This is a genomic window from Corynebacterium incognita, from assembly GCF_014217255.1.
In the GTDB taxonomy this organism is placed as follows: Bacteria; Actinomycetota; Actinomycetes; order Mycobacteriales; family Mycobacteriaceae; genus Corynebacterium; species Corynebacterium incognitum.
This window is the reverse complement of the sequence record NZ_CP059404.1, coordinates 2,237,820-2,348,605: the sequence shown is the minus strand read 5'-3', so window position 1 is coordinate 2,348,605 and position 110,786 is coordinate 2,237,820. Positions and strand designations below refer to the sequence as shown.

General features: G+C 61.5%; 97 protein-coding genes, 4 tRNA genes and 1 pseudogene (1 of these 102 only partly in view). 32 read left to right on the top strand and 70 right to left on the bottom strand.

The genetic code is table 11. The features are described from left to right. On the top strand, nt 1–251 hold a 251-nt coding region (locus H0194_RS10910), incomplete at its 5' end, for a hypothetical protein (RefSeq protein WP_211996069.1). A gap of 228 nt (nt 252–479) precedes the next feature. Here H0194_RS10910 and tyrS read toward each other — a convergent pair. The 19 genes from tyrS to uvrA all read right to left on the bottom strand — a co-directional run bounded on the left by tyrS (nt 480) and on the right by uvrA (nt 22,241). Further along, entirely contained in the window at nt 480–1,748 is a 1,269-nt protein-coding gene (tyrS, locus tag H0194_RS10890; RefSeq protein ID WP_185175879.1) for a tyrosine--tRNA ligase, read from the bottom strand. Nucleotides 1,749–1,782: 34 nt separating this feature from the next. Continuing rightward, nucleotides 1,783–1,965: a Trm112 family protein gene (locus tag H0194_RS10885; protein WP_185175878.1), complete on the bottom strand. Its 183-nt coding sequence runs from the start codon at nt 1,963–1,965 to the stop codon at nt 1,783–1,785. A gap of 85 nt (nt 1,966–2,050) precedes the next feature. Next, entirely contained in the window at nt 2,051–3,508 is a 1,458-nt protein-coding gene (gene argH, locus H0194_RS10880; RefSeq protein WP_185175877.1) for an argininosuccinate lyase, read from the bottom strand. Next, nucleotides 3,508–4,734 carry an argininosuccinate synthase gene (locus tag H0194_RS10875; RefSeq protein WP_185175876.1) on the bottom strand — a complete coding sequence of 409 codons (1,227 nt, stop codon included), beginning with the start codon at nt 4,732–4,734 and terminating at the stop codon, nt 3,508–3,510. The genes argH and H0194_RS10875 overlap by 1 nt, the downstream gene beginning before the upstream one ends. Nucleotides 4,735–4,796: 62 nt before the next feature. After that, nucleotides 4,797–5,282: an arginine repressor gene (locus H0194_RS10870; RefSeq protein ID WP_185175875.1), complete on the bottom strand. Its 486-nt coding sequence runs from the start codon at nt 5,280–5,282 to the stop codon at nt 4,797–4,799. A 27-nt stretch (nt 5,283–5,309) separates the two neighbouring features. Next, nucleotides 5,310–6,269, bottom strand: coding sequence for an ornithine carbamoyltransferase (argF, locus tag H0194_RS10865; RefSeq protein ID WP_185175874.1), 960 nt, complete (start codon nt 6,267–6,269; stop codon nt 5,310–5,312). 59 nt (nt 6,270–6,328) lie between these two features. Next, nucleotides 6,329–7,585, bottom strand: a complete 1,257-nt coding sequence (locus H0194_RS10860) for an acetylornithine transaminase (RefSeq protein ID WP_185177015.1) — start codon at nt 7,583–7,585, stop codon at nt 6,329–6,331. 19 nt (nt 7,586–7,604) lie between these two features. Further along, complete coding sequence (gene argB, locus H0194_RS10855) at nt 7,605–8,615, bottom strand: acetylglutamate kinase (RefSeq protein ID WP_185175873.1); 1,011 nt, start codon at nt 8,613–8,615, stop codon at nt 7,605–7,607. Between the two features lie 16 nt (nt 8,616–8,631). Beyond that, complete coding sequence (gene argJ, locus H0194_RS10850) at nt 8,632–9,810, bottom strand: bifunctional glutamate N-acetyltransferase/amino-acid acetyltransferase ArgJ (RefSeq protein ID WP_185177014.1); 1,179 nt, start codon at nt 9,808–9,810, stop codon at nt 8,632–8,634. 211 nt (nt 9,811–10,021) lie between these two features. Further along, nucleotides 10,022–11,128, bottom strand: coding sequence for an N-acetyl-gamma-glutamyl-phosphate reductase (gene argC, locus H0194_RS10845; RefSeq protein ID WP_185175872.1), 1,107 nt, complete (start codon nt 11,126–11,128; stop codon nt 10,022–10,024). A 305-nt stretch (nt 11,129–11,433) separates the two neighbouring features. Beyond that, nucleotides 11,434–13,947 carry a phenylalanine--tRNA ligase subunit beta gene (gene pheT / locus H0194_RS10840; protein WP_185175871.1) on the bottom strand — a complete coding sequence of 838 codons (2,514 nt, stop codon included), beginning with the start codon at nt 13,945–13,947 and terminating at the stop codon, nt 11,434–11,436. 65 nt (nt 13,948–14,012) lie between these two features. Then, nucleotides 14,013–15,104, bottom strand: coding sequence for a phenylalanine--tRNA ligase subunit alpha (pheS, locus tag H0194_RS10835; RefSeq protein WP_425486433.1), 1,092 nt, complete (start codon nt 15,102–15,104; stop codon nt 14,013–14,015). Between the two features lie 56 nt (nt 15,105–15,160). Beyond that, on the bottom strand, nt 15,161–15,373 hold the full coding sequence (locus H0194_RS10830; RefSeq protein ID WP_185175870.1) for a hypothetical protein: 213 nt from the start codon (nt 15,371–15,373) through the stop codon (nt 15,161–15,163). Between the two features lie 418 nt (nt 15,374–15,791). Beyond that, the gene (locus H0194_RS10825; RefSeq protein WP_185177012.1) at nt 15,792–16,604 is read right to left on the bottom strand and encodes a TrmH family RNA methyltransferase; all 813 of its coding nucleotides are present in this window, start codon (nt 16,602–16,604) and stop codon (nt 15,792–15,794) included. A gap of 185 nt (nt 16,605–16,789) precedes the next feature. Then, entirely contained in the window at nt 16,790–17,173 is a 384-nt protein-coding gene (gene rplT / locus H0194_RS10820) for a 50S ribosomal protein L20 (RefSeq protein ID WP_185175869.1), read from the bottom strand. Nucleotides 17,174–17,263: 90 nt separating this feature from the next. Further along, a complete protein-coding gene (gene rpmI / locus H0194_RS10815; RefSeq protein WP_185175868.1) occupies nt 17,264–17,458 on the bottom strand; it encodes a 50S ribosomal protein L35 in 195 nt (64 codons plus the stop codon). A gap of 42 nt (nt 17,459–17,500) precedes the next feature. Continuing rightward, a complete protein-coding gene (gene infC, locus H0194_RS10810) occupies nt 17,501–18,022 on the bottom strand; it encodes a translation initiation factor IF-3 (RefSeq protein ID WP_185177011.1) in 522 nt (173 codons plus the stop codon). A gap of 272 nt (nt 18,023–18,294) precedes the next feature. Beyond that, on the bottom strand, nt 18,295–19,314 hold the full coding sequence (locus tag H0194_RS10805; protein ID WP_185175867.1) for a serine hydrolase: 1,020 nt from the start codon (nt 19,312–19,314) through the stop codon (nt 18,295–18,297). Nucleotides 19,315–19,400: 86 nt separating this feature from the next. Continuing rightward, the gene (gene uvrA / locus H0194_RS10800) at nt 19,401–22,241 is read right to left on the bottom strand and encodes an excinuclease ABC subunit UvrA (protein WP_185175866.1); all 2,841 of its coding nucleotides are present in this window, start codon (nt 22,239–22,241) and stop codon (nt 19,401–19,403) included. Nucleotides 22,242–22,392: 151 nt separating this feature from the next. Between uvrA and H0194_RS10795 the strand changes: the two genes are divergently transcribed. The 3 genes from H0194_RS10795 to H0194_RS10785 all read left to right on the top strand — a co-directional run bounded on the left by H0194_RS10795 (nt 22,393) and on the right by H0194_RS10785 (nt 26,613). Continuing rightward, nucleotides 22,393–23,007, top strand: a complete 615-nt coding sequence (locus H0194_RS10795) for an MBL fold metallo-hydrolase (RefSeq protein ID WP_185175865.1) — start codon at nt 22,393–22,395, stop codon at nt 23,005–23,007. 88 nt (nt 23,008–23,095) lie between these two features. After that, nucleotides 23,096–24,058: a DoxX family protein gene (locus tag H0194_RS10790; protein WP_185175864.1), complete on the top strand. Its 963-nt coding sequence runs from the start codon at nt 23,096–23,098 to the stop codon at nt 24,056–24,058. A gap of 239 nt (nt 24,059–24,297) precedes the next feature. Beyond that, the gene (locus tag H0194_RS10785) at nt 24,298–26,613 is read left to right on the top strand and encodes a HelD family protein (protein ID WP_185175863.1); all 2,316 of its coding nucleotides are present in this window, start codon (nt 24,298–24,300) and stop codon (nt 26,611–26,613) included. Nucleotides 26,614–26,703: 90 nt separating this feature from the next. Here H0194_RS10785 and H0194_RS10780 read toward each other — a convergent pair whose 3' ends face one another. From H0194_RS10780 to coaE, 5 genes are all read right to left on the bottom strand, one after another. Then, complete coding sequence (locus tag H0194_RS10780; protein WP_185175862.1) at nt 26,704–27,147, bottom strand: universal stress protein; 444 nt, start codon at nt 27,145–27,147, stop codon at nt 26,704–26,706. Nucleotides 27,148–27,196: 49 nt separating this feature from the next. Continuing rightward, the gene (locus H0194_RS10775) at nt 27,197–27,649 is read right to left on the bottom strand and encodes a universal stress protein (RefSeq protein WP_185175861.1); all 453 of its coding nucleotides are present in this window, start codon (nt 27,647–27,649) and stop codon (nt 27,197–27,199) included. Nucleotides 27,650–27,700: 51 nt separating this feature from the next. Next, complete coding sequence (gene uvrB / locus H0194_RS10770; RefSeq protein ID WP_185175860.1) at nt 27,701–29,824, bottom strand: excinuclease ABC subunit UvrB; 2,124 nt, start codon at nt 29,822–29,824, stop codon at nt 27,701–27,703. A 26-nt stretch (nt 29,825–29,850) separates the two neighbouring features. Next, on the bottom strand, nt 29,851–30,324 hold the full coding sequence (locus tag H0194_RS10765) for a DUF4259 domain-containing protein (RefSeq protein WP_185175859.1): 474 nt from the start codon (nt 30,322–30,324) through the stop codon (nt 29,851–29,853). A 97-nt stretch (nt 30,325–30,421) separates the two neighbouring features. After that, on the bottom strand, nt 30,422–31,015 hold the full coding sequence (gene coaE / locus H0194_RS10760; RefSeq protein WP_185175858.1) for a dephospho-CoA kinase: 594 nt from the start codon (nt 31,013–31,015) through the stop codon (nt 30,422–30,424). Nucleotides 31,016–31,091: 76 nt separating this feature from the next. Here coaE and H0194_RS10755 point away from each other — a divergent pair, with 76 nt between their 5' ends. After that, on the top strand, nt 31,092–31,238 hold the full coding sequence (locus H0194_RS10755; protein WP_185175857.1) for a hypothetical protein: 147 nt from the start codon (nt 31,092–31,094) through the stop codon (nt 31,236–31,238). Nucleotides 31,239–31,245: 7 nt separating this feature from the next. On the opposite strand, the gene H0194_RS10750 is transcribed toward H0194_RS10755, so the two are convergent. Next, nucleotides 31,246–33,336, bottom strand: coding sequence for a glucose PTS transporter subunit IIA (locus H0194_RS10750; RefSeq protein ID WP_185175856.1), 2,091 nt, complete (start codon nt 33,334–33,336; stop codon nt 31,246–31,248). Between the two features lie 253 nt (nt 33,337–33,589). On the opposite strand from H0194_RS10750, the gene H0194_RS10745 reads away from it, so the two are divergent. Continuing rightward, nucleotides 33,590–35,170: an alanine/glycine:cation symporter family protein gene (locus H0194_RS10745; protein WP_185175855.1), complete on the top strand. Its 1,581-nt coding sequence runs from the start codon at nt 33,590–33,592 to the stop codon at nt 35,168–35,170. 152 nt (nt 35,171–35,322) lie between these two features. Further along, nucleotides 35,323–36,876, top strand: a complete 1,554-nt coding sequence (locus H0194_RS10740; protein ID WP_185175854.1) for an alanine/glycine:cation symporter family protein — start codon at nt 35,323–35,325, stop codon at nt 36,874–36,876. Between the two features lie 97 nt (nt 36,877–36,973). Here the strand turns inward: H0194_RS10740 and rpsA are convergent, their stop codons facing one another. After that, nucleotides 36,974–38,437, bottom strand: a complete 1,464-nt coding sequence (rpsA, locus tag H0194_RS10735) for a 30S ribosomal protein S1 (protein ID WP_185175853.1) — start codon at nt 38,435–38,437, stop codon at nt 36,974–36,976. A gap of 283 nt (nt 38,438–38,720) precedes the next feature. On the opposite strand from rpsA, the gene H0194_RS10730 reads away from it, so the two are divergent. Then, nucleotides 38,721–39,158, top strand: coding sequence for an RDD family protein (locus H0194_RS10730; RefSeq protein ID WP_185175852.1), 438 nt, complete (start codon nt 38,721–38,723; stop codon nt 39,156–39,158). On the opposite strand, the gene H0194_RS10725 is transcribed toward H0194_RS10730, so the two are convergent. Then, the gene (locus H0194_RS10725) at nt 39,155–40,216 is read right to left on the bottom strand and encodes a winged helix DNA-binding domain-containing protein (RefSeq protein WP_185175851.1); all 1,062 of its coding nucleotides are present in this window, start codon (nt 40,214–40,216) and stop codon (nt 39,155–39,157) included. The two genes, H0194_RS10730 and H0194_RS10725, sit on opposite strands and share 4 nt — an antisense overlap. Then, nucleotides 40,200–42,845 carry a DNA polymerase I gene (gene polA / locus H0194_RS10720; protein WP_246389187.1) on the bottom strand — a complete coding sequence of 882 codons (2,646 nt, stop codon included), beginning with the start codon at nt 42,843–42,845 and terminating at the stop codon, nt 40,200–40,202. The genes H0194_RS10725 and polA overlap by 17 nt, the downstream gene beginning before the upstream one ends. 163 nt (nt 42,846–43,008) lie before the next feature. On the opposite strand from polA, the gene H0194_RS10715 reads away from it, so the two are divergent. The 5 genes from H0194_RS10715 (at nt 43,009) to H0194_RS10695 (ending at nt 46,421) form a co-directional block, all read left to right on the top strand. Continuing rightward, nucleotides 43,009–43,082 (top strand) — tRNA-Leu (locus H0194_RS10715). Nucleotides 43,083–43,447: 365 nt separating this feature from the next. Then, nucleotides 43,448–43,753, top strand: coding sequence for a hypothetical protein (locus H0194_RS10710; RefSeq protein ID WP_185175850.1), 306 nt, complete (start codon nt 43,448–43,450; stop codon nt 43,751–43,753). Then, nucleotides 43,754–44,638: an ABC transporter substrate-binding protein gene (locus H0194_RS10705; RefSeq protein ID WP_185175849.1), complete on the top strand. Its 885-nt coding sequence runs from the start codon at nt 43,754–43,756 to the stop codon at nt 44,636–44,638. Continuing rightward, the gene (locus H0194_RS10700) at nt 44,635–45,597 is read left to right on the top strand and encodes an amino acid ABC transporter permease (protein ID WP_185175848.1); all 963 of its coding nucleotides are present in this window, start codon (nt 44,635–44,637) and stop codon (nt 45,595–45,597) included. Before H0194_RS10705 ends, H0194_RS10700 begins: the two co-directional genes overlap by 4 nt. Before the next feature lie 59 nt (nt 45,598–45,656). After that, nucleotides 45,657–46,421, top strand: coding sequence for an amino acid ABC transporter ATP-binding protein (locus tag H0194_RS10695; protein WP_281382550.1), 765 nt, complete (start codon nt 45,657–45,659; stop codon nt 46,419–46,421). A 22-nt stretch (nt 46,422–46,443) separates the two neighbouring features. On the opposite strand, the pseudogene H0194_RS10690 reads toward H0194_RS10695, so the two are convergent. The 8 genes and pseudogenes from H0194_RS10690 to H0194_RS10655 form a co-directional block, all read right to left on the bottom strand. Further along, a pseudogene (locus H0194_RS10690) lies at nt 46,444–47,183 on the bottom strand (sulfite exporter TauE/SafE family protein). Continuing rightward, nucleotides 47,184–47,654, bottom strand: coding sequence for a pantetheine-phosphate adenylyltransferase (gene coaD / locus H0194_RS10685; RefSeq protein WP_185175847.1), 471 nt, complete (start codon nt 47,652–47,654; stop codon nt 47,184–47,186). Beyond that, complete coding sequence (gene rsmD / locus H0194_RS10680; protein ID WP_185175846.1) at nt 47,651–48,211, bottom strand: 16S rRNA (guanine(966)-N(2))-methyltransferase RsmD; 561 nt, start codon at nt 48,209–48,211, stop codon at nt 47,651–47,653. Before rsmD ends, coaD begins: the two co-directional genes overlap by 4 nt. Further along, nucleotides 48,208–48,438, bottom strand: a complete 231-nt coding sequence (locus tag H0194_RS10675) for an acyl-CoA carboxylase biotin carboxyl carrier protein subunit (protein WP_185175845.1) — start codon at nt 48,436–48,438, stop codon at nt 48,208–48,210. Before H0194_RS10675 ends, rsmD begins: the two co-directional genes overlap by 4 nt. Before the next feature lie 45 nt (nt 48,439–48,483). Continuing rightward, nucleotides 48,484–50,649: an ATP-dependent DNA helicase RecG gene (locus tag H0194_RS10670; protein ID WP_185175844.1), complete on the bottom strand. Its 2,166-nt coding sequence runs from the start codon at nt 50,647–50,649 to the stop codon at nt 48,484–48,486. 40 nt (nt 50,650–50,689) lie between these two features. Further along, nucleotides 50,690–52,282: a DAK2 domain-containing protein gene (locus H0194_RS10665; protein ID WP_185175843.1), complete on the bottom strand. Its 1,593-nt coding sequence runs from the start codon at nt 52,280–52,282 to the stop codon at nt 50,690–50,692. A gap of 10 nt (nt 52,283–52,292) precedes the next feature. After that, a complete protein-coding gene (locus H0194_RS10660) occupies nt 52,293–53,030 on the bottom strand; it encodes a uracil-DNA glycosylase (protein WP_185175842.1) in 738 nt (245 codons plus the stop codon). Then, entirely contained in the window at nt 53,030–53,995 is a 966-nt protein-coding gene (locus H0194_RS10655; protein ID WP_246388936.1) for a thiamine-phosphate kinase, read from the bottom strand. The genes H0194_RS10660 and H0194_RS10655 overlap by 1 nt, the downstream gene beginning before the upstream one ends. Nucleotides 53,996–54,050: 55 nt before the next feature. Here H0194_RS10655 and H0194_RS10650 point away from each other — a divergent pair, with 55 nt between their 5' ends. Next, nucleotides 54,051–54,986 carry a DUF3515 domain-containing protein gene (locus H0194_RS10650; protein WP_185175841.1) on the top strand — a complete coding sequence of 312 codons (936 nt, stop codon included), beginning with the start codon at nt 54,051–54,053 and terminating at the stop codon, nt 54,984–54,986. Here the strand turns inward: H0194_RS10650 and H0194_RS10645 are convergent. After that, nucleotides 54,955–56,019 (bottom strand): D-alanine--D-alanine ligase family protein, encoded by a 1,065-nt coding sequence (locus H0194_RS10645; protein ID WP_185175840.1) that lies wholly within the window; start codon nt 56,017–56,019, stop codon nt 54,955–54,957. The genes H0194_RS10650 and H0194_RS10645 overlap by 32 nt on opposite strands. Before the next feature lie 102 nt (nt 56,020–56,121). Beyond that, a complete protein-coding gene (locus H0194_RS10640) occupies nt 56,122–57,126 on the bottom strand; it encodes an NAD(P)H-dependent glycerol-3-phosphate dehydrogenase (protein ID WP_185175839.1) in 1,005 nt (334 codons plus the stop codon). A 338-nt stretch (nt 57,127–57,464) separates the two neighbouring features. Between H0194_RS10640 and H0194_RS10635 the strand changes: the two genes are divergently transcribed. Further along, entirely contained in the window at nt 57,465–58,457 is a 993-nt protein-coding gene (locus tag H0194_RS10635) for an NUDIX hydrolase (protein WP_185175838.1), read from the top strand. Nucleotides 58,458–58,518: 61 nt separating this feature from the next. Here the strand turns inward: H0194_RS10635 and leuD are convergent, their stop codons facing one another. The 6 genes from leuD to H0194_RS10605 form a co-directional block, all read right to left on the bottom strand. After that, the gene (gene leuD / locus H0194_RS10630; protein WP_185175837.1) at nt 58,519–59,118 is read right to left on the bottom strand and encodes a 3-isopropylmalate dehydratase small subunit; all 600 of its coding nucleotides are present in this window, start codon (nt 59,116–59,118) and stop codon (nt 58,519–58,521) included. Next, entirely contained in the window at nt 59,111–60,595 is a 1,485-nt protein-coding gene (gene leuC, locus H0194_RS10625; RefSeq protein WP_185175836.1) for a 3-isopropylmalate dehydratase large subunit, read from the bottom strand. Before leuC ends, leuD begins: the two co-directional genes overlap by 8 nt. 4 nt (nt 60,596–60,599) lie before the next feature. Continuing rightward, nucleotides 60,600–61,661 (bottom strand): 3-isopropylmalate dehydrogenase, encoded by a 1,062-nt coding sequence (locus H0194_RS10620; protein ID WP_185175835.1) that lies wholly within the window; start codon nt 61,659–61,661, stop codon nt 60,600–60,602. Nucleotides 61,662–61,742: 81 nt separating this feature from the next. Then, nucleotides 61,743–62,735, bottom strand: coding sequence for a ketol-acid reductoisomerase (gene ilvC / locus H0194_RS10615; protein WP_185175834.1), 993 nt, complete (start codon nt 62,733–62,735; stop codon nt 61,743–61,745). 113 nt (nt 62,736–62,848) lie between these two features. Further along, on the bottom strand, nt 62,849–63,394 hold the full coding sequence (gene ilvN / locus H0194_RS10610; RefSeq protein ID WP_185175833.1) for an acetolactate synthase small subunit: 546 nt from the start codon (nt 63,392–63,394) through the stop codon (nt 62,849–62,851). Then, nucleotides 63,387–65,240, bottom strand: a complete 1,854-nt coding sequence (locus H0194_RS10605) for an acetolactate synthase large subunit (RefSeq protein ID WP_185175832.1) — start codon at nt 65,238–65,240, stop codon at nt 63,387–63,389. Before H0194_RS10605 ends, ilvN begins: the two co-directional genes overlap by 8 nt. 433 nt (nt 65,241–65,673) lie before the next feature. Between H0194_RS10605 and ilvD the strand changes: the two genes are divergently transcribed. Together ilvD and H0194_RS10595 are read left to right on the top strand one after the other, a co-directional pair. Then, nucleotides 65,674–67,557 carry a dihydroxy-acid dehydratase gene (ilvD, locus tag H0194_RS10600; RefSeq protein WP_185175831.1) on the top strand — a complete coding sequence of 628 codons (1,884 nt, stop codon included), beginning with the start codon at nt 65,674–65,676 and terminating at the stop codon, nt 67,555–67,557. 61 nt (nt 67,558–67,618) lie between these two features. Beyond that, entirely contained in the window at nt 67,619–68,293 is a 675-nt protein-coding gene (locus H0194_RS10595) for an IclR family transcriptional regulator (RefSeq protein WP_185175830.1), read from the top strand. Between the two features lie 49 nt (nt 68,294–68,342). Here the strand turns inward: H0194_RS10595 and H0194_RS10590 are convergent, their stop codons facing one another. The 5 genes from H0194_RS10590 to H0194_RS10570 form a co-directional block, all read right to left on the bottom strand. Next, a complete protein-coding gene (locus H0194_RS10590; RefSeq protein WP_185175829.1) occupies nt 68,343–69,101 on the bottom strand; it encodes a hypothetical protein in 759 nt (252 codons plus the stop codon). A gap of 261 nt (nt 69,102–69,362) precedes the next feature. After that, the gene (aqpZ, locus tag H0194_RS10585; RefSeq protein WP_185175828.1) at nt 69,363–70,097 is read right to left on the bottom strand and encodes an aquaporin Z; all 735 of its coding nucleotides are present in this window, start codon (nt 70,095–70,097) and stop codon (nt 69,363–69,365) included. A 221-nt stretch (nt 70,098–70,318) separates the two neighbouring features. Further along, nucleotides 70,319–70,391: transfer RNA gene (locus H0194_RS10580), tRNA-Glu, on the bottom strand. Between the two features lie 70 nt (nt 70,392–70,461). After that, entirely contained in the window at nt 70,462–70,905 is a 444-nt protein-coding gene (locus H0194_RS10575) for a hypothetical protein (RefSeq protein WP_185175827.1), read from the bottom strand. 812 nt (nt 70,906–71,717) lie between these two features. Then, nucleotides 71,718–72,437 (bottom strand): hypothetical protein, encoded by a 720-nt coding sequence (locus H0194_RS10570; protein WP_185175826.1) that lies wholly within the window; start codon nt 72,435–72,437, stop codon nt 71,718–71,720. Between the two features lie 246 nt (nt 72,438–72,683). On the opposite strand from H0194_RS10570, the gene H0194_RS10565 reads away from it, so the two are divergent. Further along, nucleotides 72,684–73,871, top strand: coding sequence for an IS1249 family transposase (locus H0194_RS10565; RefSeq protein ID WP_185175825.1), 1,188 nt, complete (start codon nt 72,684–72,686; stop codon nt 73,869–73,871). Nucleotides 73,872–74,125: 254 nt separating this feature from the next. On the opposite strand, the gene H0194_RS10560 is transcribed toward H0194_RS10565, so the two are convergent. The 4 genes from H0194_RS10560 to gltX form a co-directional block, all read right to left on the bottom strand. Next, nucleotides 74,126–74,198: transfer RNA gene (locus H0194_RS10560), tRNA-Glu, on the bottom strand. A 27-nt stretch (nt 74,199–74,225) separates the two neighbouring features. Continuing rightward, nucleotides 74,226–74,297 (bottom strand) — tRNA-Gln (locus tag H0194_RS10555). Nucleotides 74,298–74,672: 375 nt separating this feature from the next. Beyond that, nucleotides 74,673–75,239, bottom strand: coding sequence for an SDR family NAD(P)-dependent oxidoreductase (locus H0194_RS10550; protein WP_185175824.1), 567 nt, complete (start codon nt 75,237–75,239; stop codon nt 74,673–74,675). A gap of 169 nt (nt 75,240–75,408) precedes the next feature. Beyond that, nucleotides 75,409–76,911, bottom strand: coding sequence for a glutamate--tRNA ligase (gene gltX / locus H0194_RS10545; protein WP_185175823.1), 1,503 nt, complete (start codon nt 76,909–76,911; stop codon nt 75,409–75,411). 93 nt (nt 76,912–77,004) lie between these two features. Between gltX and H0194_RS10540 the strand changes: the two genes are divergently transcribed. Then, a complete protein-coding gene (locus H0194_RS10540; protein ID WP_185175822.1) occupies nt 77,005–78,492 on the top strand; it encodes a succinic semialdehyde dehydrogenase in 1,488 nt (495 codons plus the stop codon). 17 nt (nt 78,493–78,509) lie between these two features. Here H0194_RS10540 and H0194_RS10535 read toward each other — a convergent pair whose 3' ends face one another. After that, a complete protein-coding gene (locus H0194_RS10535; RefSeq protein ID WP_246388933.1) occupies nt 78,510–79,712 on the bottom strand; it encodes a CE1 family esterase in 1,203 nt (400 codons plus the stop codon). A 113-nt stretch (nt 79,713–79,825) separates the two neighbouring features. Between H0194_RS10535 and H0194_RS10530 the strand changes: the two genes are divergently transcribed. Beyond that, on the top strand, nt 79,826–80,938 hold the full coding sequence (locus tag H0194_RS10530; RefSeq protein ID WP_185175821.1) for an isochorismate synthase: 1,113 nt from the start codon (nt 79,826–79,828) through the stop codon (nt 80,936–80,938). Nucleotides 80,939–80,970: 32 nt separating this feature from the next. Here the strand turns inward: H0194_RS10530 and H0194_RS10525 are convergent, their stop codons facing one another. The 5 genes from H0194_RS10525 to H0194_RS10505 all read right to left on the bottom strand — a co-directional run bounded on the left by H0194_RS10525 (nt 80,971) and on the right by H0194_RS10505 (nt 86,956). After that, nucleotides 80,971–81,771, bottom strand: coding sequence for a fumarylacetoacetate hydrolase family protein (locus tag H0194_RS10525; RefSeq protein WP_185175820.1), 801 nt, complete (start codon nt 81,769–81,771; stop codon nt 80,971–80,973). Between the two features lie 58 nt (nt 81,772–81,829). After that, complete coding sequence (locus H0194_RS10520) at nt 81,830–82,435, bottom strand: exonuclease domain-containing protein (RefSeq protein WP_185175819.1); 606 nt, start codon at nt 82,433–82,435, stop codon at nt 81,830–81,832. Nucleotides 82,436–82,519: 84 nt separating this feature from the next. Beyond that, nucleotides 82,520–84,391, bottom strand: coding sequence for a putative nucleotidyltransferase substrate binding domain-containing protein (locus tag H0194_RS10515; protein WP_185175818.1), 1,872 nt, complete (start codon nt 84,389–84,391; stop codon nt 82,520–82,522). A gap of 10 nt (nt 84,392–84,401) precedes the next feature. After that, nucleotides 84,402–86,063 carry a cell wall-binding repeat-containing protein gene (locus H0194_RS10510; RefSeq protein ID WP_246388930.1) on the bottom strand — a complete coding sequence of 554 codons (1,662 nt, stop codon included), beginning with the start codon at nt 86,061–86,063 and terminating at the stop codon, nt 84,402–84,404. A gap of 38 nt (nt 86,064–86,101) precedes the next feature. Beyond that, on the bottom strand, nt 86,102–86,956 hold the full coding sequence (locus H0194_RS10505) for a hypothetical protein (protein ID WP_185175817.1): 855 nt from the start codon (nt 86,954–86,956) through the stop codon (nt 86,102–86,104). A gap of 82 nt (nt 86,957–87,038) precedes the next feature. Between H0194_RS10505 and H0194_RS10500 the strand changes: the two genes are divergently transcribed. The 3 genes from H0194_RS10500 (at nt 87,039) to H0194_RS10490 (ending at nt 90,148) form a co-directional block, all read left to right on the top strand. Then, a complete protein-coding gene (locus H0194_RS10500; RefSeq protein ID WP_246388929.1) occupies nt 87,039–88,235 on the top strand; it encodes a mechanosensitive ion channel family protein in 1,197 nt (398 codons plus the stop codon). 69 nt (nt 88,236–88,304) lie between these two features. Continuing rightward, nucleotides 88,305–88,784, top strand: a complete 480-nt coding sequence (locus H0194_RS10495) for a PH domain-containing protein (protein WP_246388927.1) — start codon at nt 88,305–88,307, stop codon at nt 88,782–88,784. Next, a complete protein-coding gene (locus H0194_RS10490) occupies nt 88,784–90,148 on the top strand; it encodes a glycosyltransferase family 87 protein (protein WP_185175815.1) in 1,365 nt (454 codons plus the stop codon). The genes H0194_RS10495 and H0194_RS10490 overlap by 1 nt, the downstream gene beginning before the upstream one ends. 54 nt (nt 90,149–90,202) lie before the next feature. Here the strand turns inward: H0194_RS10490 and H0194_RS10485 are convergent, their stop codons facing one another. The 3 genes from H0194_RS10485 to H0194_RS10475 form a co-directional block, all read right to left on the bottom strand. Continuing rightward, nucleotides 90,203–90,535 carry a transcriptional regulator gene (locus tag H0194_RS10485; protein WP_185175814.1) on the bottom strand — a complete coding sequence of 111 codons (333 nt, stop codon included), beginning with the start codon at nt 90,533–90,535 and terminating at the stop codon, nt 90,203–90,205. A 13-nt stretch (nt 90,536–90,548) separates the two neighbouring features. Continuing rightward, nucleotides 90,549–91,028 (bottom strand): hypothetical protein, encoded by a 480-nt coding sequence (locus tag H0194_RS10480; RefSeq protein WP_185175813.1) that lies wholly within the window; start codon nt 91,026–91,028, stop codon nt 90,549–90,551. 156 nt (nt 91,029–91,184) lie between these two features. After that, nucleotides 91,185–92,498 (bottom strand): DoxX family protein, encoded by a 1,314-nt coding sequence (locus H0194_RS10475; protein ID WP_246388925.1) that lies wholly within the window; start codon nt 92,496–92,498, stop codon nt 91,185–91,187. Between the two features lie 128 nt (nt 92,499–92,626). On the opposite strand from H0194_RS10475, the gene H0194_RS10470 reads away from it, so the two are divergent. Continuing rightward, complete coding sequence (locus H0194_RS10470) at nt 92,627–93,691, top strand: glutathione S-transferase family protein (RefSeq protein WP_185175812.1); 1,065 nt, start codon at nt 92,627–92,629, stop codon at nt 93,689–93,691. On the opposite strand, the gene H0194_RS10465 is transcribed toward H0194_RS10470, so the two are convergent. Continuing rightward, entirely contained in the window at nt 93,654–94,529 is an 876-nt protein-coding gene (locus H0194_RS10465) for an ArgP/LysG family DNA-binding transcriptional regulator (RefSeq protein ID WP_185175811.1), read from the bottom strand. The genes H0194_RS10470 and H0194_RS10465 overlap by 38 nt on opposite strands. Before the next feature lie 69 nt (nt 94,530–94,598). Between H0194_RS10465 and H0194_RS10460 the strand changes: the two genes are divergently transcribed. Next, nucleotides 94,599–95,252 carry a LysE/ArgO family amino acid transporter gene (locus H0194_RS10460; RefSeq protein ID WP_185175810.1) on the top strand — a complete coding sequence of 218 codons (654 nt, stop codon included), beginning with the start codon at nt 94,599–94,601 and terminating at the stop codon, nt 95,250–95,252. Here the strand turns inward: H0194_RS10460 and mgrA are convergent. Both mgrA and H0194_RS10450 read right to left on the bottom strand, forming a co-directional pair. Next, nucleotides 95,249–96,319, bottom strand: a complete 1,071-nt coding sequence (gene mgrA, locus H0194_RS10455) for an L-glyceraldehyde 3-phosphate reductase (protein WP_425486432.1) — start codon at nt 96,317–96,319, stop codon at nt 95,249–95,251. The two genes, H0194_RS10460 and mgrA, sit on opposite strands and share 4 nt — an antisense overlap. A gap of 11 nt (nt 96,320–96,330) precedes the next feature. Continuing rightward, entirely contained in the window at nt 96,331–97,650 is a 1,320-nt protein-coding gene (locus tag H0194_RS10450; protein WP_425486431.1) for a YkvI family membrane protein, read from the bottom strand. Between the two features lie 213 nt (nt 97,651–97,863). Here H0194_RS10450 and H0194_RS10445 point away from each other — a divergent pair, with 213 nt between their 5' ends. Together H0194_RS10445 and H0194_RS10440 are read left to right on the top strand one after the other, a co-directional pair. After that, complete coding sequence (locus H0194_RS10445) at nt 97,864–99,099, top strand: Nramp family divalent metal transporter (RefSeq protein WP_185175808.1); 1,236 nt, start codon at nt 97,864–97,866, stop codon at nt 99,097–99,099. A 100-nt stretch (nt 99,100–99,199) separates the two neighbouring features. After that, on the top strand, nt 99,200–100,660 hold the full coding sequence (locus H0194_RS10440) for an HNH endonuclease signature motif containing protein (protein WP_185175807.1): 1,461 nt from the start codon (nt 99,200–99,202) through the stop codon (nt 100,658–100,660). On the opposite strand, the gene gatB is transcribed toward H0194_RS10440, so the two are convergent. Genes gatB through H0194_RS10425 form a run of 3 tightly spaced genes read right to left on the bottom strand, consistent with a single transcriptional unit; the run spans nt 100,657 to nt 104,496 of the window. Then, nucleotides 100,657–102,162, bottom strand: coding sequence for an Asp-tRNA(Asn)/Glu-tRNA(Gln) amidotransferase subunit GatB (gene gatB / locus H0194_RS10435; protein ID WP_185175806.1), 1,506 nt, complete (start codon nt 102,160–102,162; stop codon nt 100,657–100,659). The genes H0194_RS10440 and gatB overlap by 4 nt on opposite strands. Before the next feature lie 16 nt (nt 102,163–102,178). After that, nucleotides 102,179–103,207 carry an ATP-dependent 6-phosphofructokinase gene (locus H0194_RS10430; protein WP_185175805.1) on the bottom strand — a complete coding sequence of 343 codons (1,029 nt, stop codon included), beginning with the start codon at nt 103,205–103,207 and terminating at the stop codon, nt 102,179–102,181. Nucleotides 103,208–103,212: 5 nt separating this feature from the next. After that, nucleotides 103,213–104,496 carry an MFS transporter gene (locus H0194_RS10425; protein ID WP_185175804.1) on the bottom strand — a complete coding sequence of 428 codons (1,284 nt, stop codon included), beginning with the start codon at nt 104,494–104,496 and terminating at the stop codon, nt 103,213–103,215. 65 nt (nt 104,497–104,561) lie between these two features. Here H0194_RS10425 and H0194_RS10420 point away from each other — a divergent pair, with 65 nt between their 5' ends. The 4 genes from H0194_RS10420 (at nt 104,562) to H0194_RS10405 (ending at nt 108,630) form a co-directional block, all read left to right on the top strand. Further along, on the top strand, nt 104,562–104,885 hold the full coding sequence (locus tag H0194_RS10420) for a hypothetical protein (RefSeq protein WP_185175803.1): 324 nt from the start codon (nt 104,562–104,564) through the stop codon (nt 104,883–104,885). An 88-nt stretch (nt 104,886–104,973) separates the two neighbouring features. After that, entirely contained in the window at nt 104,974–105,966 is a 993-nt protein-coding gene (locus tag H0194_RS10415; protein ID WP_185175802.1) for an ABC transporter substrate-binding protein, read from the top strand. Between the two features lies 1 nt (nt 105,967). Further along, entirely contained in the window at nt 105,968–107,575 is a 1,608-nt protein-coding gene (locus H0194_RS10410; protein ID WP_185175801.1) for an ABC transporter permease, read from the top strand. Then, nucleotides 107,572–108,630, top strand: a complete 1,059-nt coding sequence (locus H0194_RS10405; RefSeq protein ID WP_185175800.1) for an ABC transporter ATP-binding protein — start codon at nt 107,572–107,574, stop codon at nt 108,628–108,630. The genes H0194_RS10410 and H0194_RS10405 overlap by 4 nt, the downstream gene beginning before the upstream one ends. On the opposite strand, the gene gatA is transcribed toward H0194_RS10405, so the two are convergent. After that, entirely contained in the window at nt 108,609–110,093 is a 1,485-nt protein-coding gene (gatA, locus tag H0194_RS10400; protein ID WP_185175799.1) for an Asp-tRNA(Asn)/Glu-tRNA(Gln) amidotransferase subunit GatA, read from the bottom strand. The two genes, H0194_RS10405 and gatA, sit on opposite strands and share 22 nt — an antisense overlap. Before the next feature lies 1 nt (nt 110,094). Beyond that, a complete protein-coding gene (gene gatC / locus H0194_RS10395) occupies nt 110,095–110,394 on the bottom strand; it encodes an Asp-tRNA(Asn)/Glu-tRNA(Gln) amidotransferase subunit GatC (protein ID WP_185175798.1) in 300 nt (99 codons plus the stop codon). 236 nt (nt 110,395–110,630) lie between these two features. Here gatC and H0194_RS10390 point away from each other — a divergent pair, with 236 nt between their 5' ends. Further along, a protein-coding gene (locus H0194_RS10390) for an ACT domain-containing protein (protein ID WP_185175797.1) crosses the window boundary here: on the top strand, nt 110,631–110,786 show its start. It continues 504 nt past the right edge of the window; the window shows 156 of its 660 coding nt (coding positions 1–156); the start codon lies at nt 110,631–110,633; its stop codon lies off the right edge, out of view.

Sequence of the window (110,786 nt, the reverse complement as noted above, 5' to 3'; positions counted from 1 at the left end):
TTACTACAAAAACTGACCCCAACCCGACGGGGCAAAACGAGGCCAGAAACATCATCACACACAAATGCAAATCAGTAATCACAATGCAGCCAATGAAACACTTAAATGTTTACAGTAACGCCCTCATCAAAAAGCGCCACCCGGCACACACCACAACCACCAACACACCATGCGCAACAACACAAAAAATAAAAAAGTACATTGGCACACTATTGAGTTCTCAGACAACGTCCGCACACGATATCCGCTAAGAATTTCTTCTTGCTTGCCTCGCGGCTGGAAGCTTCACTCTAGTCGAAGACTTCAATCAAAGTCAACTTCGTGTTTACTTCCCTGTCACCTTCTTCGCTTTCCGGCGAACCGGGGCGCTCTCGGCGACTTGGACTAAGTTACACATCGCCTGAAACAAAAACAAACTCCCACGTCACTGGCCACTTTTGCGGCTGACGTGGGAGCATTGATGAAAGGTTGCGAGGACGTTAACCCAGAAGCTCAGCACCGGCGAAATTCTTCTTGCCGCGGCGCAGTACTAGGTACTTGCCGTGCAACACATCCTCCGGCGTCGGCGTCCAGTCTTCTGCCTCGATGCGTTGGTTGTTCACGTAGGCACCGCCCTCCTTAATGGTACGGCGGGCTGCGCCCTTGGAGTCCGCCAACCCGGAGGCGATAAGCAAGTCCACAATGGTGCGCGGGGCGTCGGCCGCAATCTGCGCAAGTGTGGTTTCACTCAAAGCGCCCTTGAGCGTCTGCTCGTCAAGATCCGTGAGCTCAGCCTTGCCAAACAATGCCTGGGCCGCGAGCTCGACGCCCTTCGTCGCCTCCGGGCCATGCACCAAGTCGGTCATTTCCTTGGCCAGGCGCTTTTGCGCCTCGCGACGGAAAGGCTCGTTAGCCACCTTCTCCTCGTACTCAGCGATTTCCTCCTGTGTAAGGAAAGTAAACCAGCGCATGTAGTCGATGACCACGGAGTCGCCGGCGTTCACGAAGTACTGGTACCACGAGTACGGCGAGGTCTTCTCCGGATCGAGCCACAGCTTGCCGCCACCGGTGGACTTGCCGAACTTCTGTCCGTCAGCATCAGTCACCAGCGGAACGGTCAATCCGTGTACCTTTGCGCCGTTGACGCGGCGGTTCAGATCCACGCCGGAGACGATGTTGCCCCACTGGTCGCCGCCGCCGATCTGGAGCACGCAGTCGTACTCGCGGTGCAGGGTCACGTAGTCGTTCGCCTGCAGCAGCATGTAGGAGAACTCGGTGTAGGAGATACCGTCTGATTCCAGGCGGCGCTTCACCGTGTCGCGGTCAAGCATGGTGTTCAGAGAGAAGTTCTTACCCACGTCGCGCAAGAAGGAAATGACGGACATGTTCATGGTCCAGTCCGCATTATTGACCAACAGCGCGCTATTCGCGCTGTCGCTATCAAAGTCAATGAACTTGCGTAGCTGGCCCTTGATGGAGTCGAGATTGTGAGCTATCACGTCGTCGGAAAGCATGGAACGCTCGCCGACGTCGCGGGGATCGCCGATGAAACCGGTTGCGCCGCCCGCCAGCGCCAGCGGACGATGGCCGAATTCCTGGAAGCGGCGCAGCATGATCATGGGCACCAAGTGACCTGCGTGCAGGGAGTCACCGGTCGGGTCGAAGCCGCAGTACAGAGTGATGGGTTCCGCGCAGGCTTCGCGGAGCGCATCGAGGTCAGTGGATTGGTTGATGAGTCCACGCCAGGACAGTTCGTCAATGATGTTCATGGGTTCTTCTCCGAAAATGTGGGGTCGGTGGGCCTTAGGCTGGCCAGTCGATTGCTTCGTCGGCAAGCATCACGGGAATGCCATCCTCGATGGGATAGGCGATGTGCAGGCGCTCGTTGATGAGGACGTTCTTGTCCTCGTTATAGACCAGCTCGCCCTTGTCTTGTGGGCAGACGAGGATTTCCAACAGTTTCGGGTCAACGCTCATGCAGCTCATGCTACACGGTGGCGTTGACCCGAGTGTGTTGAGTCGGGACGTTGACCAGCGTCGCGCAGACACTGGATGCCCTCGGTGAGGAGGTCTATCGGGTGGGGCGCTGAGCCCACTGGCGATAGTCCGCGGACTTGCGCTCAACTTCCGCGCGTTGCTCGGCCACCCGAACGCCGGCGGTGCCGCCCTTGGTGGAGCGCGAAGCTACCGCGCCGTCGATGGTGAGCACCGTGCGCACCTCTGGGGTGAGGCGCTTGTCGACGCCCGCGAACTCCTCGTCGGTGAGGTCCACCAGGTCCACTCCCCTGGCTTCCGCCAGGCGCACGCACTCGCCCGAGGCTTCGTGGGCCTCGCGAAACGGAACGCCCTGACGTACCATCCACTCGGCCAGGTCGGTGGCCAGAGTAAAGCCCTGCGGCGCAAGCTCCCGCATGCGGTCGGTGTGGAAGACCAGCGTGCTGACCAGTCCGGTCATCGCCGGCAATAAGAGGTTGAGCTGAGCAAAGGAGTCCACCAGGGGCTCTTTGTCCTCCTGCAGGTCTCGGTTGTACGCCAGTGGCTGGGCCTTGAGTGTGGCCATGAGGCCCGACAGATTGCCGATCAGGCGTCCTGTCTTGCCGCGGGTGAGCTCGGCGACGTCCGGGTTTTTCTTCTGCGGCATAATCGACGACCCGGTGGACCAAGCATCGTCGAGGGTGACGTAGCCGAACTCCGGGGTACACCAGTAGACGATTTCTTCGGCCAGACGGGACATGTCCACCGCCAGCTGTGCGAGGACGAAGGCGGCTTCCGCGGCGAAGTCGCGTGAGGAGGTGCCGTCCAGCGAGTTCTCCGCAGCGGCGTTAAACCCGAGCTCCTCGGCGATGGCCCCGGGATCGAGCGCGAGCGAGGAGCCTGCCAGCGCGCCGGAGCCGTACGGGGAAACGGCTAGGCGCTTGTCGAGGTCCTGCATCCTCCCAATGTCGCGCAGCAAGGGCTGAGCGTGGGCCAGCAGATGGTGTGCCAGCAGTATCGGCTGCGCTGCCTGCGAGTGCGTCTTACCCGGCATGATGGCGTCTGGATGTGCCGCAGCCTGGGCCGCCAGGGCGTCGATAAGCTCGGTGGTCTGCGTGGCGACGTCCCGGATGGCGTCCCGGACCCACATGCGGAACATAGTGGCCACCTGGTCATTGCGGGATCGCCCCGCGCGCAGACGTCCACCGACCTCGGGGCCGACGATGTCGATGAGCCCGCGCTCCATCGCGCCGTGGACATCCTCATCCGTAGGCTCGGGGCGGAACTCGCCGGAAGCCACCTTCTCACCCAGCTGGGAGAGTCCGTCCAGCATGGTCTCCAGATCGGCGTCGGACAACAGGCCGGCGCGGTGCAGCACCTTGGCATGGGCCTTCGAAGCCAGGACGTCGTACGGTGCGAGCACCCAGTCGAAATGGGTGGACACGCTCAGCGCAAACATCGCCTCCGAAGGGCCGCCGGAAAATCGGCCACCCCACAAAGAACCCTGGTTAGTGCCGTGCTTCGCCGCGGAATCCTGTGGTTGCGGGTTGCCCATTAGACCTGTGCCCCCGCGGTCGGACCATTGCCCTGTTCGCGGTCGCGCTTGTTGGCAATCTGGGCGGACAGGCCGTGCAGCTGAACGAAGCCCTTAGCGGCGGTCTGGTCGAAGGTGTCGCCGGTGTCGTAGGTGGCCAAGTTGAAGTCGTACAGGCCGGTCTCGGAGCGGCGGCCGTTGACGATGATCTGGCCGGACTGCAGAACCAGTCGGATGTCGCCGTTGACGTTGTCCTGCGTGGAGTCAATGAAGGCGTCCAGGGAACGTTTGAGCGGACCGAACCAGAGGCCGTCGTAAACCTCCTCGGACCAGCGGGCATCAACAAGGCGCTTGTAGCGCGCAAGCTCGCGCTCAAGGGTGACGTCCTCCATGGCCTCGTGGGCCTTGATGAGGATCATGGCGCCGGGGGCCTCGTAAATCTCGCGGGACTTGATGCCCACAAGGCGGTCCTCCACCATGTCCAGGCGGCCGATGCCCTGGGCGCCGCCCCGGCGGTTGAGTTCTTCAATGATCTCGAGCATGGACATCTGCTTGCCATCAATGGCAACGGGCTTACCCTTCTCAAACGAGATCACTACCTCGTCCGGGGCATTGCCCAGCGCTGGATCTTCGGTGTAAGCATAGATGTCCTTGGTCGGCGCGTTCCACAGATCCTCGAGGTAGCCGGTCTCAATCGCGCGGCCGAAAACGTTCTGGTCGATGGAGAAGGGTGACGCCGCGGACTGCTCGATAGGCAGGTCGATCTCTTCGGCGAAGGCGATGGCCTTGTCTCGGGTCCAGGCGTAGTCACGTGCCGGAGCGATGATGTCCAAGGTGGGGTCCAGGGCACGGAAAGAGACCTCGAAGCGGACCTGGTCGTTGCCCTTGCCGGTGCAGCCGTGCGAGACGTGACTGCCGCCGTGCTCCTGCGCGGCCTTCACCAAGTGCTTAACGATGAGCGGGCGGGAGATAGCAGAGACCAATGGGTATTGCTTCATGTACATCGCGTTGGCCTTGATGGTGGGCAGGCAGTATTCGTCGGCGAATTCATCGCGAGCGTCCACGACGATGGACTCCACGGCGCCGCAGTCAAGCGCGCGCTGACGTACGGACTCCATATCCTCGCCGCCCTGGCCCAAATCGAGGGACACGGCGATCACTTCGCCACCGGTCATTTTGGCCAGGTAGGGGATGGCCACGGACGTGTCCAGGCCGCCGGAATACGCGAGCACTACACGAGAGGTCATGAAAACTCCTTAGATAAATATTACAGTCTATGTAATATTATGCACTCTCGCGCGAAAGAATGCTAACCCCGCCCCCGATCGGTGAGGCGCTCTGCCATTTCGCGGCCGGTCACCGGTTCACGTACGAGGACGAAAACGGTGTCATCGCCAGCGATGCACCCCACGACGTCGGGAAGCCCCACGCGATCAATGAAGCTGGCGAGGTATTGCGCCGCACCGGCTGGGGTGCGCAGCATCGCGATATTGCCCGAATGGTCTGCTGACACGACGAGTTCATCGACCATGCGACGCAGCTTTTCACGCGGCCCGTTGATTTGGTCCTCGAATTGTTCTAGGTCTCCGCCGACCATGTAGAAAGACCGGCCGGCACCGCGACGCACTTTCTTGGCACCGAGCTCATCCAAGTCTCGCGAAAGCGTCGCCTGCGTGATGTCGATACCTTCCTTGAGAAGCAGCTCGGAGAGCTGTACCTGGCTGGTGATTTTGGTCTTGCCCAGGATCTCAAGAATTTTCGCCTGACGAGCGTTGCGAGTAGTCTGCGATGCCATCTGTCGTCCTTTAACTTTCGAGGAAAGCTAAGGCAGGACCCTAGCTTCACGTGCGTCACTATGTTCCAACAACCACACCAACAAAGCCTTTTGGGCGTGCATCCGGTTCTCTGCCTCATCAAAAACTCTCGAGGTCGGACCGTCAATCACGTCCGTAGTAACTTCGTAGCCGCGGTATGCCGGGAGGCAATGCAAAAAGATAGCACGCTTCCCTGCTTTATTCATTGTGTCACTATTCACTTGATATGGCAGCAACTGGGTGCGTTTTTGGTCGGCTTCAGCCTCCTGCCCCATCGACACCCAGGTATCAGTAATCACCACTTGTGCACCTGCTACGGCGTTAACATCGGAGGTAATTTCGACGCTCCCCCCGGTTATTTCGGCCCGTTCGCGAGCCCTCTTGACGAAACGCTCCTGGGGCCAATACGCCTCTGGGGCGACGATAGAAATATGCATTCCTGCCGTTGAAAATCCCAACATATATGAATGGGCCATGTTGTTGGCGCCATCGCCGATGTACACCGCTTTCTTTCCCGCAAGCTTGTCGACGCCGCCGAAATTCTCGGCGCAGGTCACCAGGTCAGCGAGGATCTGACACGGGTGGAGGTCATCGCTGAGGGCATTGATCACCGGAACCGAGGCGTGCGCTGCCATCTCTTCCAGCCCCGCGTGCGCATAGGTCCGCCAGACGATGGCGCTGGCAAACCGAGACAGCACCCGTGCGGTGTCCGAAATCGGTTCGCCCTTGCCCAAGTGCATGGTGGACGAATCCGCCACGATCGGATTGCCTCCCAACGCGGCGATTCCAGCGCTGAACGAAAAGCGGGTTCGCGTGGAGGACTTATCAAACAGGACCGCTACCGTTTGGGGACCCTCCAGGGGCTTCCTCGAATAGGGTTCCGCCTTGAGCTCTAACGCAAGATCAAGGATCTCGTGCTGCTCCTGTGGTGAAAGATCGTCATCTGCCAAAAAGTGCCGGGGTGTCATGGTGTCTCCTCAGTTCGGAATATAGATAACTGGATTGGTGATGTTCAATTGGTGATGTTCTAGCTGAGCTGCCACAACACGGTGGCCAACGTCGATACTGCTTCAGTGATCTCCTCGTCGCTGATGACCAGCGGCGGGGTCAGTCGAATAACGTCTGGTGCCGGCGCGTTAACGATGAGGCCGTGTTCGCGGGCAACCGACACCACCTCGGCCGCCACCGGGGTCCGCAGCACGACGCCGAGCATGAGCCCGCGTCCCCGGACGGCCCGGACCCCGCGAATAGTAGACAGCGCGCCGATCAGCTTGGCGCTCTTGTACTTGACGTCGACAAGCATGTGCGGGTCCAGCTCGTTGAGCACGGCATTGGCAGCGGCACAGGCAATCGGGTTGCCACCGAAGGTAGTGCCGTGGTCACCCGGCTCGAAGCGGTTGGCCTCGCCAATAGCCAGGCAAGCACCAATTGGCAGCCCGCCACCCAGCCCCTTAGCCAGGGTGACGATGTCGGGGACGATTCCCTCGTGCTCGAATGCGAAGAAGTCGCCGGTGCGTCCCACACCGGTCTGGACTTCGTCCACGATGAACAAAATGTCGTGCTTATCGCACAGCGCGCGTACCTGAGTAAAAAAGCCCGTGGGCGCCGGAATGACGCCGGACTCACCCTGAACGGGCTCCAGCATGATGGCCGCGGTGTCGTCGGGGGCCTGCTCCACCAGTTGCGTGAGGTACCCAATGTCGCCGTAGGGGAAGTACTCGACGTCGGAAAGCAACGGCCGGAACTTCTGCTGCTTCGTCGGTTGGCCGGTCAGCGTCAAGGTGCCCATCGTGCGTCCGTGGAAGCCACCCTCGGCTGTGAGGATCCGCCGCTTGCCACTTAAGCGCGCGAGCTTGAGCGCCGCCTCGTTCGCCTCGGCGCCCGAGTTAGCGAAGAACACCCGCGTCGCCTGGCCGGTGGCGGCATCAGTGGCGTCGGCGATGCGGCTCTGCAGGGACTCGGCCAACTCCACCGCAGGAGCGGAGCCCGCCAGGTTGGAGACGTGCCCCAACTGGGAGACCTGGTGTGTCACGGCGTCGACCACCGCGGGGTGGGCGTGCCCAAGCGCGTTAACCGCGATACCGGCGAGGCAGTCGAGGTAATCGTTGCCCTCCTCATCCCAGACCCGGCTCCCCTGGCCCCGGACCAGGCTCATCGACGGAGTGCCGTAGGTGTTCATGAGTGCAGCATTCCAGCGATCACCCAGATTTGGTGTCTCGTTTGTCGCGGTAGTCGTGTCCGCCTGCGGGGCCGCGTCGGTCGGCTGAGTAGCATCGAGGATCATCGGTGACGTGGGAAGTTGGCTAAGCATGGGAATCGTCCTTCCTATACAGCACTCCAGTGGAAGCATGAGCAGTGGTGTGTGCGGGGGCGTCAGCGGCGTCGGGAAGCACCATCGTTCCCACACCGCCAGGGGTGAGCAGTTCGAGGATGACCGCGTGCGGCGCACGGCCATCGATAACGTGGGCGGCGTGGACCCCGGACTGAACTGCCTTAAGGCAGGCATCCATCTTGGGGATCATTCCCGAGTCCAAACGTGGAACTAGGGCGGCAAGGTCGTTTTCTTTGATGATGGACACCAGCGAGTCTTGGTTTGGCCAGTCCGTGTAGAGCCCGGCGACGTTGGTGAGCATGAGGAGCCGGTCTGCACCCAAGGCCTGAGCGAGCGCAGAGGCGGCTGTATCGGCGTTGATGTTATAGATGGTCCCGGCGGCGTCGGGCGCGATGGTGGAGACGATCGGGATTCGTCCGGCATCCACGATGTCTTGGATGGCTTCGGCGTTGACGCTTATGATGTCTCCGACCCGGCCGACATCCGTGGGCACGCCTTCGACGTCCACGAGCCTCTTCTCCGCGCGGAAGAGGCCCGCGTCCTCGCCGGACATGCCCACCGCGTAGGGGCCATGTGCGTTGATAAGCCCGACGAGATCGCGGCCGACCTGGCCGCACAACACCATGCGGACAATCTCGATGTCCTGGGCATCGGTGACCCGGAAGCCACCTTTGAACTCAGTCTTGATGCCCAGCCTCTCCAGCATCGCGGAGATCTGCGGGCCACCGCCGTGGACCACGACGGGCTTGATGCCCACCGTTCGCAACAGGGCCATGTCAGCGGCGAAGGCTTTCTTGAGTTCGTCATCCACCATGGCGTTCCCGCCATACTTCACAACGACGGTCTTGCCCCGCAGCTCCTGCAGCCAGGGCAGGGCCTCCACGAGTACCCGGGCCCTGTCGGCGTCGCTGAGCCCCGCAGTAAAGCCCGATCCCCTGCCGGGAGCGGCCACGGAGCTGGCCGGTGTAGTAGTGAGCAACATTTCTTCACCCACCGCCTTAAGTCGCATACGCGGAGTTGATCTCCACGTAGTTGAAGGACAAGTCGGTGGTGTGGACGGTGGCGTGGCCGCTGCCACCCGCGCCGAGGTCAATGGTCACGGCGATGTGAGCGCCGCTGAGATCCGCCTCGCGCGCGCCCGGCACGCCGGTGGTGTGGGCGCACACCTGGTGTCCGTTGAACCACACCGCGATATTGCCGGGGTCCATGTCCACCGGGGCCATGCCCACTGCCGCCAACACCCGGCCCCAGTTGGGATCCGAGCCGAACATGGCGCACTTGAACAGGTTGTCGCGACCCACGGCCCTGGCAGCCTCGAGCGCCTGCTCGTCTGTGGCCGCTCCGGTCACCGTGATGTCTACGACCTTGGTGACGCCTTCGGCGTCCCCCTGCAACTGCTGCGCCAAATCCGCACACACCGCATGCAGGGCCGCGGTGAATTCCTCGGCCGACGGCTGAGTCCCGCTGGCACCATTAGCCATGGCGATGACCGAGTCGTTCGTCGAGGTGGTGCCGTCAATATCTACCGTGTTAAACGTCGTGTTCGAGACACCAGCGAGCGCGTCATGAAGCAGCGCCGCATCGACCTGGGCGTCGGTGGTGATCACCGCAAGCATGGTGGCCAGCGACGGCGCCATCATGCCCACGCCCTTGGCCATGGCGCCGATGGTCCAGCCCGCACCGTGATACACCGCCTGCTTCATACACGTATCAGTAGTCAATATCCCGGTGGCTGCGTCCTCACCAGACTTGGTCGTGGTATCCAGCTGCGGGACGATGCTCTCAATCCCGGCCACGACGGTGCCCATATCCAGCGGCTCGCCGATGAGTCCCGTGGAACACACCGCGACCGCCGCTGGCGGCAAATGCAGCGCATGCGCGGTCTGTGCTTGCATCGCCTGGGCGTCTGCAAACCCCTGCGCGCCGGTGCACGCGTTGGCGTTCCCGGAGTTGATGATGACCGCGCGCACACCGGTCTCCCGGTCGGCTACGGCCGCGCGCGAGACGGTTACCGCTGCAGAATGCACCTTATTGCGGGTAAAGACCCCCGCGGCGATAGCTTCCGGCCCGGTGTTTACCACGAGTGCCAGATCCTTCTTGCCACTCTTCTTCAGACCCGCCGCAATACCCGCGGCGCTAAAGCCCGCCGGCGCGGTGACTCCAGTGTTCCCCGCCATTGTCGAATCACGTGCCACACCTTCTCCGGCTGGCGCTACCACTGTCGCTTCCATGTCTATCCTCCCTTTTCCTCGTGTGCCCGTAGTGTGTGGGGCTCTACAGTGTTCACTGTTCGTACAGTCCGTTTCTTTGTCACTGCGCTGTTGGTAGCGCGTCGGCGGTGCGGGGGCGCTACGGCCCAGGGCCCACCGAGAAAGTTGTCCTGCAGCCCTACGGGCGGAGCCCGGTGAGGGGTAGACCGGCGGTCTCCGGGAAACCAACCATGAGGTTCATGCACTGGACTGCTGCCCCACCTGTTCCCTTGGTGAGGTTGTCTACCGCGGCGGTGGCGATGACCTTGCGGGCGCGCTTATCGACGTCCACTGCGATCTGCACGCGATTGCTTCCGGCCACGTTGGCGGTCTCCGGGAACTGCCCTGCCTGCGCATCAAGGAGCTCGATAAAGGGCTCAGTGGCATAGGCATCGTGGTAGGCACCGCGCAGCTGTTTGGCGGCGGCGTCCACGTCAATCTCTGCGGCGAGCGGCATGATGGCCACGGCCAGGATGCCGCGCGTTAGCGGCGCGAGTACGGGAGTAAAGCTCAGCGCGACGTCGCTTGCTTCTTTCCCCACCGCGGGAGCGAGGTTCTGCAGGATCTCGGGGATGTGCCGGTGCGCCCCGGCCGCAGAATAGGGCTTAAGGTTTCCCATCAACTCCGCGCCCAAGAGTGGCGCTGAAGGTTTCTTGCCCGCGCCGGAGGCGCCGGTCACTGCCGTCACTGACACATCCGGCAGAGCGAGCCCGGCGGCCAACGCCGGGTAAGCCGCCAGACTCACCGCCGTGGGGAAGCACCCCGGCACGGCCACCCGGTTCGCCGATTGGATGGACGCCCGCTTTCCGGGGAGTTCCGGCAAACCATAGGGCCACGTTCCCGCCCACGGGGTTGCAGCGTTAGTGCCTGCCGGGTTGTAGTAAGCGCCCCACTCCGTCCCGGATTCCAGCCGGAAGTCAGCGGCGCAGTCAATGAGTTTCACCGATTCAGGAAGCTGCTGCGCTAACGCCGCGGAGTGGCCGTGCGGTAGCGCTAGAAATACCACGTCGTGTTCCGCGAGGGCTTCCGGCGTCGTCTTCGCAAAACTCTCCGGCCCAGCCGCCTCGTGGAGCGCCGCTGCGAGGTGCGGTAGGTGGGCCGCAACGCTCTCCTCTGCCTTGTCACCGGCAAACAAGGTACGCAGGCGCAGCTGCCCAGACTGCATTGCTGGGTGGCCAAGGAGCAACCTGATGATCTCCCCGCCCGCATATCCGGTGGCGCCTGCGACGGCTAGCGAAATGGTCATGGCAACACCATAGCAAAAATTGCAGTCGGTTGCATTTTATAAGCTCTGGCCGTGCGAAATCACACCAGATCTTCCACCACCACCCGCCTTACTCAGGACTTTTGCCTCACAGCACTAATGAAAGAATTACAAGTTATCGATACCCCCGGCGGACTCCCCCTTCCCTACCCGCGGCGATCAGACGATTGCGATTGAGATCAGAGTTTCGGCGGCTAGCAGGGAAATGCTTATTGCCGCAGACAGCACGAAGCCCGGGCCACCAAGGGTGGCCCGGGCTGTCACTGCCGTCAGGGAGAGGTGAAATGCTAGGCGCGCATCTCGGCGCCGAAGCGCTCCTTGGCTACAGCGGCTGCAGCGAGGCGGTGCTCGTTGACCTCCTCGTCGGTCAGGGTGCGGTCTCCAGCGCGGAACAGCATGGAAAACGCCAGGGACTTCTTATTGTCCCCCAGCTGCTCGCCGCGGAAGATGTCGAACAGCTCGACGCTCTCCAGCAGTTCCCCGGCACCCTCGGCGACAGCGCGACGAACGGACTCGGCGGGAACGGATTCATCCACGACGAGCGCGATGTCCTGGTGCAGGCCCGGGAAGGCGGATAGCACCGGCGCCGGGAACTGCTCGTCCAACGGCAGGGCCGTGACATCTAGCTCCATCGCGCACACGCGCTCCGGAAGGCCCAGAGCCTTGAGTACCTGCGGGTGCAGCTCGCCGGCGTGTCCGACGACCTCGCCCTTGACCTTGAGCGCGGCGCAACGGCCTGGGTGCCACGGCAGCTGCTCAGCGGCCTCAAGCTCCAGCTCAACGCCTGCGGCACGTGCAACCAAGCGCGCAGACTCGATGGCGTCGGCGTAGGTGTACGCGCGACCTTCGCCCCACGGCCCGGCCAGCTCCCAATTACCCGCGCCCACCGTGGCTACGTGGAGCGGCTGGTATGGCAGGGACTCAATGAGTTCAGTGGCCTCGGCCTTGCTGGGGCGTGCAGAGACGTCCGGCATCGGTGTCTGTTGGCCGCGTTGGAAAGCGACCTGCTGCTGGCCGAACAGCGCCAGATCCTGGCGGCCACGGGCCACGTTCCGCGCCAGGGCCACCAGCATGTTGGGCAGTAGCGTGGTGCCGAGCACCGCATTGTCCGCCTCCAGCGGGTTCTGCACGGTCACCACGTTGCGGCGCGGATCATCAGCTTCGAGACCCCAGACGTCAAAGGTGTCGGTCGCGATGAATGGGCTCGGAAGGATTTCCACGTAGCCCGCGTACGCCAAACCGTGGCCAATGGCCCGGCGACGCACTTGCGCCGGAGTCAGGCCGCGGCCGCCCTTCGGGGTGGGCAGGACAAGCGGGATGTCCTCGAGCCCTTCCAGGCGCAGAACCTCTTCCACCAGATCCACGTCCATGGTGATGTCGCTGCGCCACGTCGGCGGCACGACAGTCAACGTGGCGGCGTCACCGCCGGACGCGGTGACCTCGCACCCGACCTCGCGCAGGCGCGCCTCCACGGTCTGCGCGGCGTAGTCCACGCCTGCGTAGGCTGCCGGCTTACCGGACGCCATGGTGATAGGTGCTGGCTTCTCGACGTCGCCTAGCAACGTGCGGGTGGCCTCGATGGAGCCGCCGGCAATCTCAACGAGCAGCTGGCAGGCCACATCCAGTGCTACCTCGACGATGGCGGGGTCGACGCCGCGCTCAAACCGGCGCGAGGCCTCCGAGCTGAGCTTGTGACGACGAGAGGTGCGTGCGATGCCAATGGGATCCCAGTTAGCAGCCTCGAACAAAACGTCGGTGGTCTCGTCGGCGATCTCCGAGGAGGTGCCGCCCATGACGCCGGCGAGGGACTGAATGCCGGTCTCGTCGCAGATCACAACATCCTCGGCGTGCAGCTCACGCTTCACGTGGTCGAGGGTCTCAAATTTCTCCCCCGGCTGGGCGCGGCGGATGCTCAAGCCCCCGGCGACCTTGCTGGCGTCGAAGGCGTGCATGGGCTGGCCCAGCAGAAGCATGACGTAGTTGGTGACGTCGGTGGCTGGGTTCACGGGACGCATGCCGGACAGCATGAGCTCGCGCTGCATCCAGAATGGAGTGCGGGCATCCGTGTTGATGCCGGTCACCTTGCGCAGTCCGAACCGGCGGGTCTTGGTGTCGTCCGCAATGGACACGGCCAGCGCTTCGCCAGCTGGTGCCGGAACGCCCGCGACGTCGATGCCCGCCACAGTCGGATCGGTAGCAGCATCGGCGAATTCTAGGGAGAACGCAGACGCCAGCTCGCGCGTCAGGCCGCGCGCGGACAGCGCGTAACCGCGGTCCGGGGTGATGTTGACGTCAAAGACGGTATCCCCGAGCTGGATGGCGTCGCGAGCATCCTGCCCTGGTTCACCGTAGCTCTCATCCACGACGATAATGCCCGGGGAGTCCTTGGTCATACCCAACTCCGCGGCGGAGCACAGCATGCCGTTAGAGATGTGGTCATAAGTCTCGCGCGCGGCAATCTTGAAGCCACCGGGCAGTTCCGCGCCAGGAAGTGCCACGACCACGTAGTCACCCTCGCGGAAGTTGCGCGCGCCGCAGATAATGCCTTGCAGCTCGCCGGTACCGTTGGCGTCACCGACGTTGACCTGGCAGTAGCGGATCGGCTTTTTGAATTGCGTCAGTTCTTCGATCTCGTCGACGCGGCCGATGACCAGCGGGCCGGAAACCTCCGGAAGGGCTTCGTAGCCCTCGGTTTCAAAGCCGACGCGAACGAAGCCGGAGTCGAGTTCCTCGCTGGAAACGCTCCAGCCCGGATTCTTCGCGCCCAGCAGGCCGGTTACCCAATTCTGGCTAATAAGCATGGTGTTGTCTTGCTCCTCTGAAAGTTATGCGCTGTGCTTGCGGTGAAGTGATGGGTAACTAGTTCTTAGGCATGAACGCCGAAGGGCTGGGTGAAGCGGACATCGCCTTCGACCATGTCACGCATGTCCGTCAACCCGTTGCGGAACTGCAGGGTGCGCTCCAGGCCCATGCCAAAGGCGAAGCCGGTGTACTCTTCTGGGTCAACGCCCACGGCACGCAGGACGTTGGGGTTAACCATGCCGCAGCCGCCCCACTCGATCCATCCGGCGCCGCCCTTTTTGTTCGGGAACCACACGTCAACCTCTGCGGAAGGTTCCGTGAACGGGAAGTAGTTGGTGCGCATGCGGGTCTTGGTCTCTGGCCCGAACAGCACCTTGGCCAGGTGGTCCAGCGTGCCGCGCAGGTGCGCCATGGTCAGGCCCTTGTCTACGGCCAGGCCTTCAATCTGGTGGAATACCGGGGTGTGGGTGGCGTCGAGCTCGTCAGTACGGAAAACACGGCCGGGGCAGGCGATATACAGCGGGGGCTCGTGGTCCAGCATGGTTCGTACTTGAACCGGCGAGGTGTGGGTGCGCAGCACCTGGCGGGAACCGGCAAAACCGGTGCCGTCGACCTTCTCTTCACGGGCGGCGCCCACGTGAAAGGTGTCCTGAAGGGTGCGCGCCGGGTGGTCCGGCAGGAAGTTGAGGGCGTCGAAGTTGAAGTATTCAGCCTCCACCTCCGGGCCTTCGGCCAGTTCCCAACCCATGCCAATGAAAATGTCGCCGATGCGCTCGCTCAGTGCCGTGATGGGATGCAGGGCGCCCGGCTGCTGGCGGGTGGTGGGCACGGTGACGTCCACCGTCTCCGCCGCGAGCTGCTCCTGGCGTGCCTTTTCTTCCAAGACTGCCTTGACCTCGTTGAAGCGCTTTTCAACGCGACCGCGAGCCATGTTCACGGCCTTGCCTGCCGCCTTGCGCTGGTCCTTCGGCAACGAACCCAGTGACTGGCGCGCCGAGGGAATATAGGCATCGTCGCCCAGGTGTTCCTTCCGCGCGATGGCAAGCTCCTCCAGGCTGGTCGCCGCATCGAACGCCGCGACGGCCTGGTCAGCGGCCGTGTTCAGAGTATTCTCGGACAGGTCCACCTGCGAGGATTCCTGGATATTATCAGACACTTACAACACACGTCCCTTGTTTGTTACGCCTTACATTTTCTATCTGCTTATAGTACTCATGCCTCAGTCACGAACTTCCAGTCGTGGGTATTAAATGCGGTGCGGTCGTCTTCCGCGAAGCTCGTCCACGCCGTGATAGCCGCTGCAATTCCTGTCACATGCAACCGGTAGGAACCTTGTTCTCCCAGGTTGTGCCCCCACTCCACCAGGAATCTATCGTCACCTACAGCGTCCACCTGGCAGCAGTCGCACTGAACGTGATGATCCATGATGCTCACCCAGCTTCCCAGCTGCATGAGCACAGTCTCTGCCGCACACTCCGCGGCCTCGGGAGTGAGAACACTGCCGTTTCGAGCAATTCCGGAGTGAATGCAAACGCTTCGGCAATGGCATCCACCTCCCTGATGGAAGCGTCGCGAACGGTATAACTCTTCGCATAGGTCGACGCACACCGTCGCATCAACCTCTATGCCTAGCGTCTCAGCGATGCGATGCGTTGCGCCGCCGGTTCCATATCCGGGTCGGGCTGTTAAGTTCCTCGGGTCCGAGGAATACAATAACTTGCTGAAGTCAAAGTCAGCGGTAAAGAACGTCAACCCGGGCTGCGCGAAATGGAACGTCACGGACAAAGCTCTTCTCTCCCTACGTCATCTTTACAGCCCTATGCGCCTGTATCTGGCTATGTGGCTACACGGTGCCAGTCGCCAGCGCCCGCGCCGATTGGTACAGACAAATACTGGCGGCACTAGCCAGGTTAAGCGATTCTGCGCGTCCGAGGATGGGGATGCGAACTTTTGTATCTGCCAGCGCCTCGACATCTGTGTCCAAACCGTGCGCCTCGTTGCCGAATAGCCAGGCGGTTGGCCGGGTCAGATCTACCTCGTCCAGAGTGGCCTCACCTTCCACCGACGTCGCCAGAATCTGCAGGCCCGCCGCCCGTGCTTGTCCGATGACGTCTTTAACGCCAGTGTGCCGGGCCACCGGGATGTGGAAGAGCGAGCCTGCCGACGACCGCGCCACCTTACACCCCAGTGGGTCCACGGTCTCGCCGGCGAAAATGACTCCATCGGCGCCCATCGCATCGGAGGTACGGATGAGAGTGCCCGCATTACCCGGCTCAGAGGTGAGCACCGGGATGGATACCAGGCGGGGTTTGCCGCCAAAAATCTTTCCCGCCGACCACAGGACGTCGGCACACAGCGCGAAAATGCCGCTCGTTGTCGCGGTGTCCGCCAAAGACTTGGCCGCCTTGTCAGTGATCGGGTGGACATAGACGTCCATATAGCCGGCAGTGGTGAGAATCTCCCCGAAACGCTCCGCGGCCGCCTCTGTCACGAACACGTCGCGCGCCGCGCCGGTGGCCACGGCGGCCTCCACCGAATTAGAGCCCTCCACGATAAACACCCCGGCCTTGCGGCGGTTGGCCGCGCGGTGCAGCTTGGCGGCGTTAACTATGCGCGGGGTGCGCTCAGTGAAGGCGTTCTCAAAGTCCAAAGTCATACCCCCAAACTTAGCAAGCGAGGCGACGGCGGCACCGCGCACGCTCTCCCACCCGGCACGCCCCACGACGTCGATACGCAAAAACCCGCCCACGACCCCGCTCGGAAGCGGGTTGGGGCGGGTCAAAAGCCACGGTCCTCAGGGCCTCGAGGCCGTAAGGCCGAAAGCCGGAAAGGCTAGTGAAACTAGGCGGCCTTCGGAGCGTTGACGTCCTCCGGGAGGGCAGCCTTAGCGGCCTCGCACAACGCGGAGAAGGTGTCGAAGTCGTTAACAGCCAGCTCAGCCAGGATCTTGCGGTCCACCTCGATCTCAGCCAGGCGCAGGCCGTGGATGAGACGGTTGTAGGTGATGTCGTTCATGCGGGCAGCAGCGTTGATACGCTGAATCCACAGCTTACGGAACTCAGACTTACGAGCGCGACGGTCGCGGTAAGCGTAAGTCATAGAGTGCAGCCACTGTTCCTTCGCCTTACGGTACAGGCGGGAGCGCTGGCCACGGTAGCCCTTAGCGGACTTCAAAATTGCGCGACGCTTCTTCTTAGCGTTAACTGACCGCTTTACTCGTGCCACGGTGATACTTCCTTACAACGTATTGAATTGATGTTTAATGCTTGATTCTTGAGGGCGAGCGGGCTGCGCGGGCGCGGCCCCAAAGGCTACTTAAGCCTTGCCCAGCAGGCGCTTGATGCGCTTGACGTCTGCGCGTGCGACAGCCTCATCGCCCTTCAGGCGACGGGTGCGGGTGGAAGGCTTGCCCTCCAGCAGGTGGCGGCGGTTAGCCTGCTCACGGCGCAGCTTGCCAGAACCGGTCTGCTTGATGCGCTTAGCGGTGCCCTTGTGGGTCTTCTGCTTCATGAGAGATAGTCCTTTTAGTGCGGTTGAACGAAATTGCCTGTGCTACTTCTTGCCCTTGCGATTAGGCCCCAAAACCATGGTCATGTTTCGGCCGTCCTGCTTCGGACGGGACTCCACTACGCCGGATTCTGCAACGTCTTCAGCGAGACGCTCCAGGAGGCGGAAGCCGAGTTCCGGACGCGACTGCTCGCGGCCGCGGAACATAATGGTGACCTTGACCTTGGAACCCTTCTCCAGGAAGCGAACCACGTTGTTCTTCTTCGTCTCGTAATCGTGATCATCGATCTTGGGACGGAACTTTTGCTCTTTGACGACGGTCTGCTGCTGATTCTTGCGGGCCTCGCGGGCCTTCTGAGTCTGCTCGTACTTGTACTTGCCATAATCCATGATCTTGGCAACCGGCGGCTTGGCGTTGGGGGCTACTTCCACCAAATCCAAGTCGGCGTCGTACGCAAGTTTGCGGGCATCGTCCGTGCGGACGATTCCAACCTGTTCGCCACCAGGGCCAACGAGGCGTACCTCGGGTACCCTGATGCGCTCATTGATACGGGCTTCAGCGCTGATGTTTGTCTCCTAAGTTCAAAAGTGTGATTCGCCTACCGTTTGCCACAAACGATAAAACCCGGTTGCCGTGGTTCGGCAGCCGGGAGTTTCTTAAAAGACACGCGCTGGCACCCCTCCGCGCTGAGCGCGATGGGTGGTCGTGCGTTACCTTTTACCTTGAGCCAGCCACAAAGGACGGCATCGGGTGGGAGAAACTCCGCTTGTGACCCGCGATACTGGGCATCATGCCATAAGACATGGTGCTAGCGCTACGGGCGGTAGTGGATACGAGGTTAGCAGACGTCAGTGACGGGAACAAAATCGCCGTGGCGCAGCAGTGGGCGCAGCTCCTTGGCGACGTCGTTGAGCGCAGCCTCGCCGCCCCTGTAGCGGTCGCCCTTGCCGTCATAGTAGGAATAGACGGCGATGCCGAGGTAGCCGTCACCGTACTTCATGACACCCATCTGACGCTGAGTATAGGTGCCATCCTCGTGCTGACCCCAGCCGCCCTTGAAGTGCATTCCGCGCACTGTGCCCAGTCCGTACTTTTGCCACGGCACGACGTCCCCCATCGCCTTGTACACGCGCTTGCCCTTGGGCTGGCACGGTACGGACGTCATGAATCGCGCCTGTTCTTCGACGCCCCACTTGGCGTAGCCATAGGGAGTGATACTACCGGGCGCGACCTGCGGCCAAATAGGGTTGCCCTGGGACTTTGCCGTCACTTTAGAGACCGCCTTGCGGGTGGCAGCTTCAGTGCCACCGACGGAATTTTTGACTGCCATCCACAGCGTCCACGACGTAGCGTTGTCCGATTCCTTGAGCGTCTTGTCCAGGATGTACTGGTCCTGCTTGCCGGTGCGTTCTGCGGCTAGGGCAATGGGCACCTTGATGGTAGACCAGGCCAACGGCTTGAATTCGGCGCCGGTGGAGACCATGCCGCTGCCGCCGTTCACGGCGATGCCAATCTTCCCCCCGTGCTTCTTTTCCACCTTCCGGGCGATTCGTTCAAGCGCCTGGCGACGATCGCGTTGCGTCATTATGTCACCGCGCTTGGCCACGGGGCTGGGCGTAGTGCTCGCAGTCTCAGTGGCTCGAGACTCGCCCAGCAAAGAGCTTTCCTCCGCGCTGACGTTCGCCTGCGCAACGCTCGATCCCGAGTTGGCGTCGGGCACCCCAGCCTCATCGGGGTTGGCGTTGCACGCCGCCAGGGTTGCAGCAGCCATGGTGACCACAAGAAGAGCCGCGCCCTTCTTGGGGGCAGCCACGTCCGTACGCTGGGATTTCCACGCTAAGGTCAATGAGTTTCTCACATGGCTTACAGTAGCCCAGACGCCGACCGTTGGCGCGTCGAATTCGCCGAGTGTCTCCTGATAGCTCGCGGCCAGTCAGCGAATAGTTAGGTGAGCATTTCCTTGAGGAACTGGCCCGTGTAGGACCCCTTCACCTGTGCGACGTCTTCCGGGGTGCCTTCTGCCACGACGGTGCCGCCGCCGGCGCCACCCTCGGGCCCCATGTCCACGATCCAGTCCGCGGCCTTGATGACGTCCAGGTTGTGCTCAATGATGATGACGGAGTTTCCTTTGTCTACCAGGGACTGGATAACCAGCATGAGCTTGCGCACGTCCTCAAAATGCAGGCCGGTGGTGGGCTCATCCAGGATGTACACAGTGCGGCCGTTGGAGCGCTTCTGCAGCTCCGCGGCCAGCTTCACGCGCTGCGCCTCACCGCCCGACAGGGTGGTCGCGGCCTGACCGAGTCGCACGTAGCCGAGTCCCACCTCCACGAGCGTATTGAGGTAGCGGTGGATAGAGGTGATCGGCTCGAAGAACTCCGCAGCTTCCACGATCGGCATGTCAAGAACTTCTGCGATGTTCTTTCCCTTGTAGGTCACCTCGAGAGTCTCTCGGTTATAGCGGGCGCCGTGGCAGACCTCGCACGGGACGTACACGTCCGGCAGGAAGTTCATCTCGATCTTCAAGGTGCCGTCGCCATGGCACGCCTCGCAGCGGCCTCCCTTGACGTTGAAGGAGAAACGTCCCGCCTTGTAACCACGGACCTTGGCTTCTTGGGTCTCGGCGAAAAGGTTACGGATTTTGTCAAAGACACCCGTATACGTCGCCGGGTTGGAACGCGGCGTGCGTCCAATCGGCGACTGGTCGACCTGCACCAGCTTGTCTAGGTGCTCGGTTCCTTCTACGCGGACGGCGCGGCCGGGCACCATGCGAGCGCGGTTGAGCTTATTGGCGAGGGTCTTGGCGAGAATCTGGTTCACCACCGTGGACTTGCCGGAGCCGGAGACGCCGGTCACGCACGCCAGTACTCCGAGCGGGATAGTGACGTCAACGTCTTTGAGGTTGTTTTCCCGGGCCCCAACAATTTTGAGCACGCGCTCCGGGTCAATCTCGCGGCGCTTGTCCGGCACGCCCAAAACCTTGCGTCCGGACAGGTAAGCACCGGTCAGCGATTCCTCAACTTTTTCGATGCCAGCAGGTGGGCCCTGGTACACCACTTCGCCGCCGTACTCGCCGGCACGAGGCCCGATGTCAATGAGCCAGTCGGCTTCCCGAATCGTGTCCTCATCGTGTTCTACAACGATGAGCGTATTGCCGATGTCGCGCAAGCGCTTCAGCGTGTCTATAAGGCGTCGGTTGTCCCGCTGGTGCAGTCCAATCGACGGCTCGTCCAAGACGTACAGCACGCCGGCCAGACCCGAACCGATCTGGGTGGCCAGCCGGATGCGCTGCGCTTCGCCGCCGGAGAGCGTGGACGCGCCACGGTCCAAGGTGAGGTAGTTCAGCCCGACGTCCAAAAGGAATCGCAGGCGTGCCTGAATCTCCTTGAGCACGGCGCCGGCGATGATTTCCTCACGGTGGCCAAGCACCATCGAGTCAAGGAAGCGGAACGCATCCTCGATGGACAGCGCCGAGAGACCCGCAATGGACTTCTCCCCCAGCGCCTCGGAATCCAGGCGCACGGCGAGAATCTCCGGCTTCAGGCGCGTCCCTTCACAGACGTTGCAGGGCACGCGGCGGGTGTACTGCAGCAGGCGGTCTTTCTGGGAATCCGAATCCGTGGTGTCTAGCTTGCGCTCGATAAAGCCCACCGCACCTTCGAAGGGTGCGGACCAATTGCGCTGGCGGCCAAAGCGGTTCTTGTAGCGGACCGCCACCTCCACCTCGGAGCCGAAAATCACTGCTTCCTGCTGCTCCTCATTGAGCTCGCTGAAAGGAGCGTTGGGGTCGAACCCCATCTCCTTGGCCAGGCCTTCGATGAGCTTGACAAAGTACTTTGAATTCGGCGAGGAGTGCCACGGCTGCACGGCGGACACGACGGGGGCGTCCTTGTCCGGAATGATGAGATCAATGTCTACCTCCATCCGGGTTCCGATGCCGTCGCAGGCCGGGCAGGCACCGAACGGGGCGTTAAAGGAAAACGCGCGCGGTTCGTATTCGGAGATAGCGAGCGTGTGGCCGTTGGGGCAGGCCGCCTTCTCGGAATAGGTGTGCGTGAGCTCCGGATTCTTCACAAAATCTATGGTCACTAGGCCATCCGCTAGGCGCAGCGCAGTTTCCACGGAATCGGTGAGGCGCTGCTTCTGGCTCTCCTTGACCTGCAGGCGGTCCACCACGACGTCGATGTTGTGCTTGATTTGCTTCTTCAACGCCGGCGGTTCGCTGAGCTGATACATTTCGCCATCCACCAGTACGCGGGCGTAGCCCTGCGCCGACAAGTCCGCAAACAGGTCCACAAACTCGCCCTTGCGCTTCCGCACCACGGGAGCCAGGACCTGAAACTTCAGTCCAGCGTCCTCCGCCAGGACCGTATCGACAATCTGTTGCGGGGTCTGGCGCTCAATGACCGCGTCGCAGGTCGGGCAATGCGGAGTACCCGCGCGGGAGAACAGCAGACGGAGATAGTCATAGATTTCCGTAATGGTGCCCACCGTCGAGCGCGGGTTGTGGTTGGTGGATTTCTGGTCAATCGACACCGCCGGGGACAGTCCATCAATAAATTCCACGTCTGGCTTGTCCATCTGCCCCAGGAACATGCGCGCATATGAAGACAGCGACTCGACGTATCGGCGTTGGCCCTCGGCAAAGATCGTGTCGAACGCCAGGGAGGACTTGCCGGAGCCAGACAGGCCGGTAAACACCACCATCTTGTCGCGCGGGAGCTCGATATCCACGCCCTTCAAGTTGTGTTCGCGTGCCCCTCGCACGACGAGTGAATCAGCCACGGCTGCCACCTTCCTCACGTTTCCTTGAGCGTGCCGACGATCGCGTCGGCGCTGAAGCTTCCATACTAAATCTAAATCGCTGCTGCCCACTTTAAACCCTGGGTGGGACATCACCCCACCTCAGCCCGCGCACCCCGTATCCTGGGCTGGTATGGACACCAACAGCAATAACCAACTAAAGCTCCATTCTATTTCAGTCTCGGAGATGGATAACAACTGTTACCTGCTGTGCGCAGGTAATGAGGGCTTGCTTATCGACGCCGCGGATGACGCCGCCGCGATCCTCGAGCTCGCCGAGGACGCCGGCGTGACTATCACCGCGGTGGTGACCACACACCGCCATTGGGACCACGTGCGCGCACTACAAGAGGTACTGGATAAGACGGGCGCAACTCACTACGCCGCCTACCTGGACTCCCCCGCCATGCCAGCGCCAGTTGACGTCGAGTTACACCAGGGCGACACCATTGAGTTTGCGGGCCACTCCTTCGACGTCGCGGTCTTGCGCGGCCATACCCCAGGTGGGGTAGCTTTGGCGGCCTATATCGACGGCACCGTCAACCTCTTTGTCGGTGACTCACTCTTCCCCGGCGGAGTGGGCAAAACAGCATCTGAGACGGACTTCGTGCGCCTGTTCAATGACGTCAAGGAGCGCCTCTTTGAGGCCTATCCCCGTGAGTCCATCGTGTGGCCGGGGCATGGCAAGCCCACAACCTTGAACGACGAATGGCCGAAACTGAATGAATGGTGGGAACGTCGCTGGTAATTGCGCAAATCCGTAGCCTCAGCCACAAACGCCGGTAAACTGGGAAAGCACAACCAACAAATAGTCGAAAGTTGTTTTAAGGAGAAACATGCTTCGCAAGATTGCTCGTCCGATGCTCGCCTCCATTTTCGTGGTAGAGGGTGCAGACATGCTGCGCAACGCTGACAAGCACAAGGCCGAGTCCGAGCAGGTGCTTGCCGGCCTGCGCAAGGTATTGCCAGCTGACGCCGCTGGCTACCTGCCGAAGGACGCGGAGCTGTTTACCCGCGCGGTAGGCGGCACCAAGGCCGGCGCGGGTTCCCTGTTAGCGTTGGGCAAGGCTCCGCGCACCTCTGCCGCGGTGCTGGCTGCCACCACGCTTCCGGCGATGTTCGCCCGCAATAGCTTCTGGAACGCCACCACCCCGGAGGAGAAGGAAAACCAGCGCTCCAAGTTCTTGGTCGATACCGCTCTGTTGGGCGCGCTGTTTATCACCACCCAGGACACCGAGGGCAAGCCGGGCATTTCCTGGCGTGCACAGCAGGCAAACAAGCAGCTGCAGAAGAAGCTGCCGTCCAAGAACGAGCAGAACCAGCTGGTTGCCAACATCTCCGACCGCACCAACGAGTTCTCTTCGTTGGCACAGGACAAGTTCGCCACCGCGTCCGAGCGCGCACAGAAGTCCTTCAACGAGGCGTCGGCACGCGCTCAGGATGCCTCCGCGAAGGCCCAGGCCTACGTCGATGACAACAAGGACGGTTGGGCAGAGACCGCTCAGGGCCTGCTGGCTACCGCGAAGTCCTACGTGGACGATGCCAAGTCCTACTACGCCGACAACAAGGAAGACTGGCTGAAGGCCGCGCAGGACAATGCCCAGCTGGCGCGTACCAAGGCGGTCAAGAACGCCACCAAGGCGCAGGCAAAGGCTGATCAGGCGCTGGCTCAGGTGGACAAGAAGAAGTCCGCTCGTGCGCTGAAGAACGCTAACAAGAACGCGTCCAAGCTGCAGAAGCGTGCAGACAAGGCCATCGCTGAAGCCATGAAGAAGTCCCGCAAGCGCATCGAGGCATAAGTTATGTCCTAGGGGTCGGCCGACTGCCCGACTCCTCCGGTCACCGCACGCCCGCCCGGGAGCCCACTACGGTTCCCCGGCGGGCGTTCGCCATGTTGTGGCCCAGGCGCGTAGAATTAAGCACCCGAAAATTTTTGCACTACTCACCCACGTGCAGCGTGCTCGGCGCCCTAAGGCCACACGCAGCCCGGCGCCGCCCGTGAAATGTAGCCCGCGATACAAAGAAAGCAAGCGCCCAGTTGAAGAACACTCCACCCGAGCCCCAGTCGACCAACTCGACTGCCGCGTCGAACCCAGATGCCGTGGCGGCGGAGCAACACTACGTCGACGCTTTGTTTGCCAAGCTCGACGCCGAGGTGGCCCGAGCCAACGAGCGGCTCAACGAAGTGGCTGCGGACGTGGATCCGCACACCCCGGATGCCGACGCGCTGGTGCGCCGTGAGACGGAGTATCACGCGCTGCAGGGAAAGCTCGACAGGCTCAACGTGGCACAGCTCGGCCTGGTGTTTGGGCGCATCGACATTGACGCGCCTGGTGACAACCCCACCGCCGAAGGATTAGACCGCCGCTATATCGGCCGCATGGGGATGGACGACCGGAACGACGACTACCGCACGCTCCTGCTGGATTGGCGGGCCCCGGCGGCCCGCCCGTACTACCTCGCCACCACGGCGCACCCGGAAGGAGTTCGCCTGCGGCGTAATATCCGCACGAACAACCGCACGGTCGACGCTGTCCATGACGAGTATCTCGGGCTGGACGCCGAGCACACCGGCGACCTCGATCACGGCGTAGCGGGCGAGGCCGCGCTCTTGCGCTCGCTGAACGAGGCACGTACCGGGCACATGTCTTCCATCGTGGAAACCATCCAGCGCGAACAAGATGCCATCATCCGCGATGAGACGCGCGGGGTCATGGTGGTTGAGGGCGGCCCGGGCACAGGTAAAACGGCGGTGGCGCTGCACCGCGTGGCATATTTGCTTTACACCCACCGCCAACGGCTTGGCGCAACCGGCGTACTCATTATTGGTCCCAACTCCACCTTTCTGGACTATATTTCCCGCGTGCTGCCCGCTCTAGGTGAGACCGGTGTGGTCCTTTCCACCATTGGCTCGCTGTACCCCGGAGTTGCCGGGACAGCCGCAGAAACACAGTTGGAGCGCGAGATCAAAGGTTCTGAGGCCATGGTGGACATCCTCAAAGAAGCCGTGCGGGCCTATCAAGTCATTCCGGACGACAACCGTGTGCTGACCGTCGAGCAACTTCAGGTGACATGTACGCCTGCGATGGTGAAAGCGTCCCGAACCCGGGCAAGGCGGTCACGGCGCCCCCATAACGAAGCACGCGAGGTATTTGAAGAGCACCTCCTAGAACAGTTGGCGCATCAGCTCGCGGGCACCATCGGCGCCGATCCGCTGGGTGGGGAAAACCTGCTCAGCCGCGCGGACATCGACCAGCTACATGACGACCTCGCGGAAGACCCTGGCGTCCTCGCGCTGGTCGACGAATTGTGGCCCGTGGTGTCGCCGGAACAGGTCCTTCGTGAGCTAACCACGAGCGTGGACTTTATCGCCGTGGCCGCCGCTAGATACGACGAGGACACCCAGCGCGCCATGCTGCGTACGGTGGATATGGACGCTGCCGAGTGGGAGTGGGCGCCGAGCGACGCCGCTCTGCTGGATGAGCTCGCCGTTCTCATCGGGATCCCCGATCCCGACAGCCAGCGCGAACAGGAGGAAGCCGAGTGGCAGGAAAGTGTGCGGGAGGCCCAGGACGCGCTCGATATTCTGTCCGGCTCTGACTCCACGGATAACGACGATGACCTCTTCGACGCCGAGATCCTCTCCGCCCACGACGTCATCGACGCTGAAACGTTGGCCCGACGCCAGGAAGTCCGCGACCGCCGCACTACCGCGCAACGGGCAGCTGCGGACCACACATGGGCCTATGGTCACGTCATTATCGACGAGGCCCAGGAACTCACCCCGATGGAGTGGCGCATGGTATTCCGGCGCAGCCCGTCGCGCTGGATGACCCTAGTGGGTGATACGGCGCAGACCGGTTCCCCAGCCGGCGTTGACTCGTGGGCAGAGAGCCTCTCCCCCTTCGTCGGAAAGCGTTTCAAGCAGCATGCCTTGACGGTCAATTACCGCACGCCGCGCCCCATTACCGAACTGGCCAACGACGTGCTGGAGTTCATTGATCCAGAAGCTCCTCCCAGCACAGCCATCCGTGACGGTGCCGAGGTAGCCTTCCTGGCCGAGTCCCCCGCCCTGGAGAAGTCCCCTGACGTTGCGGATATCGCAACGTACACGGACGACGACGGCCGTCTCCACGCCATAATCACTTGCGAGAACGTCTACGACATCAAGGGCCTCGAGTTCGACCACGTCACCATCGTAGACCCACTAGGAATCGTCGCCGGTGCCCCGCAAGGCTGGCAGAACCTCTACGTCGCCATGACCCGCGCGACGCAAACCCTCACCATCGTCGGCGCCGGGAATACCCGCGAGGAATTCCTGGCCGCACTCGAAGACTTCGCCACGGCGCAGTAGCAGCGCCGCTAACGTTCGAGACAACGCAAAACGCCCGCCCCAAGGTCACGGGGCGGGCGAGGCTGAGTGCAGCCGAGTTGGCCGGGAAGCCTAGCTGACGGTGTGAACGATCATCACATCGCAGTCGGACTGACGCGCGACGTCGGCAGGCACGGAGCCCAGCAGGCGGCCAGTCAGCGAGTTGATGCCGCGGTTACCCACGACCAGCAACTCAGCGTTGCTGTCGTTAACGATGGACATCAGTGCCTCAACCGGGGTGCCCGGGCGCACCTCCATCCCGACGTTCTTCGCACCGAAGGACTCGGCATGAGCCTTGCCGGACTCCAGGTTCTCGCGGGCCTTGTCATCGCCCAGGATGGTCACGGAATCCTGGCGCAGGGTCTTGGAGGCCTGCTCCTTAGACTCGTAGTAGGCGCAGCCGATGATCAGCTTTGCGTCAAACGCGGCGGCGATGCGTGCCGCGCGTTCCACGGCGAGCAGGGACGACTTGGAACCGTCGGTACCGACAACAATCGTTTGGTAGTTTGCGCTCATGAGTGACCTTTCAAAGGTGGATAGCTATTCTTCCCCACCAACTATAGTCCTAACGGTCACTCTCCGTATTCACCACCATCACGTCCACCGGGGACTTGCGCATGAGCTCGGTGGCTACGTTGCCGAACACGCGGCCGCGGATGGAGTGCACGCCCTTGTTGCCCACCACCAGCACGTCCGCGCCCTCTTCGTTGACCACGGAGGTCATGACGTTGACTGGGTCGCCGGAGCGGGCCAGGACGGTAATGTTATCGCAGCCCTCGGCCTTGGCAGCCTCGGTGGCCTGAGTCAGGAACGTGTCCGCCATGTCTTCGCTAATGACAGGTACCTGGTCTTCACCCGTCGTAGGAGAACCCCACATGGAGGACGGGACGTTGTAGAACGCCGTCACGATGACGAGCTTCGCGCCGTAGGCGTTGGCCATCGAGGCGGCGGTGGACACGGCACGCAGGGCGGTGGCGGAGCCGTCGGTTCCCACAGCAATCGTCTTAAAGCGAATCAAGATTTCTCCTTTGATCAAGTTGTTGAGATCGAGTGAATGGTTGTCACCATTCTAGATACCTGCTTCTTTTATACCCCGTAGCTCCTTGCGCAGGTCGGCGATTTCGTCGCGAAGTCGGCCCGCGAGCTCAAACTTGAGTTCCTTGGCGGCCGCGGACATCTGCGCGGTGAGGTCGTCGATGAGCTTGTGCACCTCGTCGGCTGCCATGGAACTGACGTCGTGCTTGCCGACGATCGCGGCAGGGTCACCGCCGACACCGTCACCGCTACTGCCGACACCTTCCGCGTCGAGGGCATCGGCGTTCTCGTAGACCTGGTCCAGGATGTCAGCAATCTTCTTGCGTAGCGGCTGCGGGTCGATCCCGTGCTCGGTGTTGTAGGCGATCTGCTTCTCCCGGCGACGTTCGGTCTCCTCGATGGCATTCTGCATGGACTCGGTGACCTTGTCCGCGTACATGATGACCTCGCCGGAGACGTTGCGGGCGGCGCGGCCGATGGTCTGGATCAGCGACGTCGTCGATCGCAGGAAGCCTTCCTTGTCCGCGTCGAGAATGGCCACCAGGGAGACCTCGGGAAGGTCGAGACCCTCGCGCAGGAGGTTGATGCCGACCAGGACGTCGTACTCGCCCAGGCGCAGCTGCCGCAGGAGCTCGATGCGCTGGAGGGTATCAATGTCCGAGTGCAGGTAACGCACGCGGATGCCATGTTCGAGGAGATAGTCGGTGAGGTCCTCGGCCATCTTCTTGGTCAGCGTGGTCACCAGGACGCGCTCGTCCTTGGCGGTACGGGTGCGGATCTCATCAATGAGATCGTCGATCTGCCCCTGCGTCGGCTTCACCGTGACCTTAGGGTCCACCAGGCCCGTCGGGCGAATGACCTGCTCGACGAACTCACCTTGAGCCGCCGCCATTTCGTAATTGCCCGGGGTTGCTGACAGGTACACCGTCTGACCCACGCGCTCCTCAAATTCCTCGAAGGTCAAGGGCCGGTTATCCACGGCCGAAGGCAGGCGGAAGCCGAACTCTACGAGGTTGCGCTTGCGCGACATATCGCCCTCAAACATGCCACCAATTTGCGGCACGGTGACGTGCGACTCGTCGATGATGGTGAGGAAGTCTTCCGGAAAATAGTCCAGCAGCGTCGCTGGCGCTGAGCCTGCCGGGCGGCCGTCGATGTGCCGCGAATAGTTCTCGATGCCGGAGCAGAAACCCACCTGCTCGATCATTTCGAGGTCATATTCCGTACGCATGCGCAAACGCTGAGCCTCCAACAGCTTGCCCCGGTTCTCCAAGTCAGCTAGGCGCTCGGCGAGTTCTTCCTTGATGTCCGCGATCGCCTTTTCCATGCGCTCTGGCCCTGCCACGTAGTGAGTGGCCGGGAAAATACGGACAGAATCCACTCGCTCCAGCACGTCGCCGGTGAGCGGGTGGATATAGTACAGCTCGTCCACGTCGTCGCCGAAGAACTCGATGCGGATGGCGCGTTCCTCGTAAGCCGGGATGATGTCCACCGTGTCGCCCTTGACGCGGAAGGTGCCACGAGTAAACCCCACGTCGTTGCGCTCGTACTGGATATCCACCAACAGGCGCAGGAAGCGATCGCGTTCCACTTCGTCGTCCACACTCAGCACGACGGATCGGTCTAGGTAGGACTGCGGAGTACCCAGGCCGTAAATGCACGAGACGGAGGACACCACGACGACATCGCGGCGCGAGAGCAGCGCCGAGGTCGCCGAGTGGCGCAGGCGCTCCACGTCCTCGTTGATGGAGGAGTCCTTTTCAATGTAGGTATCGGTCTGCGCGATATACGCTTCCGGCTGGTAGTAGTCGTAGTAGGAGACGAAGTATTCCACCGCGTTGTTGGGCAGCAACTCCCGCAGTTCGTTAGCCAACTGCGCCGCAAGCGTCTTGTTGGGAGCCATCACCAAGGTCGGACGCTGTTGCTTCTCAATAAGCCACGCGGCAGTCGCAGACTTTCCTGTACCCGTCGCGCCGAGGAGGACCACATCGCCTTCTCCCCTGTCCAGGCGCTCATCCAATTCCTTAATCGCAGCCGGTTGGTCACCCGCAGGTTGGTACTCGGAAACTACCTCGAATTTTCCCGACCTACGCTCCACTTCGCCCACTGGGCGGTGTTCGGAAACAGACAGGACGGGACGTTCAGCAGCAAAAGCCATGTTTCTAGCCTAGCGCTTTATCGCATCTACGCGCGTAGCTGCACGTGCGACGCCGCCTTCCAGGCGTGGAGGTAGTCCTTGCCCTTTTCCTCCCATTCGGCATATAGCCCCGAGACTGTAGAATCTGCGAGCACCGCTTCAAGTGCCTGCCGCAGCTGCTCGACTGTGCTGGGCGCAGCCAGCGACTCGAAACGGCGCGGGTTGACCTCCACCGGGAGTTTAAGTTCATCGGTGGAACGACCGTCGCTCACGCACTTGGCCAGGTGGGCCAAGGCGACGACCATGGCACCAGAATCAGCATCGAGGTACGCATCCCCGGTGGCGGTCAGCAACTCCCCGGCTAAGTCGTCGACGGTGATCTCCCCGGAGGCGATGTCCTGCAGCATGCCTACGGCCTCGGAGTTCTCGAAGGGCCCGACCTCAGTCAGCAGTTCAGAGGCACCGCGCTCCGTGGTGTCGGGTGCGGAGGAGTCCTGTGCATTGTGTTGGTCGTCACTCATGCATCCCCACCATACCGAAGTTTCGCTGGGCGCTGTCCTGGGTCCGGCGAGCGCTGTTTCCAATGCATGTGCAGCCGCCTCTGCCAAAACTAGGGTGCTACTGGCAAAGCTTGGCGACGATCTCATCCACTTGCGGCCCCAGGGCGGCAACGTCGCCGTTGTTGTCGATGACGTAATCGGCCACGGCGAGGCGTTCCTCGTCTGAGATTTGCGACGCAATGCGTCGTCGCGCATCGTCCTCACTCAGCCCCCGGAATTCCACGAGGCGCTGCACGCGAACCTCCGGGTCCACGTCAACGATGATAGTGGCGTCCATATCGCGGTGGATGCCATTGTCGACGAGCAACGGCACGTCGTAGACCGCGAACTCAGCACCCGAGGCCTCGGCCGCGGCGAATCGACGTGCGGTGTCCTCGGCGACGCGCGGGTGAGTAATCGCATTGAGGGCGGCGGTGCGATCCGGCGAGGCGAAGGCGCGCTCGGCCAGGGCTTGGCGGTTGAGGCTGCCATCGGCGGCGAGTACGTCCTCGCCGAACTCCGCGGCGATCTCCGCTAGCGCGGGCTGGCCGGGCTCGACGATGTCACGCGCAACCTTGTCCGCGTCGATGACAACGAAGCCCCGCTCCTCGAGTAGCTTCGCCACTGTGGATTTGCCGCTCCCGATACCGCCGCTAAGCCCAATCTTTTTCATGCCTTCCAAGCATATCTTTTTGTGCGCCCCCGGGGTATATTTAATCTGCTTATACCCCGCAGAAAGAATGTCCGCCATGACTCACTCACGACGTCGCCACGCAGCGGCGCTCATCGCCTCCAGCGCGCTCCTGCTGAGCAACTATGCGGCCCACACGGGAACGCCGCCCGCAGCAGAGGCAGCAGTGCCTCCGGCGGGCGGCGAGGATGTCGACCAGGCCTAGTAGCCGACTACGACGTTGCCGCGGTGGATCCTACGGCGGTGATCGCCTCTTCCTTGGCAGTGACGGTGATGACCGGCTCGCCAGCCAACACCTTGTCGTTGGGAGAACCCACAACATCGGCGAACTTCTTCGTGTTAGACACGAGAACCATGGTGGTGGCAGGGTAACCGGCCTTGGCAATGGCGTCGGTGTCGAAGGTAATGAGCTTGTCGCCCTTCTTCACCATCTGTTTCTTCTCCACGTGGGTTTCAAAGCCCTTGCCCTCCATCTTGACGGTGTCGATACCGACATGAATGAGCAGGTCAACCCCGTTGTCCAGGCGCAGCCCCACCGCGTGGCCGGTCTTCTGGATGGTGAGCACCTTGGCGTCGGCCGGGGCGTACACGGTGTCGCCAGTCGGTTCGATGGCGATGCCCTTACCCAGCGCACCGGAGGCGAAGGCATCATCGGCCACCTTGCTGAGGTCAATGGCCTTGCCGTCCATCGGCGAGGGAATATCGGTGACGGCACCTGACACTAGAGCGGCCTTGGTAGCAGCGCCAGCCGCGCCGACGGAACCAGCGGCGGTGGCGGCCGCGGCGTCGATACGCTCCTCCTCGGCCTCGTTGGCAGCAGCGCGCTCGGCGGCGATCTGGGCGCGCACCTCGTCGCGCTCTTCCTTGGAGCGGTAGTCCAGCACCACGGTGAGGATCAGCGAGGTGAAGAAGGCAACCGCAATGCCCAGCGAGTAGCCGGACGCCGGCTCCATCGCGGGGATGGTCAGCAAAGAGGTGAAGACGAAGGCGTAAGCCTTGACGTTGAAGATACCCATGACGATACCGCCGGCGAGACAGCCTGGGAGCAGACGGAAGTAGGTCTTACGGAAGCGCAGGAGCACGCCGTACAGGGACGGCTCGGAGATACCGCCCAACAGCCCGGCGAACATGCCGCCCGCGGAGACCTGACGCATAGCGCGGTTACCTTCCTTCATGGAGATAATCATGACGCCGGTGACCACGCCGAAGCAGGCGAAGTTCCACGCACCCATGGGGCCCTGGATGAAGTCGTAGCCCAAGGTATTGAGGTTCACAATCATGATCGCGTTGAGCGGCCAGTGCAAACCCATTGGCACCAAGAACGGGTAGAGCAGCGGAATGACGATCGCCAGCACAAATGGCGAGAAATCATTGACTGCATAGAGGAAGTTTGCGATGGCGTTGCCAATACCGATACCAAACGGACCCACCACGAAGGCGGTTAGCGGGATCATGATCAGCAAGGAGATGAACGGCACGAACACCATCTGCACGGCGCCCGGGATAATCTTCTTTAGGCCCTTCTCCAGGAAGAACAGCAGAATGGCTGCGAAGATAGGGGGGAAGACCTGTCCACCGTAGTCTTGGATGACCATCGGCAGGCCGAATACATCCGTAACGAAAGCAGTTTCGCCTTCGACAGCAGTAGCAACTTCGCGTGCGGTCTCCTTCATTCCCATGAATTCTGGTGTGAAAAGCGCGGCCGGGATGGCAGCACCTACCCATTCGTTGGCGCCCAGCTTCTTTGCTGCGGTGGCACCGACGAAGACCGGAAGGAAGTAGAACACAGAACGCCACATGGCGTGCATGAACTGGAAGGTTGGCGGCTGTTCCTCCATCGGGGCGCGGAACTCCTGAACGCCGGCGGTATCGAGGAGCACCAGGATGGTGATGATGAGCGACGCACCGAGCAGCGCCCACAGGACGGGCCGGAAGGTGTCCGACAGGAATTCGAAACAGTAGTCCACCCAGCTGTACTTGGAGCGGACGCCGCTGTACTCCTTCTTGCCTGGGGCCTTGTTCTCGTCGCCATCGCCGGCGACTGCTGACATACCGGGTTCAAGAGTCAGATCGTGGTAATACTCAGCCACGCCGCCGCCCATGATGACCTGCAGGCCGGTAGCGCCCTGCTTGACGACGCCCAGCACTGCGGGGTCTTTCTCGAGGGCGTCGACGTCGACCTTGCCCTGATCTGCCAGTTGAAAGCGCAGCCGGGTAGCGCAGTGCGTCAACGACGTGACGTTATCGGCGCCGCCGATTTCCTTGAGGATGTGCTGCGAGGTTTTGGCTGTTTTTGTAGCCATGGATGCACGCACCTTTCGTGTAGTTAAACCTAGGATTAACGATAAACCTCTCCCCTTGTTATAACCAACCACACCTGGTGATAACAAATATGTTTTATGCCACAGGCCAGCCACGTCGCGTCCCCATGTCGACCTGGAAAGTAATTTTTCGCGCTAATTTTGTGATTTATGCAATAATCCAGCACTTTGTGGGGTATAAATTACAACCAAGGCCCTGTAACCTTCAACACACTCCTGAAAACGAGGGATTTCCATGGACGGAATCATCACCACAATTAACAATCTTGTGTGGTCGCCAGCGCTAGTTTTCCTCTGCCTGGCGGCCGGAATCTATTTCACTCTCGCCACCCGCTTCCTCCAGGTGCGCTGCATCCCCGACATGGGGCGCCAGCTCTTTCGCGGTGAGAAGTCTGCCAACGGCGTTTCTTCCTTCCAGTCCCTCATGATGTCGCTGGCCGGCCGCGTCGGCGTGGGCAACATCGCCGGTGTTGCCACAGCCATCGCGTTCGGCGGCCCAGGCTCGGTGTTCTGGATGTGGACCGTGGCCTTGCTCGGCTCGGCCACCTCGTTCATTGAGTGCACCCTCGCCCAGATCTACAAGGAGCAGGACCCGGATACCGGCGAATACCGCGGCGGCCCCGCCTACTACATCGAGAAGGCCTACGCCCACACCAAGGCCCGCGGCTTCATGAAGTTCTATGCGGTCATTTTCGCCATCGACATGTTCGTGGCTACCTCCTACTTCCTGCCCGGCATCCAGGCTAACGGCGTCGCCGCCGCGGTAGAAAACGCCTGGGGCACGTCCACCCTGGTCACCGCAATTATCCTGGCCGCAGCCCTCGCAGTCATCATTATCGGCGGCGTCAAGCGCATCGCTACGTTCGCATCCCTTGTCGTCCCCGTCATGGCGGTTATTTACATTGTTATCGCCATCGTCATCCTGCTCACCAACTTGTCCGAGATCGATGACGTTTTCGCCCTCATCTTCCGCTCTGCCTTCAACATGGAGGCAGGTTTATCCGGCATGCTCGGCGTCGCCATCATGTGGGGCGTCAAGCGCGGCATCTACTCGAACGAGGCTGGCCAGGGTACCGGCCCACAACACGCCGCAGCTGCCGAGGTCTCCCACCCGGCCAAGCAGGGCTTCGTCCAGGCCTTCGCCGTCTACGTGGACACCCTGTTCGTATGTTCGGCTACCGCTTTCATCATCATCTCCACGGACATGTACAAGGTCTTCGAGGGCGAATCCGAGGACGGGGCGGTGCGCTATGCCGGTTCGCTTCCCGACGGCGTGGCAGTCGGCCCCGGCTTCGTTCAGTCTGCCCTTGACTCCTTTGTTTCTGGCCTAGGCCCATCCTTCGTCGCACTTGCTATCGCCTTCTTCGCCTTTACCACGGTACTGGCCTACTACTACTTGGCAGAAACAAACTTCGTCTTCCTAGCACGAAAAATCAAAAATAAGAACTACCGCCGAGCGTTCCTGTGGGTCTTGCGCGTTCTCATCGTGGTGTCCGTCTTCGTCGGCGCCACCACCAGCCCGGGCAACGCCTGGACGTTGGGCGATATCGGCGTGGGCACCACGGCATGGCTGAACATCATTGCCATCCTCATTCTCCAGGTGCCGGCGCTGAAGACTCTCAAGGACTACGAGCGCCAGCGCAAGGAGGGCCGCGAGCCAGACTTCGATCCGGCAGAAGTTGGCATTAAGAACGCCAACTTCTGGGCCGAGCGCAAGGCCGCACGGCTGGCGCTCGGCGAGGAGCCCGGCGCACACGTGGACCCCCTCGACGTAGCGGATAACGCAAACGCGACGAACCGAGCAGACAAGGCCTAAGCCACGTCCTCTTCCCTTCCCTCACCCGGCCGCAGCTTTATGCGGCCGGGTTTTACTTTATGCAGCTGTTTCTATAAAATGAATTCATCTTGCGGTTTTGACCGCAAGGTTTTTGCATTTATACATATTTTCCAGTCGAAAGAGACCCCGCTATGGAAGCAGCGATCAATACCATCAACGGTCTGGTGTGGTCACCAGCGTTGGTGCTCCTGTGCTTGGTCGGAGGACTGTACTTCACCTTCGCCACCAAGTTCTTGCAGATTCGCCATTTGGGCGACATGACCAAGCTACTCGTCGCCGGCGAGAAGTCCGAGAGCGGTGTCTCCTCCTTCCAGTCCCTCATGATGTCCCTGGCCGGCCGTGTGGGCACGGGCAACATCGCGGGCGTGGCTACGGCCATCGCCTTCGGCGGGCCGGGCGCCGTGTTCTGGATGTGGGTGATGGCCTTCTTCGGTTCGGCCACGTCATTCGTAGAGTGCACCCTGGCACAGATTTACAAGGAACAAGACCGGGATTCCGGCGAGTACCGCGGCGGCCCTGCCTACTACATCGAGAAGGCATACAAGCACACAAAGTTCGCGCCGCTCATGACGATTTTTGCCATCGTGTTTGCGCTCACCATCATCCCGTCGACTAGCTACTTCATGGCCGGTGTGCAAGCCAACGGCATCGCTTCCGCTATGAACAATGCTTGGGGAACCAATACTGCCATCGTGGGCATTGGCATCGCAGCGGTGCTTGCGGTCATCATCATCGGCGGCGTCAAGCGCATCGCCACGTTCGCCTCGTTGGTGGTGCCGGCCATGGCCACGGTTTACATCATCACCGCTTTGGTCATTCTGGCCATCAACTACCAGGACATCCCCCACGTCTTCGGGCTGATCTTTCGCTCAGCCTTCAATCTCGAGTCAGGCTTCGGAGGCATGATCGGCTCCGCCATCATGTGGGGCGTCAAGCGCGGCATCTTCTCCAACGAGGCGGGCCAGGGTTTTGGACCGCAGCACGCCGCGGCGGCAGAGGTCTCCCACCCGGCCAAACAGGGATTCGTCCAAGCCTTCGCGGTCTACATCGACACCCTGTTTGTGTGCTCCGCAACGGCCTTCATCATCATCTCCACCGACATGTACAAGGTCTTCGAGGGCGAATCCGAAGAGGGTGCGGTGCGCTACGCAGGTTCGCTTCCCGACGGCATCGAGGCCGGCCCGGGCTACGTCCAGGCAGGCCTGGACTCCGTGACGGCGGGCATTGGCCCCAGCTTCGTGGCCGTAGCGCTGGCGTTCTTCGCCTTCACGACGATCTTGTCGTACTACTACATGTCCGAAACCAACGTGACGTACCTGGGACGCTTCATCCACAACGCGACGGCACGCCGCGTCCTCACGTGGGCGTTGCGCATTATGATCCTCATCGCGGTCTACGTGGGCGCGGGCGCGACGGGCGCGGAGGCCTGGGCTCTCGGCGACATCGGCGCCGGCTCCGTCGCCTGGCTGAACATGGTAGCCATCCTCATCCTCCAGGTACCCGCCCTCAAGGCACTGAAGGACTACCGAGAACAAAAGGCTGCGGGCAAGGACCCGGACTTCAACCCCCCGCCCCTGGGAATCCGGAACGCAGACTTCTGGGAGGAACGCCACCAGGCGCGAATCGAACAAGGCATTGCCCCGGGCGAGGTAGTCAACCCGCTCAACACTGCATCCTCTCCATAACGACCAGAGATCACCAAAGGCCGATGGGACATCCCATCGGCCTTTAGTTCTGCGGCAAGTGTGCCCTCACCACTGGTGAGAACGCATTGCGTATGGCTTAGTTACCAGCCAGCTTGTCGCGCAGTGCAGCAAGCTGCTCGTCGGAAGCCAGGGAGCCGCCGGTCTCAGCCTCGTCTGCGGATGCCGGAGCTGCATCGTTGGACTCGGAGGAGTAGTTAGCGGAACCCTCGCCGGCCTCAGCAGCCTCAGCGGCAGCGGCACGGTTCTTCTCGATCTGAGCGGTGTGGAGCTGGAAGCGACGCTCAGACTCAGCGTAGCGGGACTCCCACTCCTGGCGCTGCTCGTCGTAGCCCTCGAGCCACTCGTTGGTCTCCGGGTCGAAGCCCTCAGGGAAGACGTAGTTGCCCTGCTCGTCGTAGGAGTCAGCCATGCCGTACTTGGACGGATCGAACTCTTCGGTGTAGTCCTCGTCTGCCTGCTTCACAGACAGGGAGATACGACGACGCTCGAGGTCGATGTCGATGACCTTGACCATGACTTCCTGGCCGACGCCAACAACCTGGTCCGGGACCTCCACGTGGCGCTGTGCCAGCTCGGAGATGTGGACGAGGCCCTCGATGCCCTCCTCGACGCGAACGAATGCGCCGAACGGTACGAGCTTGGTGACCTTGCCCGGGACGATCTGGCCCACAGCGTGGGTGCGGGCGAATACGCGCCACGGATCTTCCTGGGTTGCCTTGAGGGACAGGGACACGCGCTCGCGGTCCAGATCCACGTCCAGAACCTCAACGGTGACTTCGTCGCCAACGGTGACAACCTCAGACGGGTGGTCGATGTGCTTCCAGGACAGCTCGGACACGTGAACCAGGCCGTCTACGCCGCCCAGGTCGACGAATGCGCCGAAGTTGACGATGGAAGAGACGATGCCCTTGCGGACCTGGCCCTTCTGCAGCTGGTGCAGGAACTCGGAACGAACCTCGGACTGGGTCTGCTCCAGGAATGCACGGCGGGACAGCACAACGTTGTTGCGTGCCTTGTCCAGCTCGATGATCTTGGCCTCGAGCTCCTGGCCGATGTACGGATCCAGGTCGCGGACGCGACGCATCTCAACGAGGGATGCCGGCAGGAAGCCGCGGAGACCGATGTCCAGGATCAGGCCGCCCTTGACGACCTCGATGACGGTACCGGTAACAGGCTCTTCCTTGGCCTGCAGCTCCTCGATGGCGCCCCAAGCACGCTCGTACTGAGCACGCTTCTTGGACAGCATCAGACGGCCTTCCTTGTCCTCCTTAGTGAGAACAAGTGCGTCGATGACGTCGCCGACCTCGACGACCTCGTCGGGATCCACGTCGTGCTTGATGGACAGCTCGCGGGACAGGATGACGCCCTCGGTCTTGTAGCCGATGTCGAGCAGAACCTCGTCGTGGTCAACCTTGACTACGGTACCTTCAACGATGTCGCCATCGTTGAAGTACTTAATGGTCTGGTCGACTGCTGCGAGGAAGTCCTCAGCGGTTCCGATGTCGTTGATCGCAACCTGAGGGGTGTTAGAAGTGGGCATGTGTTAAATTGCTCCGAAATAGACATAGGAGATCGTAAATGGACATTGACGCATCTCTCAAAAATCCCGCGTTAAGCAGCACAAACGCCGCTAGACGGTGGTGATTATTTGATCCCACCGAAGCCACGGTCAGGCCCTCCTATTTCGACCCGAATCGCACTTCGGCATAGACACGCCCTCAACACCTTACATATGTGCAGCTAAAAGGGCAAATACCACGCCGAAGAACTTTCGCGCCGTGCCACCCACTGTCACCTGCCCGTGCCATGATGTAAGTATGAACGTGCGTTGGACCCCCCAGCTGAGCTCAAACCTTCGCCTCTTGGCGCGCCGCGCAGTCGGCATGTGGCTGGATATTTTCATCGCGAGCCTTATCCCCGTCCTTATTTATTGGCTGCTCATCGCCGTCGGCTCGCTCGCCGATCCCAATGCGGGTGTGTACGCGCTCACCTGGGCGACAGGCATCCTCGCCTTCGCTTACCGCGTCTGGTGCGAATCCCAGGGGCGGCCTTCCCTGGGCCACAATGCCACCAAGGTCGAGGTCATCGGCTCGAAGGATCTCGCCACGGCCGCGCAGCGCAACGCGTGGATCCTCCTGATGCCTATCCACGACGTCGTCGCCTTCATCGTCGCGCTCGGCATCTGCATCATGGTGCTCTTCAATCGCGCCCACGTTGGTGACATCTGGGCTCGTACGACGGTCATCGAGCGCGAGTACTAGCGGCTCCCCATCTTCGCCCCGCCCAGCGCGGCCGCGTGCGCGCGCCGCACCTTGGCGAGGGCGTACTTGGGCACGCCGAGGTCCTCTATCCCCTGCTTGGTCCACACTCCCCGAACTTGGCCGTCCACGACGATGGTCTTGCGGAACACTCCCATGTTCTTGGGCACCACCACCTCATGCATGTCCGGGGTCATCGCGAACAGACGGTCTTGATAGCCCAGAATGTATTCGTCGAAGGCGCCGAGCAGGTGGACGCTTTTCGACGTCCCTTCCAGCCCCACCGGTGCCATCTCCGGCTCCCCGTGGGTCCCGCTTGCCACAGTGCTCCACTCGATGTCCGCCGGGAGGTGCCGGGCGGCCGCACGGATGAGCTTCAGCGGCAGCTTGGTCCACCACGCAAAGTCCCGCACCGTCACCGGACCATGGGAGCGCACGTAACGGGTCAGCAGCTCTGTAGTGGCCGCCACCCGGTCGCCATTAAACGCAGCGTCCAGCCCCGGCGACGAGGCATCCTCCGGGAAGGCGGTGATCTGCTGATCTACGCCTTGGTAGACCACCACGTTGTCTTCAAGCAACTGGCGCAGCACCCGGTATGGGATAGCCTCCGGGAGCAGCTCCTCCACCAGTGCTTTAAATTCCTTACGGCTCATCGGCTGACCATGCGCGAGCACCGCGTCCCGAACCGGGCCGATCTCATCGTGCTGCGTTGGCTTCACGCACAACTCGCTAATCCAACGCAGATCGGCACGGTGGCTCAGAAAAACCGTGCTCCGCATCGGGTAGCCGCGCACGAGAGCGCCGGACGCCAACGCGGCGTCGACGAGCTCGCACCGCAGTCCTACGTTTGTGCCGGCGGTGCGCAACGCCACACTGCGATAGACGCTGGCAAAATCTTGTCCCTGCATGACGCCAAAGGCCCGCACAGCGTCCTCCGGTGAGTCCCACTTGGCGCCGTCCAGGCCCTGAGCGCTCAGCCGCAGACGCGCCTTCTCCCTGCGCGCTGCCGCACTACCGGAACCCGCCCGGCTGGCAGAGCCAGAACTAGTGGGCCGCGGCATCCCAGTTCTTTCCTTCGCCCGCGGACACCTCGAGTGGCACGGAGAGCGTGATCGCGGAGTCCATCTCCCGTTCGAGGATGTCGCGCACAGTCTCTAACTCGCCCGGAGCGACTTCGACGACGAGTTCGTCATGCACCTGCAGCAACACCCGCGACTGTATGCCGTCGGCCTCGCGCAGTACACGGTCCACACGGAGCATCGCCACCTTGATGATGTCAGCGGCCGTACCCTGAATCGGCGCATTGAGCGCAGCGCGCTCAGCGTTCTCGCGCGCCACGCGATTATCAGACATGAGCTCCGGCAGGTAGCGACGACGGCCGAACACCGTGGAGGTGTAGCCGTCCTTGCGGGCCTTATCCACGACCTCATCCAAGTAGCGCTTCACACCGCCGAAGCGCTCGAAGTAGTTGTCCATGATGCCCTTGGCCTCCCCGGCCGGGATACCCAGCTGCTGCGAGAGGCCAAACGCGGACAAGCCGTAGACCAGACCGTAAGACATGGCCTTCACCCGGCGGCGCAGCTCCGGGGTCACTTCGTCCACCGGCACCTCGAACACCTTCGAACCGACGAAGTTATGCAGGTCCTCGCCGTCTTTGTACGCCTGGATGAGGCCCGGATCTTCAGACAGGTGTGCCATCACACGCATTTCGATCTGCGAGTAGTCGGCGGTGAGCAATGTCTCGAAGCCCTCGCCCACCACAAAAGCCGAACGAATCTCCCGACCAGCCGCTGTACGTACCGGGATGTTCTGCAGGTTCGGATCGGTCGAGGACAGCCGGCCCGTCGACGCCACCGTCTGGTTGAAGGTGGTGTGAATCCGGCCGTCAGGCTGAATCGTCTTGATGAGACCTTCGATGGTCGTCTTCATCTTCTGGAACTCACGATGCGCCAACAGGTGATCCAAAAACGGGTGCGGATGCGTTACCGCGAGCTGCTCGATCTCTTTCGCCGCGGTGGAATAGCCAGTCTTGGTCTTCTTCGTCTTCGGCATGTCAAAGGTCTCAAACAGCACTACTTGCAGCTGCTTCGGCGAGTTGAGGTTGAGCGAATCATCGCCGGCCAGCTTCCGAGCCTCCTGCTCCTGCTCGGCCACCTTATCCACGAAGACCTCCAGCTGCCGCTCGAGAACCTCCTGGTCCACAGCGATACCGGTGTGTTCCATCTCCGCCAGAATGCGCACCAGGGGCAATTCCAGATCGGAGTACAGCTCGAAGGAATCGATTTTTTGCAGCTGCCGCGTTAGCTCAGCCGCCAACTCCTGGATGGCCGCGGCTGAATCCACCAGCGACCTATCGTCCAGCAAGGACATCTGTTCGCTGGCACCAGACAGTGTTTTCTTCAAGTGGCGCTGGTACACGTCCGGCAGCTCATAAGTGCGCTGCCCCGGCCGCAACAGGTACGCAGCAATCGCGGTGTCATGGGCGATACCGTCTAACTCCACACCCCGTCCCCGCAGCATGTGGTAGGCGGCCTTCGCCTCATGGAACAGCTTCGGGATCGGCGCGGCCAGCCATTGCGCCAGCGCGGCGTCGTCCTCCGCGGACAACTCCCCCAGTTCCAGCTGCACGCCGTGGTAATCTGCATCGACCAGCGCAATTGCCGCGGCGTCACCACGCGCCGGCTGGCCGTTGCCCTGGACGAACACCGCGACGCCGCGCTTGTCACCCAACCAGGCCGCCAACTCGCCGTCGCCAAGCTCATCAAGGACGACGCCATCCTCACCGGGACCGGTCTCCGAGCCGTGGCCATCAGCACCGCCGCCCTCGGGCAGAGCCCCACCATCGTTGGGGATGACGGCCAGAACCCGCTCGCGCAGGTTGCCGCCGAATTCCAAATCATCGAACTTCCCCGCGATATCAGACACAGTCGCGCCCTTAAACGCGAGATCGTCCGGGCCGACCTCAAGTTCCATGTCCGTCACCATCTGCGTCAGCTCGCGGTTGAGCTGCACCTGGTCGAGGCGCTCGCGCAGCTTCTCGCCCACCTTGCCCTTCACCGCGTCGGCGTTGGCCACCAAATCGGCCAAGGACCCGTACTGCACAATCCACTTCGTCGCGGTCTTCTCACCCACGCCCGGGATTCCGGGCAGGTTATCCGAAGGGTCTCCTCGCAACGCCGCGAAGTCCGGGTATTGGACCGGGGTCAGACCATATTTTTCCTCCACGGCCTCCGGGGTGAAGCGGTGCAGGGTGCTCACGCCGCGCATCGGGTACAACACCGTCGTGGTCTCATCCACCAGCTGCAGGTAGTCACGGTCACCGGTGACAATTAGGGTCTCGTAGTTACCGCTTGCCGACGCCTGCGTGGCCAACGTCGCCAAAATATCATCAGCCTCGAAATTCTCTCGTGACAACGTCGTAATCCCCAGGATCTCCAGGACCTCACGGATGATGGTGACCTGCCCCTTGAACTCCTCCGGCGCGGCCTCGCGCTGCGCCTTGTATTCAGGGAACTTCTCCGTGCGGAAGGTCTTGCGCCCAACGTCAAAAGCCACGGCGATAGAGTCCGGCTTCTCCTCGCCCACGATGTTGGCCAGCATGGACAAGAAACCGTAGATGGCGTTAGTGTGCTGGCCGCCCGACGTGGAGAAATTCTCCACCGGCAGGGCATAGAAAGCACGGAAGGCCATGGAGTGGCCATCGATGAGCAACAGACGTGGTTTCGAGCTATTTTCAGTCACGCTTCCCCATCCTAAGCGCACGCCGGACATCAAGCCCACAGGCCCCACCCACGGCCAAAGTCCAGCCGATTATTTATCCCACGCCACCATGCGCTAATATCTACCTCACAGCGCCCCTGTATCCCAATTGGCAGAGGAAACGGATTCAAAACCCGTGCAGTGTGAGTTCGAGTCTCACCAGGGGCACAACTGAACCCCCTTCACCATGATTTTTGCACCATGGCGAAGGGGGTTTTCGCTATTTCATAGCGAAGGTGAAACGCGCCAGCTCACTCAAGAGAAACCACCTAGATTCCACAATACTCTCGTAAGTCAGCCGCAATCTCGTCCAAGCGGGAGGCATGTGGGGACTCCAGGTAGCACTTGAGCCTGGGCTCAGTGGCAGATACAGCCAGATACACCACTTCCCAGGACGTGACCGAAAAATTCGCCTGCGCCATTCAAAAGTGAATAAAGCGCATGAATTATTCGCACCAAAATGAATAAACTTGGTTGCCGTGCAAACAATACGCTAATTTTGGTGGGTACCTTACGCAGACAAAGGAGCAACGATGAATCGACGACGTAGCGCCGCTGCCGTGGCAACGACCGCTTCCCTCGCCCTGGCGCTTGGCCTCGGCAGCACCGCGCAGGCCGCAACGGCCCAGGCTGATGTGCGTCGTGACGTCGCCACCGCCCTCACCGCAGTGCAAGGCTCCAGCAAGCAGCTGGGTACGGGTTCGTCGAAGGCCACAACCGTAGCCGCCAACGCCAAGCCCGAGCAGATCGCCGGAGCCGTGGCAGCAGACCTCGTTCTTGGAGTTGTCCTGGGCAGCCTCTTTTCCACCGTGTATTCCACTATCGCAAAGAAACTATAGATGAAGAAGCTATTTAACCGCACGGTCGCAGGGACGTCGGCAAGCATTATATGCGCCGGTCTCCTGCTCACCGGATGCGTCACCAACGTCGAAGAAGCCCGGCCGGAGGGCTGGCAGAAGGTCGAGGTGGAGAAGGTCCCCGAGATCGCGGCGATGTACAACGACGATGACGGCGTGCTGCGCGTAGCGGCGAACCCGCCGTTCGCACCCTTCGAGCTCAAGGACCACAACGGGCAACTCGTGGGGCTAGAGATCGAGCTCGCGAACGCCGTCGCTAATGTCCTCGGCCTCGAATTCGAAGCCCAGGAGCAGGAGTTCTCTCTCATCCTGCCCAACGTGTCCAACAAGACACTCGACATGGGCGCTTCCGGGTTTACTGACACCCCGGAACGCCGGGAGAACTACGACTTTGTCAACTTCCTCTATGCCGGCATCCAGTGGGCGCAGCAGACCGGCGAGCCTGTTGACTCGTCCAATCCTTGCGGCCTGACCGTCGCGGTGCAACGCACCACCGTCTCCGAGACAGACGACCTCATCCCCAAGAAGGAGGCCTGCGGCGGCGACCTTGAGATCCTGGCCTACGACACCGCAGACAACGCCGCCCTCGCTGTCCTCACCGGACGCGCGGACGCGATGTCGGCGGACTCCCCCGTCAGCGCTTGGGCGGTCCAGCGTTCCGAAGGGAAGATGGAGCTGACCGGCGAGAACTTTGACGCCGCGCCCTATGGTTTCGCGGTGCGTCAAGGCGATGACTTGGGACCCGCCGCCGCGGCAGCCATGCAGCACCTCATTGAAACCGGTAAGTACGAAGAAATCCTCGCCCAGTGGGGCGTGTCCGAGGGCCTGATTGACGAGGCCATGATTAACGAAAGGCCCATCAAATGAGCACCAACTCCACCGCAACCAGCGCAGCGGAATCGCACAGCACCAACGAACCCGCAATGATCCAGGCAAAGCCGGTACGGCACCCCTGGCGTTGGGTGTTCGCCGCAATTTTGCTGGGCCTTGGCCTCTGGTTCGTTATCTCCGCAGCCGGCAATGAAGCGTACGGCTGGGATACCTATTTCAAGTACCTGCTGGATACCCGCATCGCCACCGCGGCTCTGCACACTATCGCGATCACGCTGTTGGCGATGATTATCGGCGTGGTCGGTGGCGCTGCCCTCGCAGTGCTGCGCATGACACCGAACCCGGTGCTGCGCGCCATCTCCTGGCTATTCCTCTGGATCTTCCGTGGCACCCCGGTGTACGTCCAGCTGGTGTTCTGGGGGCTGGCCTCGGCTCTGTACCAGTCGATCAACCTCGGCTTTACGGAAATCTCTCTGGAGGGAGTCCTCACCAACGCCTTCCTCCTGTCGGTTATCGGCTTGGGTCTTAACGAGGCCGCTTACATGGCAGAAATCGTGCGCTCCGGTATTTCTTCGGTGCCTGAAGGTCAGAAGGAAGCTTCCAAGGCCCTTGGTATGGGCTGGTGGATGACCATGCGCCGCACCGTGATGCCACAAGCGATGCGCATCATCATTCCGCCGACCGGCAACGAGTTCATTTCCTTGCTCAAGACCTCGTCCTTGGTCGTGGCCATCCCTTACACCCACGAGATCTTCGGCCGCTCCACCGACATCGCCGCGGCTTTGTTTGAGCCCATTCCGCTCTTGCTGGTGGCCGCCACCTGGTACTTGGTCATCACCTCCCTGTTCATGGTGGGCCAGCACTTCCTGGAGAAGCGTTTCGAGCGTGGTGCGAACCGTGAGCTCACCGGCCGCCAGCTGGCGGCGCTGGCCGACGCCGAGGGCACCATCCCCCGGAACGTCACCGTCATCCCCGATGTACAGCAGCGCAAATAGGCTGCACCGCTGAGTGTCCCATCGCTACACGCCACGATTCTTCAAAGGAAAGCATCTCCATGACAACCCCTATGATTTCCGCACAAAACGTGCACAAGTCCTTCGGCCAGCTCCAGGTGCTCAAGGGCATTGACCTCGAGGTTATGCCCGGCGAAGTGGTCTGCCTTCTTGGCCCGTCTGGCTCCGGCAAGTCAACGTTCTTGCGCTGCGTCAACCACCTAGAAAAGGTCACCGCGGGCCGCCTTCACGTGGACGGCGAGCTCATCGGCTACAAGGAAAAGAACGGCACCTTGCACGAGATCTCCGAGAAGGAGGCCTCCAAGCAGCGCCTGAACATCGGTATGGTGTTCCAGTCCTTTAACCTCTTTAGCCACCGCACCGTCATCGAGAACCTCATCGAGGCCCCGGTTCAGGTCAAGGGCGAATCAGTCGATGCCGCCACCAAGCGCGGCATGGAGCTCCTCGAGCTCGTGGGCCTGGCACACAAGGCGGATGCCTACCCGGTGCAGCTGTCCGGAGGCCAGCAGCAGCGCGTGGCCATCGCGCGCGCGGTGGCTATGGATCCGAAGCTCATGCTTTTCGACGAGCCGACCTCCGCGTTGGACCCCGAACTCGTGGGCGAGGTGCTGCGCGTGATGAAGCAGCTCGCCGCGGACGGCATGACCATGCTCGTGGTCACCCACGAGATGGGCTTTGCCCGCGAGGTGGCGGACAAGATCGTGTTCATGGACGGCGGCAAGGTCATCGAATCCGGCACGCCCGAACAGGTTCTGGACAACCCGCAGCACGAGCGCACGAAGGCGTTTCTGTCCACGTTGCTGTAGGAGAGCTGAGCACACAGCGTCGCTAGAGCATGACGACGCCGCGGAATACCGCATAGGCCGCACCCGCGGCGGCAACGCTCAGCGAGAGCTTGCCCGCCACCTCCCGATCCACGCGGCGGGCAAGGCGTACGCCTGAGGTGATGCCGATGGCCATGCCGACGATGGCGGCGGGCCACATGAGCCAGTCCACCTGGCTCATGTCGCCCGCTCCCGTGGCGATCTTCATGGCAAAAGAGATAGCGCCGGCCACCATGAAGATGGGCTGCAGCGTCGCGGCGTACACGCGCTGCGGCCAGCCCGCGGCCTGCGCGTAGACGGTGATTACTGGCCCCGCGATGCCCGCGAGCGTGTTCGTGAAGCCGCCGAGGACGCCGGCGAGCAGGGCGGGCCAGGTGCCACGGGGCGTCGGCACGTATTTCTTGCCAAAAGTCACCACGCCGAGCGCGACCAACAGGGCCCACCGACGATGATGAGCAATGGCGCCGTGGGGGTGGTGGCCACGAGCCACGCCGCAGGGAGCGAGCCGAAGATGAGCACGGAGCAGATGAGTCGCCACTTCTGCCAATCCACGTCCGCACGCACGGTGAGAGTGGTGGCCGCCGCGTTGACCATGGCCAAGATATTGACCACCATGATGCCCTCTACCGGGCCCAGCATGACGGTCAGCACAGGGCCCGCGATGAGCCCGAGGCCCATGCCGGAGACGCGCTGCATGCACGAGCCCACCGCCACGATGGCGAGGACGGCCAGGACGATAAACACTTAGGCGAATTTCTCCTTGATCGCCGCCACGACAGGATCCGGAAGCAGGCCGGAAACGTCGCCGCCGTACTTGGCCACTTCCTTGCAGAGCGAGGAAGAAATATAACCGTACTTCTCGTTGGTCAGCAGGAACACGGTGTCAATGCCAGACAGGTGGCGGTTCATCTGCGCCATGGGAAGCTCGTACTCATAGTCCAACGAGGAGCGCAGCCCCTTGACCAAGGTAGAGACGTCGTGCGCCTTGGTGTAATCCACCAGCAGCCCGGACCACCAGTCCACCTTGATGCGGGTATCGGTGACCTCGCGGATGAGCTCCACGCGCTCCTCCACGGTAAACAGCCCGGAGTTTTTCTGCGGGTTGCCGGTGACGAGGATGGTCACGTCGTCGAAGAGCTCGGTCGCGCGATTAAAGATGTCCAAGTGACCCAGGGTGACGGGATCAAAGGAACCGGGGCACACTGCTTTAGTCATGGACGTGAGTATAACGCCATATCCATGCGGGCGATCCCGAACGTCCGCTTTTTTAGCTTCTGTCCAGTGGGCTCGAACCCGGCCGTCCACTCGGTGTGCGGGGAATCCACGTGGCGTTCGATGACCACGATGGCCTCGTCGGCAAGGACTGGCTCAATGGCGGCCACTAGCTCGTCCACCGCACCGAACTCGTACGGCGGATCCGCCAACACCATGTCGAAGTAGCCGCGCGGCGCGGACGCTAGGTAGGCCGACGCCTTCATCTGGTGAATCTTTACGTTGGGGTGGCGCACCACGCCAACATTGTGCTGCATGATCTTCACAGCTTCCGCGCTGTCATCGACCAAGACCACTTCGTCAGCGCCGCGGCTCGCGGCTTCCAGGCCCAACGCTCCGGAACCGGCGAAAAGGTCCAGAACCCGGATACCTTCGAAACCGAATCGCACCTGCAAGGAGGAGAAGAGCCCTTCGCGGGCGCGATCGGCGGTGGGCCGAGTGCCCTGCTGCGGCACCTTAATGGTCCGGCCGCGTGCTTCGCCGGAGATAATGCGGGTCATAGGGGTTGCTCCAGGCCTGTGTCAGCGAGGCGTAGGAGGACGTCACCGCCGGACACGCTCTCAAAGTCGGCGTGCGCCACCGACTCCACGACGCCGGGGCCAGGAGCTACGACGGGGGCTTCGAGCTTTGTAGCCTCCACGGTGGCCAGAGTCTGCCCCACTGCCACGTGCTCACCCGGGGCCACACTGAACCGGACTATTCCGGCAAACGGCGCACAAAATTCCATGCCTATTACTGTAGTGCACCCAATACAACACGCGAAGACGCCCTGTTAGCTCTTGTCTAGGTACTCCTGCTCGGTCGCCGTGAGGTCCGAAACCAGCTTCGTTGCGGCGTCGGGGTTAACCACCACGAGCTGCGCCGCCACGCCGTGGGCGGCCTCGATAATCGCGGCGTCGGAACGCAAGTTCAACAGGCGCAGCGTGCGGTGCGTGCCGGATTGGGCGGTGCCGAGCACGTCACCTTCCTGCCGGTCCTGCAGGTCCAGCTCCGCGAGCTCGAAGCCATCGCTGGTGGCGGCGATGTCTCGGATGCGGTTAAACGAAGTCGAGCCCACGGGAGCCAGGGTATGGAACAGGCACAGCGACGCGTTGCCACCTCGGCCCACGCGACCGCGCAGCTGGTGGAGCTGAGAGACACCGAAGCTCTCCGCCTCACGGATCAGCATGACCGTAGCATTGGGGACATCCACGCCCACCTCGATGACGGTGGTGGCAACGAGGACGTCGTAATCTCCTGCCGCGAAATCCGTCATGACGGCGTCTTTGTTCGGCATCCGTCCATGCAGCACGCCGATGCGCAAGCCCTTAAGCGGGCCCGTCGCCAGGTCCGCAGCGATCTCTTCCACGCCGCCGTCGCCCTCGATGCGCGGGCAGACCACGAACGCCTGGTGGCCCGCGGCGACCTCTTCGCGGATGCGCGCCCAGGCGCGCTGCACCCAATTCTCCCGCTCGTCCGGCACCACCGAGGATTGAATCGGTTTGCGCCCACCGGGCAGCTCGCGCAGCGTGGACACCGCGAGGTCTCCAAAGACGGTCATTGCAATGGTGCGCGGGATCGGGGTCGCCGTCATCACCAACAGGTGCGGGGTCAGCTGCCCCAAGGCCTTCTCCCGCAGGCGGTCGCGCTGCTCCACGCCGAAGCGGTGCTGTTCGTCCACCACCACGAGGCTCAAATTGAAGAACTCCACCGAGTCCTGAATCAGTGAGTGCGTGCCCACCACAATATTCGCCTCACCGGAGACAATATCCAGCAGGGCCTGACGTTTTTCTGCCGTCTTCATCGAGCCCGTCAGCAGCACCACGTTGACGCCCGCGGGCAGGGAGCTGCGTAGCGACGTCGCGTGCTGCGAGGCCAGCACCTCGGTCGGCGCCAGGAGGGCCGCCTGCGAACCCGCGTCGACCGCCTGGAGCATCGCCAGGGCGGCCACTATGGTCTTGCCGGAGCCAACCTCACCCTGCAGCAAGCGTGACATCGGTGAGGAGTCTTCCAGGTCTCCGCCGATCTCCTCGACCACCTGCTGTTGCCCAGCAGTGAGCTCGAAGGGCATGGTGGCGAGCATCGCCGCCCGGAACCCATCGCGGCGCGGCACCAACGGCGTAGCCACCCGCGCGGCCGCGTCCGCGCGTCGCAGCTCCATCACCGTGGCCACCGCCAGCGCCTCGTTAAACTTCAAACGTGTCAACGCCGCCTGCGGCCCCTCGGGGCCCGGCTCGTGGGCGCCGCGCACCGCGGCGTCGAGGCTCAGCAAGGGTCGGGGCAGGCCGTCACGCTCCACGGGGATACGGGGCAGCTCCACGTCACCCTCCGTGACAAGGGGATCCAGCGGGTCGGGTACCGGCGGCAGAGTCTCGAGTACTCGGTGCACCGCGCCCAACAGGCGCCACGACGTGACCTGTTTGGTGGCTGGGTAGATGGGGAGCCAGTCTCGGTCGTAGAGGATGTCCTCAAGCTCGCCAAAGGACGCCAGGGCGCGCAGGCTACCCGTGGCCTTGTCCGGCGTCGGCGTCGTCGCCCCACCCTGGGCACCCAGCACGAAGAAGTCCGGGTGTTGCAGCTGGACGTTGCCGCGGAAAAACTTGACCTTGCCCGAAAACATCGCGCGTACCCCGGCACACAACGAGCGCCGGGCCCACGGGGTGTTGAAAAAGCTGACGCTCACGCCGTTGTCCAAGTGGACGTTGAAAATCTCCAGATTTCGTCCGCCGCGGGCCGTGGTGTGCCGCGTATTCGTGCTGGTCACGGTGGACACGATGGTGACGATGTCACCTTCGTTGGCACCATCCAAGTCAAGGCCGAGCCCGTGACGGACATATTTGCGGGGGACGTGCTGCAACAGCTCATCGCACGTCGTGTAGCCGAAGGCCTTCTTAAGCGCCTTCGCTTCCTTATCCGGCAGAACGCTACTCAGCGTCCGTTCGTCATGCCACCCCAGCATCCCGGCTCCCTGTCCCCTTCCGCACTCCATGCTTCGCTTGCTACTCGACGCCGATCTCCGTCGCCACGCCGGTGACCGGCACGACGATGACGTCGATGGACTGTCCTCCGTACACGTTGGACTCTAATACCTCGGTGAGCGCTTCGGCGTCCACCGCGACAGAGGTCAACACGGTGATCTGTTCCCCGCCCTCGGCCAACTCGTCTCGGCACGCGCGAATGATGGCGTCCACCGATTCCTCGGCGGGGCGCACCACCCGCATGGTGCCCACGGCATCCACCATGTTGGCGATGGGATCATCCGACAGCGGTGAGTACACCGCGAGCGCCGCGACGCCGGCCACAAGTGATCCGGTGCGAATGACCGTCGCCGCCGTGTGCGCCTGGAACTCACCGGTGTCCGCGAGCTGCCCGTTGGGCAGGACGATGTCCTCGGCGTTCAGAACGCCCAGTTGCGCCAGCTCGTCCGCGTTAGACACCACGATGGCGCCAGTCTCCGCGAAGAGCTGCGCCACCTCTCCCGGCGGCGCCATGGCGATGACGCGCGGCTCACGCGACGTCGTAGCCTCGGCATCGGGTAGCTCGGCCCCGGGCAGAACTTCAAGGTGCAGGTCTGAGACTTGGCCTGCCGCATAGGCGGCCTCAATCACCTCTCCCGCCTTGCGGGTATGGATATGCACGTTGGCCCTGTCCTCGTTGGCTCGCGCCACCACAAGGCTGTTTCCCATCGGCTTCAGCGAGCGCTCCAGGGCCGCGATGTCCCCGGTAAAGAACAGGACCACCTCAATTTCTTGCTGTGTGCCGTTATGCATACCGGTGTGCACGTCAGCAGGCATGTCGCCACGATTGTCCCCCGCTTCGTCCACTCCGGCACCGGGTCGAGTCTTGGTTCCTTGTGCTTCGGGCTTGTCGACGTCCGCGTCGCGCGAGGTATCCGGGTCGAGGACGTCGCGCAGGGCGCGCAAGACCACCACATATCCGGTAGCCCCGGCATCCACTACGCCGGCTTCTCGGAGCGCCTCGAGCTGCGTCGTCGTTTCAATCAACGCCTCTTCCGCAGCATCCAGCGCCTGTTGGACGGCGGCAGCCACTGAGGCTTTCGGTTGGTGGCGAAGCATCTCATTGGCGGCGTCGGCGGAGGCACGCAGGACGGTCAAGACCGTTCCCTCAACGGGATCGGAAATCGCGCGGTTGACGAGGTTCACCGCGAGGTGAAGTGCCTCAGCGAAGCCGTGCGCGTCGAGGTGATCTTCCACCGCGGAGTCGGCGACTCCTCGCAGCACCTGGCTCAGCACCATGCCGGAGTTGCCACGCGCTCCCCGCACGCTGCCCAATGCGAGTGCCTCCGCAACGGGGCCACCATTGTCCATCTCGGCGACGGCGGCCTTCATCGTGTGGAGGAGGTTCGACCCGGTATCCGAATCCGGGACGGGAAACACGTTGAGAGCATTGATGTCCTCACGGCAACGCTCCAGCTCCTCCACCGCCAAGCGGGCCCACTGCTCCAATACCGAGGCGTCGATCACAGCATCATCGACCGGCGCAGTCGCGGGGGCGCGGCCAGCATCGGCGATGCCTGACGCGTCGGAAGTCTCGGACAACGTGGTCGCGTCGGCAGGGCTGGTGGGTGACATGCGTGCAATTCTACAACTGCCAGTCCACGGGGGCCGAACCACTGCGTTGCAGCAGCTCGTTTGCCTGCGAAAATGGCCTTGAGCCGAAGAAACCGCGGTAAGCAGATAACGGCGAGGGGTGCGGCGACGCGATGACGGGAACCCTCGGCATGAGTTTCGCGGCGGCCTGGGCGTCTTTGCCCCACAAAAACGCCACCGGTGGAGTCTCCCGTTCATTGAGCGCGCGCAGCACCGCGGCGGTGATCTCCTCCCACCCCAGTTTGCGGTGGGAACCGGCCCGTCCCGGGGCGACCGTGAGCACACGGTTGAGGAGTAATACTCCTTGCCGTTCCCAGGCGCGGAGATCGCCGTCAGTCTTCGCGGGCTCGCCCAGGTCGCCAGCTTGGCCCAGCACGTTCGGCAACCCCACGTCCTCTTTGAGCTCTGTGTATATGTTGCGCAGGCTCTTCGGAGCGGGGACCCCAGGCTGGGTGGAAAACGCCAGGCCCATGGCATGGCCTGGGGTGGGATAAGGGTCTTGGCCCAAGATGATGACGCGCACCTTGTCCAGCGACATCTCCAAGGCACGGAATATGTGGTCAGGCGCTGGAAGGAAATCTTGTCCTGCTAGCTCGTCCATAATGCGTGGGAGGACGCCCTCAAGTGCAGGCTCCAGTGCGGGGAGCCAACTCGGGTGAATATGCGCCACCACGTCGGCATAGTTGACGTCGCGGACACTGGCGTCGGAAAGGTCATCTCTGCGCTCCATCAGTAGCTCGTCCATCCGGTGTTGTAGCGAGGCTTCGCACCATCGACGGTCACGCCGGCCCCCTTGACTACCCGGCCGATCGGACGGAAGCCACTGGCGGCGTCCTTGTCGGTCGCGGCGATGAGCGTATGGTCTTCCCCTCCACTGAGTACCCATTCCCATGGGTCCTGATTCACTGCCTCACCCGCCGCGAGCAATAACTCATCAGGGGCGATGGCCTCGGCCTCTAGATCGATACCGACTCCAGAGCGCCGGGCGATAGCGCCCACATCCACGACGAGACCATCAGAGTTATCAGTCATGCTCGTGGCGCCCGTAGCACGGGCGACGATGCCGCGCCCCGGCTCGAGGTGCGGGGTGACGTGTGCTGAGACCAGCGGTTCAAACCGCTCGGGAACATGCGCACGACCGTAGTGCTGCAGCAGTGCCAAGCCCGCGGCCGAGTAGCCAATCTTGCCGTGCGCCACAATGCGCTGTCCGACGCGCGCTGCATCGAGGGTCAGAGGCTTACGCGATCCCCCCAGGCTTCCCAGGGCCGTGACCGTAAGAATCAGTTGGTCAGCGCGCGTGAGGTCGCCACCTACCAGCTGCGCGCTGTAGAGCTTGCAGCGCTCCGCGATACCGGACGCGATCTCCTTGACGTAGCCCACCGGGGTATCCCCGGGCGCCGCGAATGACAGCAACGCGGCGAGTGGGCGCGCGCCCATCGCCTCGACGTCGGCGAAGTTCTGGACGATGGCCTTGTGGCCGACTTCCCGCGGTGTGGACCACTCGCGGCGGAAGTGGCGCCCCTCCACAAGAGTGTCCGTCGTGGCCACCGTTCGCGTGTTGGGTTCGGCAGGGTACATCACCGCGGCGTCGTCGCCGTTGATCGCGCTAGGCGCCGCGGCAACAATTTCCTGAATGACCAGGTGCTCGCCAAGCTCCTCGAGCGTCGGCGCGGCGTCGATGGGGAAATCGTGCACGGTGTGTTCTCCTCAATGTCCGAAACGGCCGGGCTAATGGCTACCATGAACCATTATGAACGAGCAGAACCAATTCCACCGCCCGCTGGTTTACGTGTCTTTGGGGCTTGCGCTCTTTTTGGTGCTGGGCGTACTGTTCGGCGCCCGGTACTACTACAATAACGTGGCGCTCTCCCCTGTCGCGGTGGCCCCAGTGGACTCTCCGGAAGCTGACTCCGCGGAATGCACCGAGCTCATCGCCGCACTGCCAGAGTCCTTCCAGGGGGCCAAGCGCGCGAAGATTGCCGACCCCGCACCCGCCGGGGTGGCCGCGTGGCGCAATGCGCGCGGCGGGGACGACGTAAAGCTGCGGTGTGGAGTACGTCTTCCATTCCAGTATTCGGCTTACTCGGTGACCACGGAGGTTCCCGGCACGAATGCCCGCTGGCTCAAGGTAGCGGATCAAACCCCCGGTTCGGAGCTCGTGACCTGGTATTCCGTGTCAACGAAGCCGACGGTAGCCATCACGGCGTCGACAGGCCAGCAGCCCGAAGGCCTGGACCTCGGCGCGTTGGAAGCAACGCAAGCCCAGCCCTACCCGGCGCCCTTGAAGGATCTCAAGAACGCTAAGAACTCAGAGAAGGTGAGTGACACCTGCGACGAGCTCCTGTCCGCGCTCCCGGATTCGGTTGGGGACGGCTACACACGGGCGCCCTCGGACATCGCGGAGACCCCGCACACCGCAGTGTGGAATGGCGAGGGGCTGGAGCCGGTCGTACTGCGGTGCGGGGTGCAGCCGCCGAAGAACTACAAGGCGGGTGAGCGCCTGCAGCAGTTCAACGACGTCCCGTGGTTCCAAGACACCACCCTCGCCGAGGGCACCACGGCTGGAACGTGGTACGCCCTGGGTCGCAGCACGGACATCGCCGTATCCATCCCGCAGGACGCCGCGGCGGATGCCATCCAGAAGTTAAGCGGGTCTATCGCCGAGTCAACGCCTGCGCAATCATGACGTCGAGAAGCTCGCTGTAGGGCACCCCACTGGCCGCGAAAACCTGCGGGTACATGGAGATCGGGGTGAAGCCAGGCATGGTGTTGATCTCATTGAGCTTCGGCCCTTCCTCAGTCACAAAGAAGTCCACGCGGGCCAAGCCCTCGCAATCCAGGGCCCGGAAAGTCTCAATAGCCATGTCTTTAATCTGCTGGATCAAGGCCGGTTCGTACGGAGCCGGGATAGTTGGGGTGACCACGTCGTCGAGGTATTTGGTTTCGAACCCGTAGAAGCCCTCGTCCGATTCCTCGGTGTCGTTGAGTTTCGCCGGAACGGAGGCGTACAACGAACCGTCCGGGTACTGCAGGACGCCAACCTCGACCTCGTCGCCCACCAGCTCGGCTTCCACGATGACCTTGTCATCGGATTCGCGCGCCAGAGCCACGGCGGCGGGGAGCTCGTCCCACGCGGAGACCTTGGAGACTCCAATGGAGGAGCCGCCGCGGGCGGGCTTGACGAATACCGGCAAACCCAGCTCCGCCTGCTCCGCAGCGGTCAACTCGTCACGGTCGCGCAGGATCACCTCGGGAGTCACCGGCAAGCCCTCAGCGACCATGAGTTTCTTGGTAAATTCCTTGTCCATGCCCGCCGCGGAGGACAACACCCCGGTTCCCACATAAGGCACCTGGGACAGCTCGAAGAGTCCCTGCACGGTACCGTCCTCGCCGTAGCGTCCGTGCAGGACGGGGAAGATGACGTCCACCTCCGCGTGCAGCTCGCCGGTGGAGGTGTTGTAGAACTGCCCCTTGGTCGCCGGGTTGAGCGACAGCGTGAGCTCGTCGCCGAGGGTGACCTCGGGCAAGACGCGGTCAGTAATTTCCAGTCCCTCGGTCACGCCCGGGGTCCATGTTCCCTCGCGAGTAATGCCGATGGGAACAACCTCATACTTCTCCGGGTCCAGGTTCGCCATGACGGCACCGGCGGACACGCAGGAAACAGAGTGCTCAGTAGACAAGCCACCGTAGATGACGGCCACGCGGATTTTCTCGTTCATTCGCGCCATATTACCGGCTCCGCAGCGACTCTTCGGGCAGACAGGGCCTAATCCTGTCGCATCTGCACGCGCAACACAGCGTGGGACGCAGAGCGGGCAGCGTCAGTGCACTTCAGACTTCTTGGAACGCCCCATGAGCGCCACAATCATCTCATCTACGGCCACGTGCTTATGGCACACACCGTAGACCGCCTGGGTAATAGGCATATCCACCCCGTGGCGCTGCGCCAATTGATAGATGGAGTGCGAGGAAATGACGCCTTCGGCTACCTGGCCGTGCGCCGCCGCGCGGGCCTCTTCCATGCTTCCACCCTGGCCCAGCCGGTAGCCGAAGGTACGGTTGCGCGACAGGGTGGACGAACAGGTGGCCACCAGGTCACCCAGCCCGGCCAACCCCGGCAGTGTGCGCGGATCCGCACCCAGCGCCACGCCCAGGCGGGTAATTTCTGCCAAACCCCGGGTGATGATCGTGGCCATGGTGTTGTTGCCCATCCCCTTGCCCGAGGCCATGCCACACGCCAGCGCGATGACATTCTTGCAGGCGCCGCCGATTTCCGCGCCGATGACGTCTGTATTGGTATACGGACGGAGGTATCCGGTGGCCACCGCCATCTGTACCTGTTTCGCGCGCTCCTCGTTCGGGCAAGCAATCACCGTCGCGGAGGGTTGTTCCTCGGCGATTTCACGCGCGAGGTTCGGGCCGGACAAGACCGCCACACGCTCTGGTTCGGCGCCGCTAACCTCGATAACCACCTCGCTCATGCGCTTGAGAGTCTGTTGCTCCACGCCCTTGGAAATCGACACCAGCGTCGCTCCGGGTGGCACAACGTCGCGCCATGCGCTCAGGTTCTCCCGCAGGGTCTGCGACGGTACCGCGAGGACCACGATGTCGGCGTCACTCAGGGCGTCGGCAGGCACGGTGGTAGGAACAATCGACTCGGGAAGAGCGATATCAGGCAGGTAGTCGGTGTTACGGCGCTCGCGTGCAATGGTATCCGCCAGCTCCTCGCGGCGGACCCACAACCGCACGTCATTTCCAGCGTCAGCAAACACCTTGGCAAGGGTGGTGCCCCACGACCCCGCGCCCATGACCGTTACGTTTGCCACTCGCCTACTCCTTCACCCGCTAGGGCCGACGCCATCGCGGCCCCGCTCGCATCGACTCGCCAACCGTTCAATCGCTAACTTCTATCATTATCTCTGCATAAACAGATAGCGTTTCCTAGCTTAGGGTACAGGCGCACACTTCGCGGGGGTTTAACGCCTCCGCCCCCTAAGCCCCATCACCGAAGACTCTGGGCGCCACACCGCCCCGCGCGACGCCCCGCGTATGGCGCGGGAGCTCACTCGGACTAGCAACGTTATCCGTTAAAATGAGGTCAGCTTTAACCCGTCGATCCTCACCGCGGACGGAAAACACGTTTGACCACCGATCAAGGAGCGCTATGTCCAAGCACGCCACGTTGCATGAGACCGACAAAGATCAGAAGAACGAGGTCTTGGTCACCGGGCGCCACCAAGAGATTCCTGTAGACCCCACTGCTGAGTACTCCCGCGCAACGCTGGCGGCCGGAGCGGTGCTCTGGCGCGGGGATAAGAATAACCCCGAGGTGGCGGTCATTCACCGCCCTCACTATGACGACTGGTCCTTGGCCAAAGGCAAGGTGGACCCGGGCGAGTCCCTGCCCACCACTGCGGCGCGAGAAATCCTGGAGGAAACCGGTCTTGAAGTGCGCCTTGGCAAACTGATCGGCAAGGTCACCTACCCGGTCATGGACCGCACCAAGGTGGTCTACTACTGGACAGGCAAGGTCGAGGGCGGCGAGTTCACCCCCAACGATGAGGTCAATGAGATCCGGTGGATGTCTATCGATGAGGCCTGCGAGTTGGTCTCCTACGACTTGGACGCACAGGTGCTGCGTAAGGCCGAAAAACGCCTCAAGCTGGCTCCTTCTACCCGCGTTTTGTATGTCCGCCACGCTCGGGCTCACGACCGGAAGAAGTGGGAGGGCGACGACAACCTGCGCCCGCTGGATAAGAAGGGGCGCCGCCAGGCGGAAATGCTCGTGCCCATGCTGCTTCCGTTTAAGCCGACTGCCATCTATTCCGCGGAGCCGGACCGCTGCCAGCAGACTGCGGCTCCACTTGCCGACGAGCTCAACCTGCCCGTCGAGGTCGATGCTGCTTTCGGCGACGAAGCGTTCATGGCTGACCCGAAGAAGGCGCTGAAGCGTTTCAAGAAGATCGTCGAAGCGGGAGGCGTCCCGGTCATCGTCAGCCAAGGCACCGCCATCCCCGGCATCATCGAAGCGCTGGAACCGGTGTTCTTCGACGCCTCGGACATCAACTGCAAGAAGGGCTCCGTGTGGTCGCTGTCCTTCAACGACGGCGAGCTCACCGGCGCCGACTACCTCGCCAGCGCCCTGCCGGTCCGGTAGCCCTCGCTGCAAGCCACCGCGGCGCCAACCGCCTCTTCAACCGCTGCGTTTCGACGCCCGCTTATCCCACCGTTGGCAAGAACCCTGGGCGTTGTTGTTCGAAGGCCCCTATGGCGTCGTCGTGCCGCAGGGTCAGCCCGATGTCGTCGAGGCCCTCCATAAGCCGCCAGCGGGTGTATTCGTCCACTTCGAACGGGTAGAAGTTCTCCCCTACCTTTACCGTCTTGTCCTCCAGGTTCACGGTCACCTGCGCCGCCGCTTCGACCGAGTCGGCGGCATCCAGCGCATCCTGGATTTCTACAATGGCGGCTTCGTCCATCGCTCCAGCTAACAATCCGTTCTTACCCGCGTTGCCGCGGAAGATGTCCGCGAAGCGCGGAGAAAACACCGCCTTAAATCCGTAATCTTTCAACGCCCACGAGGCGTGCTCGCGGGAGGAGCCGGTACCGAAGTCGGGTCCGGCAAACAGCACCGAACCACGAGAAAACGGCTCCTTGTTCAGAATGAATTCGGGGTCCGTCCGCCAATTGGCAAACAGCCCGTCCTCAAAGCCGGTGCGGCGCACAGACTTGAGGTATCGTGCCGGGATGATCTGGTCGGTATCCACGTTCGACGCCCGCAGGGGCACACCGATACCGGTGTGGGTGCGAAACTTATCCATGGCTTACTCCTTCACCATTCGGGGTGGCGTGCTGTTCGACGCCGAGGTCCGCAGGCGCGGCCAAATGCCCGGCCACCGCGGTGGCCGCGGCGACCAACGGCGAGACCAGGTGCGTGCGGCCGCCAGGGCCTTGTCTGCCTTCAAAGTTGCGGTTCGACGTCGAGGCCGAACGCTCCCCCGGCGCCAACTGGTCCGGGTTCATCCCTAAGCACATCGAGCAGCCAGCGGAGCGCCACTGTGCGCCGAAGTCCATAAACACCTTGTCCAGCCCCTCGGCCTCAGCCTGCCGCTTGACCTGGGTGGACGACGGCACCACCAGCATGCGGGTGCCGTCCGCGATGCGGCGCCCGCGCACCACATCCGCCGCGGCGCGGAGGTCCTCGATGCGGCCGTTGGTACACGAACCGAGGAACACCGTATCGATGGCGATGTCCTTCAAGGGTGTACCGGGCGTCAAGTCCATGTAGCTCAGCGCCTTGGTCACGCCCGTGCGCTCGCCTGCAGGGGCCTGCTCGGGGTCCGGCACAGCGGCGTCGAGCGGCACACCCTGCGCCGGGTTGGTTCCCCAGGTGACGAAGGGACGCAGGCTCGCGCCGTCGATGTGCACCACCTTGTCAAAGTTGGCACCTTCGTCCGTGGGCAGAGTTTTCCAGTACTCCACCGCGGCGTCCCAGTCCGCGCCGCACGGCGCGTGCTCGCGCCCCTGCACGTAGTCGAACGTGGTCTGATCCGGGGCCACCATGCCGGCCCGGGCGCCGGCCTCGATGGACATGTTGCACACCGTCATGCGCGCCTCCATGCTCATCTTTTCGATAGCCTCGCCGCGGTATTCGATGATGTAGCCCTGTCCACCGCCGGTCCCGATCTGAGCGATGACAGCCAAAATGAGGTCTTTGGCGGTAACATCCGTGCGGAGCTCACCGCTGACCTCCACCGCCATGGTCTTCAACGGCGCCAGCGGCAGAGTCTGGGTGGCCATGACGTGTTCGACCTCGGAGGTGCCGATCCCGAAGGCTATGGAACCAAACGCCCCGTGCGTAGAGGTGTGAGAGTCGCCGCACACGATGGTCATCCCCGGCTGCGTGATGCCCAGCTGCGGTCCAACTTGGTGGACGATGCCCTGTTGCTCCTCGCCCATCGCATACAGCTTGACGCCAAATTCCGCGCAATTGCGGCGCAGCGTCTCCACCTGCGTACGCGATACCTGGTCCCGGATCTCTGTTATCGCGCCCGTGCTTATCCCTTCGGTGGGCACGTTGTGGTCCTCGGTGGCCAGGTGCAGCTCCGGGTGGCGCAGCGTGCGCCCGGCCAACCGCAGCCCCTCGAAGGCCTGCGGGCTCGTCACCTCGTGCAGGAGTTGAAAGTCGATGAACAGCAGGTCCGGGGCACCAGCTTCGCCGCGCTGGACGACGTGCGCGTCCCAGACCTTCTCCGCCAAGGTACGGGGTCGTCTTTGTTGTTGTGGTGGCGTTGTCATGTCCTCAAGCCCCTTTCGTACTCACGGCTGCCGCGATTCGGTCGCCGACGTCGATGGTGCGCACGGTGGTGCCGTCACGCTGCGCCAGCTCCGCGGCCACCGCGGCCTCGATGCGTTGTGCCTTGTCCTCTTCTCCCCTATACCGCAACATCAGTGCGACGGACGAAATCGCCGCCACCGGGTCGGCCACGCCGGTGCCCGCGATATCCGGGGCGGAGCCGTGGACTGGCTCGAACATCGGCGGATTCGCGCCAGAGGAATCGATGCTTCCCGACGCCGCGAGACCAATCCCGCCGGTAATCGCCGCAGCCAGGTCCGTGAGGATATCCCCAAAGAGATTGTCGGTGACGATGACGTCGAAGCGGCCCGGGTCATTGACCAGGTGGATAGTCGCGGCGTCGATGTGCTCGTAGGCCGTGGTGACGTCCGGATAGTCCGCCGCTACCTCGTCCACGGTGCGCTGCCACAAGTCGCCGGCGAAGGTGAGCACATTTTTCTTGTGCACCAGGGTCAATTCTTTGCGGCGGGTGCGCGCCAGGTCAAAGGCGTAGCGCACAACGCGCTCCACCCCGTACCGGGTGTTCTGGCTGACCTCGCTGGCGACCTCGTGGGCCGTACCGCGGCGCAGGCTGCCGCCGTTGCCACAGTAAAGCCCCTCGGTGCCCTCGCGGACGACAACGAAGTCGATTCCCGCGGCACCCGCTTCACGGGGCGCCGCCAGCGGCGAGTGCTCCGGGCGGTAGAGATAGGAAGGCCGCAGGTTGACGTGATGGTCCAGGCCAAACCGCAGCTTAAGAAGGAGACCGCGCTCTAAGACTCCGGGCTCGACCTTTCCTGGCGCGCCCACGGCGCCCAAGAGGATGGCATCAAAAGTAGCCAGCTCTACCAACTGCTCGTCTGTCAGCACCTCCCCCGTAGCCAGGAAGTGTTGCGCGCCGTACGGGAACTCCACGATGTCGAGCGGCGCAGAGGCGTCTAGTTCATCGTGGACGGCGCGCAGAACCTTGAGTGCTTCCGCGGTGACTTCCGGCCCGATGCCGTCTCCGCCAATAACTGCAAGTCTCATAATATGAAACTCTCTTTCCACTAGATGAACTCTTGGAAAGGGAGTGTACACGAAACTGGCGCGCCTGCGCGCTGGAATCTCTTATTTGATCCAGCTCATCATGGCCCGCAGTTGCTTGCCCGTGCGCTCAACAGGATGCGCGGCGGTCTTCGCGCGCAGCTCTTCGAGCTCCTTGTTGCCGCCGTCGACGTTGGCCACCAGCTTGCGGGTGAAGGTGCCGTCCTGGATGTCGCCCAGCACGTCCTTCATACGCTGCTTAGTGGCAGCGTCGATGATGCGCGGGCCGGAAACATAGCCACCGAACTCCGCGGTGTCCGAGATGGAGTAGTTCATCTGCTCCAGGCCGCCTTCGAAGATGAGGTCCACGATGAGCTTGATTTCGTGCAGGCACTCGAAGTACGCCATCTCCGGCTCGTAGCCCGCCTCCACCAGGACGTCAAAGCCAGTCTTGATGAGTTCCTCCAGGCCGCCACACAGCACAACCTGCTCGCCGAACAGGTCCGTGACGGTCTCCGCCTCGAACGTCGTGGGGATAACGCCCGCCCGAGCGCCGCCGATGGCGCCCGCGTAGGACAGCATGAGGTCGCGGCCGCTGCCCTGCGGGTCCTGCTCCACCGCGATGAGGCACGGCACGCCCTTGCCATCCTCGAACTGGCGCCGCACCAGATGGCCAGGCCCCTTTGGAGCAACCATGCCCACGGTGACATTCGCCGCCGGCTCGATGAGTTTGAAGTGGATGTTGAGGCCGTGGCCGAACAGCACCGCGTCACCGTCCTCGAGGTGCGGCGCGATTTCAGCGTCGTAGATCGCCTTCTGCGCGGTATCCGGCGCCAGCACCATGACGACGTCTGCCCACTGGGCCACCTCGGCCACCGACGCCACCTCGAAGCCGGCCTCGCGAGCGGCGTCGCCAGACTTCGAGCCCTCGCGCAGGCCCACCTTGACGGCTACGCCAGAATCGCGCAGGTTCATCGCGTGCGCGTGACCCTGGGAGCCGAAGCCCACGACGCCCACCTTCTTCGCCTGGATCAGGGTCAGATCAACGTCGTCTTCGTAAAAAGTTTCTACAGTCATGGGTGTTTACCTTTCGATATGTAATGAATGGGGAATGAATTGTCGTGGTTGAACACAGGAGGCAATCACAGCGTTGCTTCCACCAGCCTTACTTCCAGTCTAGAAGCCGCAGCCTAGGCGTATTTGGAGGACAACACCTTAGAGCCGCGCCGTAGCGCCACGTGCCCGGAACGCGCCAGCTCCAGGATGCCGAAGGGCTCCAGGACGTCGAGTAGCGCCTGCAGCTTGCCCGGCGCGCCGGTGGCTTCGATGACCACGGAGTCCGGGGCCACGTCCACCACCCGCCCGCGGAAGATGTTGACCGCGTCCACGATTTGGGGCCGCTTGGTCGCGTCCGCGGATACCTTCACCAGCATCAGGGCGCGCGCCACCGTGTGCTCCCCCTCAAGCTCTTTGACCTTGAGGACCGGAACGAGCTTGTGCAGCTGTTTGATGATCTGCTCGATGGTGTGCTCGTCCGCCCACGCCACCAGCGTCAGCCTTTGAATGCCGGGGGTGCCGGTGGAAGCGGAGACCAGTGACTCGATGTTGAAACCGCGGCGCGAGAACATTCCCGTGACGCGCGAGGTGATGCCCTCGACGTCTTGGACCAACACCGCGATGGTGTGCAGCGTCTGCTCTGGGGCCGGGCCAGAGGTTCCGCGAGTGAACTCAGACATGTTCGGCCTCCTGGTTCCCGTCGAAGAGCGGTTTGAGGCCGCGGGCGTATTCGATGTCGAAGTTCGACGCACCACCGCCCACCATGGGCCACACTTGTGAGTCTTCGCCCACGATGAAGTCGATGACTACCGGGCGATCATTGATGTCCCGTGCACGAGCGATGACGTCGGCGACACCCTCTTCCCTTTCCGCACGCAGCCCTACCGCACCCATGGCCTCGGCCAAGGCGACGAAGTCTGGCAGGTACCGATCCGCCATGCCGAGCTTGGTGTGCGAGTACTGCTCGTTAAAGAAGAGCGTTTGCCATTGCCGCACCATGCCCAGGTTGCCGTTGTTGATCACCGCGATCTTAATGGGAAAACCCTCGCACACCGCGGTGACTATTTCCTGGTTGGTCATCTGGAAGCAGCCATCGCCGTCAATGGCCCAGACTTCCCGGTCCGGCCGCCCTGCTTTGGCGCCCATCGCCGCGGGTACCGCGTAGCCCATCGTGCCCGCGCCGCCGGAGGTCAGCCAGCTCTGGGGCGCGCGGTGGTCGATGAACTGGGCGGCCCACATCTGGTGTTGCCCCACGCCGGTGCAGAAGATAGCGTCCTCGGACGCCAGGGCCGAGAGCTGCTCAATGACGAACTGCGGGTTCATGAGCCCGTCCGGCGTGGGGGTATATCCCCTGGGGAACTTCTCCTTCAGCCCGTTGAGGTAGTCCCACCACGGTGCCAAGTCCGCGCTTTCCGACGCCCGGGGTTCCGCCGCCGCGGCCCCGGCAAGGTTGGTGAATTCCTCGCGGAACGCCACCAGGGCCTTGCGAGCGTCGCCCACAATCGGTACGTCGACCTGTCGGTTCTTGCCGATTTCCGCCGGGTCAATGTCCACGTGGATGACCTTGGCCTCCGGCGCGAAGGACTCGACGTCGCCGGTGACGCGGTCGTCGAAACGCGTGCCCACCGCGATGAGCAGGTCTGCGCGCTGCATCGCGGCCACCGCGGGCACGGTTCCGTGCATTCCCGGCATCCCTAGGTGCTGCGGGTGCGTATCCGGCAGAATCCCCAGCGCCATGAGCGTCGTCACCACGGGGAATCCCGTAGCTTCCACGCAGTCGCGCAGTTCTTGCGCCGCCCCCGCCCGCGCGACGCCGCCGCCGATGTAGAACACCGGGCGCTGCGCGTCGTGCATAAGCCGGGCCGCGGCAGTGACTTGCAACGGGTGCGGGGTAGTGCTCGGCTTGTAGCCTGGCATGTCCACCACCGGCGGCCAGTGGAAGTCGAACACCGTGTTCTGAACGTCCTTGGGGATATCCACTAACACCGCGCCGGGGCACCCCGTGGATGCGAGGTGGAACGCCTCCGCCAGTACCCGCGGAATGTCCTCGGCCTCGGTGACGATGAAGTTGTGCTTGGTAATCGGCATGGTAATGCCGCGGATATCTGCCTCCTGGAACGCATCGGTTCCCAACAGGCTGCGGCCCACCTGCCCGGTGATGGCGACCAGCGGCACGGAGTCCAGTTGCGCGTCGGCGATGGCGGTGACGAGGTTGGTGGCTCCAGGGCCCGAGGTGGCCACGCACACCCCGACCTTGCCGGTGGCTACCGCGTAGCCCTCTGCCGCGTGCCCGGCGCCTTGTTCGTGTCGGCACAGCACGTGCCGCAGCGCGGTGGATTCATAGAGGGCGTCGTAGAGCGGTAGCACCGCCCCGCCGGGGATCCCGAAAATGGTCTCCACGCCCAAATTCTCCAAGGAACGCACCACCGCGTGCGCACCGCTTAAGCGTTCCTTGGTTCGCAGTGGCTCAGTGCGGTGGGTGCCAGCAATCGCAGCATGCCCCGGCTCGTCTAATATCGCCGCCATGACCGGGCCCTCCTTCCTCGCCTGCCCATGTGGGCCTCCTTTGGTTCTCGGTGTTGCAGGTCAAAATGGTTGTTCAGCGATGGCCGAACGATGACTAACTGAAGGCGGCGTAGCACTAGCACACCACCAGATATGAAGAAAGCCCCCGGCTCAGCACTATGGCTGAAACGAGGGCGCTGGCGGCAACGACAACTAGAAGTATCGCCACGGCGAGCGCCGCGAGCTAATTAGTACTACTACCTGTCCGTTAATCATGTGACCCATCTTATACACATTCCACCAACATCCGCTAGCATTTTGAGACAAGTTCATGAATTTGTTTCAGAATGTGGAATATCTAGCTGCACGAAACGCCCCTCGTGTCCTAAGCTCGAAGGCCACGGCACATCAACAGCCACCCAAATCTAGTCCCCTCCCAGAAAGGACGGAAGCGATGATCCCACTGCGTTCCCGCGTGACCACCGTCGGCCGCCAAGCCGCCGGAGCCCGCGCCCTGTGGCGTGCCACCGGCACGGCCAAGGAAGACTTTGGCAAGCCCATCATCGCTATTGCCAACTCCTATACCCAGTTTGTCCCCGGCCACGTGCACCTCAACAACGTTGGCGACATTGTGGCCGACGCGGTACGCGCAGCCGGCGGCGTGCCCAAGGAATTCAACACCATCGCCGTTGACGACGGCATCGCCATGGGACACGGCGGCATGCTCTATTCCCTGCCCTCGCGCGAGATCATCTCCGACTCCATCGAGTACATGGTCAACGCCCACACCGCTGATGCTTTGGTGTGCATCTCCAACTGCGACAAGATCACCCCGGGCATGCTCAACGCTGCGCTACGCCTCAACATCCCCACGGTGTTCGTCTCCGGCGGCCCGATGGAAGCCGGCAAGGCCCTCGTCGTGGACCCCGAGACCGGAGTCACCAGCTCGCCCATGGACAACCCCGCGCTATTTCAGGGCAAACTCGATCTCGTCCACGCCATCACCGCCTCCGCGGACGAGAGCGTCACCGACGCCCAGCTCGACCAGATCGAGGAATCCGCCTGCCCCACCTGCGGTTCCTGCTCGGGCATGTTCACGGCCAACTCCATGAACTGCCTCACCGAGGCGCTTGGACTGGCACTGCCCGGCAACGGCACGACGTTGGCCACGCACGCCGCGCGCCGGGATCTGTTCACGCGCGCCGGACAGGCCGTCGTCAAGCTCTGCGAACGCTACTACGGTGAGGACGACGCCAGCGTCCTGCCGCGCAACATCGCCACCAAGGACGCGTTCTACAACGCCATGGCCCTGGACATGGCCATGGGCGGTTCCACCAACACCATCCTGCACACTTTGGCCGCGGCCTACGAGGGCGAGGTGGAATTCACCCTCGCGGACATCGACGCTATCTCCGCGCGAGTGCCCTGCCTGTCCAAGGTGGCGCCCAACGGCATCTACCACATCGAGGACGTCCACCGCGCCGGCGGCATCCCCGCCATTTTGGGCGAGCTACACCGCGCCGGCCTCCTCAAAGACTCGGTCCATTCCATCGCTTACCCAGACCTGAAAGCGTGGCTAGACGACTGGGATATCCGCGGCGAGCGGCCTACCGACGCCGCGTTAGAACTCTTCCACGCCGCACCCGGCGGCACACGCACCACGGAGCCTTTCTCCCAGAACAACACCTGGGACACCCTCGATACGGACGCGGCGCAAGGCTGCATCCACGACGTCGCGCATGCCTACTCCGCCGAAGGCGGACTCAAGGTACTGCGCGGTAACCTTGCGCCGGACGGCGCCATCATCAAGGCCGCCGGCGTCGATGAGGAACTGTGGCACTTTAGCGGCCCCGCGCGCGTCGTGGAATCCCAGGAGCAGGCGGTGGACATCATCTTAGGCAAGCAAGTCCAGCCTGGTGATGTCATCGTCATCCGCTACGAAGGTCCCGCCGGCGGACCGGGCATGCAAGAGATGTTGCACCCCACCTCGTTCCTCAAGGGCTCCGGCCTGGGCGCGAAGTGCGCGCTCATCACCGACGGCCGCTTCTCCGGCGGCACCTCCGGGCTCTCCATCGGCCACATCTCCCCGGAGGCTGCGCAGGGAGGGCTCATCGGGCTGGTTGAGGACGGCGACCAGATCACCATCGACGTGCGCGAGGGACTCCTGCGCCTCGACGTCGATGACAACACCTTGGACCAGCGCCGCGCCGCCATGGAGCAGCGGGAGCACCCCTGGACGCCCGTCGGCCGGGACCGTACCTATTCCAAGGCGCTCAAAGCTTATGCCTCCATGGCGGCGTCGGCGGATAAGGGCGCGGTCCGCATCGTGGTCGACTAACGGGGAAGGACTCGGCGACAACAACTTCACCTACCATAAGGCGATACGCTAATATCATCGTATGGGAGAAATTAGCGAAGTATCCGGCATTAAAGTGCTCGACCGGGCGGTGGCCATCATGATCGCAGCTGCCAACCGGCCGAGCAGCCTCAATGAACTCGTGGAGCAGACCGGGCTCCCCCGCGCCACGGCTCACCGCCTGGCCACTGCGCTCGAAGCACACCGCATCCTCGTTCGCCGCGAGGATGGCCGCTGGATGGCTGGCCCGGCGCTTCCCGGTAACCGGGACCACCTCATCAACGCCGCCCGCCCTGTCTTGGACGAACTGAAGGAACGCACCGGTGAGTCCGTGCAGCTCTACCAGCTCACAGGCAACACGCGCACCTGCATCGCCACCGCCGAGCCTGCCTCCGGCTTGCACAACGTGGTGCCGGTGGGTACCGAGCTCCCCCTGCACTCGGGCTCCGCCGCGCGCGTCATCGCGGCGTTCGTCAAGCCGCACGAGGCATTCAGCACCAAGGACATCGACAAGATCCGCGCCGACGGGTGGGCAGAATCCGTCGAGGAGCGCGAGGTGGGCCTGGCTAGTGTGTCTGTCCCCGTCCTCGACCCGAACGGCCACTTCGTCGCGGCGTTATCCATTTCCGGCCCCGCCGAGCGATTACGCCCCGACCCCGGTAAGAAGTGGGGCGGCGAGCTAGTCGACGCCGCGTCGAAGCTCGCCGCCGCGCTGTAGGCACTGCAATCGCCGTGTGGCGGCATCGGCCGCCATGAATGAAGCCCGGCTACTTGATGTTGATCTTGGTCTTCTCCACGAATTTCTTGGCCTTCTTGACGTTGTCCGAGCCCTTCTCACCGGTCGCGCTCACGGTGAGGACGTGCGTCTCACCGAGGTCCATCATGTAGCCAAAGCCCTCGATGTCCTTGTCGCCGGCCTTGCCGGACGTGGTCACCTCGTGGGCGGTCTTGCCGTCCAATGTGGTCTCGCCCTTGTACTCGGTCTTGATTCCCGCCTGCGCGTTGTTGCCCTCGGCGTCCGCAGCGCTGAATTCCGCCATGGTCTTTGCGTCCTGAACGAACTGTCCATCACGCTTGGCCACCATCACGGTGATAGCTCCACCGGCCCCGGCCTCCAGCTCCGGGAGCTCCTGCGCCTCCGGACTCAGGATATTAACGCCAGACATGCCCATCTCTTCGAGCATCTCCTCGCTCTTGGCGGTCCAGTCTTCCGGTGCCTTGACAATGGCCTCGCCGCCCTCGAACTCCACCGTGTGTTCGGTGGCGTTGCTGAACAGGCCGTCGAACATGCCGCCGTCCTTCTTCTCTCCACCCTCGGCACCCTCACCTTCGGCGCCTTCACCGGCCTGTGCTCCCTCGCCCACCGCCTTGCCGGTGTTGCCGTCGCCACTGGACGCGGAATCTTCCTTCTCTCCACCGCCGATGGCCTCCTGTACGGCGGAGCAGCCAGAAAGGCCAAGTCCTGCCACGGTGACCACGGTGACGCACAGGAGGGCAGGCTTGTTCATCAGATTCATCGGGCTCATGGATTTTCCTTCCAAGACTATGAGCAGCCACTGCTGCTGTCATCAAGTGAGTACACATGCACTAATGCTTAAGGGGAATAATATAGGTAACTCGCGCCTTGCGCTCGACAAAAGCGCCCCCTTCTTTCATCCGACACACCGTGCGGAAAGACTCCCCCCAGCCGGACGTTCAAGTGCGGGTACAAAAAGAGCGGGCACCCGCCGGGCACCCGCCTTAGTTCATGGGGTCTCACTGCGCTGCAGGCAGCCAGACTGCTGTTTCTAGCGCTCCAGAACCTCTTCAGAGGTGTTCGGGAACAGCGACTTGTAGGTCAGGCCAGCAATAGCCGCGCCTACCAGTGGGGCCACAATGAAAGCCCACACCTGCATCAGTGGCTCGGAGCCTGCAAACCAGGCGACCCCCAGGGAGCGGGCCGGGTTCACGGAGGTGTTAGAGATCGGGATGGACACCAAGTGGATCAGAGTGAGTGCCAGACCGATAGCCACCGGTGCGAAGCCTTGCGGCGCGCGCTCATCGGTAGCGCCCAGAATGACGTACAGGAAAATGGCAGTGAGGATGGTCTCCGCCAGGAGAACCGCGACCAGGGAGTAGCCGTCCGGCGAGAGCTCGCCGTAACCGTTGGTGGCAAAGCCAGACTCTACGGCGCTGAAGCCCTCCTTGCCGCTGGCGATGAGGTAGAGCGCGCCACCGGCCAGTGACGCACCGATGACCTGGGTAACCATGTATGGCAGCACAGCCTTGGCTTCCAGGCGTCCCGCGAGGAAGGCGCCCAGGGTCACGGCCGGGTTGAAGTGACCACCAGAAATGTGACCTACGGCGTAGGCCATGATGAGTACGGTCAAACCAAAAGCAAGGGCGACACCGGCGAAGCCGATGCCCATGTTCACGTTCTCGTTGTCTGCGGACAAAACGCTGGCGGCAAAGATTGCGCTGCCGCAACCGCCGAATACCAGCACGAAGGTGCCCAGCAGCTCGGCTGCGAGGCGGGATGTCATGCTCGGATGCATGGATTCTCCAATTCAAAGTTGATAAATAACACTCCCCTACACCATCTCGGCAATGCCACCACCCGTTACCTGTATTACACGCAACTGAGTCGCACATCACCACCACGGCGGGGGAACCTCACCATACCGCGCCATACCGGTGAGTTCTGCCTTCCCGCGTCAGCTATGACAAAAGGTCCCGAACTCATCAGAGCTCGGGACCAACGTTGTACCCCGTACGGGATTTGAACCCGTGTTACCGGCGTGAGAGGCCGGCGTCCTAGGCCGCTAGACGAACGGGGCGCGTTCCTTACGGACTCCATAACATTAACCGCCGCCGTCCCATTCGCCAAATCATGAGGTCAAAGACCGTTTACAGCGCTCTGCTTGCACTCACATGCCCACTCAGGCCCATGTCATCCAGAATCTTGAAAATGGGTTCTGGATCGTCGGAGCTCTGGTCGATGAGGTCACCACCAATGGCATAAACGTCGTCTTCAAAGGTGACGAAATAGGTGAAGTGCCGAACCATGAGGCCGCCCTCGAACTCCTCGTATTGCATCAGCCCCGTGGCTTCCTGCCCCAGGATGGTGCGAGTTTCTAAGATTTCGGTCTCCACGTACTGTTTCCTGCGGTCCTCCGAGAAATAACGCACGAACTCGTCCACAGAACGCCCGCGCATGATGGATTCATCAAAATGCGAGATATAAGCCACGACGTTGGAGTAGGTGTTCTTCAGACCTTGACTATCGATGTCAGAAGTGCGGATGTCAGCCGGGATTTCGCCGATGACTTTGGCGTACTTATCCCCCGGCATGACGCCGTGGATTTCCGACTCCTTGCCACGAATGACGAAGGGCTGGTTTGGCTCAATGGTGAGAAACTTGATGGTGGAGTTGTTCCTCTTTTCTGCTAGCGACTGCGTTCCTCGCCTGACATGGCGTCATCGCCCACCACAACCGTGGCGTCCGCAGAGTTGGCGTTGCTTGTCGACGCCCCGCCGTCACCCGGCACTGCGGCAGGTGCGGTGTGCTGAGCCAGGTTGGAGGGGTTGACGACGTCAGAGTCGGCACCTCGGGAGTCGGCTTTGTGTCCAGTGCTGAGCGCGGAATCACCGCTACAGCCGCCTACGACGAGGCTGCAGGCCGCGAGCCTCGCGAGGAGAGGAAGTGATTTTTCACGACGTTTCCTTATTTTAAGTTGTTACCTGTAGATCAATATCGCATAAAAGCTAGTGCCACGTGTGGTCTGCCTAGGAAATTGTGAGATTAACTCGGAACTTCTCGAATGCGCTCCAGTGATCAGATCCCTTCGGCGCAGCACCACGCACGATGACCCACATGTCGTCGCCACGCACAATCCACTCCTCAACCTGCACACTGCTCCCTGTCTCGGGGCACTCTTGGTAGGTAAATCCCACCACCGGTTGGCCTCCTACAAGAAAGGGACTATCCAAGCTGAGCGGCGTGACGTGGTGTTCTAACGAGCGCATACGCCGGACGCGGTACCCGGCCAGACTGAGCCTTTGATTCTGCTTGCCTACAGCAAAGGATTCGATCTCAATGCGCACCCCCTCCGCCGAGGTAGACATTGTACTTGTGCTGCGGAACTAGTGCATATTTTGGTGGGCTACTTGAAACGGATGGATTCGAGCAACTCCTCGAAATCATCCCAGTCGGGGGCCTTCGGGTCCGTCACACCGGCGATGCCGAAATAGTCACCGTCCTTTTCCACGACGTACATTCGGGCTTCCATCTCGTTGGAATTGAACTCCTCGCCGACGAAGGTGAAACCGTAGGCGTTCTCACCGTCGATGGTGATGTCGTCAAGCTTCTTCTGCTGGGTGCGCCCCTCAGCGTTGTCTCCCTTGAGCTGGGCGTCGAGGTAGGGCTTGGCCTTCACGCCCTTGTGAAGGCTCTTGGGAACGATGGAGATGTCCACGGCCTGGGGCAACAGGCTAGAGTCTTGAAGGCTTTCCGCGTCCTGCATTGCGACGGTGTCGCTCTGCCCCGGCTTGACGCCGCCGTACCACTCCTCCGGGACGGTACCGGTCAATGTTGCCGTGGAACCTTCGACCGCGAATTCCTCACCGCCCTGGATGTATTCCTCGTCTCCAGCCGCGGAACTCGGTGCAGACTCTGTTTCCGCTTCAGCCTTTGAGGTCTCGGACGACGCCTGAGCAGACTCTGTAGACTCGGCAGGTCCTGAAGCTTCCGCGGCAGTGTTGGTCTCACCGACGATCGGTTCCTTATCGGACTCCGAACCCCCGGTGATGTTGTCGACCATTCCACACGAGGCAAGAGTCATTGCGCCGGCGAGTAAGACAGACAGTAGTGATGCACGTTTCATAGCGACGCTCCTTCGAAGCGATAGATGATGTGAACTTTCACAACGTCTGATACACCACAGGCACTGAATGTTCCCGAACAAAAAGGGTTAAGTAGCAAAAAGTGTGTCCAGTAAACCGTGATACATGCTGGTAAGAGTAGATAAATCAGGGTGGAATAACGTCTGCGGCGTTATTCCACCTCCGTTTTCGTTCAATACCGGGATCTGACGAGCTGGTGTGGTAAGCGGATCTTGTTTGCTAGTTCGGTGACTACAAACAGACCACGATGTCCCGGTTGTGCAGGGGCGATGAAGAAAAACGGCACAACAAAAGCAGGCAAAACCCGCTGGCGCTGCACCGCACCCAGCTGCGGACAATCCCTGACACGTTCCAGGACGGATAAGCGCCACACCCAAGATTTCCTCGATTTCCACGCCTACGTCACCGCGCATAAAACGCTTAGCGCCATCGCTCAGGAACGTGGGCTAAGCAGGTGGAGTATGGATCGACGCTTCCGGCCGTTGTGGCTTATCGACATCCCCAACACGGTCGACCCGGAACGCATCTTTGACCAGGTCTTTATCGACGGCCCCTACACCGCCGCAGGATGCCTGCTTATCGCCGCTACCCGCACCCATGTCATCACCTGGCACTGGGCGAAAGCCGAATCAACACAGGCCTACCTAGAACTGCTCAGCCAACTAGCGCCGCCGCTATGCGTTGTCATGGACGGCGGACGCGGCGCATATAGCGCGATTAAAAAGCTGTGGCCCAACACCAAAATTCAACGCTGCCTCGTCCACGCACAACGCGTCGTACGCCGCTACACCACCAGCCGGCCACGCACCCCTGCAGGACAAGCCATCTACCAACTAGCACTACAGCTCACCGCTGTTTCTACAGCGGAACAAGCAGCGCAATGGACAGTCCACCTACACGAATACGGGCAGGTCTACCACGACTTCCTCAACGAAAAGACACCACTGCCCAAAGACCGACGCACCGCCACAAAAACCTGGGAATACACCCACCCACGCGTGCGCCAGGCCTACATGTCGTTGCTGAACCTATCGAAGAAAGGATTCTTGTTTACCTACATCGAACCCGACCCGAAATCCATCAACCCACAATGGGCATCGACGACAAACAGCCTGGAAGGAGCAATCAACTCCCAACTCAAGCTCTTAGCCCGAATACACAGAGGGCGTTCAGGAGAGCGACAACGGCGCATGCTCGAGTGGTGGCTGCACAGCAAAACGCAACTGCCTGACGACCCATTACAAATCGCCAGGCAGTGCAACTTCGGACTAGATCAACTCGCCAAAGTCAACGACCTAGAACCTGAAGACCACAACGCAGCCGACCAAGAAACCGGACGCCCAGCCTTCTACGACAACACTATCCCAGACACCTACGACCCCGACATCAGAATCCGGAAAGGCCCACTACGCTAACCCCCGATGCCGACGACACGCCGGCAGACACACTTTTTGCTACTTAACCCAACAAAAATAATGAGCGCCCCGCTCGGCGGCGAACGGAATGCGCGCACTCCATCTATCGCTGCCCAAAAAATCGTTACCCGTCACTACTCACGTGACTTTCCCGTTCCTCCGAGTTTCCTGTGCCGCAGTAACGGCGAGGGCATAGCCAAAACCCTAGACAAAGCAAAAGTCCCGAGCGATAAACGCTCGGGACTTCCGTGTTGTACCCCGTACGGGATTTGAACCCGTGTTACCGGCGTGAGAGGCCGGCGTCCTAGGCCGCTAGACGAACGGGGCATATAGGACGCGAATAGATATCCGCTGCTGCCCTACCAGGACTCGAACCTAGAATGACGGTACCAGAAACCGCTGTGTTGCCAATTACACCATAGGGCATTTGTTGCTCTGAAACTTTCCACCGTACGCTTGGCCAGTCCGGCTTTCGCTGTGGTGTTGGCTTCCTGCGCAACGGTTAATAACTATAACCACAACAGCGTTATTCGGACAAATCGCCAGCACAGACTATGTTTTCGCGGTTGAATGAACTCTCCAGAAGTTTAGCCAAAGACTTTGCGGACAAAGTTCGCCACCCGATCTGACAAATACGCCGTCACGGCCGCGTAGGCCCGGTCCCGTGGTGCTTGACCGTAGTGAACGTGACCGTACTGGATTGCGTTGCTGGGATGGAGCGCTTCCCAGACTTGCGTAGCGATCGCACTGGGCGATGTCAGGTTGTTCTCGCGGTGGGTCAACGTCATGGTGGTGATGCCGTTAAGGCAGTACACACACTGGGACGAAGTCTACGATGCGTACGCCGTGCGCTCCCTGCCCGCGGCACTCGGCGCGCTGCTTGTCCGTGAGGGACCGCACTGTGGATTGGATCGCGTCCAAGCGGCCGCCGACGTGCCGCGCCTCGTCAGCCGTCACGGTGAAGACGTTGATGAGTTGGCCACCAGAGTCAGCAAGGTACGACGCCGCGGCGCGAGCCCCCAGAATGAGGCCCGTGGAATGGGCATGAACAAGAAGCTCGAGCTGTTCACGCCCGGCTTGGGCCCAAGGATCGTCGATAAGCAAGCCTGCACAATTGGCAACGGCGTTAACAGGGCCGTTGCTGCGCCACGCGAATTCTGAAAGGGCGCTACCCCACTCTGCGGCCCCGGTAACGTCAAGCTGCCCTGGAAAAATCGTTGTAAGGCCCACGAGCTCAGGGGCACGTTCGGAGTAGTCAGGTTCTCGGGAGTCGTAGGCCCCCACGAGCCACCCGCGTTGCGCGAAGTGGCGGACGACGGCAGCGCCGACTCCGTCTGCCGCACCAGTGACAAATATCCGGGGAGCCATGAATATGACTTTATGGCGCACTAGACCGTCGACGCAATAAAACCGGAAAACCTAAGAGAAATATCGGCGCGTTCTTAATGTTGCAGGCCGTAGCGCTGATAACCTGCACAGAAAGTCGGGCGCCGGAAGACATCCGGCGCCCGACTAGACAAGGTTTCCCCCTGAGCGGCTACTGAGTAGCCTCAGCCTGCCATGGGGTCAACTCACGTGCTGCACGAAGGCGTGCCAGGGTGGACTCGCGGCCAAGCAGCTCCATAGACTCGAACAGCGGCGGCGAGACAGCGGCGCCGGACACGGCGACGCGCAGTGCGCCGTAAGCCTTACGCGGTTTAAGCTCCAGCTCCTCGATGAGAGCCTTTGACAGCGCGGCCTCGATGACGTCGGTCTTCCACTCCCCTTCGCCGATGGGCTCGAGGACGCGCAGCGCGGCGTCGAGAGGCTCAACGGCATCTTCCTTGAGGTTCTTCTTTGCCGCCTTCTCGTCCAGGGTGAGCTCGGCGTCTGGGACGACCAGGAACTTCATAAGATCGTAAGCATCGCGCAGCATCTTAATGCGGGTGTGGACCAGATCCGCGGCGAAGGCGAACTTTTCCCCGTCGTAGTCTGCCGGGAAGTCCGTGTATTCAGTGAGGTAATTGCGCAGACGGAAGACAAACTCTTCCGGTTCCAGCAGGCGGATGTGGTCGGCGTTGATTGCCTCTAGCTTCTTCTGGTCAAAGCGCGCGGGGTTGCCCAAAACATCCTGGATGTCAAAGTTCTTCACCAGCTCGTCGATGGTGAAGATGTCCTGATCCGCAGACAGGGACCAACCCAGCAGCGACAGGTAGTTCAGCATCCCCTCGGGGATGATGCCGTTGTCGCGGTGGTTGAAAAGGTTGGACTCCGGGTCGCGCTTGGAAAGCTTCTTGTTGCCCTCGCCCATCACGAATGGCAGGTGGCCGAACTCCGGCGTGAACTCAGCGACCCCGATATCCTTGAGGGCCTCGTACAGCGCAAGCTGTCGCGGCGTCGAGGAGAGCAGATCCTCGCCACGCAGCACATGGGTGATGCCCATCAGCGCGTCGTCGACGGGGTTGACCAGGGTGTACAGCGGGGCACCATTGGAGCGGGCCACCACGTAGTCCGGCTGGGTCTCGGGCTTGAAGGACATCTCCCCGCGCACCAGGTCGGTCCACTCCCACATTTGCTCCGGCATGCGCAGGCGCCACACGGGCTTACGGCCCTCGGCCTCAAAAGCGGCCTTCTGCTCGTCAGTGAGGTCGCGGTCGTAGTTATCGTAACCCAGCTGCGGGTCACGGCCCGCGGCCTTGTGACGCTCCTGGACTTCCTCGTTGGTGGAGTACGCCGGGTAGACGTGGCCGGCGTCGATAAGCTTGTTGAGGATCTCCTGGTAGATATCGCCGCGCTGGGACTGGCGGTATGGCTCGTGCGGGCCGCCCACGTTGACGCCTTCGTCCCAGTCCATGCCCAGCCACGTCAGAGAATCAATGATGGCCTGGTAGGACTCCTCGGAGTCGCGGGCGGCGTCAGTGTCCTCGATGCGGAAGATGAGCTTACCGCCGGTATGGCGGGCATAAGCCCAGTTGAACAGGGCGGTGCGCACCATGCCGACGTGCGGAGTGCCGGTGGGCGACGGGCAGAATCGAACGCGTACTTCAGTCATGGGTTCCATCGTAGACTAGTGACTTTTCGCGCGGCCGGTCACGGCAAGCGCACGCTCGGATGCGCTTGGTGAGGGTGACTAATTCGACCTAACATGAATCTCATGTCGAATAACACAGTCGTGTCACCGGCTTGCGGCGAAGAAGTCGGCTCCATCCGCGTGTATACCGCAGAGGAAACCCGCGCGGCCTTCGTCTCCGCCCGCGCCGCGCAAGCCGCCTGGGAGCACGTGCCGCATGCGACAAAAAAGCGCATCTTCCTGGAGTTCCACGACCTAGTTTTGAGCGAGAAGACGGCGCTATTGGACACCATCTGTGCGGAGTCCGGCAAGGCGCGCAAGGACGCCTTTGAGGAGGTCCTGGACGTGGCGCTCACCGCACGCCACTACGCCTACCGCGCGGGCGCGCTGCTGCGTCCTCGACGGGCGCGGGCGGGTATCCCGCTGACGGGCTCGGTGCGCGTGAACCACGAGCCCGTCGGGGTCGTGGGCGTTATCGCGCCGTGGAATTACCCGCTGACTCTTGCAGTATCCGATGCCGTCGCGGCGCTACTTGCAGGTAATGCCGTGGTGCTCAAACCGGACAGCGCTACCCCACTGTCCGCGCTCCGGGTCGCCGAGTTGCTCTATGAAGCCGGGGTGCCGCGCGAGGTGTTCCACGTGCTGCCCGGCCCCGGTGCCGAAGTCGGACAAGCCATCGTCGCCGACTGCGATTACCTGATGTTTACTGGCTCAACTGCTACCGGCAGGAAGCTCGCGGCGCAGGCGGGCGAGCGACTGATCGGATTTTCCGGGGAGCTAGGCGGCAAGAATCCCCTCATCGTGGCCTCCGACGCCGATATCCAGCGCGCTGCTGAGGGCGCGGTCACCGCGTGTTTCTCAAATGCCGGCCAGCTATGCATCTCCATCGAGCGCATCTACGTCGTGGACGCCGTGGCCGCGGAATTCACGCGCGCATTCGTCCGGTCGGTGGAAGCCATGAAGGTTGGTGCGGAGCATGGGTGGAATGCGGATATGGGATCCCTGATCTCGCACGACCATGTGGAGAAAGTCTCAGGCTTCGTGGATGACGCCGTGGCGGCGGGCGCCAGGGTGCTCACTGGCGGCAAACGCCTTATCGACGGCGCTCATGCCCGCGGGGCCTATTACGCGCCGACGGTGCTTACCGACGTCCCTGCATCAGCGCGCCTTTACCGCGAAGAGGTCTTCGGCCCAGTGGTCTACATCGAGTCCGTCCCGGATGAGGACACCGCCATCGCGCGGGCGAATGACACCGACTACGGGCTCAACGCCTCGGTCTGGGCGCGGGCCTCCACGGGGCGTCGGATAGCCAGCCAACTCCACGCCGGAACCGTCAACATCAACGAGGGGTACGCCACGGCATGGATCGCAATGGATGCCCCTATGGGCGGATGGAAGTCCTCAGGTGTGGGTCGCCGACACGGCGACGGCGGACTGCTGAAATACACCGAGGCCCGGACGGTGGCCTTGCAACGCTGGACGCACGCTACTGGGCCCGCGGCGCTAGACCGAGAGAAATTTGCCGCCACCGCGGCCTGGGCCCTGCGGGCCTTCCGCGACGTCTTGCGCTAGCCGATTACGCTTGCCAACTAACGGTGTTGGCGGGAGAGGAAGCCCCACACCTCGTTGGCGGCGTCGGGCGACCAGAACCACAGGTGATCCTGGGGGACGGCGATCAGGTGGGTGGGTTTGGCGCAGCCACGGTAGGCGAAGCGGGTGGCGCCACCAGCCATAGGCGTCCGGCTATGCAGGGTGCTGCAGCGGTTTCGGTGGACGAATCCACCCGTAACACTGCGCGCCGATTCGTAGGATGCGCCGTGGCGGATGCCGCCGTTGTAGTGCATCATTGCGTCGTTCGTTCCATGCATGACTAGCGCCGCCACGGAGCCGCGGCGGCAACCGCTCACCGACGGCGTGTAGAAAGCGGCGGACACCATGGCGACCGCGGCGAAGGTGTCTTGCGCACGGCAGCCAATGCTCGCGGCCATGCCGCCGCCGTTGGACATGCCCATGGCGTAGACGCGGTTGCGGTTGACGGCGTACGTCCGATCTACCTCGTTGAGGACCTGCTTCACAAAGGCGGTGTCCTGGCCCACGCGAGTCTTGGCGTATGGTGCGCCCTCCCAGGCGCGAGCGATGCCCTCGGGGTAGACCTGGATAGCTTGGGAGTGCGCACCGGTGGTGTTCATCCGCGCGTAACCCTTGTAGTTTTCCGGACTATCACCCCAGCCACCGAAACCGAAGAGGACTGGAGCAGGGCGAGCCGGGTTATAGCCCGTAGGGATGTACAGGAGGTAGCGGCGCTTAACGCCATTATGAGACGTCCACACATTCTTGGTCGTTCCGTTTGCTACGCGTGGCGCGGGCTTAGCGGTGTTGACGACGGGACGGGACTGGCCCGGAACGCTGGAGCCTTGTGGCATCGATGACGCCGCGTTGCGGGCACCCCCGCGTGTTTGCACGGCTTTCGAGGAGGCTGCCAAAGCCTTGTCCGGCGATGACACACGCGACGCTGAGGAACCCCTTGTCGTTCCACGATAAGCGGCTTTAGCCTGGGACGAGCCTCGGTTGACCTCCCGAGTGATTTCCCGGTGCGCTGGTGCTGCGGAACCTTTGGGGGTCGGCGTATTCACCGCTGCAGCCGAACCCGCGGGGACTGCTGGTGCGGCTGCGGCCACCGGGGCGGCACCATCGTCACCGGAAATGGAGACAAGAGTGAGCGAAGCGGCAGTTGCGGCCACCACGGCGAGAGCGTTTAACGGGCGGAGAGAATGGCGAAGCTGTCTAATCACTTAAGCAACAATAGTAACTTCCGCAACAATCGCAACATTGAACACAGGTTTTAGGAAACTTTTTGGGACGCCTAGTTTTAAAGGGCACAAACAGCCAAGTAGACTTAGTCGCCATGCACTCCAGCCGACCGAGCACCGCCCCCGATTTCTTGCTCTCCCGCACTTCGGGCTCGGTCCGCACCCAAGGCAGCAGGGAAACATTCACCGACGCCTTTGCTGCCTCGGACGCACTGCACCGCGGCGACGTGGAAATGATCGTCGGAGCCCTCCCCTTTGCCAGCGACGACGCCGCGGCGCTGACCGTTCCAGAAAAAATCATCCGCGAAGACGGCCCCCTAGAACCCCCAGCCTTCTACCGCCGCCCCCTCGGCCCTGCGACGGTCAACGGCTACGACCCCGAACCCGGGGAACACCTGCGCCGCGTCGAGGCTGCCATCGATACCATCTCCAACAGTCGACTGGACAAAGTAGTTCTCGCCCGCGCCGTAGACATCGCCTTTGCCGAAGCCGTCGACCCACGGCACGTTGCGGCCTTGCTGATTAACAACTCGGCACACATGGACGGGTTTATCGCCGATCTCACCCCCGCAGGGCGTCAAGGTGCAATGCTTGTCGGATCGTCACCAGAAGTATTAGTCAAGCGTCAGGGCTCGACTGTCACCGCATTCCCTTTGGCTGGATCGGCACCTCGGCATGCCGATGCCCGTCACGATGAAGAAAACGGTCGCCGTCTATATCACTCGGCCAAGGATCTTGCGGAGCACGCGTTCGTAGTCGAACACCTTCGGGAAAAACTAGGTCCGCTGTGCGAACGGCTGGACATCCCCGAACGCCCGCGACTGCTATCCACCAACGAAATGTGGCACCTCGGCACCCCCATCGTGGGCACGCTCGCTCCGCGCAACGGCACGCTGCCGAACGCCCTGGACCTTGCGATGACGACTCACCCCACCCCGGCAATTTGCGGCACCCCGACCGAAGCAGCCGAGGCCCTCATCTGTACCGCTGAGTCAGATCGGGGCTTCTACGCTGGCGCCGTCGGTTGGTGCGACGAGTCCGGCGACGGGGAATATATGGTCGCCATCCGCTGCGCCGAAATCTCCGGAGATGGGCTTCACGCCCGCGCCTGGGCCGGCGGAGGCATCGTCGCCGATTCCTGTGCCCAGGCCGAGTTGGAGGAAACCTCCGCCAAGCTCCGCACCATCATGCGTACTCTGGGTCTTTAGGACGCTCCGCCCCCTGCACGATGGACGTAGCTTTAGGCGCGCACCACCGGATTGGAAAGGTTTCCTACTCCGGGAATCTCAATTTCAATGTTGTCCCCCGGCACCATCGCCGCGGTGCCTGCCGGCGAGCCCGTGGTCACAATGTCGCCCGGAAGCAGCGTAAACGCGGCGGAAATACGTTCCAGTATTCCGCCCATCTTCACGATCATTTGATCGGTGTTGGAGTCCTGCTTCTGCTCACGCTGGCCGTCGTGGGTGAGGTAGGCGTTAATTTTCGTGTTGTCCAAGTCCAGTGAATCCAGGTCAGTCTCGATCCACGGCCCCAACGGGCAGAAGGTATCGATTCCTTTGGCACGCGCCCACTGCCCATCAGCAAACTGCAGGTCGCGGGAAGACACATCATTACAAATCGTGTAGCCCAAGACGTGGTCTTTCCAGTTTTCTGCCTTGATATTTTTGCTCGGCCGGCTGATCACCACAGCGAGCTCACCCTCGAATTCCACGTTGGTGGCAAAATCCGGGATCCTGATGGGCTGGCCTGGTCCGATAACCGCCGTGGACGGCTTGATGAAGAGGGTCGGGGGAAGCTCGTCGGAGGACTTGGCGAAGACCTCTGCGACGTGGTCGGCGTAGTTGCGCCCCAGAGCAACCACCTTGCCCGGCAGCATGGGAGCCAGCAGTCGGACATCCTCCAACTTCCAGTCGCGACCAGTAAACTCCGGCGGAGTAAACGGCGTTCCCGCGATTTCCTTCGCGATATCCTCACCGTTGTCGTTGGTCTCAATGACTACAAAAGCCATGCCTTCTGGGTGTGCAATTCGTCCAATACGCATGCAGGCCATCATAGCCTTTAGGTACATTAACTAATTTGTTAAGTTAAGTTTTCGCACTTCACTTACTACGCGTGGTGTCCGGCAGGCTCCCCCAGGTCCGGCCGCGGGATTGCGCCGTCACAGCAAGGTATAGCTCCGCGCAGGCCAGTGCGTCGGTCAATGCGTTGTGGTTGCGGTACTCAGGCAGGCCGTAGCGTCGTCGCACGGTAGCTAAGCGCAGGTCCTCCCCACGGGGATAGGTTCCCATTTTCTCCATGTGCCGCCGCTCTAAAGCAAAGGTGTCGGCCACCGGAAGCCGCAGCTTCTTCCCACAGTGTGCGAGCACGGCCGTTTCAAGATAGCTCCGTTCCAGCTCGGCAAAATGCGCCAGTAATACGCGACCTTGCAAAGCTTGTAAAAGCGCGCCGATAGCTTCTTCCTCTGGTACCCCGGACGCGGCCTCGCTATCCGTAATCCCGTGAATCGTGGCCGACTCACCTACGTCTGTCCCTTGGACTACAAAGTACCGTGCCCCGGTCAGTGAGATGGTGCGGCCTTCGACCGGCACCCACCCGATGGAGACGATCCGCCCGCGGCGGGGGTCAATGTCCGTGGCCTCCATATCCACAGCCAGGAGACGCAGGTCGTCGAGAGGCGTTCCCGCGGCCGGAGCCGGAAATTGCATGCTCGGCGCGCGCCAGCGAGCCCATTGCCGTGACCACCAACTGGTGTCCCGGTTGTGAGCCATCTGGTTCGTGGAGTCCGCCATCTATGTCGACCTCACCGGATACTTCGTGGCGAGCGCCTTATACATCGATCCCACGATTTGGAAGGCATCGCGGAGGTGTTCGCGCTCCATCTTGGAAAGCTGTGCAGGGTCGATATGGTTGTCCGGTGCCGCCCCCTCACGTAACTGCTGCGCCTGGTGGCGCAGGGACATTGCGGTGAGGAAATCGAAGGCATCGATGAGGTTATTCGCCCCCTGCTCCGACATATTCTGCCCCGCCGCGGCCTGCAGCCGAGCCCGTGTATCCAATTCTCTTGAGCCGCCGGCGATCGCGTGTAGCCGCGCCATTTGCACAATTCCGGCGACGCCGCCCTTCTTAATGTCGAGGGTTTTGGCGTATTCTCCAGACTTGTCCACCACGAAGCCGCGGAAGAATCCCAGGGGCGGCTCCCTCCGTGCTGCCAAAGCGGCCAGGTGGGCGTGGAAGCGGCGCGCGCCGCTCGCAGCTGAGACCGCGTAGCTATGGACCTCCGCCGTCAAGGAGTCACTGCCCGCCACGGTGCGCATATCGAAGAAAACCTGGGCTTGAAGAACAGCCTCGGATTCCAAGGCCGTCACCCATTGCGCGAAGGCCTCGTGCCACTGCCGAATCGTCATCCGCCATTGCGGCTGGTTAGCCATCATGTCTCCGGGGCACAAACGCTGGCCCGCGTCCGCCAGCCCTGTACACACGTAGTCAGACAAGGCCGCGAAATAGTCCCCATGCAACTCGGGTTGGTAGGTATCGGCCAGGATGAGTGCGTTGTCTTGGTCCGAGGCAAATCCTGTTTCGTGCCTTCCCTGCGACCCCACGGTGACAAACGCGTACTCCACCGGCGCCGGCCCTAATTCTTCATGAGCGAGAGCGACAAGGCGTTGCGCAATGCCATCCGCAGCAATCGTCATCATCCGCGCCGCATCAGCGGGGCTCGCTCCACGCTCAATAAACCGAGCCACGATATGCGTCGCGCGCTCGAACGTCCCAACCAGTTCCTCGCGGTTCTTATGCCGAGCAATATCGGCGATGAGGTACACCGGGTCATTGCGGAGCAGCTCCATGAGCGTGGCATTAGTAACCAGCCCCACCGGCACCGATGCCCCTTCCTCGCCGAGAACTGGGAGGTGGGAAATGTTGCGTTCACTCATCACCACCAGCGCATCCATGACGGTCGCTGTCGCCGTCACGGTCACTGGGTCCACCGTCATCACGGTGGCCACGGCTTGGTGCGTAGCGACGCCGCGCGCCACCACTCGGCCTCGCAAGTCCTTGTCCGTGATGATACCCACGATGCGGGTCCCATCCGATACCAGTGCCGCAGTGTGGTTACCCGCGTCCATGTCCGCCGCCACCGATTGGATGCTGTCCTCTGCCTTGACAACTAGCGGAGCTGTACTCGAATCTCCGGGACGAAGCACCGGGGAACGCAACGTGGTGGCGAAGCCGTCGTCGTTGAGCTGCGCCGCTGCCTGCCGAATCCGCAAGGTCTGCGAGGAATAGAACCGTTGAAAATCCGGGTGCTCTTGCGCCACAGCCCTGAAGACTGCTGCTGGGATGACCAGGAGCAGGCTGTCCTCCACCGCCGTCATGCGATAGCGAGACCGGGATTCTTCTGGATTAACCAGGGTGGAATAGCCGAAGCTCCGACCCGCGTCCCGCCGGTCAAGAAGGACGTCCTCGCCGATAACGTCTACCGCACCAGAACGTATGACATACAGCGCCGCGTTCTCGTGGCCAGGGGTGATAATGTCCTCGCCGCGGCGGACGTAAATAATGTCCATAGCCGCCGCGAGCTCGGCGCGTGCCGGTTCTGGCAAGCGCATAAAGGGCTCGTGCGCTGCCAGAAAGCCAGCGACTTCGGCGATCTCCACGTTCATGGAGATGACTTTACTGATAGGACACGAACCACGGGCGCGGTTTCACGTCCGAATAAGTTTTTTCCGGGCTGAAGGTCGGAGAATCTTCGTCGTAGAAATTCTTCCATGCCAAAAAGACTCCCTGGGGAAGGTCCTTCTTCGTCACCTCCCACGTGGCAAACTTCTCCTCAGCGACGCCGTGTCCGTCGGCGTGGATGATGAGCGCGAGCTCTGGGTGACTCGTGTCCAGATTCTCCCGATTCCTAATCATCTGCTGCTGGAATTGGTGAACGATGAGGCCCTTCTGCGGGAGGTTGTTCTCCCGAGTGAGCTTCGCCAACCAGTCCGCCACCTCATTAATTTCTTCTACCTGGACATGTCCCACGTTATCCATGGGCATATCGTTGGGTCCGAGTTTCCATTCCGGGTCCAGAGCCAATCCAACATTGGGCTTCTTCAGCAGGTCCTCGTAGCGCTTCGCCTGATCCAACAAGCTCGCTCGGCCTGGCTGCAGGTCGAGGAAGGCGTAACCCCCAGCATCGGTGATGGCATCGACGTAAGGCTCGAGCTCCTTCGGGTCTGCCTCATTGGAGAAGTCGCCATCACCGCCCGGAGAGGACGAGGCCACCGTGGCAATAATCTCGAAGGCGGGCATCACTTGATAGTCCGTGTGCGGTTGATATTCGTCAACCAGCTTCTGCACACGCTGCGCTGCTTCCTGCGGGGGTTGCTCCCCCATCACACCCAACGCCCCACCGGAAGGGTGCCCGTACAACGCGATCATCCGGCGTCCGGGGAAGAGCAGGCCACCGCCGCCGGGCAATTCGCCAGCGGCGCTGAGCTTCGCGGCGGCGTCGAAACGCTCTTGCCCGCCGAAGGCCTCGCCAATAGCCAAGGCACCGTTCTTGGTCAGCTTCATGGATTCGCCGGTCGCGCGTGGGTCCGCCGCCGGCAGCACCTTGACGTCGGCGCCCGCTGCGCGTGCCGTGGCCACTGCGGCAATTGAAGTTTCCTCTGTCACCAGGACTGCGGGGCGCCCAGGAGCTTCTCCCGCGGCGTCGACGGGGAGCTTGGCGACGGCCGCGTTGCGGTCCTTTCCTACGCCCGCCAGGGTCCGCGCTGCTTCGGCAGAATCTTCAGGCGCAGATTCCACTTTTACCTCCGCGCCGGCCGCGCGCAACTCCTCCTGGCTAGAGACCGGCCCGAACGCGTAAACTTTCTTCACTCCTAGGCGTTTCAGCTCACTCGCCACTGTGCTTGACTGCCCCAACTGGGTCAGCATAGGAACACCGCGCTGCACAGCAACCGCTGCTGCGGACGCCAGGGCCTGAGGATCATTACCCGCGACAACAACTTCCTCTGCTTGGTCAAAGAACTCTGTTGCGGTTTCCGCCCCGGAGCGCGAGCTGTCGCCGACGACGCGGGAAGAATCGATGCTCACCGGCTTGAGCTGAGAGTGCTCCAGCCGCAGCTTCTTTTCTCCCCCTCCTTTGTCGCCTTCGCCCGACGACCCGTCGGAAGCGACGGCGAATTTCTTACCGTCTTCCGCATCAGAGCCGCAGGCTGTGAGAGGAAAGATAAGAGTAGTAGCGGCCACAGTAGCAGCCACGGTGCGCGCAAGGCCGCGCCGTGGGCTTGCCTTAGCGCCGACTGAGTGGATGTACGGGCCGGAAGCAAAGGAGGAAGTCAACACCGCACTTATGCTAGTGGAACTGCAGGCAAGACTCAGGGTTACTCGCTGGGCCGCGTTGATTTTTCGCCTAAAAATTTCTCTTCACCTTCACGGATCCGCTGTGCGAGTACCGTGGGCGATTCAAACTCTGCTCCTAATGCGATAAGCGGACCGTCCGCGAGGCCGATCACCTTAGCCATCGCCGATTCGTTGGTGGCCGGATCAGCATCAGGCAGGATGTGCACGTTACCGCCGAAGCTGCGTGCGTTGACAATGTTAACCACCGGCGTCGTGGGGGTAGCAACAATGACCGGAGCCATCTGCCCGTCGCGGCGCGACTGAGCCGGCAACGCGGGCACCCGGCCGGACTCGACGATGTCCAAAACTTCCCACTCGGGACGCAGCTCCACGCGTTCATTGGGCTGCAGATTGGCCACGGCAAAGGGCATCTCCTGGTGATTCCGGACCATTTGTTTGCTGTATTCGAACGCAGTCATTTCGCCGAGGGACTTGTCCGTTCCCGGGTCCGGAAAGATAATGACTTCGCCCGTCGACGGCGCGATGCCAACGTCCCCGATGGTCACAACGCGCTGGATGCGCAGGTCGTCGATAAGCTTAATAATGGCGCCGTGCACGCTGTCGTCGTACGTCACCATGGGGGCATGCTGCGAAATCGCGAGACTAGCGCCGCGCAGCTGCGCCGCCGCAGTGGAGTCAGCAACGACGAGAGTGTTCGAGGAATCGAAGAAAGTCTCCACGCTTTCTATGCCATAGGGATCATCCAGAACCTGAACGCTGTTGCGGTATTGCTCCGCGACGATCCTGCTCACGTTGTTGGAACGGGCCTCCTCCAGGGAGATGAAATCGGGGGCGGCGCTCGAGTCCGTCGCCGATGGACTGTCACAAGAGCCCAAAGTAAGCGCAAGACTCGTGAGTAAAGCAGGTAGCAGCACACGGACGACTGTCGAGCGTTCGGCCATGATCTACACTTTCCGTATGCATTGGGACTATATGCTCACCCAGCTGTGGCGCTGGGTAGCAGACACTGGCATCAATCTTGCCATCTTAATCGTGGCAGCGTTTCTGGTCCCCCGGGCGGGCCGACTCCTGCAGCGCTGGATACATCACCGCAGCGAGTCATCGGACCCAAACGAGTCGAAGTCGCAACTCGCGCTCGCCGGTGCCTCCATATACATCGCGCAGCTGGTGGCCTATTTTGTCATCACCGTGTTCTTCCTGCAGCAGCTGGGATTTTCCATGGTAGGCGCAACCATTCCCGCGACTATCGCGTCGGCCGCCATCGGTTTGGGTGCGCAATCGATCATCGCTGACTTCCTCGCCGGCTTCTTCATCATTACGGAGAAGCAATACGGCGTCGGCGACTGGGTCCGCTTCGAAGGCAACGGCATCGAAGTCGAGGGAACGGTCATTCAGGTGACCATGCGCGCCACCCGAATCCGCACGCTCTCAGAGCAGACGGTCATTATTCCCAACTCGACCGCACGAGTGTGCATCAACTCGTCCCACTACTGGTCTTCGGCCGTTGTGGTCATGGACGTCCCCCTGCTGGGGTCGGCTTCCGCCAATGAGGCCATTGACCGCACTGCGCAAGCCGCCCGCCGCGCCTTAGAACACCCCGATGTGAAGAAGGAACTCCTCGGCGAGCTCGACGTGCAGCCCGCCGTGTCGGTGGACGCACCAACGGTAGTTGGCATGCCGTGGACGATGAAGATACGCCTCATCATCCAGGTCAAAGCCACCATGCAGTGGATGGTCGAGCGCGCCATCCGCATCGCCATTGTGGACGAGTTCTGGTCCGAGTATGGGTCTGCCACCACGATGACGGGTGAACTGCAACACCAGCTCCGGCTCACCCCGCAGCAAACAGAAGAGTCTGAGCTGAACTTGGGCCTGAGCGATCCGGAGGCCACTGCGGCAGCCACCGAAGAGATCTCGAAAGTTACTCAAGCTGAGGCGCTGCCGTCCGGGCTGCCGACGCCTCAGTCCGTGTTCGAAAACGTCCTCACCTTCGGCGGCCACGTACGCACCTCCACCACGATGCTCAGTGCCCTCATGATCGTGCTGCTCATCCTTCGCGCGATGATGGTAACCATCGTCGTGGACGGCGAAACTCTCCCCGGGCCTTTGGCTCCGCCGGCTCAGGCCCCGGCGATCAAAATCTCCGACCAATAAACCACAACGCAAAACGTGGGTGCGGGGCGAAATTCCACCCGCCGGTGTGCTGGCATTAGGATGGCACGCATGACTAAGCACTTCCGCCCGGACCGCACCCATATCTTGGCCATCGCTCTCCTTTCAGGCATCGCGCTCATTGGCATCGGGTGGGCCCCGAAGTACTTAGCGTGGCTGTTCGTCGTTCCTATTCTGTGCATCTGGTGGGTAGTGCGGTCCCGCACCACGGTCTCCGACAAAGGCATCGATATCGCCTATGGTTTTCGCGGCGACAAGCACCTGGACTGGGAGGACGTGGAAGGCATCGGTTTCCAGCGCTCCTCGGCATTCGTCCAGTCGGGGCAGAAGAAGTTCTCGCTACCTGGTGTGACCTTCAATTCCTTGCCCAAGCTTGCGGAAGCCTCCCGCGGCCGCATCCCCGATGCGCTGACCGCCGGCCGTGAAGCCGCCAACGACAAGGTAGTGGTCATCCATCGCGATGGCCGCCAAGTGCTAGTGGACAAGGACGAATTCGACTCTGAACATCCAGCGACAACCAAGGACGTCTAATGCTCGGCGACACGCTATTTATCTGGTGGGAGAATTGGCTGCGCCGCACTTTTAGCTCCCTGTCCACCACTCTTACTGAACGCGATTGGCCGCGTTGGGTGCTGATCGTTTTTGGCGCCGCGGCCAGCATCGGCGTCATTATCGCCCACGTTGTGGAGACCGACCAGCCTTTCGACATGATGGTCTACCGCGCGGGTGTGCAACGCTTCTTCGAAGGCGGCGAGGTCTACTCCGAACCCATGCACGTGGGCGGCATTGACTTGCCCTTCATTTACCCACCCTTCGGCGCGCTCATTATGGCACCGTTAGCCTCCCGCTCCATCAGCGATGACATGGCGGGCAACATCATGATTGTCCTGTCTAACCTGCTTATTCTCCTGTGCTTCTACTTCATCGCGCGCGCGGTCCTCAACCAGCACAGCAAGCTCACGCACCTGGCCGTGACGGTCGGCTTGTGGCCGCTTCTCCTGCTCACCGAGCCGGTGCGCCTCAACAACGGTTTTGCCCAGATCAATATCGTCCTCATGGCGCTGGTGGTACTCGACCTGGTCCCCCGCAAGCGCTACCTACCCCAGGGCTGGCTCATCGGCATCGCTGCGGCCATCAAGGTCACACCGCTGGCGATGCTCCTTTACTTCCTGCTCCGCAAGGACATCAAGGCCATACTCACCGCATTCGTCTCCCTGCTGGCGGCGACAGCACTAGCGGCCGTAGTGCGCTGGGACATGACCAAGGAATTTTTTGGCTCCAAGCTGCTAGGCATGGGCGCCGGTGAGGACTTTGGCGTGGGCACCGATTACCAATCCAATAGCAGTATCCAGGGCGTTCTGACCCGCGTGTTCACCTCTCAGGATGCCGCGCAAAACGCTGAGGACCCCACCAAGCTGATCTGGCTATTGTGCGCGTTGGCCACTATTGTCGTGGGTTCCTGGATCATGAACGGCCTGCTGCGTCGCGGCATGGACGTGGACGCGTGGTTAATCGGGTCGATGGTCATGTTGCTCATCTCCCCTGTCTCCTGGTCACATCACTGGGTGTGGCTGGCGTTCATCCTCCCGGTGTTCCTGTACCGCGCCTGGCAGCTGCGCACGACGTCATGGTTCGGCGGCATCTATACCGCCGTGGTCGCCCTCTGGTCCGTCCTCGTGCTGACGGTTCCGCCGAAGTGGTGGTTCGGCGACCATATCGACGTCTACACGCAGAATTGGTACGCCAAGTTCCTGGTCAACGACTTCGTGTGGCTGGCCGCGCTGCTCTGGTTCTGTGTGGCCGTGTCCCTGTTCTTCTTCCCGGAGCACACCCACCGGCGCGAGGCCACCACCGCTACGACCGAGCCCGCGAACGCGACCACGGCCAGCGCCTAGCGCGTAAAAATCCGCTTTCAGTAGGAAGCGCTTTGCCCACTAATCCCCTATCCCCTAGTCCGCTGTGCTTTCCGACGACCCGGCAATCTCCTGCAGGGCAGCCACGTGGGCGTCGAAAGCCGTCTTCCCTTTGGCTGTGAGCATGACCCACACGGTGTCCTTGTCGCGGGTCAGACCATATTCGCGAAACCGGGTGATATATCCGGCTTCTTCCAGGTGTTTAAGTTGCTTGGACAGCGCGGCGTCTTTGATACCTAACCGATCGCGCAGCGCGCCGAAGCGCATCTCCCCGCGGATTTCTGCTTCGTAGGCCCCCTCCGCCGCCAGCACACCGCAAATCTTGAGCCTGGGAAGCGGGTGAATGACTGGGTCTAATGTCGGGTCCATATCCGCCACGTCCCTATGCTCCGTGAAACGGAGCCGGGGACTTCTTTTCCGAGTACCGCATAAATACGAAGAACCCAATCCCGTAAACGAAGGCTACGATAACGGACCACCAGAGGCCTTCGAAGGGCAACCACATTACGGAATAGAGTGCGAGAAAAGCCACTAACGATTTCCAGAAGGACGATCCTGTCACGGATTCCTCGCCAAGGTGAGGGTCCTGCCGGTAGGAGGCACGCACCCCAGTACGAGTGCGGACGCCATACCCGGGAACCACGAAAATCATGATGATCGCGACCGCCAAGGGGACGAAGCCCCACGCGCTGGGGTAAACGATGACTCCGATCGCAGCGCCCATGAGTGCGCACACCAGCATGTCTAGGAGCGGGTTCGATTGTCGTGGCCGCTGCTGCTGGACAGCCTTGAGCTCCGCGAGGGCGTCCCGCGCTTCGTTGGCACCTACCGAGTTGTTGGTTTCTTCCACCATCGCTGCCACTCTCCTGCACTGTATACACTTTCCAGTCACCCCAAGGCTATTAGTTTCCACACTGGAAAGCAAGGGAAACAAGAAAAGACGCCGGTCTTTCCGGCGTCTTCAGACATTTTTGCAGGCCGCTATTTTCCCTAATGGAAACCTAGGCGATGCGGGCTTCTAGCCCAGCGGGTTAACCGCGGCGAGGAACCACCAGATGGCCACGAGCGCGGCCACCGCGATGACCACGAAGATCCAGGAGGTGGCCAGCGGACGGCGCGCCCAGGAGCGGTTAAAGTCCAGGGAGATGAAACCAGGGCCGGTAAACTGCAGCGCCACCGCGATAACGAACAGGATAACGGAGAGCCACATGGCCTCTGGCCAGTCAAAAATGTTCAGGCCCGCGTCGGACTGCGCCAGGCGGTGGATGGCCATGAAACCGGTAACCACCAGGCCGATAGCGGCGGCCAGCGGGGTAACCAAGCCGAGAACCAGGAATACACCGGCGACCAACTGCATAGTCGGCACAGCGATGGCCAGAACCTCGGGCATGGCGTAGTCAGCGAACTCACCCTCCAGGCCAGACAGGCCCTCGCTCGCGCCGAGGCCGAAGAAGGTGGACGCGCCGGCGATGATGAGGTAGACGCCCAGGGCGAGGCGGACAAACAGCAATCCAAAGTCGATGGTGCCGCGACGACCCGCCTTGGGGTCCACAGCGGCGTCATCGAGGTCGCGGCGGTCTACTGCGGCACGGTCGTCCTCGTGCCCAAAGGAGGATTGGTCGTAGTCCTGCGTGGCGACGGCACCCGCACCAGAGGCGCCAGCACCGGCAGCGCCGGCACCGACGATCCCGGAGGTGCGGTTCGGATCTTGATAAGCATTGGCAGCGGGCTGCTCAGAGGTGTGCAGGTCGCTCGATGCGAACTGCTGGGTCGGTTGCTGCGCGCTTGCCGCGCGGTCGTCGCGGGAGAAGTTCATGGTCTCCTGAGGCTGCGCGGCGGAGGTTGCCCCACCGGCAGTCGCTCCACCGGCAGCAGCGCCGGCGGCGGGCGCGAAGTCGCGGTCACCGTAATCGCCGGCGGAGTACTGGGAAGCATCCGCAGCGGGCTTCGGGCGGTAGACGGAGGTGTGAGGTGCACCGGAAGCGTTCGCCGCACCGTTGGCACCCGCCGGGCGGGAGGTAGACGCGACGTCGCCAGGCGCATCAGCGCGCTCGCCGGAGGACGGGAACGCGGTAGTCTCAGCATTATCGCCGCGGCCGCCAGGGGTCGAACCCTGAGTAGCACTGTGTGGTTCCACCGTCTGCGGAGCGGTACGGCCGGCGCGGGAATAAACGTCGGTCCCGGTCTCCCCACGGTAGGTAGGGACATCCATGTCGCCGTCCGCCTTATCAGCAGAAGGCGCGCGGTCTACCGGTTCGCGATCAAACGGGTTGCGGGAGGTGTCGTTGGTTGGTTCTTGCGATTTGTCGGAGCCTTTTCCAAATAAACTCATAAACCCAATGTAGGGCAAAACGCCACGACCCTGCAGGAATCGACACACTACGAGCGGCGGATAGTTGTCAAACAAAGTGCCACAGAGTACATTATGTTGATACGCCAACAAAGATGGGATGGGGACACATGTCGGACTGGACAGGAGACCCCAAAAACGCTTCCACCGGGGAGTTCGTGCGCGACACCAACTACATCAGTGACCGGATTTCCTCTTCCGTGACCGAGGCAACCACTCTCGACAACGGCACGACACTGTGGCCCTTCGAAGCAGGCCGCTACCGGCTTATCGCGGCGCGAGCCTGCCCGTGGGCGCACCGCGCCGTCATCGTTCGCCGCCTCATGGGGCTCGAAAACGCCATCTCCCTCGGCCTCGCCGGACCCACCCACGACGTTCGTTCCTGGCGTTTCGATCTCGATCCCGACGGACTCGATCCGGTCCTCAAGATCCCCCGACTCCACGACGCGTTCCTCGCGCGCTTTCCCGATTACTCGCGCGGAATCACCGTTCCTTCGCTTGTCGACGTCCCGTCCGGGCGCATCCTCACCAATGACTACCGCGCCCTCGTGCGGGATTTCATCACCCAAGGTGAGGATCTCAAGCCCGAAAACACCCCGGACCTCTACCCCGCCGCGCTTGCCGCTGAAATCGACGAAGTCAATGACTATATCTTCGACACCATCAACAACGGCGTCTACCGGTGCGGCTTCGCCGGGGAACAATCCGCCTACGAAGAGGCCTACCACCAGATGTGGGAAGCCCTCGACTGGGCCGAGGAACGCCTAGGCCACCAGCGCTACCTGGTGGGTGACCACCTCACGGAGGCCGACATCCGATTGTGGGTCACTCTCATCCGCTTCGATCCGGTGTACTACTCGCATTTCAAGTGTTCCCGGAACACGATCGCGGAAATGCCACATCTCCGTGGCTTCACCCAAGAGCTGTTCCAGCTTCCGGGATTCGGCGACACCACGGACTTCACGGAAATCAAACAGCACTACTTCATCGTGCACAAAGAAATTAATCCGACCCAGGTCGTGCCCGTGGGCCCTGACATGGCGTGGGTGGCCGAGCCGCACGACCGAGAGTGCTTCGGCGGCTCCCCCTTCGCAGAGGGCGCCTACTCCCCCGTGCCGGTGTTGCCGGGCGAAGAGGTCAAAAACCCGGAGCCATTCCAGACCGTAGCTGCTTAGCGGCGCGGTCCACCGAACGCGTGAGCAGCTCAAGCACCTCGGACTCCAGACGCCACCGCTGCCAGTACAGCGGGACGTCCAAGGGGGCGTCGTCAAGCACCTCCAACCCCTCCACCGCCTGCAAGTCCGGGATGAGGCCCCAGCCCATACCCGCCACCACCGCTTCGAGATAACCTTCCGAGGACGGCACCTGCGACACGCGGTGGCGCGCGACGTGGCTATCTATGAAGCGGTCCCGCATCGCGGCATCCAGCACGGCGTCGTTGGGGCCGTACATGACGATGGGGATCTCCTGCCAGTTCACGCCTTCATTCGTGCGAAACGCGCGGGCCAGGGCCGGCGCAGCGACGGCGCGGTAACGCATCACCCCGAGCGGGGTGGACTCGCAGCCCGACACCGGCTGCTCCTCCCGGGTGATGGCCCCTAGGACGTCGCCACGCCGGAGCATGGCCAGCGTACGGTCCTCGTCCTCGATGCGGATGCGCAGCGCCGCTCGGCCAGAGGCTGCCATGTCCCGAAACACTGGGCGGAACCACGTAGCCAAAGAACCGGAGTTCACCGCCACGTTCAAGGGCACCCGCGACAGCCGCTCCTGCAGGCGCGCATCGGTCTCCGCCTGCACCAACGCCATGCGGCGCGCGGCCTGAACGAGTACCTCGCCAGCTTCCGTGGCTGTGACGGGCGTCGCACGACGTAGCAAGACCCGCCCCGTGGATGTCTCCAAAGCCTTGATCCGCTGGCTCACCGCGGACGGGGAAACACCCAGCACAGCGGCGGCAATGTCAAAGCTACCTTCATCAACAATCGCGAGAAGCGTATCCAAATGCACGGGGTTCATGAAGCTATTCTAAACCACGTTAAGATTCCTTAACTGGACTAAATCTTTCAGTTCAGCCACATTATTCCTATGACTTTTCTCGCCGGCTTCGCGTTGGGACTTTCACTGATTGTGGCCATTGGTCCGCAGAACGCCCTCATCATTAAGCAGGGCATCCGCAAGGAGGGCCTGCTCGCCGTCCTTCTCATCTGCATTGTCTCCGACGTTCTGTTGATTTTCGGAGGAACGGCGGGCGTCGGCGCGCTCGTAGAAAAGCTGCCCTGGATGTTTACCGCCCTGAAGTGGATTGGCGTGATCTACATGGGATACTTCGCCTTCAGCAGTTTCCGGGAGGCCTTCCAGTCCCAGGAAGAAGCACTCACCATGGAAGAGGTAGAGCCTGAGGAAGTAGCGCCGACTGGGGGCAGCACCACCCTTGCGGTGAAACAGAAGAACGCGCGCACCTGGGTCAAGCCAGCGCTGGCCGCCATCGCGTTTACGTGGCTCAACCCCGGCGCCTACATCGACGTGGTCATGATGCTTGGCTCAATCGCCAACACCTACCCCGACCGCTGGGTCTTCGCCACCGGGGCGTTAGCCGCGAGCTGCTTCTGGTTCCCCTTCCTCGGCATTACTGCTTCCCGCTTCTCCCACGTGCTCGCGCGCCCGCGCGTGTGGCGCATCATCAACATCATCATCGGCATTGTGATGCTCGTGCTGATGGTGAAACTACTGCGATTCTAAGCGTGAGTGCGAGACGCTGTGGCGGCACCCCAGATGTTGATTCCAGCATCGTGAGCGGCGTCGTCAATCGCCTTGAGCTCGGAGTCACTGAACTCAAGGTTCTTCAAGGCGTCAAGGTTTTGGTCGAGCTGCTCCACCGAGGACGCGCCCACGAGCGCGCTAGTCACGGTCTCCGGCCCCTGGTCACGCAAGATCCACGCCAGCGCCATCTGCGCCAGCGACTGCCCCCTATCCTCTGCAATGCCATGGAGAGTGCGGATCATGGCGAGGTTCTGCTCGTTAAGCCAGTCCGGCTTCAGTGATTTCCCCGCAGCCGCGCGGGAGTCCTCCGGAATTCCATCCAGGTAGCGGTCGGTCAGCATGCCCTGCGCCAAAGGCGAAAAAGCGATAACACCGAGCCCGGAGTCAGCGGCCTGCTGCAACAGCGAAGTGCCCTCCGTGCCGGGTTCTTCCACCCAGCGATTAACAATGGAATAGCTCGGCTGGTGAATGAGCAGCGGGCACCCCTCCTCCGCCATCATCTCCGCAGCCTCCCGAGTCAATTCTGACCCATACGAGCTAATGCCCGCGTACAGTGCCTTGCCGGAGGCGACGATGTCCCGAAGGGCATACATGGTTTCTTCAAGAGGCGTGTCCGGGTCTGGACGGTGATGGTAGAAGATGTCCACGTAGTCCAGCCCCATGCGGCGCAGAGAAGCGTCCAAGGAACTCATCAGGTATTTGCGGGAGCCGCCGAAACCATAGGGCGAATCGTTCATCACCCACCCCGCCTTGGAAGAGATGATCATTTCATCGCGGTATGGAGCGAAATCGCGGGCCACAACCTTGCCAAAGTTCTCCTCCGCCGCGCCGGGCTGGGGACCATAGTTGTTAGCCAGGTCAAAGTGGGTCACACCACGGTCAAATGCGCGACGGAGGATCGCCTGCTGGCGGTCCAAGGGCGTGTCGTCGCCAAAGTTGTGCCACAAACCGAGGGAAATGGCTGGGAGTTTGAGCCCCGAGTGACCGACTCGGCGATACGGCATGGCGGAATAACGTTCTGCATCTGCGATATACATGTCCGCCATTGTACGAGCGCTTAGGACTTCTTGTTCTCGCCCTCATCCTTGAGGTATGCCTCCACGCCCTGCGGTTCGAACTCGTCCTTACTGAAGTCGCTATCGTCGTCAGCATCGAGTTCGCTGGCCACCTCTTCGATGACTGAGTCATACAGGACGTCACGCTCCATATTCGAGGCCACGAGCTCCTCGCCAATGACGGAATCGTAGCCCTCGCTGTATTCCTTGTCAGGATGCAGCTTGAGGTGAAGCAACGCAGTCAACCGGTCGCGGCGCACGGCCTCGTCCTTGATTTCAGAAAAGGACTTCAGCCATGCCACGACGAGAACAACAATCATCACGATGCCGATGTAGCCGATGACCGGGTACACGTATTGCATGAGGGCCTTGAAGCCGGCAAAGCTCACCGCATATCCAGCCAAGCAACCGATAATGAAAATCACTGGGTAGCGGTCCTCACGACCTGCCGACAAGCGCTTACCCAGCGCGTAGAACATGCCGATCGCGGTATTGAAAATCATCAAGAAAATGATGACCGCCATGACAACGCCCAGGGCGGGATGCAGGGCGTCGACAAGCGTCAGCATGGGGATGTCCGTGCCCTGAATCTTCTCAGCGTTCACGATGAGCGCAAACATGGAGATGAGCATCATCACCGAGTAGATGACGCCACCCACAATGCCGCCGCGCCCCGCCTCCCGCGGGTTAAGCTGATCGCCACCAATAACCAACGTCATCGACACCGCGAGAATCAAGGCCAGACCGTTGTAGTTCAACGCAGAAACCAACCAGTGAGAGATCGGCGACTCCACCTGCGCCGAGACCTCAACAGCGCGACCAATGTCGTCAGGAAGGTTGAAGGCAGTGTAAATGCCAACGCCCAGCACAGCGATGATGACAGATGGAGTGAGAGCACCAATCACCTTGGAAACCTTGTTGACGTCGAGCATGCCGGTCAAGATGACGAGCACCAACATGAGAGTCGAGCCGGCCCAAGTAGGCCAACCAAACTGCTGCTCCATGTTGGAACCAGCACCGGCGAGCATGACGAACCCGACGGCGAACAAGGTGATGATGACAGAAACGTCGAGAAGCTTCGAAATAATGGGGTGGGTGACCTGCCGGAACACCGTGTTGTGCTCCGCGGCGTGGAAATAACTGCCGAGCTGGAGGAAGACTGTGCCGGCCAAGGTCATGATGGCACCGGCGACGATGGTTCCCCACACGCCCATCATGCCGAAGGAGGTGAAGTATTGAACAACCTCCTGGCCCGTGGCAAAACCGGCACCCACCAGGAGGCCTACAAACGACAGAGCAATCGAGACAACGCGATTATTCATGTTTCCCATCTAAGTAATCGATAAGTTCGGATCCAGGGTAGGGCGCTGAGATGGAACAAGGCGAAGAAGGACGACGCTTCACCTATTAGTAGCGGCGATATCCAACAAGGGTGGAGGACAATGCAAGGAAAATTCCTGCGATTTCTCCGCGGCCTATGTGAAGCTGCGCTACCCTGGCAAAAAATATAAGGTTCGCCACACTAAGGGGAAACCATGGCGAGTCAGCAACTGGAAGTGCGCAAGAATTGGCGCCAACTGGGGCCTGGAATTGTCGCGGCGGCAACCGGCGTCGGCGGCGCCGACCTAGTGGCAACGCTCATTGCCGGGCAAAAATATGGGCACGCGCTACTCTGGGCGTGCATCGTGGGAACGGTGATGAAAATTATCCTTGTCGAGGGCGTTGGACGGTACAGCCTTGCCACAGACAGCACCATCTTCCATGGTTGGCGCTCCTTAGGCCAATGGACGGCATGGTATTTCGGCCCCTATTTGATTATCTGGGGATTCGTTTACGGTGCAGCTGGCACATCCGGAGTAGGCCTAGCGATGGCAGCGCTGTTGCCGGGGACCAGCATCACGATGTGGGCCATCGTCGGTGGCCTCGTGTGCCTAGTGTTGGCGTGGGTGGGACGATATGGACTCATTGAGAAACTCATGTCACTCATGGTTGCTGTCATGTTCTTTACCGTGGTGGGTATCTCGACGCTCTCCCTGGGGCACATACCGGAGATCCTTGCCGGGTTGGTTCCGACCATGCCCGACGGGTCGCTGGTTTACGTCATGTCGCTTGCGGGCGGCATCGGCGGCACAGTCACTCTTGCTGCCTATGGCTATTGGTTCCAGCAAAAGGGATGGCATGGCCCACAGTGGATGAACATCATGCGCGTGGATAACGCCATCGCCTATGCCCTGACCGGAATTTTTGTGATTTCGATGCTCATTATTGGCGCTGACTTGCTGCACTCCGCCAATATTGCCGTGTCCAATGGCGATAGCGGCCTAGTGGACTTGGCCGGAGTCTTGGAAGACCGGTACGGCGCAGCCATTGCCAAGATCTACCTTCTCGGATTCCTGGCGGCCGCCTTCTCCTCCATTCTTGGCGTATGGAACGGCGTATCTCTGATGTTCGCCGATTTTGTGGGCCACCTCAAGCGCGAAGAAGGGCATGTGAGCACGAATGACAAGTACTTCCGCGGATACCTACTCTGGCTTACCTTCCCGCCCATGCTCCTCCACCTCTTAGGCAAGCCCACGGGGCTCGTCATCACCTATGGCGTGATGGGTGCGCTCTTCATGCCGTTTCTGGCAATCACTCTCCTACTGCTTCTCAATCGGCGCGAGATGGGAGCATGGAAGAACGGATGGGCGATGAACCTTAGCCTGGGCGCGGTCGCGACAATATTCGTGGTTGTGGGCGCCGAGCAGCTGATTGGAGAATTTTCTGGCTAGTTTTATTGGAGGGGTTGTGTTCGAATGGGTTTCCGGTGTAGGGTGAGGGTAGAGATTCGGGAAGGGGTCCCGGGTCGCATGAAAATCGTTCGGGGGAAACATGTCCTTGTCACGACACCTAGACACCGCACGCAGTGCGTTGCGCGCTGTGTCCGCAGCGCTTGACGACGCCTCTTCCCCCTTCGAGGACTTGGAACTCGCCGCAATCCAGATGGAAGAGCTACTACGGGCCAAGGCGACGATGGACGCTCGGTTCGTTCACCTAGCAGAAAAGACCGATGCTCCCCGCCGAGCGGGAACTACAAACCTGTGCGACTACCTAACGCGCACGCTGGGGATCAGTCGCAAAGAAGCTTTCGCGCGGATCGCTACGGCCCGCGAACTATATGGCGAGATACCAGCGCGCGAAGTGAAAGAAGCCGACTTCCTTCACGTTCCGGTCAGCGATAGGGACGACGCGATTCATAAGGCGAAGACGGCGGAGGAAGAACGCGCCCGCAACGCGCGTGAGCACCAAGCGCGAGCGCGACAGGCGGCGGTAGAGGTCGCGGCAGAAAAGACGACCTCCATCAATCAGGAGCTGGAGAACCTCAACGAGAACGCTTCCACGCCGCGGGCAGAACTGTTCGCGGACGCACTCGAGCAGGCGAAGCACCGCACCGTTGAGGACTTGCGAATCTGGGTACGCCGAAAAGTACTTGAGGCCAACCGCAGGACCCGTACCGTCGCAGGCAAAAAGGACCACCTTGCGGCCCACCGCAAACGAAACGTATGGTTTACCAGGACAGATACCGATGGCGGAGTGCGCTTTGGTGGCTACCTGCCGGCGGGGATGGCAGCCAACCTTGCCGCGGCGTTGGCGGCGGGGCGGCAACCGGGAACAAACACGCACGACTCGCCCCAGGAGGACAAACGAACCCTGCAGCAACGTCGGGCGGACCAACTCAATGCGATCTGCTCTTCATACCTCAACCAACCGGGAAAGGCGCGGAGGGGCCGCGGCAGTGTCGTGGTGACGGGCACGGTGGACGATTTTCAGAGGGTCGGAGTGAATACCCGCTTTGCTACGAATACCGGCCATGAACTTAATGCATTGGAGGTGCTGCAGAACACTGCGCACGACGCGGACTACTTCTTGGCATGTGATGCCGTAAATCCAGTTCCCCTTGCGCTGGGGCGAGCGAAGCGCAGCGCAAGTTTTGAGCAGCGCTTAGTACTGGCCGCAATGGAACTTGTGTGCTCGTGCCCTGACTGCGATGTGCCAGCCTCTGAGTGCGATGCACACCATCTTCAAGCCTTCATTGACGGTGGTCGAACGGATATTGAAAACCTCACGCTGCTATGCAGACGACACCACACCGATAACAATGACCGTCATGACGGCGCGGGAGGGCTTGGCCACTACGCTCGGGATGCGCTCACGGGGAAAGTTGGGTGGCATCCACCAGACGGGGAACCGCGCTTCAATACGACGGAAAAAAGAAAGAGCGCGGCCGGGGTCCGGGTCACAAGTAGAGAACCCGAACCGCCTGATGGCCGCGACACCGAACGGGCCGCTTAGCCCAGCTTCTGCGCGATGAGCTTATTGACCTGGCCGGGATCGGCCTTGCCTTGGGTTGCCTTCATCACGGCGCCGACGATCGCACCGGTGACCTTCTTGTTGCCTGCCTTGTACTTCTCCACGATGTCAGGGTTCGCAGCGAGAGCATCGTCGACCGCCTTTTCGATGGCAGAATCGTCACGAACCACTTCAAGGCCGCGAGCCTTGACCACTTCGTCGACGTCCCCCTCACCGGCCAGAACTCCGTCAACGGCCTGGCGTCCGAGCTTGGTAGTCAGCTTGCCCTCGTTCACCAGGGCGATAACGCGTGCCACCTGGGACGGGGTGATGGCGAGAGCTGGGAGGTCCACGCCCTGCTCGTTGGCCTTGCCTGCAAGGTAGGACACCCACCAGGAACGGGCCTCGTCGGGCTTTGCGCCGGCCTCGACGGTGTCGATGATCAAATCCAGGGCGCCCGCGTTAACGAGGTCACGCATTTCCTCGTCCTTGAGCGCCCACTCCTCCTGAATGCGGGCACGGCGAATCCACGGCATCTCAGGAAGGGTTTTACGGATCTCCTCTACCCAATCGCGCGGCGCGATGACCGGGGGAAGGTCAGGGTCGTTGAAGTAGCGGTAGTCTTCTGCCGTTTCCTTTGGGCGTCCCTTGGAGGTGGATCCATCGGTTTCTTGGTAGTGGCGGGTCTCCTGGACGATTTCGCCGCCGTCCTCAAGAACCTGGGCCTGGCGCTGCATCTCGAAGCGGACTGCCTGCTCCACCGACTTCAGAGAGTTGATGTTCTTGGTCTCGGTGCGGGTACCAAACTCCTTCTGCCCGATGGGGCGCAGGGAAAGATTCGAGTCAACGCGCATAGAGCCCTGGTCCATGCGGGCATCGGATACGCCGAGCGCCGCAACCAATTCGCGCAGCGCGGAGACGTACGCCTTGGCCACCTCGGGAGCGCGTTCGCCTGCGCCTTCAATTGGCTTGGTCACAATCTCGATGAGCGGGATGCCCGCGCGGTTGCAGTCGACCAGCGAAGCGGTTGCGCCGTGGATGCGGCCGTCCGCGCCGCCTAAGTGGGTGAGCTTGCCGGTGTCTTCCTCCATGTGGGCGCGCTCAATCTCAACTCGCCACTCGGTACCATCTTCCAGCACCACATCGAGGTAGCCGTCGTAAGCGATAGGCTCGTCGTACTGCGAGATCTGATAATTCTTCGGCTGGTCCGGGTAGAAATAGTTCTTGCGTGCGAAACGCGAAGACTCGGCGATAGAACAGTTCAGCGCCAAACCAATCTTGATCGCGCCTTCGACGCCCTTCGCGTTCACCACGGGCAAAGCGCCCGGCAGGCCGAGAGAGACTGGGTCGACGTTGGTATTGGGCGCTGCGCTGAAGTTCGTGGCCGACGAAGAAAACATCTTCGTCGCGGTGTCCAACTCCACGTGGACTTCCATGCCCATTACTGGTTCATACTTTTCCAGGACCTCGTCAAAGTCCATCAGGTCATACATCGCAGCAGTCATGGCTGCCATACTACTACTAGCCAAACAGGGCGCGTGCAGTAGCGTAGCGCTCAGGCGGAACCACTTTGAGCTTGCCGACGGCGTCCTCCAAGTCCACCAACGAAATCGCCTCACCCTGGAGGGAAACACACTTGCCGCTATCCCCTGCCAGCGCAGCCTTTGTGGCGTGGACGCCGTAACGAGTAGCCAGCACGCGGTCGTAAGCCGTCGGCGTACCGCCGCGTTGGATGTGTCCCAGCACGGTGGTTCGCACGTCGTAGCCAGTGCGGCGATGAATCTCGTCAGCTATCTGTTGGCCAATGCCCGTGAAAGTCTTGTGACCGAACTCGTCGATGCCGCCCTCGTCGGCTTGCATCGTGCCCTCCTTGGGCATGGCGCCTTCCGCGACAACGACGATGCCGTATTTTTCACCCATCTGGAAACGCCGCTCCATGGACTTGCAGATATCAGCGACGTCGAAAGGCTCCTCCGGGATAACCGTGTGGTGCGCGCCACCCGCCATGCCTGCATGCAAAGCAATCCAGCCCACGTGCCGCCCCATCACTTCAACCACCAGGATGCGTTCGTGGGACTCGGCGGTGGTGTGCAGTCGGTCAATGGCATCGGTGGCCACCGATACTGCGGTGTCGAAGCCGAAGGTGTAGTTGGTGGCGTTGACGTCATTGTCAATCGTCTTAGGCACGCCGATTACCGGAACACTGTTGTCCGAGAGCCACTTCGCCCCCTTAAGGGTTCCTTCGCCGCCAATAGCGATGAGAGCATCGACTTTTGCGTCCTCAAGGTTGGACTTAATCTGGTCCAAGCCCGCCTTGAACTTGTCTGGGTGCAGACGACCAGTACCCAAGATTGTTCCGCCACGGAGAAGAATCTTGTCGATATAAGCGTCGTCATAAAGATCGCGGCGGCGATCCTCCAAGAGCCCTACCCAGCCATCTTCATAACCGATGACGGTGGAGTCCATTTTGTTCGCAGTGCGGACGACCGCACGGATAACAGCATTCAGGCCGGGGCAGTCGCCACCGGACGTCAAAGTTGCAAGGCGCATGCCACCTACCTTAGATCAACTTTCAATGTGTCGCGGAAGAAGGAAACTGCGACGAATCCACATGCCACCACCGCGATAATCACGGCGATGCTGTCAACGTTCGCCTGCATGGCGGCCGATACCGCGGCGACTCCGACGACGGAGCCGACCTGACGGGTGGTGTTGTAGACACCGGAGCCCGCTCCCATGAGTCGTGGTGGGATGTCGCGCATTGTTGTCGCGGAGTTGGTACCCCAAATAAAGGCCTGGCCGAAACCGAGCAGTCCCACAGGAACCACAACCCAGGTGGTCGTGCCGAGGTGCAAGACGACGTCGAGAAGCACCAGGGCGAGGACGACCACGCCAAAACCAAACTGGGACAATGTCCGGGGATGATATTTGTCAACCATGACGCCGGCGAAAGGCGTGACCGCCATGGACACTATCGCCATGGGAGCCATCATCAGCCCCGCGCGATCCGGGCTCATTTCCTCTTGTAAACGAACCATAACCGGAAGCATCATGCTGGCTGCCATGAATCCCATGGTGGCGATGCTGAAGGCGCCGATGCTGTAGTTCCGGTCTCTAAACAATTCGCGGGGCACAAGCGGATCCGGGCTGCGGCGACGCAAGAACAAAAGGAAGAAGATGGGGCTTGCCAGGGCCACCCACCACAGCTCTTGAATACCGAAGACGAGGCTGCCCATGGCCGCCATGCTCCACACCACGGACCACGGGTCGATGGTGCGGGCATGCGTGGGCAGAGATGGCACCCAGGCCATTGCAAGCACAACCGCGGCCACGGCGAAGGGCAAGGGCAACCAAAAGACGCCATGCCACCCAAAGGTGTCGGTTATGAACCCGCCCGCCAAAGGGCCAGCGAGGCTTGCAAGCGACCCAACGATGCCCCACACACCTAATGCCCGCCCGCGTTGTTCACGGGGAAAAATGCGGTTGATTACTGCCATCGATTGCGGCATCTGGATGCTGGCGCCGAGTCCCTGAATGGCGCGGGCAGCGATGAGTACCTCGATGGTCGGGGCGGTCGCGGCCAGGATGGCCCCGGCACCAAAGACGCTGACCCCCAAGCAAAACATGCGCTTTGGCCCGAGAACATCCCCGAGCCGTCCAGTCACCAAAAGAGGAATGACGACGGCCAAGAGATAAATGGACGATACCCAGAGGGTTTGTCCGATGCTGGTCCCGAATTCGTGTTGGATCGCCGGGATTGCCACCGCCACCATGGACTGGTCAAGCAAAGAAACAAAGAAGCCGAGACTCAGGGCTCCTAGTGCGCGCCAGTTATTCATTGGCACAATTCTAACGGTTCCGTGTTGGCCCCCTAAGTCGCGCTCTGCCGTATACGGTGGAGGACATGGCAATGATTGATATTAAGAAACCAGAACAGGTCTCTACTGCGGCGACCACCGCGGTCGGTCTCCTTGGCGGATGGCTGACGGCCCGGGAGACGGGTATCCGCCCGCTGGGTGGCGTGGTGCTCGCAGCCGCGGGTGCGTGGTCAGTACGTTCCTGGATCAACAAGACGAACCCGCTAACGACGTCGCTGCTGGCGACGGGGTACTGCATGGCTTTTGGGGCATCGCACCCATTGGCCAAGAAAATTGGTGCGTGGCCGTCCGTACTTGCGGTGACCGCGGCGGTGTCGGGGGCTGCCTACGCGTTTTCTGACAGCAAATAGATATTTCACCCATAATTAACCGTGGATATCCCTTTCGTTCATGCTGACGGAGCAGAATTGTTCCGTTCACTCAACGAAAGGGACTTTCATGCGTCGTATCGCACTGACCACCACTTTGCTTCTGGCCACTGGCTTGGCAGCATGTTCCGAACCCGCTGCGGATGACTCTGCAGGATCCGGAGACGCACAAACTATCACGGTCTATACCTCGGAGCCCGAGGAAAAGGTCGATGAGATCAATAAAGCCTTCAACGAGAAATTTCCGGACATCAAGGTAGAGGTTTACCGCGCTGGCACCGGAGACCTCACCGCCCGTATCGAATCCGAAAAGCAAAGCGGTGATGTCGGGGCCGATGTGTTCTGGGCAGCAGACTCGGCAACGTTCGAAAACTACAGCGATGATCTCGCAGAGCTGGACATCGAAACGGACAGCCTCCTCGAGGAAGTAGTTGACGAGGACGAGAAATACGTTGGTACCCGAATTATCCCAACTGTTATCGCGTATAACACCGAGAAGGTCAAAGAAGCTCCAACCTCTTGGGAAGAATTGACGGATCCGAAGTACAAGGACAAGCTCGTCATGCCTGATCCTGCGGTGTCTGGCGCAGCAGCATTCAACGCTGCGGTGTGGGATGAAGAACTCGACGGCGATTGGATGAAAAAGCTCGGCAAGAACAAGCCAATGATCGCAAAGTCGAACGGCCCAACGTCTCAAGAAGTTGCGTCCGGTTCCCGCCCTGTCGGTGTGGTCGTGGATTACCTAATTCGCGACCTGAAAGAAGCCGGTTCGCCAGTCGAGGTTTCTTATCCAAAGGAAGGCGTCCCCTTCGTTTCTGAACCAGCAGGCATTTTTGAGGACTCAGACGCCAAGGAAGCCGCGAAGAAGTACATTGAATTTCTGATCAGCGAAGAAGGCCAAAAGCTTGCGGTTGAGCAGGCTTACCTCCCAGTGCGCAAGGACGTTGGCACTCCCGAAGGAACGCCAAAACTCGAAGAGATCTCCTTGATGAATCCCGATCTCGAGAAAATCTCTGAGAATAAAGAAGATGCAGTCAAGAAGTTCCAGGACGCCGTAAAGTAACGTGCGCCCGCGTATCGATTCAACACCCTCAAGTCACCGTTTTCTAGGGCTAGGCGTTTGGCTTATTGTAATCGGGCTCTTCACGGTTCCCCTTTCGCTTGTTGTCAGCCTGGCCCTAGGAGGAAACCAGCTTCCGACACTCCTCAATGATGGCCTCGGGAATGCTCTGTGGAATTCTTTCTACTCCACGATCGTCTCCGCCCTGGGGGCCCTAGTTCTCGGCGCATTGGTGGCTCTGGTCATTGATCGCACCGACGTCCGCGGTCGGAGACTTCTGCGGATGTTGATGCTTTCCCCACTCCTGGTACCTCCATTCATCGGCGCTATCGCATGGATGCAACTGTTCGGTCCAGCCCAGGGGTTTAATGCGCAGCGCGAAATATGGAACATCTACGGAGCCGACGGGGTAATTCTGCTGCTCATAATTCATTCCTACCCGACGGTGTACATCATCGTCTCCGCTGCCTTGCGGTCGATTCCAGCGGACCTAGAACAAGCAGCTCGAGCTTCTGGTGCGTCAACGGTCACCGTCATTCGCACGATCACCCTCCCCCTGCTTCGCCCAGCACTCCTGTCAGCTTTCACGCTGACGGCAGTTGCGAACCTCGCGGACTTTGGTATTCCTGCCTTGATTGGCTCCCCGGCCCGCTTCGAAACCCTCGCCACGATGATCTATCGCTTCATGGACTCGGGAACTGTAGACAACCCTTTGCAGGTCGTTTCTACAATCGGTGTTGTCCTGCTTGTCTTGGGCATCGCTGCGGTGATCGCCGACTACGTCGTGGCGCTTTACGCTGCGTCCACACTGCAAGATTCCGGGAACACACTTCGATTTAAATTAGGTAGTGCGAAAACTCCCCTGACATTGATTTCATGGTGCGGTGCGCTCGTCCTTACTTTCGCGCCCCTCATGGGGCTCGCCTACCGTGCATTGCTCCCCGCACCAGGCGTGAAGTTTTCCGCCGACACCGTGACGCTGAAGAACTTCACAGAGGCGTTAACAAACCCTCGAGTGATCGATGGTTTCCAAAACTCTGCATTCTTGGCAGTAGCCGCAGGACTGATCTGCGGAGTTCTTGGGTGGCTCATCGGCATTGTGGTGACCCGCACTTCGCTTCGTGGTAACACCTTAATGACTCTCCAGGTGCTGCTTCCTACCGCCTTGCCGGGTCTCATCGTTGGCGTGGCGTGGCTCATTTTCGGACGTTACGCGGGCCTCTACAACACTATCTGGGTGATCCTCGGTGCTTATATTTGCGCCTTCACAGCATTGGTTGTGCAATCCGTGCGCGCCCCTCTCCAGACCAGCCCCAAAGCACTGGAAGAAGCCGCACGAGTCTCAGGAGCGGGCCCTATTCGCGCCATTTTTGAAACAACCGGGACACTCGCAATCCCCGCGGCGGTTTCCGGCGCAGTGCTCGTGGCCGTTACCGCTGTCCGGGAGCTGACTGTTTCTATTCTGCTCATTGCTCCCGGGACAACCACTCTCGGTGTACAAGTATTCAACCTGCAACAGGCCGGCGACTATAACTCCGCGGCAGCTCTATCGTTGCTGTTTACACTCGTTGGCATCGTTGCTCTCGCACTAACATTAAGGACTTCCCGATGATTGAAGTTTCCTCCCTGAGTGTAGTTTTTCCTGACGGAACCCAGGGCCTGCGCGATATTTCCCTTTCCATTAAAAAAGGGGAATTTATCGCGTTGGTCGGGCCATCCGGTTCCGGCAAAACCACATTGCTGCGCACCATCGCTGGTTTTGTTGCCCCGACAGAGGGTCACATCAAACTTTCTGGCCGAGAGGTGTCAGGGACCCCACCGGAAAAGCGAAATTTAGGCATGGTCTTTCAGCAACACGCAGTCTGGCCTCACATGAATGTATTCGATAACGTCGCTTACCCGTTGAAGATGCGAGGCGAATCGTCAGCGACGCGGAAATGCAAAGTCGAGGATGTCCTGCGCACTGTCGGTCTAGAAGGTTTCGGCCGTCGCAAGCCCGACAGCCTCTCGGGAGGGCAACGCCAGCGAGTTGCCCTGGCCCGGGCAATCGTCGCAGACCCAACTGTTTTGCTTCTCGACGAAGCGCTGTCTGCACTAGACGAGCCACTGCGTGACAGCTTACGACGGGAACTCGTGAGCCTCACTCGGACCAACAACCTCACCACAATTCATGTCACGCACGATCGCGCGGAAGCTCTCGCCATTGCAGACAGAGTGGTTGTCCTCATCGACGGTCACATCAGGCAGGTAGCTAGTCCTAGCGAGCTCCTCAATCGCCCACGAGACTGGGACGTCGCCGAATTCATATCGGACGCCACCACCGTTCCTGCCACCCTCAACGCTGAAGGGACTTTAACTTCTTCTGAACTCGAGAGTTCCTGGGGACCGGGGGAATACGAACTCATCGAGCAAGACAATTCTGCCGACCATACCGACGTTGTATTAGCAGCTTTGCCCCACACCGTCACTGTCACTTCCGCGGAAGATCCCAATGCTATTCCAGCGCAAGTGACGTCTGTGCTTTTCGAAGGCCAGCATTTCAGTATTACAGCAAAAACGCATAATGGCCGGATGTTTCGTGGCAACACCACGAAACGTCCGACCATTGGAGACTCTATCGGTCTCCACCTTGAAAGACCCTTAGTCTATTTCCGTCCCGCCTCATAAGCGGCGCCCACCTTGTACAGGCGGTCATCCGCAAACGCGGGCGCCATGATCTGCAAACCGGTTGGCAGTCCCGTGTCGCTGGCCATTCCGGACGGCACGGACATGCCGCACAGACCAGCCAGGTTGAGAGGCAGTGTGCACAGGTCGAAGTTGTACATCGCCATCGGATCCTCGACCTTCTCCCCCAGCTTGAAGGCGGTGGTCGGGGTGGTCGGCGACACCAGCACATCGACCTGCTCAAACGCCTTCGCAAAATCCTGAGCAATGAGCGTACGCACGCGCTGCGCCTGAAGGTAGTAGGCGTCGTAATAGCCAACAGACAGCGCGTAGGCGCCCAGCATGATACGACGCTTGACCTCGGGGCCGAAGCCCTCGGCACGCGACAGCGCCATCACCTCATCGGCAGAGTGGCTACCGTTATCGCCAGCGCGGAGACCGTAGCGCATGCCATCGAAACGTGCGAGGTTCGAAGACACCTCACACGGCATAATGAGGTAATAAGCCGCGAGGGCATCATCAAAATGCGGGCAGTCCACCTCCACCGTTTCAGCACCTTGAGCCTCCATCTGGTCGACTGCCTTGTGGTAGGCCTCCATGACACCTGCCTGCCAGCCGTCGCGCTCGAACTGCTTGATCAGACCGATTTTCACGCCGGTCAAGTCGCCATTCGCGCCTTCGCGGGCCGCGGCCACCACGTCTGCCACTGGTCGGTCCACGCTCGTGGCGTCGAACGGATCGTGTCCCGCAATAACGTCGTGCAACAGCGCAGTATCCAGGACGGTACGCGCCGTGGGGCCCGCCTGGTCTAGGGAGGAGGCAGCAGCAATGAGGCCGTAACGAGACACGGTGCCGTAGGTCGGCTTCACGCCCACGGTGTTGGTCAAGGCTGCCGGCTGGCGAATAGAGCCGCCGGTGTCCGTTCCGATACCCAGTGGGGCCTGACCCGAGGCCAGCGCAGCCGAAGTACCACCACCGGAGCCGCCCGGGGTGCGCTCGACGTCGTAAGGGTTGTGGGAAGGACCAAACGCGGAGTTTTCCGAGGATGAGCCCATCGCAAACTCGTCCAAATTCGTCTTACCCAGGATAGGAATTCCGGCCTCGCGGAGCTTGCGGGTTACGGTTGCGTCGTAGGGCGATACCCAGCCTTCGAGCATCTTCGAGGCCGCGGTCGTCGGGGCGTCGGTAGTGGTCAGCAGGTCCTTCAGAGCCAGCGGCACGCCCGCCAAGGCGGAGGCTGGCTTCTCGCCGGCGTCGAGTGCCTTGTCGACGGCGTCCGCAGCAGCCAGTGCTTCTTCCGCACCCACGTGCAGAAATGCGCCGAGGTGCTCGTCGGTGGCGGCGATACGGTCCAGGTGCGCCTGCACGACCTCGCGAGAGGTCAGCTCGCGGGAATGAATCTTCTCCGCCAGCTCTGCGGCGGTCATGGACACGATACCCTCGGAGGGCACAACGAAATTGCTCATTTTATTCTTCCCCTCCGAGAATCTGCGGCACTACGAAACGGTTCTCTTCCACAGCAGGTGCCTGGTCGAGCGCTTGCTCTGCTGTGAGGGTAGGAACCACGACGTCGTCACGCATGGTGGCGTTAACCGAATGCGGGTGGCTCATTGGTTCGACGCCTGCGGCATCGACCTTTCCCACGGCGGACACCGCGTCGACGATCTCTTCAATCTGGCTTGCGAACTGCGTGAGCTCGTCTTCACTCAGCGCCAAGCGGGAGAGCTTGGCGAGGTGTGCGACCTCATCCCGCGAAATCTCAGACACGCGAATTTTATCCTTTGCATATCGGCCACAAGAACGTATACAGTTTACCGTATAATATACGCCCGTGGAGGGTTGATCTACTTGCCCCATCGTACTGCACGACCCCACTCTTACGGATGGTCACCCCCGCCCGTTTCACACCCCGACCCCTCTTGACCAACGGTGTAACGTTGGTGGCAATGTGACGTAGATTAAATATTAGCGATTTCATATTAGATTTAGAAAGTTAGTTAGCCATGTCCTTCCTCATTCGTGTGCTCCTCCCCGACTCGCCTGGCAGCTTAGGCCAGCTTGCCGACGCCATCGGACTCATCGACGGCAATATCCAATCGGTGGACATCGTCCAGAACTTTCCGGACGGCACAGTGATGGATGACATGGTGGTGGCGCTT

Coding starts and splice junctions, on each gene's coding strand:
- H0194_RS10705 (WP_185175849.1), top strand. CDS start 43,754: ATGAAGAAGCTATTTAACCGCACGGTCGCAGGGACGTCGGCAAGCATT.
- H0194_RS10495 (WP_246388927.1), top strand. CDS start 88,305: ATGACTAAGCACTTCCGCCCGGACCGCACCCATATCTTGGCCATCGCT.
- H0194_RS10420 (WP_185175803.1), top strand. CDS start 104,562: ATGGCAATGATTGATATTAAGAAACCAGAACAGGTCTCTACTGCGGCG.
- H0194_RS10500 (WP_246388929.1), top strand. CDS start 87,039: ATGCATTGGGACTATATGCTCACCCAGCTGTGGCGCTGGGTAGCAGAC.
- H0194_RS10485 (WP_185175814.1), bottom strand. CDS start 90,535: ATGGACCCGACATTAGACCCAGTCATTCACCCGCTTCCCAGGCTCAAG.
- H0194_RS10445 (WP_185175808.1), top strand. CDS start 97,864: ATGGCGAGTCAGCAACTGGAAGTGCGCAAGAATTGGCGCCAACTGGGG.
- ilvN (WP_185175833.1), bottom strand. CDS start 63,394: ATGTCTGAGTTCACTCGCGGAACCTCTGGCCCGGCCCCAGAGCAGACG.
- H0194_RS10795 (WP_185175865.1), top strand. CDS start 22,393: ATGGACACCAACAGCAATAACCAACTAAAGCTCCATTCTATTTCAGTC.
- H0194_RS10670 (WP_185175844.1), bottom strand. CDS start 50,649: ATGCTGGGGTGGCATGACGAACGGACGCTGAGTAGCGTTCTGCCGGAT.
- H0194_RS10540 (WP_185175822.1), top strand. CDS start 77,005: ATGTCGAATAACACAGTCGTGTCACCGGCTTGCGGCGAAGAAGTCGGC.
- H0194_RS10740 (WP_185175854.1), top strand. CDS start 35,323: ATGGAAGCAGCGATCAATACCATCAACGGTCTGGTGTGGTCACCAGCG.
- H0194_RS10605 (WP_185175832.1), bottom strand. CDS start 65,240: ATGGCGGCGATATTAGACGAGCCGGGGCATGCTGCGATTGCTGGCACC.
- H0194_RS10645 (WP_185175840.1), bottom strand. CDS start 56,019: ATGAACGAGAAAATCCGCGTGGCCGTCATCTACGGTGGCTTGTCTACT.
- gatB (WP_185175806.1), bottom strand. CDS start 102,162: ATGACTGCTGCGATGTATGACCTGATGGACTTTGACGAGGTCCTGGAA.
- tyrS (WP_185175879.1), bottom strand. CDS start 1,748: ATGAACATCATTGACGAACTGTCCTGGCGTGGACTCATCAACCAATCC.
- H0194_RS10405 (WP_185175800.1), top strand. CDS start 107,572: ATGATTGAAGTTTCCTCCCTGAGTGTAGTTTTTCCTGACGGAACCCAG.
- H0194_RS10695 (WP_281382550.1), top strand. CDS start 45,657: ATGACAACCCCTATGATTTCCGCACAAAACGTGCACAAGTCCTTCGGC.
- H0194_RS10755 (WP_185175857.1), top strand. CDS start 31,092: ATGACTCACTCACGACGTCGCCACGCAGCGGCGCTCATCGCCTCCAGC.
- H0194_RS10575 (WP_185175827.1), bottom strand. CDS start 70,905: ATGCCGGGGGATAAGTACGCCAAAGTCATCGGCGAAATCCCGGCTGAC.
- argF (WP_185175874.1), bottom strand. CDS start 6,269: ATGACACCCCGGCACTTTTTGGCAGATGACGATCTTTCACCACAGGAG.
- H0194_RS10550 (WP_185175824.1), bottom strand. CDS start 75,239: ATGGCTCCCCGGATATTTGTCACTGGTGCGGCAGACGGAGTCGGCGCT.
- argB (WP_185175873.1), bottom strand. CDS start 8,615: ATGTTGCTCACTACTACACCGGCCAGCTCCGTGGCCGCTCCCGGCAGG.
- H0194_RS10780 (WP_185175862.1), bottom strand. CDS start 27,147: ATGAGCGCAAACTACCAAACGATTGTTGTCGGTACCGACGGTTCCAAG.
- H0194_RS10460 (WP_185175810.1), top strand. CDS start 94,599: ATGACTTTTCTCGCCGGCTTCGCGTTGGGACTTTCACTGATTGTGGCC.
- H0194_RS10665 (WP_185175843.1), bottom strand. CDS start 52,282: ATGTCACCCACCAGCCCTGCCGACGCGACCACGTTGTCCGAGACTTCC.
- H0194_RS10750 (WP_185175856.1), bottom strand. CDS start 33,336: ATGGCTACAAAAACAGCCAAAACCTCGCAGCACATCCTCAAGGAAATC.
- pheT (WP_185175871.1), bottom strand. CDS start 13,947: ATGCTTATTAGCCAGAATTGGGTAACCGGCCTGCTGGGCGCGAAGAAT.
- rpsA (WP_185175853.1), bottom strand. CDS start 38,437: ATGCCCACTTCTAACACCCCTCAGGTTGCGATCAACGACATCGGAACC.
- H0194_RS10875 (WP_185175876.1), bottom strand. CDS start 4,734: ATGACCTCTCGTGTAGTGCTCGCGTATTCCGGCGGCCTGGACACGTCC.
- H0194_RS10530 (WP_185175821.1), top strand. CDS start 79,826: ATGCACTCCAGCCGACCGAGCACCGCCCCCGATTTCTTGCTCTCCCGC.
- H0194_RS10595 (WP_185175830.1), top strand. CDS start 67,619: ATGGGAGAAATTAGCGAAGTATCCGGCATTAAAGTGCTCGACCGGGCG.
- H0194_RS10475 (WP_246388925.1), bottom strand. CDS start 92,498: ATGAGTTTATTTGGAAAAGGCTCCGACAAATCGCAAGAACCAACCAAC.
- H0194_RS10885 (WP_185175878.1), bottom strand. CDS start 1,965: ATGAGCTGCATGAGCGTTGACCCGAAACTGTTGGAAATCCTCGTCTGC.
- gltX (WP_185175823.1), bottom strand. CDS start 76,911: ATGGAACCCATGACTGAAGTACGCGTTCGATTCTGCCCGTCGCCCACC.
- H0194_RS10650 (WP_185175841.1), top strand. CDS start 54,051: ATGAACGAGCAGAACCAATTCCACCGCCCGCTGGTTTACGTGTCTTTG.
- H0194_RS10515 (WP_185175818.1), bottom strand. CDS start 84,391: ATGAACGTGGAGATCGCCGAAGTCGCTGGCTTTCTGGCAGCGCACGAG.
- H0194_RS10660 (WP_185175842.1), bottom strand. CDS start 53,030: ATGGAGCGCAGAGATGACCTTTCCGACGCCAGTGTCCGCGACGTCAAC.
- H0194_RS10700 (WP_185175848.1), top strand. CDS start 44,635: ATGAGCACCAACTCCACCGCAACCAGCGCAGCGGAATCGCACAGCACC.
- H0194_RS10430 (WP_185175805.1), bottom strand. CDS start 103,207: ATGCGCCTTGCAACTTTGACGTCCGGTGGCGACTGCCCCGGCCTGAAT.
- polA (WP_246389187.1), bottom strand. CDS start 42,845: ATGGCCTTCCGTGCTTTCTATGCCCTGCCGGTGGAGAATTTCTCCACG.
- H0194_RS10450 (WP_425486431.1), bottom strand. CDS start 97,650: ATGAATAATCGCGTTGTCTCGATTGCTCTGTCGTTTGTAGGCCTCCTG.
- leuD (WP_185175837.1), bottom strand. CDS start 59,118: ATGGATAAGTTTCGCACCCACACCGGTATCGGTGTGCCCCTGCGGGCG.
- H0194_RS10415 (WP_185175802.1), top strand. CDS start 104,974: ATGCGTCGTATCGCACTGACCACCACTTTGCTTCTGGCCACTGGCTTG.
- H0194_RS10570 (WP_185175826.1), bottom strand. CDS start 72,437: ATGAAACGTGCATCACTACTGTCTGTCTTACTCGCCGGCGCAATGACT.
- argJ (WP_185177014.1), bottom strand. CDS start 9,810: ATGGCGGGGAACACTGGAGTCACCGCGCCGGCGGGCTTTAGCGCCGCG.
- H0194_RS10675 (WP_185175845.1), bottom strand. CDS start 48,438: ATGGAATTTTGTGCGCCGTTTGCCGGAATAGTCCGGTTCAGTGTGGCC.
- H0194_RS10870 (WP_185175875.1), bottom strand. CDS start 5,282: ATGGCATCGCAGACTACTCGCAACGCTCGTCAGGCGAAAATTCTTGAG.
- H0194_RS10470 (WP_185175812.1), top strand. CDS start 92,627: ATGTCGGACTGGACAGGAGACCCCAAAAACGCTTCCACCGGGGAGTTC.
- H0194_RS10790 (WP_185175864.1), top strand. CDS start 23,096: ATGCTTCGCAAGATTGCTCGTCCGATGCTCGCCTCCATTTTCGTGGTA.
- H0194_RS10765 (WP_185175859.1), bottom strand. CDS start 30,324: ATGAGTGACGACCAACACAATGCACAGGACTCCTCCGCACCCGACACC.
- H0194_RS10620 (WP_185175835.1), bottom strand. CDS start 61,661: ATGAGACTTGCAGTTATTGGCGGAGACGGCATCGGGCCGGAAGTCACC.
- H0194_RS10725 (WP_185175851.1), bottom strand. CDS start 40,216: ATGCCGCGGCCCACTAGTTCTGGCTCTGCCAGCCGGGCGGGTTCCGGT.
- H0194_RS10490 (WP_185175815.1), top strand. CDS start 88,784: ATGCTCGGCGACACGCTATTTATCTGGTGGGAGAATTGGCTGCGCCGC.
- aqpZ (WP_185175828.1), bottom strand. CDS start 70,097: ATGACATCCCGCCTCGCAGCCGAGCTGCTGGGCACCTTCGTGCTGGTA.
- coaE (WP_185175858.1), bottom strand. CDS start 31,015: ATGAAAAAGATTGGGCTTAGCGGCGGTATCGGGAGCGGCAAATCCACA.
- leuC (WP_185175836.1), bottom strand. CDS start 60,595: ATGACAACGCCACCACAACAACAAAGACGACCCCGTACCTTGGCGGAG.
- H0194_RS10710 (WP_185175850.1), top strand. CDS start 43,448: ATGAATCGACGACGTAGCGCCGCTGCCGTGGCAACGACCGCTTCCCTC.
- argC (WP_185175872.1), bottom strand. CDS start 11,128: ATGACCATTTCGCTAGCCGTCGCAGGCGCCACCGGATATGCGGGCGGG.
- H0194_RS10635 (WP_185175838.1), top strand. CDS start 57,465: ATGTCCAAGCACGCCACGTTGCATGAGACCGACAAAGATCAGAAGAAC.
- H0194_RS10525 (WP_185175820.1), bottom strand. CDS start 81,771: ATGCGTATTGGACGAATTGCACACCCAGAAGGCATGGCTTTTGTAGTC.
- uvrB (WP_185175860.1), bottom strand. CDS start 29,824: ATGGCTTTTGCTGCTGAACGTCCCGTCCTGTCTGTTTCCGAACACCGC.
- H0194_RS10745 (WP_185175855.1), top strand. CDS start 33,590: ATGGACGGAATCATCACCACAATTAACAATCTTGTGTGGTCGCCAGCG.
- H0194_RS10465 (WP_185175811.1), bottom strand. CDS start 94,529: ATGAACCCCGTGCATTTGGATACGCTTCTCGCGATTGTTGATGAAGGT.
- ilvD (WP_185175831.1), top strand. CDS start 65,674: ATGATCCCACTGCGTTCCCGCGTGACCACCGTCGGCCGCCAAGCCGCC.
- coaD (WP_185175847.1), bottom strand. CDS start 47,654: ATGACTAAAGCAGTGTGCCCCGGTTCCTTTGATCCCGTCACCCTGGGT.
- rsmD (WP_185175846.1), bottom strand. CDS start 48,211: ATGACCCGCATTATCTCCGGCGAAGCACGCGGCCGGACCATTAAGGTG.
- H0194_RS10590 (WP_185175829.1), bottom strand. CDS start 69,101: ATGAGCCCGATGAATCTGATGAACAAGCCTGCCCTCCTGTGCGTCACC.
- H0194_RS10860 (WP_185177015.1), bottom strand. CDS start 7,585: ATGATCCTCGATGCTACTCAGCCGACCGACGCGGCCCCGCAGGCGGAC.
- H0194_RS10830 (WP_185175870.1), bottom strand. CDS start 15,373: ATGGATCATCACGTTCAGTGCGACTGCTGCCAGGTGGACGCTGTAGGT.
- H0194_RS10825 (WP_185177012.1), bottom strand. CDS start 16,604: ATGACTTTGGACTTTGAGAACGCCTTCACTGAGCGCACCCCGCGCATA.
- gatA (WP_185175799.1), bottom strand. CDS start 110,093: ATGAGCAATTTCGTTGTGCCCTCCGAGGGTATCGTGTCCATGACCGCC.
- mgrA (WP_425486432.1), bottom strand. CDS start 96,319: ATGGCGGACATGTATATCGCAGATGCAGAACGTTATTCCGCCATGCCG.
- ilvC (WP_185175834.1), bottom strand. CDS start 62,735: ATGACTGTAGAAACTTTTTACGAAGACGACGTTGATCTGACCCTGATC.
- rpmI (WP_185175868.1), bottom strand. CDS start 17,458: ATGAAGCAGAAGACCCACAAGGGCACCGCTAAGCGCATCAAGCAGACC.
- H0194_RS10425 (WP_185175804.1), bottom strand. CDS start 104,496: ATGAATAACTGGCGCGCACTAGGAGCCCTGAGTCTCGGCTTCTTTGTT.
- argH (WP_185175877.1), bottom strand. CDS start 3,508: ATGGGCAACCCGCAACCACAGGATTCCGCGGCGAAGCACGGCACTAAC.
- H0194_RS10520 (WP_185175819.1), bottom strand. CDS start 82,435: ATGCAATTTCCGGCTCCGGCCGCGGGAACGCCTCTCGACGACCTGCGT.
- H0194_RS10440 (WP_185175807.1), top strand. CDS start 99,200: ATGTCCTTGTCACGACACCTAGACACCGCACGCAGTGCGTTGCGCGCT.